The sequence below is a fragment of the Streptomyces sp. NPDC040405 genome (assembly GCF_055595765.1).
On record NZ_JBVIVI010000001.1, the window covers coordinates 225168 to 340510 of the forward strand.

Annotated in this window: 105 protein-coding genes and 1 tRNA gene (2 of these 106 cut by a window edge); 39 read left to right on the forward strand and 67 right to left on the reverse strand. The window is 70.5% G+C overall.

The genetic code is table 11. The annotated features are described in order from the left end of the window. On the forward strand, positions 1-270 hold the 3' portion of the coding sequence (locus ACZ59A_RS01065; RefSeq protein WP_470951895.1) for a DUF6343 family protein. Its footprint begins 21 nt before the window's first position; only the last 270 of its 291 coding nucleotides appear in the window; the start codon falls outside the window, past its left edge; its stop codon occupies positions 268-270. Here ACZ59A_RS01065 and ACZ59A_RS01070 read toward each other — a convergent pair. Further along, positions 267-1442: an iron-containing alcohol dehydrogenase gene (locus tag ACZ59A_RS01070; RefSeq protein WP_470951898.1), complete on the reverse strand. Its 1176-nt coding sequence runs from the start codon at positions 1440-1442 to the stop codon at positions 267-269. The two genes, ACZ59A_RS01065 and ACZ59A_RS01070, sit on opposite strands and share 4 nt — an antisense overlap. Before the next feature lie 228 nt (positions 1443-1670). Here ACZ59A_RS01070 and ACZ59A_RS01075 point away from each other — a divergent pair, with 228 nt between their 5' ends. Next, positions 1671-2789 (forward strand): zinc-binding dehydrogenase, encoded by a 1119-nt coding sequence (locus tag ACZ59A_RS01075; RefSeq protein WP_470951901.1) that lies wholly within the window; start codon positions 1671-1673, stop codon positions 2787-2789. Here the strand turns inward: ACZ59A_RS01075 and ACZ59A_RS01080 are convergent. Next, positions 2771-3862, reverse strand: coding sequence for a substrate-binding domain-containing protein (locus tag ACZ59A_RS01080; protein WP_470951904.1), 1092 nt, complete (start codon positions 3860-3862; stop codon positions 2771-2773). The genes ACZ59A_RS01075 and ACZ59A_RS01080 overlap by 19 nt on opposite strands. Before the next feature lie 124 nt (positions 3863-3986). Here ACZ59A_RS01080 and ACZ59A_RS01085 point away from each other — a divergent pair, with 124 nt between their 5' ends. The 4 genes from ACZ59A_RS01085 to ACZ59A_RS01100 all read left to right on the forward strand — a co-directional run bounded on the left by ACZ59A_RS01085 (position 3987) and on the right by ACZ59A_RS01100 (position 7700). Continuing rightward, on the forward strand, positions 3987-4433 hold the full coding sequence (locus ACZ59A_RS01085) for a MarR family winged helix-turn-helix transcriptional regulator (protein WP_470951907.1): 447 nt from the start codon (positions 3987-3989) through the stop codon (positions 4431-4433). A gap of 144 nt (positions 4434-4577) precedes the next feature. Further along, positions 4578-4796 (forward strand): hypothetical protein, encoded by a 219-nt coding sequence (locus tag ACZ59A_RS01090; RefSeq protein WP_470951910.1) that lies wholly within the window; start codon positions 4578-4580, stop codon positions 4794-4796. After that, entirely contained in the window at positions 4793-6214 is a 1422-nt protein-coding gene (locus tag ACZ59A_RS01095; protein WP_470951912.1) for an amidase, read from the forward strand. Before ACZ59A_RS01090 ends, ACZ59A_RS01095 begins: the two co-directional genes overlap by 4 nt. A gap of 52 nt (positions 6215-6266) precedes the next feature. Continuing rightward, positions 6267-7700, forward strand: a complete 1434-nt coding sequence (locus ACZ59A_RS01100; RefSeq protein WP_470951914.1) for a purine-cytosine permease family protein — start codon at positions 6267-6269, stop codon at positions 7698-7700. A gap of 20 nt (positions 7701-7720) precedes the next feature. Here the strand turns inward: ACZ59A_RS01100 and ACZ59A_RS01105 are convergent, their stop codons facing one another. The 4 genes from ACZ59A_RS01105 to rpsA form a co-directional block, all read right to left on the reverse strand. Further along, complete coding sequence (locus ACZ59A_RS01105) at positions 7721-8089, reverse strand: tetratricopeptide repeat protein (protein WP_470951916.1); 369 nt, start codon at positions 8087-8089, stop codon at positions 7721-7723. Between the two features lie 145 nt (positions 8090-8234). Next, positions 8235-8840 carry a dephospho-CoA kinase gene (gene coaE / locus ACZ59A_RS01110; protein WP_468041836.1) on the reverse strand — a complete coding sequence of 202 codons (606 nt, stop codon included), beginning with the start codon at positions 8838-8840 and terminating at the stop codon, positions 8235-8237. A gap of 86 nt (positions 8841-8926) precedes the next feature. Further along, complete coding sequence (locus tag ACZ59A_RS01115; RefSeq protein ID WP_468041834.1) at positions 8927-9871, reverse strand: PAC2 family protein; 945 nt, start codon at positions 9869-9871, stop codon at positions 8927-8929. Positions 9872-10070: 199 nt separating this feature from the next. Continuing rightward, positions 10071-11576: a 30S ribosomal protein S1 gene (gene rpsA / locus ACZ59A_RS01120; RefSeq protein WP_470951919.1), complete on the reverse strand. Its 1506-nt coding sequence runs from the start codon at positions 11574-11576 to the stop codon at positions 10071-10073. A 361-nt stretch (positions 11577-11937) separates the two neighbouring features. On the opposite strand from rpsA, the gene ACZ59A_RS01125 reads away from it, so the two are divergent. Together ACZ59A_RS01125 and hrpB are read left to right on the forward strand one after the other, a co-directional pair. Further along, entirely contained in the window at positions 11938-12846 is a 909-nt protein-coding gene (locus ACZ59A_RS01125; RefSeq protein ID WP_470951921.1) for a class I SAM-dependent methyltransferase, read from the forward strand. A gap of 18 nt (positions 12847-12864) precedes the next feature. Further along, entirely contained in the window at positions 12865-15504 is a 2640-nt protein-coding gene (gene hrpB / locus ACZ59A_RS01130; RefSeq protein ID WP_470951923.1) for an ATP-dependent helicase HrpB, read from the forward strand. A 16-nt stretch (positions 15505-15520) separates the two neighbouring features. Here hrpB and ACZ59A_RS01135 read toward each other — a convergent pair whose 3' ends face one another. The 6 genes from ACZ59A_RS01135 to polA form a co-directional block, all read right to left on the reverse strand. Further along, complete coding sequence (locus ACZ59A_RS01135; protein WP_468041826.1) at positions 15521-15895, reverse strand: hypothetical protein; 375 nt, start codon at positions 15893-15895, stop codon at positions 15521-15523. Next, the gene (locus tag ACZ59A_RS01140; protein ID WP_234357101.1) at positions 15892-16110 is read right to left on the reverse strand and encodes a hypothetical protein; all 219 of its coding nucleotides are present in this window, start codon (positions 16108-16110) and stop codon (positions 15892-15894) included. Before ACZ59A_RS01140 ends, ACZ59A_RS01135 begins: the two co-directional genes overlap by 4 nt. A gap of 49 nt (positions 16111-16159) precedes the next feature. Next, positions 16160-17164 (reverse strand): cell envelope lipid trafficking protein PgfA, encoded by a 1005-nt coding sequence (pgfA, locus tag ACZ59A_RS01145; RefSeq protein ID WP_470951925.1) that lies wholly within the window; start codon positions 17162-17164, stop codon positions 16160-16162. A 17-nt stretch (positions 17165-17181) separates the two neighbouring features. Continuing rightward, positions 17182-17316, reverse strand: a complete 135-nt coding sequence (locus tag ACZ59A_RS01150) for an SPW_0924 family protein (protein WP_468041822.1) — start codon at positions 17314-17316, stop codon at positions 17182-17184. Positions 17317-17490: 174 nt separating this feature from the next. Continuing rightward, the gene (locus ACZ59A_RS01155; protein WP_470951928.1) at positions 17491-19287 is read right to left on the reverse strand and encodes a lytic transglycosylase domain-containing protein; all 1797 of its coding nucleotides are present in this window, start codon (positions 19285-19287) and stop codon (positions 17491-17493) included. A 139-nt stretch (positions 19288-19426) separates the two neighbouring features. Beyond that, the gene (gene polA / locus ACZ59A_RS01160) at positions 19427-22162 is read right to left on the reverse strand and encodes a DNA polymerase I (protein ID WP_470951930.1); all 2736 of its coding nucleotides are present in this window, start codon (positions 22160-22162) and stop codon (positions 19427-19429) included. A gap of 166 nt (positions 22163-22328) precedes the next feature. Here polA and ACZ59A_RS01165 point away from each other — a divergent pair, with 166 nt between their 5' ends. The 7 genes from ACZ59A_RS01165 (at position 22329) to ACZ59A_RS01195 (ending at position 31371) form a co-directional block, all read left to right on the forward strand. Continuing rightward, on the forward strand, positions 22329-24635 hold the full coding sequence (locus tag ACZ59A_RS01165; protein ID WP_470951932.1) for an FdhF/YdeP family oxidoreductase: 2307 nt from the start codon (positions 22329-22331) through the stop codon (positions 24633-24635). A 127-nt stretch (positions 24636-24762) separates the two neighbouring features. After that, the gene (locus ACZ59A_RS01170; RefSeq protein WP_470954558.1) at positions 24763-25233 is read left to right on the forward strand and encodes a PaaI family thioesterase; all 471 of its coding nucleotides are present in this window, start codon (positions 24763-24765) and stop codon (positions 25231-25233) included. Between the two features lie 534 nt (positions 25234-25767). Further along, entirely contained in the window at positions 25768-26997 is a 1230-nt protein-coding gene (locus ACZ59A_RS01175; RefSeq protein WP_468041816.1) for a branched-chain amino acid ABC transporter substrate-binding protein, read from the forward strand. Positions 26998-27101: 104 nt separating this feature from the next. Continuing rightward, the gene (locus ACZ59A_RS01180) at positions 27102-28034 is read left to right on the forward strand and encodes a branched-chain amino acid ABC transporter permease (protein ID WP_468041814.1); all 933 of its coding nucleotides are present in this window, start codon (positions 27102-27104) and stop codon (positions 28032-28034) included. Positions 28035-28046: 12 nt separating this feature from the next. Next, entirely contained in the window at positions 28047-29789 is a 1743-nt protein-coding gene (locus tag ACZ59A_RS01185) for a branched-chain amino acid ABC transporter permease (protein WP_470951936.1), read from the forward strand. Continuing rightward, positions 29786-30658, forward strand: coding sequence for an ABC transporter ATP-binding protein (locus ACZ59A_RS01190; RefSeq protein WP_470951939.1), 873 nt, complete (start codon positions 29786-29788; stop codon positions 30656-30658). Before ACZ59A_RS01185 ends, ACZ59A_RS01190 begins: the two co-directional genes overlap by 4 nt. Next, positions 30655-31371, forward strand: coding sequence for an ABC transporter ATP-binding protein (locus ACZ59A_RS01195; protein ID WP_470951941.1), 717 nt, complete (start codon positions 30655-30657; stop codon positions 31369-31371). The genes ACZ59A_RS01190 and ACZ59A_RS01195 overlap by 4 nt, the downstream gene beginning before the upstream one ends. Before the next feature lie 38 nt (positions 31372-31409). Here ACZ59A_RS01195 and ACZ59A_RS01200 read toward each other — a convergent pair whose 3' ends face one another. Further along, positions 31410-32045, reverse strand: coding sequence for an ANTAR domain-containing response regulator (locus ACZ59A_RS01200; RefSeq protein WP_470951943.1), 636 nt, complete (start codon positions 32043-32045; stop codon positions 31410-31412). 99 nt (positions 32046-32144) lie between these two features. Here ACZ59A_RS01200 and ACZ59A_RS01205 point away from each other — a divergent pair. Together ACZ59A_RS01205 and ACZ59A_RS01210 are read left to right on the forward strand one after the other, a co-directional pair. Continuing rightward, positions 32145-32220: transfer RNA gene (locus tag ACZ59A_RS01205), tRNA-Leu, on the forward strand. A 109-nt stretch (positions 32221-32329) separates the two neighbouring features. Continuing rightward, positions 32330-33100 carry a transcriptional regulator gene (locus tag ACZ59A_RS01210; protein WP_470951946.1) on the forward strand — a complete coding sequence of 257 codons (771 nt, stop codon included), beginning with the start codon at positions 32330-32332 and terminating at the stop codon, positions 33098-33100. A gap of 36 nt (positions 33101-33136) precedes the next feature. On the opposite strand, the gene pyk is transcribed toward ACZ59A_RS01210, so the two are convergent. Then, entirely contained in the window at positions 33137-34567 is a 1431-nt protein-coding gene (pyk, locus tag ACZ59A_RS01215) for a pyruvate kinase (protein ID WP_470951949.1), read from the reverse strand. Between the two features lie 146 nt (positions 34568-34713). After that, complete coding sequence (locus tag ACZ59A_RS01220) at positions 34714-35385, reverse strand: SIMPL domain-containing protein (RefSeq protein ID WP_470951951.1); 672 nt, start codon at positions 35383-35385, stop codon at positions 34714-34716. A 191-nt stretch (positions 35386-35576) separates the two neighbouring features. Between ACZ59A_RS01220 and ACZ59A_RS01225 the strand changes: the two genes are divergently transcribed. Next, complete coding sequence (locus tag ACZ59A_RS01225; protein ID WP_470951954.1) at positions 35577-37373, forward strand: bifunctional metallophosphatase/5'-nucleotidase; 1797 nt, start codon at positions 35577-35579, stop codon at positions 37371-37373. A gap of 51 nt (positions 37374-37424) precedes the next feature. Here the strand turns inward: ACZ59A_RS01225 and ACZ59A_RS01230 are convergent, their stop codons facing one another. From ACZ59A_RS01230 to ACZ59A_RS01245, 4 genes are all read right to left on the reverse strand, one after another. Continuing rightward, complete coding sequence (locus ACZ59A_RS01230) at positions 37425-38927, reverse strand: lysine N(6)-hydroxylase/L-ornithine N(5)-oxygenase family protein (protein ID WP_470951956.1); 1503 nt, start codon at positions 38925-38927, stop codon at positions 37425-37427. Next, positions 38924-40318, reverse strand: coding sequence for a pyridoxal phosphate-dependent decarboxylase family protein (locus ACZ59A_RS01235; RefSeq protein WP_470951958.1), 1395 nt, complete (start codon positions 40316-40318; stop codon positions 38924-38926). Before ACZ59A_RS01235 ends, ACZ59A_RS01230 begins: the two co-directional genes overlap by 4 nt. Positions 40319-40562: 244 nt before the next feature. Continuing rightward, on the reverse strand, positions 40563-43130 hold the full coding sequence (gene pepN, locus ACZ59A_RS01240; RefSeq protein WP_470951960.1) for an aminopeptidase N: 2568 nt from the start codon (positions 43128-43130) through the stop codon (positions 40563-40565). Positions 43131-43260: 130 nt separating this feature from the next. After that, entirely contained in the window at positions 43261-43620 is a 360-nt protein-coding gene (locus ACZ59A_RS01245; RefSeq protein WP_468041792.1) for a chorismate mutase, read from the reverse strand. Positions 43621-43827: 207 nt separating this feature from the next. Between ACZ59A_RS01245 and ACZ59A_RS01250 the strand changes: the two genes are divergently transcribed. Further along, positions 43828-44190 (forward strand): VOC family protein, encoded by a 363-nt coding sequence (locus ACZ59A_RS01250; protein WP_470951962.1) that lies wholly within the window; start codon positions 43828-43830, stop codon positions 44188-44190. A gap of 69 nt (positions 44191-44259) precedes the next feature. Here the strand turns inward: ACZ59A_RS01250 and ACZ59A_RS01255 are convergent, their stop codons facing one another. The 4 genes from ACZ59A_RS01255 to ACZ59A_RS01270 form a co-directional block, all read right to left on the reverse strand. Then, positions 44260-44619: a hypothetical protein gene (locus ACZ59A_RS01255; RefSeq protein ID WP_470951964.1), complete on the reverse strand. Its 360-nt coding sequence runs from the start codon at positions 44617-44619 to the stop codon at positions 44260-44262. 163 nt (positions 44620-44782) lie between these two features. Further along, positions 44783-45748: a radical SAM/SPASM domain-containing protein gene (locus ACZ59A_RS01260; protein WP_470951967.1), complete on the reverse strand. Its 966-nt coding sequence runs from the start codon at positions 45746-45748 to the stop codon at positions 44783-44785. A 542-nt stretch (positions 45749-46290) separates the two neighbouring features. Beyond that, complete coding sequence (locus tag ACZ59A_RS01265; protein WP_470951969.1) at positions 46291-46680, reverse strand: hypothetical protein; 390 nt, start codon at positions 46678-46680, stop codon at positions 46291-46293. A 938-nt stretch (positions 46681-47618) separates the two neighbouring features. After that, positions 47619-47804: a hypothetical protein gene (locus ACZ59A_RS01270; RefSeq protein ID WP_470951971.1), complete on the reverse strand. Its 186-nt coding sequence runs from the start codon at positions 47802-47804 to the stop codon at positions 47619-47621. Positions 47805-48207: 403 nt separating this feature from the next. Between ACZ59A_RS01270 and ACZ59A_RS01275 the strand changes: the two genes are divergently transcribed. Further along, positions 48208-49548: a tetratricopeptide repeat protein gene (locus tag ACZ59A_RS01275; protein ID WP_470951973.1), complete on the forward strand. Its 1341-nt coding sequence runs from the start codon at positions 48208-48210 to the stop codon at positions 49546-49548. 63 nt (positions 49549-49611) lie between these two features. Here ACZ59A_RS01275 and ACZ59A_RS01280 read toward each other — a convergent pair whose 3' ends face one another. From ACZ59A_RS01280 to ACZ59A_RS01295, 4 genes are all read right to left on the reverse strand, one after another. Next, positions 49612-49989 carry a hypothetical protein gene (locus ACZ59A_RS01280; protein ID WP_470951975.1) on the reverse strand — a complete coding sequence of 126 codons (378 nt, stop codon included), beginning with the start codon at positions 49987-49989 and terminating at the stop codon, positions 49612-49614. Between the two features lie 469 nt (positions 49990-50458). Then, positions 50459-51334: a hypothetical protein gene (locus ACZ59A_RS01285; RefSeq protein WP_470951977.1), complete on the reverse strand. Its 876-nt coding sequence runs from the start codon at positions 51332-51334 to the stop codon at positions 50459-50461. 518 nt (positions 51335-51852) lie between these two features. Further along, positions 51853-53601: a recombinase family protein gene (locus ACZ59A_RS01290; protein WP_470951980.1), complete on the reverse strand. Its 1749-nt coding sequence runs from the start codon at positions 53599-53601 to the stop codon at positions 51853-51855. Positions 53602-53786: 185 nt separating this feature from the next. Then, the gene (locus tag ACZ59A_RS01295; RefSeq protein WP_470951983.1) at positions 53787-54584 is read right to left on the reverse strand and encodes a S1 family peptidase; all 798 of its coding nucleotides are present in this window, start codon (positions 54582-54584) and stop codon (positions 53787-53789) included. Between the two features lie 154 nt (positions 54585-54738). On the opposite strand from ACZ59A_RS01295, the gene ACZ59A_RS01300 reads away from it, so the two are divergent. Both ACZ59A_RS01300 and ACZ59A_RS01305 read left to right on the forward strand, forming a co-directional pair. Then, positions 54739-55626, forward strand: a complete 888-nt coding sequence (locus tag ACZ59A_RS01300; protein ID WP_470951986.1) for a hypothetical protein — start codon at positions 54739-54741, stop codon at positions 55624-55626. 48 nt (positions 55627-55674) lie between these two features. After that, positions 55675-56148, forward strand: a complete 474-nt coding sequence (locus tag ACZ59A_RS01305; RefSeq protein WP_468041786.1) for a PPOX class F420-dependent oxidoreductase — start codon at positions 55675-55677, stop codon at positions 56146-56148. Positions 56149-56256: 108 nt separating this feature from the next. Here ACZ59A_RS01305 and ACZ59A_RS01310 read toward each other — a convergent pair whose 3' ends face one another. The 14 genes from ACZ59A_RS01310 to hisI all read right to left on the reverse strand — a co-directional run bounded on the left by ACZ59A_RS01310 (position 56257) and on the right by hisI (position 72463). Beyond that, entirely contained in the window at positions 56257-57717 is a 1461-nt protein-coding gene (locus ACZ59A_RS01310; protein WP_470951989.1) for a glutamate synthase subunit beta, read from the reverse strand. After that, a complete protein-coding gene (gltB, locus tag ACZ59A_RS01315) occupies positions 57710-62254 on the reverse strand; it encodes a glutamate synthase large subunit (protein ID WP_470954561.1) in 4545 nt (1514 codons plus the stop codon). The genes ACZ59A_RS01310 and gltB overlap by 8 nt, the downstream gene beginning before the upstream one ends. A 304-nt stretch (positions 62255-62558) precedes the next feature. Beyond that, positions 62559-63290, reverse strand: a complete 732-nt coding sequence (locus tag ACZ59A_RS01320; RefSeq protein WP_470951992.1) for a VIT1/CCC1 transporter family protein — start codon at positions 63288-63290, stop codon at positions 62559-62561. Positions 63291-63465: 175 nt separating this feature from the next. Beyond that, a complete protein-coding gene (gene lgt / locus ACZ59A_RS01325; protein ID WP_470951994.1) occupies positions 63466-64437 on the reverse strand; it encodes a prolipoprotein diacylglyceryl transferase in 972 nt (323 codons plus the stop codon). A gap of 72 nt (positions 64438-64509) precedes the next feature. Continuing rightward, positions 64510-65286 (reverse strand): DsbA family protein, encoded by a 777-nt coding sequence (locus ACZ59A_RS01330; RefSeq protein WP_470951996.1) that lies wholly within the window; start codon positions 65284-65286, stop codon positions 64510-64512. A 233-nt stretch (positions 65287-65519) separates the two neighbouring features. After that, positions 65520-66335: a tryptophan synthase subunit alpha gene (gene trpA, locus ACZ59A_RS01335; RefSeq protein WP_470951999.1), complete on the reverse strand. Its 816-nt coding sequence runs from the start codon at positions 66333-66335 to the stop codon at positions 65520-65522. Continuing rightward, complete coding sequence (gene trpB / locus ACZ59A_RS01340; RefSeq protein WP_470952002.1) at positions 66335-67570, reverse strand: tryptophan synthase subunit beta; 1236 nt, start codon at positions 67568-67570, stop codon at positions 66335-66337. Before trpB ends, trpA begins: the two co-directional genes overlap by 1 nt. A gap of 222 nt (positions 67571-67792) precedes the next feature. Then, positions 67793-67930 carry a tryptophan biosynthesis modulator TrpM gene (gene trpM, locus ACZ59A_RS01345; protein WP_398300732.1) on the reverse strand — a complete coding sequence of 46 codons (138 nt, stop codon included), beginning with the start codon at positions 67928-67930 and terminating at the stop codon, positions 67793-67795. A 7-nt stretch (positions 67931-67937) separates the two neighbouring features. After that, entirely contained in the window at positions 67938-68747 is an 810-nt protein-coding gene (gene trpC / locus ACZ59A_RS01350) for an indole-3-glycerol phosphate synthase TrpC (RefSeq protein ID WP_468041773.1), read from the reverse strand. 136 nt (positions 68748-68883) lie between these two features. Next, positions 68884-69306 (reverse strand): DUF2752 domain-containing protein, encoded by a 423-nt coding sequence (locus ACZ59A_RS01355; RefSeq protein WP_470952005.1) that lies wholly within the window; start codon positions 69304-69306, stop codon positions 68884-68886. Positions 69307-69408: 102 nt separating this feature from the next. Continuing rightward, entirely contained in the window at positions 69409-69648 is a 240-nt protein-coding gene (locus ACZ59A_RS01360; RefSeq protein ID WP_470952007.1) for an HGxxPAAW family protein, read from the reverse strand. Between the two features lie 133 nt (positions 69649-69781). Beyond that, on the reverse strand, positions 69782-70456 hold the full coding sequence (locus ACZ59A_RS01365; protein WP_470952009.1) for a TIGR02234 family membrane protein: 675 nt from the start codon (positions 70454-70456) through the stop codon (positions 69782-69784). Between the two features lie 92 nt (positions 70457-70548). Beyond that, complete coding sequence (locus ACZ59A_RS01370; protein ID WP_470954564.1) at positions 70549-72036, reverse strand: anthranilate synthase component I; 1488 nt, start codon at positions 72034-72036, stop codon at positions 70549-70551. 61 nt (positions 72037-72097) lie between these two features. Continuing rightward, positions 72098-72463 (reverse strand): phosphoribosyl-AMP cyclohydrolase, encoded by a 366-nt coding sequence (gene hisI, locus ACZ59A_RS01375; RefSeq protein ID WP_470952012.1) that lies wholly within the window; start codon positions 72461-72463, stop codon positions 72098-72100. A 108-nt stretch (positions 72464-72571) separates the two neighbouring features. Between hisI and ACZ59A_RS01380 the strand changes: the two genes are divergently transcribed. Beyond that, positions 72572-73450 (forward strand): hypothetical protein, encoded by an 879-nt coding sequence (locus tag ACZ59A_RS01380; protein WP_470952015.1) that lies wholly within the window; start codon positions 72572-72574, stop codon positions 73448-73450. 72 nt (positions 73451-73522) lie between these two features. Beyond that, positions 73523-74155, forward strand: coding sequence for a TIGR03085 family metal-binding protein (locus tag ACZ59A_RS01385; protein ID WP_468041759.1), 633 nt, complete (start codon positions 73523-73525; stop codon positions 74153-74155). Positions 74156-74189: 34 nt separating this feature from the next. On the opposite strand, the gene ACZ59A_RS01390 is transcribed toward ACZ59A_RS01385, so the two are convergent. Then, positions 74190-74513, reverse strand: coding sequence for a DMT family transporter (locus ACZ59A_RS01390; RefSeq protein WP_470952018.1), 324 nt, complete (start codon positions 74511-74513; stop codon positions 74190-74192). A 119-nt stretch (positions 74514-74632) separates the two neighbouring features. Between ACZ59A_RS01390 and ACZ59A_RS01395 the strand changes: the two genes are divergently transcribed. After that, positions 74633-75550 (forward strand): LysR substrate-binding domain-containing protein, encoded by a 918-nt coding sequence (locus tag ACZ59A_RS01395; protein WP_470952021.1) that lies wholly within the window; start codon positions 74633-74635, stop codon positions 75548-75550. Positions 75551-75556: 6 nt separating this feature from the next. Here ACZ59A_RS01395 and ACZ59A_RS01400 read toward each other — a convergent pair whose 3' ends face one another. After that, positions 75557-76573, reverse strand: coding sequence for a LacI family DNA-binding transcriptional regulator (locus ACZ59A_RS01400; RefSeq protein ID WP_470952024.1), 1017 nt, complete (start codon positions 76571-76573; stop codon positions 75557-75559). 309 nt (positions 76574-76882) lie between these two features. On the opposite strand from ACZ59A_RS01400, the gene ACZ59A_RS01405 reads away from it, so the two are divergent. The 3 genes from ACZ59A_RS01405 (at position 76883) to ACZ59A_RS01415 (ending at position 78784) form a co-directional block, all read left to right on the forward strand. Then, entirely contained in the window at positions 76883-77029 is a 147-nt protein-coding gene (locus ACZ59A_RS01405) for an OsmC family protein (protein WP_470952026.1), read from the forward strand. A gap of 76 nt (positions 77030-77105) precedes the next feature. Further along, on the forward strand, positions 77106-77765 hold the full coding sequence (locus ACZ59A_RS01410) for an RNA polymerase sigma factor (RefSeq protein ID WP_470952029.1): 660 nt from the start codon (positions 77106-77108) through the stop codon (positions 77763-77765). Continuing rightward, entirely contained in the window at positions 77762-78784 is a 1023-nt protein-coding gene (locus tag ACZ59A_RS01415) for a CU044_5270 family protein (protein WP_470952032.1), read from the forward strand. The genes ACZ59A_RS01410 and ACZ59A_RS01415 overlap by 4 nt, the downstream gene beginning before the upstream one ends. 56 nt (positions 78785-78840) lie before the next feature. Here the strand turns inward: ACZ59A_RS01415 and hisF are convergent, their stop codons facing one another. From hisF to hisD, 8 genes are read right to left on the reverse strand one after another with little or no spacing between them, the layout of a single operon-like run. Further along, positions 78841-79611 (reverse strand): imidazole glycerol phosphate synthase subunit HisF, encoded by a 771-nt coding sequence (gene hisF, locus ACZ59A_RS01420; RefSeq protein ID WP_470952035.1) that lies wholly within the window; start codon positions 79609-79611, stop codon positions 78841-78843. After that, complete coding sequence (locus ACZ59A_RS01425; protein WP_470952037.1) at positions 79608-80045, reverse strand: RidA family protein; 438 nt, start codon at positions 80043-80045, stop codon at positions 79608-79610. Before ACZ59A_RS01425 ends, hisF begins: the two co-directional genes overlap by 4 nt. Beyond that, on the reverse strand, positions 80042-80773 hold the full coding sequence (priA, locus tag ACZ59A_RS01430) for a bifunctional 1-(5-phosphoribosyl)-5-((5-phosphoribosylamino)methylideneamino)imidazole-4-carboxamide isomerase/phosphoribosylanthranilate isomerase PriA (protein WP_446461485.1): 732 nt from the start codon (positions 80771-80773) through the stop codon (positions 80042-80044). Before priA ends, ACZ59A_RS01425 begins: the two co-directional genes overlap by 4 nt. Positions 80774-80826: 53 nt before the next feature. Next, complete coding sequence (gene hisH / locus ACZ59A_RS01435; protein ID WP_470952040.1) at positions 80827-81471, reverse strand: imidazole glycerol phosphate synthase subunit HisH; 645 nt, start codon at positions 81469-81471, stop codon at positions 80827-80829. Continuing rightward, the gene (locus tag ACZ59A_RS01440; RefSeq protein WP_009718698.1) at positions 81468-81632 is read right to left on the reverse strand and encodes a hypothetical protein; all 165 of its coding nucleotides are present in this window, start codon (positions 81630-81632) and stop codon (positions 81468-81470) included. The genes hisH and ACZ59A_RS01440 overlap by 4 nt, the downstream gene beginning before the upstream one ends. After that, positions 81633-82226 carry an imidazoleglycerol-phosphate dehydratase HisB gene (gene hisB / locus ACZ59A_RS01445; protein WP_470952042.1) on the reverse strand — a complete coding sequence of 198 codons (594 nt, stop codon included), beginning with the start codon at positions 82224-82226 and terminating at the stop codon, positions 81633-81635. It abuts the gene before it with no gap. Next, entirely contained in the window at positions 82223-83329 is a 1107-nt protein-coding gene (locus tag ACZ59A_RS01450; protein ID WP_470952045.1) for a histidinol-phosphate transaminase, read from the reverse strand. Before ACZ59A_RS01450 ends, hisB begins: the two co-directional genes overlap by 4 nt. Further along, entirely contained in the window at positions 83326-84651 is a 1326-nt protein-coding gene (gene hisD / locus ACZ59A_RS01455) for a histidinol dehydrogenase (protein WP_470952048.1), read from the reverse strand. The genes ACZ59A_RS01450 and hisD overlap by 4 nt, the downstream gene beginning before the upstream one ends. 156 nt (positions 84652-84807) lie before the next feature. Between hisD and ACZ59A_RS01460 the strand changes: the two genes are divergently transcribed. The 3 genes from ACZ59A_RS01460 to ybaK are packed head-to-tail and all read left to right on the forward strand — an operon-like array spanning position 84808 to position 87739. Beyond that, positions 84808-86403, forward strand: coding sequence for an oxidoreductase (locus tag ACZ59A_RS01460; RefSeq protein ID WP_470952051.1), 1596 nt, complete (start codon positions 84808-84810; stop codon positions 86401-86403). A 56-nt stretch (positions 86404-86459) separates the two neighbouring features. Further along, positions 86460-87200: an LON peptidase substrate-binding domain-containing protein gene (locus ACZ59A_RS01465; protein ID WP_468041730.1), complete on the forward strand. Its 741-nt coding sequence runs from the start codon at positions 86460-86462 to the stop codon at positions 87198-87200. A 23-nt stretch (positions 87201-87223) separates the two neighbouring features. Further along, positions 87224-87739 carry a Cys-tRNA(Pro) deacylase gene (gene ybaK, locus ACZ59A_RS01470; RefSeq protein WP_470952054.1) on the forward strand — a complete coding sequence of 172 codons (516 nt, stop codon included), beginning with the start codon at positions 87224-87226 and terminating at the stop codon, positions 87737-87739. Between the two features lie 241 nt (positions 87740-87980). Here ybaK and ACZ59A_RS01475 read toward each other — a convergent pair whose 3' ends face one another. From ACZ59A_RS01475 to ACZ59A_RS01500, 6 genes are all read right to left on the reverse strand, one after another. Next, the gene (locus ACZ59A_RS01475; protein WP_470952057.1) at positions 87981-88661 is read right to left on the reverse strand and encodes a hypothetical protein; all 681 of its coding nucleotides are present in this window, start codon (positions 88659-88661) and stop codon (positions 87981-87983) included. 11 nt (positions 88662-88672) lie between these two features. Beyond that, positions 88673-89416 carry an SDR family NAD(P)-dependent oxidoreductase gene (locus ACZ59A_RS01480; RefSeq protein WP_470952059.1) on the reverse strand — a complete coding sequence of 248 codons (744 nt, stop codon included), beginning with the start codon at positions 89414-89416 and terminating at the stop codon, positions 88673-88675. Continuing rightward, positions 89413-90192, reverse strand: a complete 780-nt coding sequence (locus ACZ59A_RS01485) for an SDR family NAD(P)-dependent oxidoreductase (protein WP_470952061.1) — start codon at positions 90190-90192, stop codon at positions 89413-89415. Before ACZ59A_RS01485 ends, ACZ59A_RS01480 begins: the two co-directional genes overlap by 4 nt. Positions 90193-90213: 21 nt before the next feature. Beyond that, positions 90214-91485 carry an MFS transporter gene (locus ACZ59A_RS01490; RefSeq protein ID WP_470952064.1) on the reverse strand — a complete coding sequence of 424 codons (1272 nt, stop codon included), beginning with the start codon at positions 91483-91485 and terminating at the stop codon, positions 90214-90216. A 235-nt stretch (positions 91486-91720) separates the two neighbouring features. Further along, positions 91721-92599 (reverse strand): polysaccharide deacetylase family protein, encoded by an 879-nt coding sequence (locus tag ACZ59A_RS01495; RefSeq protein ID WP_470952067.1) that lies wholly within the window; start codon positions 92597-92599, stop codon positions 91721-91723. Next, positions 92592-93671, reverse strand: a complete 1080-nt coding sequence (locus tag ACZ59A_RS01500) for an asparaginase (RefSeq protein ID WP_470952069.1) — start codon at positions 93669-93671, stop codon at positions 92592-92594. Before ACZ59A_RS01500 ends, ACZ59A_RS01495 begins: the two co-directional genes overlap by 8 nt. A 204-nt stretch (positions 93672-93875) precedes the next feature. Here ACZ59A_RS01500 and ACZ59A_RS01505 point away from each other — a divergent pair, with 204 nt between their 5' ends. Continuing rightward, entirely contained in the window at positions 93876-94901 is a 1026-nt protein-coding gene (locus tag ACZ59A_RS01505; protein ID WP_470952072.1) for a LacI family DNA-binding transcriptional regulator, read from the forward strand. 53 nt (positions 94902-94954) lie between these two features. Here the strand turns inward: ACZ59A_RS01505 and ACZ59A_RS01510 are convergent, their stop codons facing one another. The 4 genes from ACZ59A_RS01510 to ACZ59A_RS01525 all read right to left on the reverse strand — a co-directional run bounded on the left by ACZ59A_RS01510 (position 94955) and on the right by ACZ59A_RS01525 (position 99065). Further along, positions 94955-95650, reverse strand: coding sequence for an ABC transporter permease (locus ACZ59A_RS01510; protein WP_470952075.1), 696 nt, complete (start codon positions 95648-95650; stop codon positions 94955-94957). A 59-nt stretch (positions 95651-95709) separates the two neighbouring features. After that, a complete protein-coding gene (locus ACZ59A_RS01515; RefSeq protein ID WP_468042510.1) occupies positions 95710-96552 on the reverse strand; it encodes an ABC transporter permease in 843 nt (280 codons plus the stop codon). A gap of 117 nt (positions 96553-96669) precedes the next feature. Continuing rightward, on the reverse strand, positions 96670-97689 hold the full coding sequence (locus ACZ59A_RS01520) for an ABC transporter ATP-binding protein (protein ID WP_470952078.1): 1020 nt from the start codon (positions 97687-97689) through the stop codon (positions 96670-96672). 62 nt (positions 97690-97751) lie between these two features. Then, entirely contained in the window at positions 97752-99065 is a 1314-nt protein-coding gene (locus ACZ59A_RS01525) for an NYN domain-containing protein (protein WP_470952080.1), read from the reverse strand. Between the two features lie 255 nt (positions 99066-99320). On the opposite strand from ACZ59A_RS01525, the gene ACZ59A_RS01530 reads away from it, so the two are divergent. Beyond that, complete coding sequence (locus tag ACZ59A_RS01530) at positions 99321-99488, forward strand: hypothetical protein (protein WP_470952082.1); 168 nt, start codon at positions 99321-99323, stop codon at positions 99486-99488. A gap of 73 nt (positions 99489-99561) precedes the next feature. On the opposite strand, the gene dnaE is transcribed toward ACZ59A_RS01530, so the two are convergent. Beyond that, the gene (dnaE, locus tag ACZ59A_RS01535) at positions 99562-103107 is read right to left on the reverse strand and encodes a DNA polymerase III subunit alpha (RefSeq protein WP_470952084.1); all 3546 of its coding nucleotides are present in this window, start codon (positions 103105-103107) and stop codon (positions 99562-99564) included. A 228-nt stretch (positions 103108-103335) separates the two neighbouring features. Between dnaE and ACZ59A_RS01540 the strand changes: the two genes are divergently transcribed. The 4 genes from ACZ59A_RS01540 to ACZ59A_RS01555 all read left to right on the forward strand — a co-directional run bounded on the left by ACZ59A_RS01540 (position 103336) and on the right by ACZ59A_RS01555 (position 108151). Further along, entirely contained in the window at positions 103336-104661 is a 1326-nt protein-coding gene (locus ACZ59A_RS01540; RefSeq protein ID WP_470952087.1) for a DUF2252 domain-containing protein, read from the forward strand. A 92-nt stretch (positions 104662-104753) separates the two neighbouring features. Beyond that, positions 104754-105452: a hypothetical protein gene (locus ACZ59A_RS01545; protein ID WP_470954566.1), complete on the forward strand. Its 699-nt coding sequence runs from the start codon at positions 104754-104756 to the stop codon at positions 105450-105452. A 64-nt stretch (positions 105453-105516) separates the two neighbouring features. Further along, a complete protein-coding gene (locus tag ACZ59A_RS01550; protein WP_470952090.1) occupies positions 105517-106350 on the forward strand; it encodes a thioredoxin domain-containing protein in 834 nt (277 codons plus the stop codon). Between the two features lie 163 nt (positions 106351-106513). Beyond that, positions 106514-108151 (forward strand): alkaline phosphatase D family protein, encoded by a 1638-nt coding sequence (locus tag ACZ59A_RS01555; protein ID WP_470952093.1) that lies wholly within the window; start codon positions 106514-106516, stop codon positions 108149-108151. A gap of 4 nt (positions 108152-108155) precedes the next feature. Here the strand turns inward: ACZ59A_RS01555 and ACZ59A_RS01560 are convergent, their stop codons facing one another. Beyond that, positions 108156-108737, reverse strand: coding sequence for a dienelactone hydrolase family protein (locus ACZ59A_RS01560; protein WP_470954569.1), 582 nt, complete (start codon positions 108735-108737; stop codon positions 108156-108158). A 105-nt stretch (positions 108738-108842) separates the two neighbouring features. On the opposite strand from ACZ59A_RS01560, the gene ACZ59A_RS01565 reads away from it, so the two are divergent. Further along, positions 108843-109961, forward strand: coding sequence for a mechanosensitive ion channel family protein (locus ACZ59A_RS01565; protein ID WP_470952096.1), 1119 nt, complete (start codon positions 108843-108845; stop codon positions 109959-109961). Positions 109962-109977: 16 nt separating this feature from the next. Here ACZ59A_RS01565 and ACZ59A_RS01570 read toward each other — a convergent pair whose 3' ends face one another. The 4 genes from ACZ59A_RS01570 to ACZ59A_RS01585 form a co-directional block, all read right to left on the reverse strand. After that, the gene (locus tag ACZ59A_RS01570; RefSeq protein ID WP_470952099.1) at positions 109978-110460 is read right to left on the reverse strand and encodes a GNAT family N-acetyltransferase; all 483 of its coding nucleotides are present in this window, start codon (positions 110458-110460) and stop codon (positions 109978-109980) included. After that, positions 110457-111398, reverse strand: coding sequence for an RluA family pseudouridine synthase (locus tag ACZ59A_RS01575; protein ID WP_468041705.1), 942 nt, complete (start codon positions 111396-111398; stop codon positions 110457-110459). Before ACZ59A_RS01575 ends, ACZ59A_RS01570 begins: the two co-directional genes overlap by 4 nt. Before the next feature lie 59 nt (positions 111399-111457). After that, positions 111458-112039: a signal peptidase II gene (locus ACZ59A_RS01580; protein WP_470952102.1), complete on the reverse strand. Its 582-nt coding sequence runs from the start codon at positions 112037-112039 to the stop codon at positions 111458-111460. A gap of 71 nt (positions 112040-112110) precedes the next feature. Next, complete coding sequence (locus ACZ59A_RS01585; protein WP_470952104.1) at positions 112111-112866, reverse strand: TraR/DksA family transcriptional regulator; 756 nt, start codon at positions 112864-112866, stop codon at positions 112111-112113. A 593-nt stretch (positions 112867-113459) separates the two neighbouring features. Between ACZ59A_RS01585 and ileS the strand changes: the two genes are divergently transcribed. Then, on the forward strand, positions 113460-115343 hold the 5' portion of the coding sequence (ileS, locus tag ACZ59A_RS01590; RefSeq protein WP_470952107.1) for an isoleucine--tRNA ligase. It continues 1248 nt past the right edge of the window; 1884 of the gene's 3132 nt are visible here — the first part of the coding sequence; it begins with the start codon at positions 113460-113462; its stop codon lies off the right edge, out of view.

The window sequence follows — 115343 nt, forward strand, 5'->3', positions numbered from 1 at the left end:
ACGGGCGATGAGCCCGCGCATGCGCGCACTCCGCTGCGCATGCGGCTGTGGCTCGCGGCCTGGGGACTGCTGTGGACCGCCGGCGGCACGGTGGCCTTCGTGCTGGCGGGCAGGCCGGGCTGGGCGGCCGCCTGCGCGGCGCTCGCCGCCATCACCGTGATCGACCTGGCCCTGGTCATCCGGCACATCCGGCAGGGGCCGCACTACCAGCCGGGGCGGGATGTGCCGCCGTACGCGCCGGTGCGGGGGCGCGGCCAGGGGCGGCGTTAGGACGCGGCAGCGGACCACACGGCGGCGTACAGGTCCTCGACCTCGGACTGGGACGGTACGCGCGGGTTGTTCGCCGGGGACCCCGAAGCGAGCGCCTGCGCCGCCATGGTGGGGGTCATCTCCCGCCACCGGTCCGAGGAGAGCCCGAACCGCTCGGGCGTCGGGACGTCGAGATCGCGGTTGAGCGCGTCCAGTTCGTCCACCAGCCGGGCGGCGGCCGTGTCGTCGGAGTCCCGCCCGTCGGCGAGTCCCGTCGCCCGGGCGCAGTCCGCGTAGCGGCCGGGGGCTGCCCGTACGGAGAACCGGGTGACGGCCGGGAACAGCATCGCGTTGGAGAGGCCGTGGGCGACGTGGAAGTGCGCCCCCAGCGGCCTGCTCATCCCGTGAACCAGCGCCACGCTGGAGTTGGAGAAGGCGATGCCGGCCTGGGTGGCCCCCAGCATGATGGCCTCGCGCGCCGCCCGGTTCCCCGGGTCGCGGTACACCGTCCGCAGATGGGCGGTGATGGTGCGCATGGCGGTGAGCGCCATGCCGTCCGAGAAGGGGGTGGCCCGGCGGCTCACGTATGCCTCGATGGCGTGGGTGAGCGCGTCGATCCCGGTGTCCGCGGTCAGCCTGGGCGGCATGCCCATGGTGAGTTCGTAGTCCACCAGGGCGGCCACGGGGAGGAAGGCCAGTCCGACGCAGAGCATCTTCTCGGTGCTGGCGCTGTCGGTGATGATGGTGAACCGGGTCGCCTCCGAACCGCTGCCGGCCGTGGTGGGCACGGCGATCAGCGGCAGGGTCGGCTGGTCGGTGACGGCGGGGGCCTTGTAGCGGCGCATCTCGTGCCCGGTGGTGCCGAGGAGCGCGACGGCCTTGGCCGTGTCCATCGGGCTGCCTCCGCCGAAGCCGACGACGCAGTCGAAGTCGCCCTCGCGCATGACGCGTACGGCCTCCCCGACCGAATCCGTGGTCGGGTCAGGCCGGGTGCCCGAGAAGACCACGGAGGTGATCCCGGCCGCGTTCAGCGGGGCACGGAGGCGGGCGACCGCGCCGTGTTCGTCGAGGAAGGCGTCCGTGATGATCAGCGGCTTGGACACTCCCAGCTGGTGGAGCACCTCCCCGAGGCGGGCGGAAGCTCCGGCTCCGATGTGCAGGATCCGGGGAAGGGCATGGGATGCCACGGTCATGGTGCATGTCTCCAGATGTCGGTGGGCTCGAACCGGGTGTCCGGCTGTCGGCGTCCGGCACGGCGGCGAACGTACCCGCAGAGCCGCCCGAAGCGATAGATGCTTCCCCTGAAAATATTTTCTTCGAAGTTAAAAATCCTGCTCAGAGCATTCTGTGTAACTTGGACGAAACATAAGACGTCGATTGGCAACACGACGGAAACGGGCACTCCCTAGCTTCTCGGCCGCATGAGAACCGAAGCAGCCGTCCTGGAGGCCCCCCACGCCTCCCGCCCCTACCTCGAAAGCCGCCCGCTGACCGTCGGCCCCGTCGACCTGCACGAGCCCGGCCCCGGGGAACTGCTCGTCCGCATCGACGCCGCCGGGGTGTGCCACTCGGACCTCTCGGTGGTCAACGGCTCGCGCCCGCGCCCCACCCCCATGGCGCTCGGTCATGAGGCGACCGGCGTCGTCCAGTCCCTCGGCGATCACATCGACGACGTCCGGACCGGTGACCGGGTGGTGCTGGTCTTCGTCCCCAGCTGCGGGCTGTGCGCGGAGTGCGCCGGCGGCGCTCCCGCGCGATGTCCGGCGGGCGCGCGGGCCAATACGCGGGGAACCCTGCTGTCCGGCGCGCGGCGGATCCACCGTGGCGGCGAGGCCGTGCACCACCACCTCGGGGTGTCGGCCTTCGCGCGGCACGCGGTCGTCGACCGGCGGTCCGCCGTGGTCGTTCCCGGGGACATCCCACCGCCCGTCGCCGCGCTCTTCGGCTGCGCGGTCCTGACCGGCGTCGGCGCCGCGCTCTCCACCGGCGGTCTGCGCCCCGGCGAGTCGGCCGCCGTCATCGGCCTGGGCGGGGTGGGGCTGTCCGCCGTCCTCGGCGCGGTCCTCGCCAACGCCCATCCGGTCATCGCCGTCGACCCGCTGCCCGCCAAGCTGGATCTCGCCCGGAAGCTCGGTGCCACCCACACCGCGATGCCGCAGGACGCGGCCGCGGTGATCGGCGAGGCCACGGACGGTGGCGCCGACGCGGTGTTCGAGGCGGTGGGGCGCGCCAAGGCCCTGGAGTCGGCCTGGTCCCTCACCCGCCGTGGCGGACGTACCGTGTCGGTGGGCCTGCCGGACCCGTCCGAGACGATGTCCGTGCCGGCGGCGGCCCTGGTCGGCGAGGGACGCACCCTGCGCGGCAGTTACCTCGGCGATGCCGTGCCCCAGCGCGACATCCCCCGCTACGTGGCCCTGTGGCGCGCCGGGAAGCTGCCGGTGGACCTGCTGCACAGCGACACGCTCGCGCTGTCCGACGTCAACGCAGCGCTGGAGAACCTGGCCGCGGGGCGGGCCGTCCGTCAGGTGCTGGTGCCGTGATCCGTCCGGTGGTCGAGCGGGGGCAGTTCGGCGAGCACCGAGAACTCCAGGCCCGTGGCCTCGGCGAAGAAGATCCGCTGAGCGGCGTGCCGGTCCCGCAGCCGCAGCGCGCCCCGGGCCCCTTCGAAGACGACCGCGTCCGCCACTGAGCTGATGGCGCGCACGTCGAGCGAGCGCGCCAGTTCCGCGAGGGCGGCGAACAGCCGTACGCCCTCGTAGCACGACTCCCCGAGCGAACCCACGACCGGGGCTTCCGCGCCGAACCGCCGTACGTAGCGGCCGGTGAAGTCCAGGCTGTCCGCGGTGGCCAGCGACGCGAAGTAGCCTGCCGCCGCGAACAGCTCGCTCGTGGCCTCGGGCCCCGCGGCCATGAGCATGTTCTCGTCCATGAGGGTGGTCAGCCGAGGCAGCCCCTCATGGAGCCCGCGCCGCCCGAACTGGCGGTGGAACTCCACCGCGTCCTGCCCGACCAGCAGCACGAGCACCGCGTCGGCCCCCGAGCGCTCGACCCGGTCCAAGGCGTCCCCGAAGTCGCCGCTGCCCAGCGGCAGATAAACCTCGTCAGCGATCGTCCCGCCTTCACGCCGCAGGAATCCGCGCGCCAGTTCAGCGGTCCCGCGCGGCCACACGTAGTCGTTGCCGACGACACTCCAGCGGCGCAGTCCGCGCTCCCGGGCGAACATCCGCATCGCGGGCAGCAGCTGCCTGCCGGGGGTCTCGCCGGTGACGAACACCCCCGGGCTGCGCTCACCGCCCTCGTACAGGGAGGTGTAGATGTACGGCACGCGCCCGGCGACAGCGGGGACGAGCGCGGCCCGCACGGCCGAGGTGTGGGCACCGGTGATGGCCTGCACCCGGCCGAGCCCCACCAGCGCCTCGACCTCCGCGGCGATGGCCCGTGGCGGCGCGCCCCCGTCCACCGTCACCAGCCGCAGCTCCCTGCCCAGAACGCCGCTGACCGCGTTGATCTCCTCCACCGCGAGCTGGGCGCACAGCTCGGACGACGGCCCTATGAGCCCGAGCGGGCCCTGGAGGGGGACGACGAGCGCTATGTTCACCGCTGCATCGGTCACGGGTATCACCTGCGTTCTTGTGCGCACCGGGGATGCCGGGCGTTCGGTGCCCGTCGGAAGCACCCACTGTGCCGCTCTACGATTTCAGATGGCCGGGCGACAGAGGTAGAGAAAGGGTGCGGGAATGACGACGGAACAGGATGTATCCGGAGATCTCGCCCATCTCCTCCGGCGGGTGGAACGGCGGCTGGCCGACCGCCTGCGGTCGACGCTGGAGCCCACCGGGTTCACCGTGGAGCAGTGGTGGGTGCTCAGCCTCCTCTCGGACGGTGCGGGGCGGGCGATGTCGGAGGTCGCCGATCACCTCCTGCTGCCCGCCCCGACCGTGACCAAGCTGGTCGACCGCCTGGTGGACAACAACATCGTCTACCGGCAGATCGACATGGCGGACCGGCGCCGGATACGGATCCGGCTCACCTCGCGCGGCAGGAGCCTTTACCGCAAGCTCAACGAGGTCGTGGAACACAGCGACGTCGCCCTCTTCGCGGCGACCGGCGAAGGAGAGCTGCTGACCGGCCTGCTGCACCGGCTCTCACAGGCTCTGGACGAGCAGCCACAGCCAAGGTCGTGAGGCTCTCTAATATTTTCCGCGACTTCAAAACTCCAGCTCATCGGCGTTCACGTAACATGTCATTAACAAAACTCCTCGATACGTAACACACCTGAAACGGTCTGATCATCCGAGGGAAACGGGCCGTTCCTAGCTTCTCCGTCCATGTTGGATCCCTCACACTCCCCAGACCCTGACGTCGCCGCCCTCGTCGCCCTGGCGGCACTGCCGCTTCCCGCCGAACGCCTCGCCCGCCACACCGCCGCGTTCGCGCCCCTGCTGGCGGAGGCCAACGCGATGAGCGCCCGCATGGCCTCGGCCGACCACTGGACCGTCACCCCCCTCACCTCTGTCGTCCACCAGGAACAGGAGGTGACGGAGTGACCACCGCCACGGACCTCACCGAACTGACCGCCACCGAGTCGGCACGCCTGATCGCCTCGCGGCAGATCTCTCCCGTCGAACTCACCCGCGCCCTGCTCGACCGCATCGACAAGGTCGGCGGCCCGCTCGCCGCGTTCACCGCCGTGCACGCGGACGACTCGCTCGCGGTCGCCCAGGCTGCCGAGACCATGCTGGGGGCCGGGTACCGGCTCGGCCCCCTGCACGGAGTGCCGATCGCGGTCAAGGACAACGTCGCGGTCGCCGGACGCGTCACCTCCGCCGGAAGCAGGATCCTCGCCGACTGGGTCCCCGAGGAAGACGCCACGGTGGCCGCACGGCTCAAGGGAGCCGGCGCCAACCTCATCGCGAACACCAACATGCACGAGTTCGCATGGGGCGCCACCTCGGAGAACCCGCACTACGGGTGCGTACGCAACCCCTGGGACACCACCCGCATCGCGTCCGGCTCCTCCGGCGGTTCGGGAGCCGCGGTCGCCGCCGGGGCGGTACCCGCCGCCCTGGGCACGGACACCGGGGGCTCGATCCGGCTGCCCAGCAGCGCCAACGGCATCGTGGGCATCCGTCCCACCATCGGCCGGGTGAGCAACGCCGGGATCATCCCGCTCGCCTGGTCCCTGGACACCTGCGGTCCGATGACCCGCACCGTCGAGGACTGCGCCCTGCTGCTCGGCCTGCTCGCGGGACACGACCCGGCCGATACCGGCACCTCGCGCTGCACCGTCCCCGACTACACCGCGTCGTTGCGCGAGGGAGTGCGGGGGCTGCGGATCGGCATCGTACGGGACCACGCCCTCACTCAGGTGCAGCCCGCGGTGCGCGCCGCGACCGAACAGGCCCTGGTCACCCTGGAATCGCTCGGCGCCGAGATCGTCGACATCGCGATCCCGGACATCGAGGGCAACGTATCGGCCCTGATGACGGTCGAGAGCTCCGAGCCGAGCGCCTACCACCAGCGCTGGCTTCGCGAGCGGCCCGACGACTACGGCGAGAACGTGCGCTTCATGTTCGAGCAGGGGGAGCTCTACCTCGCGACGCACTACATCCAGGCGCAGCGCTACCGCCGGCTGCTCCGCGACCAGTTCCTGGCCGCGTTCCAGCGCTCGGTGGACGTGGTCGCGATGCCGACCATTCCGTTCACGGCTCCCGTCGTCGGCACCGAGGCGATCGAACTCGAACCCGGTGTCGTCCAGCCGACACTGGTAGCGATCATGCGGTACACCGGGCTCCCCTCCCTCACCGGAATGCCCGCGCTGAGCCTGCCGTCCGGCTTCGATGACGACGGTCTGCCGATCGGCCTTCAGCTCATGGGTGCCCCGTTCGCCGAGGCGCGCCTCTTCCAGGTCGGTCACGCCTTCGAACAGGCCACCGAATTCCACACCCGCCGCCCGGCGCTCTAGCCGCCTCCCCGGCCGGCCTCCTCCTCCCCCTCCCCCATTCCGGAGCACAGCCATGTCCTTGAGCAGATACTTCAAGGGGCCCTCGACCAGTCTCGACGACCAGGTGGAGAGCTTCGCGACCGATCGTGTCCCGGCCGACCAGCGCTGGCCCCGGCCCGCGGTGCTGCTGGTGCTGACGGCGAACGTGACCGCCATGTTCTGGTTCTCACTCGGCGGCCAGATGGGCTTTCTGCTCGGCTGGCCGATGATGCTGCTGCCGATCGCGTACATGGTCGTCATGGCGACCGTGCTCGGCAGCGCGATCATGCGGATCTCCAGCCGTGAGGGACTCTCGGTCCCGCTGCTCACCCGCGGTCTGGGCTTCGGCAGCAAGGGCGCCGCGGTCGCCTCCGTCGTCTACGGCTTCAACTACGTCTTCTACTTCCTCTTCGAGGGCAGCATCGTCGCCCACGCGCTGAGCGAGTTCCTCCATGTTCCGATCACCTCGGTGGCGGCGGTGCTGATGTTCTGCCTGGTCGGGGTCATCGCCCTGCTGTCGGCCTGGCGGGGCATGCACTCGATGAACCTGCTGCAGCGCTGGGGCACACCACTGTTCCTGGTGCTCTTCGTGATCGGCATGATCATGCTGGCCCAGGGATACGTGCTGGTCGGACCCGGTGAATGGAAGGCCACCGGAAGCGTCGGCGCGGCCACGATCTGGCAGGGGTTCAACCTGGCCAATGGCCAGATCGTCTTCCAGGGCCTGATCGCCACCGACTACGGACGCTTCGTCAAGACGAAGGTCGGCTACCGGGGAACGGGCGCCCTCATGCTCGTCGAACTGCTGATGATCGCGGGCGTGATGCTCATCGGCGCGCTGATCGGGTTCACGATGCTGGAGCACTTCAAGGGCCCCAAGGCAGAGCTGTCCGCCACCGATCCCGGGCTCTTCTTCGTGACCTTCATGGGGGTCCTCGGAGTCGTCTTCGCCGTGATCACACAGATCCGCATCAACGTGGTGAACCTGTACTCAGGCTCACTCGCGCTGTCCAACGCCTGGGACGCGACCATGCCCCGCAGGATCGGCCGCCCGTGGTGGATGGTGGCGCTGCTGACCCTGGGCGTCGTGGGCTACCCGATGAACATCCTTCAGTACACCGGCACCTTCCTCGCCATCACCGGGATCATGACCAACACCTGGGTGCTGATCCTGCTCGCCGACTATTTCGTCTGCCGCCGCCTGTGCGGGCTGGCGCCGACGCGGGAGATCGAGTTCCGTGACGGCCGGGTGCGCGACTGGAACCCGTGCGGACTGATCTCCATGGCGGCAGGGGTCTCCGTCGGAGCCCTCGGCGTCTTCGGGGTCTACCCGGACTACTACGCGTCGTTCGTCGCGATGATCATCGGACCAGCCGTGCACATCCCGTTGACGCTGGCCACCCGGGGACGGTTCTACTCCGTCCCCGGTAGCCACCGCCCGGCCACGAAGGTCGCCACCCCGGTGTGATCAGCCGCAGTCAGCGCTGATCAGCTCATGTCGTCGAACCGCGCCGCCGCCACGAAGTCCGGGCGCGGATCGAGCGCCGCGGCGAGGCGGAAGTGGCGGGTGGCCTCGTCCCGGCGGGAGGCGCGCTCCAGCGTACGGGCGAGGGCGAAGTGGGCGAACGCGTTGTCCGGCTCGCGCTCCAGGACGATGTGGAATTCGAGTTCCGCAGCGCGGAGCTGGGCCATTCCGAAGAACGCGCGGGCCCGCAGCAGCCGGGCCGCGGTGTTCTCGGGGTGAGCGGTGATGACCGAGTCGAGCAGCTTGACGGCGCCTCGCGGATCTCGGGCGGCGAGCAGCTGCTCCGCGGCGCGGTAGTCGATGACATGGGTCTCGGGCGTGGGCTCGGGCACAGCCGCTTCCTTCCCCGGGCTTTTGCGTGATCCTTGGTCCCGTGTGCGGTGATCCCTCAGTGATGATCGTCGGTACGGGCAGCACAACAACCACCCAGTGCGCCACATTCCCCCGCGGACCGCCCGGCAAGCACGGGCCCGCCCCTCAGTCCGTGGCGGCGGCCCGTTCCACCAGCTCGGCCCAGACCTTGCGGACCCGCGGCTCCAGCTCCTCCAGCGGACCGTCGTTGTCGATCACGACGTCGGCGACGGCCAGCCGCTCCTCGCGGGTCGCCTGGGACGCCATCCGGGCCCGCGCCTCGTCCTCGGTCATGCCGCGCAGCCGGACCAGCCGGTCGAGCTGGGTCCCGGGCGTGGCGTCGACGACCAGCACCAGGTCGTACAGGGACCCCAGGCCGTTCTCGGCGAGCAGCGGGACGTCGTGGACGACCACCGCCTCCGGCCCGGCGCCCGCCTGCAGCTCGGCGGAGCGGTCGCGGACCAGAGGGTGGACGATGGCGTTCAGGGCGCGCAGCCGCTCGGGGTCGTTGAAGACGATCCCGCCGAGCTTCGGCCGGTCGAGCCGACCGTCGGCGGTCAGCACCCCGGGCCCGAACTCGGCGACGACGGCGTCGAGGCCGGGCGTTCCCGGCTCGACCACCTCACGGGCGATCCGATCGGAGTCGATCAGCAACGCGCCGTAAGAGACCAAGATCCGCGAGACTTCGCTCTTGCCCGCGCCGATTCCGCCCGTGAGCCCCAGCTTCAGCATGGGGCCCACGCTATACGGACCGCCCTGCGGTCCGCCGCTCAGGCGCCGCTCTCGCCCTCCGCTCAGGCATCGCTCCCGCCCTCCTCTCAGGCGCCGCTCTCGCCCTCCCGCTCGGCCAGGAAGCGCTCGAACTCGGCGCCCAGCTCGTCCGCCGACGGCAGCTCGGCCGGTTCCGCGACCAGGTTGCCGCGGCTCTCGGCCCCGGCCACCGCGTCGTACTGGTGCTCAAGGCCCCGTACGAGCGCGACCAGCTCGTCGTCCCCCTCCGAGACCTGCCGCTCGATCTCCTCCTGCGTCTTGTGCGCCTCGTTGCGCAGCGCGTGGGCCGCGCCCGGCAGCACCAGACCGGTGGCCGCGGTGACCGCCTCCAGCGCGGTGAGCGCCGCGTCGGGGTAGGCGGACCGGGCCAGATAGTGGGGGACGTGGGCGGCGACCCCGAGCACGTCGTGGCCCGCCTCGCCGAGCCGGTACTCGATCAGCGACTCGGCGCTGCCGGGCACCTGGGCCTCGTCGAAGTAGCCACGGTGGCCGGGCATCAGGTCGGTGCGGTTGCCGTGCGGGGTGAGGCCCACCGGCCGGGTGTGCGGAACGCCCATCGGGATGCCGTGGAAGTTCACGGCGAGCCGCACCCCGAGCCGCTCGATCATCTGCCGCACGGCGGCAGCGAAGCGCTCCCACTCCACGTCCGGTTCGGGCCCGCAGAGCAGCAGGAAGGGTGCCGCGGTGGCGTCCCGCACCAGGTGGAGTTCGATCGCCGGGGTCTCGTAGGCCGTCCAGCGGTCGCGCTGGAAGGTGAGCAGGGGGCGCCGGGCCCGGTAGTCGACCAGCCGGTCGTGGTCGAAGCGGGCGACGACCTGCCGCGGCAGCCCGTCGAGCAGCCGCTCCACGATCTGGTCGCCGGTCTCACCTGCGTCGATGTAACCGTCGAAGTGGTAGAGCAGCACCAGCCCGGCCGAATCCCGGGAGGCTATCGCGTCGACTTCCGCGAGCCCGCTCGGTTCCCACGCGTACAAATCCTGCGGATCAAGCACTGTGACCGCTCCTCCTTGTGTTCCGTACGCGAAAACACCACAAGGGGGCAGGCGCATTCCCGGCCCCCGGGCTCAACTCCTGTGCGCATCATGGCCGTCCGCGCGCCGGAACATGCGTAAGGCCCGCTCCCCCGGAGGGGAACGGGCCTCACACTCGATCAGCCGGTGCCGCTGGCGATCAGATCAGCGGCACAGCGGTTCAGCTCTGGCCGCCGGCCAGCTTCTCGCGGAGCGCGGCAAGCGCCTCGTCCGACGCCAGGGCGCCGGAGTTGTCGGCCGACTCCGAGGAGTACGAACCGCCGCCGGAAGCCTGCCCGCCGGGCGCCGGGGCAGCGCTGGTAGCACCCTCGGCAGCGGCCTGCTCGTCGGCCTCGCGGGACTTGATGACCTGCGCCTGGTGCTGCTCGAAGCGGGTCTGCGCGTCGGCGTACTGACGCTCCCACTCCTCGCGCTGCTTCTCGTACCCCTCGAGCCAGTCGTTGGCCTCGGGGTCGAAGCCCTCGGGGTAGATGTAGTTGCCCTGGTCGTCGTAGGACGCGGCCATGCCGTACAGGGTCGGGTCGAACTCGACCACGGACGGGTCGGCACCGAAGGCCTCGTTGGCCTGCTTCAGCGAGAGGCTGATGCGGCGGCGCTCGAGGTCGATGTCGATGACCTTGACGAAGATCTCGTCGTTGACCTGGACGACCTGCTCCGGGATCTCCACGTGGCGCTCGGCCAGCTCGGAGATGTGGACCAGGCCCTCGATGCCCTCGTCCACGCGGACGAACGCACCGAACGGAACGAGCTTCGTGACCTTACCCGGGACGACCTGACCGATCTGGTGGGTCCGGGCGAACTGCTGCCACGGGTCTTCCTGGGTCGCCTTGAGCGACAGGGAGACGCGCTCGCGGTCCATGTCGACGTCGAGGACCTCGACCGTGACCTCCTGGCCGACCTCGACGACCTCGGACGGGTGGTCGATGTGCTTCCAGGACAGCTCGGAGACGTGGACCAGGCCGTCGACGCCACCCAGGTCCACGAAGGCACCGAAGTTGACGATGGAGGAGACGACGCCGGAGCGCACCTGACCCTTCTGGAGGGTGGTGAGGAAGGTCTGACGGACCTCGCTCTGGGTCTGCTCCAGCCAGGCGCGGCGGGACAGGACCACGTTGTTGCGGTTCTTGTCCAGCTCGATGATCTTCGCCTCGAGCTCCTTGCCCACGTAGGGCTGGAGGTCGCGGACGCGGCGCATCTCGACCAGGGAGGCCGGAAGGAAGCCGCGGAGGCCGATGTCGAGGATGAGACCACCCTTGACGACCTCGATGACGGTACCGGTGACGATCCCGTCCTCTTCCTTGATCTTCTCGATGGTGCCCCAGGCACGCTCGTACTGGGCGCGCTTCTTCGAGAGGATCAGGCGGCCTTCCTTGTCCTCCTTCTGGAGAACCAGGGCCTCGATCTCGTCGCCGACGGCTACGACCTCGTTCGGGTCGACGTCGTGCTTGATCGAAAGCTCGCGGGAAGGGATGACGCCTTCGGTCTTGTAACCAATGTCGAGCAGGACCTCGTCCCGGTCGACCTTCACGATGACGCCGTCGACGATGTCGCCGTCGTTGAAGTACTTGATCGTCTCGTCGATCGCGGCGAGGAAGGCTTCCTCGGAACCGATGTCGTTTACCGCCACCTGCGGGGTGGTGCGGGTTGCCTCGGTGCTGCTCGTCATGTGGGAAAGGGCTCCGGTACGGACATTGAGTCGTAGGTACTGCTACGCCGTGGACCCTTATCGCACTGCCGAAGCCGGACAGCCTGCGAGGCGTGATCTTCCGGATCTATACGAGAGACCGAAACGCCTCGACAACCGAGGGGACATACAACAGATGCGAGCGCGGCCTGCTCCGTCTGAGTCGCGCAGGCCCGCAGCGCAACTTGTAGCATACGGGGGCGGCCGGGCATGGTCAATGCACGAAGAGCACACGTGGGGCTTAACGCCCCGAACCCGGCAATTTGCAAGTCACCGCTGGGACGCGGTCCCCGGCCGTGCCCCGTAGCCACAGGTCGATACAGAGAGTACGACGACGCACCCGATGGTCCAAGAACACAAGCCCAGCGGTGCCTTCGAGGCCCCGGAGAGTGCCCTTGAGGCCGCTCGTGAAGCCTCCGGCGCCCTCGATGCCTCCGATTCCTTCGAGCCCACCGCCACCCGCCGGACCGCCGACGACACCGAGAGCAGCCGGGCGAGCCGCGGCTGGTGGGACCGCAACGCCGACGAGTACCAGGAGGAGCACGGCGCCTTCCTCGGCGACGACCGCTTCATATGGGGCCCGGAGGGGCTGGACGAGGAGGAGGCCGGGCTGCTCGGGCCCGCGGACCGGCTGAAGGGGCGCCACGTACTGGAGGTGGGCGCGGGCGCGGCGCAGTGCGCGCGCTGGCTCGCGGCGCGCGGGGCCCGCCCCGTGGCGCTCGACATCTCCCACCGGCAGCTGCGGCACGCCCAGCGGATCGACGCCGAGGCGGTCGGCCCGCCCGGCGTCGCGCTGGTCCAGGCCGACGCGACCGCGCTGCCCTTCCGGGACGGTTCGTTCGACCTCGCCTGCTCGGCGTACGGGGCGGTGCCCTTCGTGGCCGAGCCGGTACGGGTGATGCGCGAGGTGCGCCGGGTGCTGCGGCCGGGCGGCCGGTGGGTGTTCTCGGTGACGCATCCGGTGCGGTGGGCGTTCCCCGACGAGCCGGGGCCCGAAGGGCTGAGCATCTCCGGCTCGTACTTCGACCGCACCCCGTATGTGGAACAGGACGACGCGGGCCGCGCCGTCTATGTGGAGCACCACCGGACCCTCGGCGACCGGGTACGGGACGTCGTGGCCGGGGGCTTCCGGCTGATCGACCTGGTGGAACCGGAATGGCCTGCCTGGAACCGTCAGGAGTGGGGCGGCTGGTCCCCGCTGCGCGGCGGCCTCATCCCGGGCACGGCCGTCTTCGTCTGCGAGCGGGACTGAGCGGGGGGCTTTTCGGCCATGCGTACGGACGTCCTGGAGCAGCTGCCTGTCCGCGAAGCCGTACCGGAGCTGCTGCGCGCGCTCGACCAGCGGGGGTCGGCGGTGCTGTGCGCACCGCCCGGGACCGGCAAGACCACGCTGGTGCCGCTCGTCCTGGCCGGACTGCTGGACGGCGACGGGGCGACGGAGCGACGGCGGGTCCTGGTGGCCGAGCCGCGCCGGATCGCGGCGCGGGCCGCCGCGCGGCGCATGGCGTGGCTGCTCGGCGAGCGGACCGGCGAACGCGTCGGCTTCACCGTGCGCGGGGAGCGGCAGGCCGGGCCCCGCACGGTGGTCGAGGTGGTCACCACGGGCGTGCTGGTGCAGCGGCTGCAACGGGACCAGGAGCTGGCCGGGGTCGACACCGTCGTCCTGGACGAATGCCATGAGCGGCACCTCGACGCCGACACGGCGGCCGCCTTCCTGCTGGACGTCCAGGCCACGCTGCGCCCGGAGCTGCGGCTGATCGCCGCGTCGGCGACGACCGACGCGGCGGGGTGGGCGCGGCTGCTGGGCGAGGGCGGCGGCGGTGAGGACGGTGACGGGCAGCCCGCGCCGGTCGTCTCGGCCCCGGGCGTGTCGCACCCCGTAGAGGTGGTGTGGACGCCGCCCGTACGCCCCGTACGCCCGCCGCACGGGATGCGGGTGGACCCGGCCCTGCTCGAACACGTCGCGGACGTGGTGCGGCGCGCGCTGCGCGAGCGGTCCGGTGACGTCCTGTGCTTCCTGCCCGGCGTCGGCGAGATCGGCCGGGTGGCGGGGCTGCTGGGCGGCGCCGACGCGGACGTCCTCCAGGTTCACGGGCGGGCCCCCGCCGCCGTGCAGGAGGCCGTGCTCGCGGGCGCGGACGGCGGGCGGCGGCGGGTGGTGCTGGCGACGTCGGTCGCCGAGTCGAGCCTGACCGTGCCGGGCGTACGCATCGTCGTGGACAGCGGCCTCGCCCGTGAGCCGCGCATGGACCACGCGCGGGGCCTGAGCGCGCTGACGACCGTCCGGGCGTCCCGAGCTGCGGCCCGGCAGCGCGCGGGCCGGGCCGGGCGCGAGGCGCCGGGGACGGTCTACCGCTGCTGGCCGGAGGCCGAGGACGCCCGGCTGCCGCGCTTCCCGTCGCCGGAGATCGCCGAGGCCGACCTGACGGCCTTCGCCCTCCAGGCGGCGTGCTGGGGCGACCCGGACGCCTCCGGCCTCGCCCTGCTCGACCCACCGCCTGGCGGGGCCATGACGGCCGCGCGGGAGGTGCTGACCGCGATCGGCGCCGTCGACGCGGCCGGGCGCGCCACCGGGCGCGGCCGCCGGATGTCCCGCCTCGGCCTCCACCCCCGCCTCGCCCGCGCCCTCGTCGACGGCGCCTTCGAGGTCGGCGCCCGCCCGGCGGCCGAGGTGGTGGCCCTGCTGAGCGAGGAGCCGCCGCGGGAGTACGGCGACGACCTGGCCGCCGCCTGGCGCACCGCCCGCCGCGGAGGCGACGCCTACGCGTCCCGCTGGCGCCAAGAGGCCCGCCGCCTGGAGCGCGCGGTGGCCTCAGACGGCGCCGATGCCGAGCCCGGTCCGCCGGACGCGGCGGCTCCGGGCCCGGCCGCACGGCCGCACGGTGCCCGGCGCGCCGGCGGTGCCACCGGCCGGGGGCCGGGCAGCCCGGCACGCGGCGAGGACGCTGTCGCCGGGCTGGTCGTCGCGCTGGCGTTCCCCGAGCGGGTGGCCCGGGTGCGGGGCGGGCGGGCGTATCTCATGGCGGCCGGGACCGGGGCCGAGCTGGGCGACGGGTCGCGGCTGGGCGGGGCGCCGTGGCTGGCCGTGGCGGTCGCGGACCGGCCGGTGGCCGCCGCGTCGGCGCGAGTGCGGCTCGCCGCCGTCACCGACGAGGAGACGGCCCGTACGGCGGCGGCGGCGCTGGGGTCGGACGGCGAGGAGGTGCACTGGGCCGACGGGGACGTCGTCGCCCGGCGGGTGTCCCGGCTCGGGGCGATCGAGCTGGTGGCCCGGCCGCTGACCGCGCCCGACCCGGCGCTCGTGCACGCGGCGCTGCTGGAGGGGCTGCGCCGGGAGGGGACGGGGCTGCTGCGCTGGTCCGCGCAGGCCACTGCGGTGCGGCAGCGGATGGCGTTCCTGCACCGGGAGCTGGGGGCGCCCTGGCCGGATGTGTCGGAGGCGGCGCTGCTGGCGGACCCGGACGCGTGGCTGGGCATGGAACTGGGCCGGGCGCGGCGGCGGGCGGATCTGGCGCGGGTGGACGCCGGTCAGGCGCTGGCCCGGCTGCTGCCGTGGGCGACGGGCGAGGCGGCGCGCTTCGAGGAGCTGGCGCCGGAGCGGGTCGAGGTGCCGACCGGGTCGCGGGTGCGGGTGGAGTACGGGGACGGGCAGCCGGTGCTGGCGGTGAAGCTCCAGGAGCTGTTCGGCTGGCAGGAGTCGCCGCGGATCGCGGGCGGGCGGGTGCCGCTGCTGGTGCATCTGCTGTCCCCGGCGGGGCGTCCGGCGGCGGTCACGGCCGATCTGGCGTCGTTCTGGCGGGACGGCTACCGGTCCGTACGGGCCGAGCTGCGCGGCCGCTACCCCAAGCATCCGTGGCCGGAGGACCCGACGTCGGCCCAGCCGACGCGGCGTACCAACACCCGCCGCTGAAGCGCCGCACCGGAGCTCATACGGCCCAGGCGCGCAGCCGCCGGGCGGTCTCGCTCAGGCGGAGCCGGTTGTCCCGTATGTCGCGGATGAGTGCCACCATCGCGCCGGACGGCGGGGCGATGGCCTCGCCGGACTCCTGCAGATACATCTGGGCGCAGGCCGCGCCGATCACCGCGTTGTAGTCGGAGAAGGGTTCCAGGATCAGCGAGGTGTGGAGGAAGGTCGCGGCGCGCGCCGCGGCCTCCTCGTAGTACGGCTCGCCCGCGAACCGTTCGTAGCGGTGCCGTTCGCTCATGCAGTGCAGTGCGCCCCAGTCACGCACGGGGGTGTTCACCGGGGAGACGTCGACCTGGACGTTGAGCACCCAACCGGCGTCGACATACAGGATCAACGCAGCCCTTCCGGGAACTCCCGCTCGAACTCGGCCTTGTATCCCATGGCGAAGCGCACGGCACCCTCGACGAAGCGCTGCTTCTGCCGCCGCCGCACGACGTCCTCGGTCAGTATGTCGTGGGCGAGGCGCTTGATGGCCACGCCCTTCTCCTTGGCCTCCGCGCGCAGCTCGGCCAGTTCCTGCTCGGTGAACTCGATCGTGATACCCGGCATGGAGCGCATGCTAGCCAGCCGACTACCGAGATCACTACCGGCGTCACCATCAGGAGGGAATGCGAGGACGGAGGTTGACGAGCCGTCGCCGCGGACTCCGCGGAGGCGTCCCCGGCCGTCGGCCGCGCGCCTCCAGCAGCAGCGCGAGCGCGAGCAGTCCGGCCCCCAGCGCCCCGAAGCCCCAGGGCACATACGTGGTGAAGGCGAGGACCAGCTGCCGCTGGGAGGTGACCATCCCGACCGTGTGGGCGATGTAGTCCTCGCGCATCTTCACATGGCCGGAGAAGACGGTCACCCGGTCCCGGCCGCCCAGCAGCGTGCCGCCGCGCAGTTCCTCGCGGTGGATCTCCTGCCCGTTGACGGGCGCGCCGGTGGTGGGTTCGACCCAGAACATCCGCTTGGTGGTGTACCAGCGGGAGGTTCCGGCCTTGCGGACGGTCTCGGGGGTGATGCCGTCGACCGGCATGGTCTTGGGCAGCGGGACCTTGGTCCACGGGATGGTCTGCTCGAAGTAGTACACCGTCAGACCGCGGAAGTTCCGGGTGCCCTTGTAGTGGATGGGCGCGGAGGTGCGGGTCTGGGCGTCGAAGTAGCGGTAGTCGCGCTTCTCGGTGAGGAAGGGCCACTTGTACTCGATGCCCTCGCGGCGCACGGCGTCGCCGTCGACGTGCTCGCCGCCCGCGTGCACCGGGTCCTGGGAGTGGGCGTCGAAGACGTAGCGCTCGGGGATCCGGGAGACCATCTTGCCGTCGGGGCCCTGGATGTACGACAGGGCGTCCCAGACGACGACGTCGCGCCCGGCCTCCTTCCCGGCCTTCTCGGCCGCCGCCACGTTCCCGCGCAGGGTCTGCACGATGCTGACCTTGGAGACCGTGCGGGGCTTCATGGTGGCGTAGTCGAGCAGGGTGGCGGGGCGGGCCTCCAGCACGGCCGTCTGGTACTCGCTCGGCGGGATCTTGGCGAGCCGGGGGAACGCGTACCAGCGCACCAGCGGCGCGAGGGCGGCGAAGAAGACGGCGAAGGCGAGCAGCACCAGGCTGGCTTTGCGGCGCATGGCGGGGCGTCCCTCCCTCAGGGGTGCTCGGGGACGGTGGTGAGCAGCGGCTTGGGGGAGGTGGTGCCGCCGGGGGCGCCGACGGCCGTCACCGTGAAGACGAGGGCGAGGGCGGCGGCGAGTCCGATCGCGGCGGCGGCGAGGGCGCGCATGCGGGCCTCCCGTGGTTCCGGTACGAGGCGGCCGTTGAACTGACGTGGCGTCAGATCGGCCGGGGCTGGGGCACCGTAGCAACGGGTGGCGCAGATGAGAACACGAAGGCCCGAAACGCGAAGGCGCCGCCCCCGGGCCGGGGGCGGCGCGCTCGTGTTCCGGGCGGCGGTCCGCTAGGGGGTGGCGGCTGCGGTGACGGTCAGCTCGACGTCCAGAATGGCGCCGTCCGCCGTGGTGAGACGGAGCAGATAGGTGCCCGCGTGCTCGTCGGTGAGGATCTTCGGAAGCGTCAGCTGTCCGAGGGCGTTGGTCTTCAGCCCGGTCAGGGTGCGGACCGGCTTGCCCTTGGCGTCGAGGAAGTACGGGCCCTTCTCGTTCAGCTCGGGCTTCTTGGCGTCCGTGATCATGGTCGCGGTGACCGGGACGCCCGCCGCGGCCTTGCCCTTGTTGGTCGCCTTGACGGTCAGGAGATCGGCGAAGGAGCCGCCGGTCCCGGCCTTGAAGACGCCCTCACCGAGCCGGGCCAGCGCATCGGCCTGCGGTACGGGGCGGGCCTTGACGGTCGCGGCGAAGTCGACCGGGGCCACCTTCTCGCGCCCGACGGCCGTGGCGCGCAGGGTGAACGAGCCGGTCTGCTCGCCCGCGAGCAGCTTGGGGGCGGTGGCGGTGCCGTCCGGGCGGGTGAGCACGGTGACGGAACGGACGAGGCCGAGGAAGCGGGCGCTCGTCTCGCCGCGGATCTCGTACTTCACGCGCGCCGCGGCCACCGGCTTGCCCTCGGTGCTCACCGCGCGGACCTTGGGGGACCCGGTGAACGTCTCACCGGCGGTGGCGGTGAGCTGCTTGGCGCCGACCGCGGTCAGCTTGGCGGTGCCGGTGGGCTTGGGCGCGGGGGTGGTGGGCGGCGTGGTGCTCGGCGGGGTGGGGAGGCCCGGGCCGGGCGTCTGGCCCGGGCTGTCGTCCGGGTCGGGCGAGGGGGAGGTGGAGCCGTCGGGCTTGTCGTCGGGCTTGGGCAGGGTGTGCGCGCCGCCGCTGCCCTTGCCGGGCTCCTTGTCCTTGTCCTTGCCGGACTCCTTGCCCTTGCCGGACTCCTTGGAGCCGGACTTCGAGCCGTCGCCGGGCGGGTCGCTCCGCTCCGAGGGCAGCACGCCGGTGCCGTCGGGCACCTCATGGGTGCCGCTCTTGTAGTACTCGAACCACGACAGGACGGTGTTCAGATACTCCCGCGAGTGGTTGTAGCCCAGGATCGCCTTGTTGATGTCCTCCTGGACGGACAGATCACGGTTGTTGGCGCACAGGTAGAAGCCCGCGGCCAGCGCCGCGTCGTAGATGTTGTTGGGGTCCGAGCGGCCGTCGCCGTTGCCGTCCTCGCTCCAGTTCGCCCAGGTGGACGGGATGAACTGCATCGGGCCGACGGCGCGGTCGTGGGTGGTGTCCCCGTCGAACTCGCCGCCGTCGGTGTCCTTGATCATGGCGAAGCCGTTGCCGTTGAGGGCAGGGCCGAGGATGGGACTGACGGTCGTCCCCTTGTCGTCCACATTGCCGCCGCGGGCCTGCCCGGACTCGACCTTGCCGATCGCGGCGAGCAGCTGCCACGGCAGGTTGCAGCCCGGCTTGGACTCCCTGAGCGCCGCCTCCGCCTTCTTGTACGCGGCGAGCACGCTCGCCGGAATGCCCGCCTCGGTCTTGGTGCTGCTGCCCGGGAACCCCGGCAGGTCGATCGAGGAGCCCGGCTTGTCCGGCTTGGTCAGGGGCGGCAGGTCGGTGTGGTACGAGGAGTCGCCGTCGATCGACGCATCGGGCGACGACGGCGCCCCACTGGCCCGGTCTCGGTCCCGATGGTCCCCGTCGCCATGCTCCTGAGCGGCGAACCCGGGCGCCTGGGATGCGGTGAGGGCGGCCATCGCGGCCGCCGCCACCGCCGTCGTGGCCGCTCCCTTACGCAGACGTCGGCCGATAAACGGTGCCATCCGTGTTGTCCCTCCCGTCGAACACGATGCGCTCCCCCGCGCGTCAACCCTGGTGACACTACGACAACTTAAGGCCCGCGACCACCGATGCCTACCGCCCGTCAGGGGCCATTCGGGGATAAGGACTTGACCGCTCCGCTCAGTGGGCGGCCGACTCCCAGTCGGTGCCGACGCCCACCGACACATCGAGCGGGGCACGGAGTTGGAACGCACCGGCCATCTCACGCCGCACCAGCTCCTCGACCCGCTCCCGCTCCCCCGGCGCGACCTCCAGCACGATTTCGTCGTGCACCTGGAGCAGCATCCGCGACGAGAGTTCGCCCGCCGTCAACGCGGCGTCCACCTTCAGCATCGCGATCTTGACGATGTCGGCGGCGGTGCCCTGGATCGGGGCGTTGAGCGCCATCCGCTCGGCCATCTCGCGGCGCTGCCGGTTGTCGCTGGTGAGATCCGGGAGGTAGCGGCGGCGGCCGAGCATGGTCTCTGTGTAGCCGATGGCGCGCGCCTCCTCCACGACCCGCTGCAGATAGTCGCGGACGCCGCCGAACCGCTCGAAGAAGGTGTCCATGAGGCGGCGCGCCTCGTCGGCGCCGATGCCCAGCTGCCCCGAGAGGCCGAACGCCGAGAGCCCGTACGCCAGGCCGTACGACATGGCCTTGATCTTGCGCCGCATCTCCGGGTCGACCTCGGACTTGGCGACGCCGAACACCTGGGAGGCGACCGTGGTGTGCAGGTCCTCGCCGGAGGTGAACGCCTCGATCAGGCCCTCGTCCTCGGAGAGATGGGCCATCACGCGCAGCTCGATCTGGCTGTAGTCGGCGGTCATCAGGGATTCGAAACCCTCGCCGACGACGAAGCCGCGCCGGATCGCCCGGCCCTCGTCCGTGCGCACCGGGATGTTCTGCAGATTGGGGTCGGTCGAGGACAGCCGACCGGTCGCCGCCACGGTCTGGTTGAACGTGGTGTGGATGCGGCCACCGGGAGAGACCGTCTTGATCAGCCCCTCCACGGTGGAGCGCAGCCGGGCCTGCTCCCGGTGGCGCAGCATGATCACCGGGAGTTCGTGCTCGGTCTGCCCGGCCAGCCAGGCGAGCGCGTCGGCGTCCGTCGTGTATCCGGTCTTGGTCTTCTTGGTCTTGGGCAGGCCCAGCTCGTTGAAGAGCACTTCCTGCAGCTGCTTGGGCGAGCCGAGGTTGAACTCGTGGCCCACCGCGGCGTGCGCCTCCTTCACCGCCTGCTGGACGGCGGCCGCGAACTGCTGCTCCATGCGGTCCAGCCAGCCGCGGTCGGCGGCGATGCCGGAGCGCTCCAGCCGGGCCAGCAGCTCGGAGGTGGGCAGCTCCACATCGCTCAGCAGCCCGGCCGCGCCGACCTCCTCCAGTCGGCCCCGGAACGCCTCGCCGAGGTCGAGGACCGTACGCGCCTTGATCATCAGGGCGTCCTGCTCGGCCTGTTCGTCGGCGCCGAAGGCGAGCTGCCCGCTGTCCGCGGCCGCCGCCGGGGACAGCTCACGGCCCAGGTACTCGACCGACAGGGCGTCCAGCTCGAAGGAACGGCGGCCCGGCTTGACCAGATAGGCGGCGAGCGCGGTGTCCATGGAGACGCCCGCGACGGACCAGCCGTGCTCGGCGAAGACCCGCATGGAGCCCTTGGCGTTGTGCAGCACCTTCGGCCGGTCCGGGTCCGCGATCCAGGCCGCGAAGGCCCGCTCGTCGGCCTCGTCCAGCTCCGCGGGGTCGAAGCAGACGGCGGGCCCGCCGGCGGTGGCCAGCGCGACCTCGCTGACGCTGCCGCTGCCCAGCGCCCAGGTGTCCACGGTGGCCAGGCCCAGCGGCTCGGCGCCGCGGTCCGCCAGCCAGGGCGCCAGCCCGCCCGCGCTCAGCGTCACCCCGTCGACCTCGACGCCGGGGGCCGCGGCGGCGGGCTCCTCCTCGGCCGCGCCCGGGTCGACGGCCAGGATCCGGTCGCGGAAGTTCTGATGGCGGAACTCCAGCGCGTCCAGGACCACGGCCAGCGCGTCCCGGTCGTACGGAATGCGCTTGAGACCGTCGGGGCCGACGCCCAGCTCCACGTCCCTGACCAGCTCGGTCAACTGCCGGTTGAGCTTGACGGACTCCAGGTGGTCGCGCAGCTTCTCGCCGACCTTGCCCTTGACCTCCTCGACGCGGTCCACCAGCTCCTGGAACGACCCGAACTGGTTGATCCACTTCGCGGCGGTCTTCTCGCCGACGCCCGGGATGCCGGGCAGGTTGTCCGACGGGTCGCCGCGCAGCGCCGCGAAATCGGGGTACTGGCGCGGGGTGAGGCCGTACTTCTCCTGCACCTTCTCAGGGGTGAACCGGGTCAGCTCGGAGACGCCCTTGGTCGGGTAGAGGACCGTGACATGGTCGGTGACCAGCTGGAACGAATCGCGGTCACCGGTGACGATCAGCACCTCGAAGCCCTCGGCCTCGGCCTCGGTGGCAAGGGTGGCGATCACGTCGTCCGCCTCGAAGCCGTCCACCGCGAAGCGCGTGACGTTCATCGTGTCGAGCAGCTCGCCGATCAGCTCGACCTGCCCCTTGAACTCGTCCGGGCTCTTGGAGCGGTTCGCCTTGTACTCCGCGAACTGCTCGGAGCGCCAGGTCTTGCGCGAGACGTCGAACGCCACCGCCAGGTGCGTGGGCTGCTCATCACGGAGCGTGTTCGCCAGCATCGAGGTGAACCCGTAGATCGCGTTGGTCGTCTGGCCGGAGGTCGTACTGAAATTCTCCGCCGGCAACGCGAAGAACGCCCGGTATGCCAGGGAGTGCCCGTCCAGCAGGAGCAGGCGGGGACGGTCCCCCGTGCGGTCGGGGGCGGGCGCTGCGGTCTTCTTCGATGCTTTCTCTGCCACGCCCCCGATCCTGCCACGCCCCACCGACAACGCCTCCCGCCTCCCGCTCCCCGGCCCACCGGACCGGGTGGTCCCAAAGTCCGTGACTCATGAAAGGATCGACGGGGACAACCGTGCCGACGAGCCGAGTCGAAACCGACAAGCAGAGTCGAAAAAGGGGAGCGACATGGCAGCGAAGCCACCCGCAGGCGATCCGGTCCAGGACGCACCCGAGGTCGTACCCCCGAAACACGCCGCCGCCGGGTTCCCCGCGGTCGGTCACTCGCTGCGCATCGCCCATCAGCAGATGGGAGTACGGCGCACCGCGCTCACCCTCCTCCAGGTCAACCAGAAGAAGGGCTTCGACTGCCCGGGCTGCGCCTGGCCCGAGCCGGACAAGCGGCACGCGGCCGAGTTCTGCGAGAACGGCGCGAAGGCCGTCGCCGAAGAGGCGACCCTGCGCCGGGTCACCCCCGACTTCTTCGCCGCCCACCCGGTGGCCGACCTCGCCACCCGCAGCGGCTACTGGCTCGGCCAGCAGGGCCGGCTGACCCAGCCCATGTACCTGCCCGAAGGCGCCGAGTCCTACGAGCCGGTCAGCTGGGACCGCGCGTTCGACATCATCGCCGACGAACTGCGCGCCCTGGACTCCCCCGACGAGGCCGTCTTCTACACCTCCGGCCGCACCAGCAACGAGGCCGCCTTCCTCTACCAGCTCTTCGCCCGCGAGTTCGGCACCAACAACCTGCCGGACTGCTCCAACATGTGCCACGAGTCCTCGGGCTCGGCGCTGACCGAGACCCTGGGCGTCGGCAAGGGCAGCGTGCTGCTGGAGGATCTCTACAAGGCCGACCTGATCGTCGTCGCCGGGCAGAACCCGGGCACCAACCATCCGCGCATGCTCTCCGCGCTGGAGAAGGCGAAGTCCAACGGCGCGCAGATCATCTCCATCAACCCGCTGCCCGAGGCGGGTCTGGAGCGGTTCAAGAACCCGCAGAACGCCAAGGGACTCGCAGGCGGAGGCACCTCGCTCACCGACCTCTTCCTGCAGATCCGGATCGGCGGCGACCAGGCCCTCTTCCGCCTCCTCAACAAGCTGATCCTGGAGGCTTCCGACAACGCCTCCGCCACGGACGAAGACGTCATCGACAAGGACTTCATCCGCGAGCACACCCACGGCTTCGAGGAGTTCGCCGCCGCCGCCCGCGCCGCCGACTGGGACGAGACGCTCAGCGCCACCGGCCTGGACCGGGCCGAGATCGACCGCGCGCTGCAGATGGTCCTCGCCTCCAAGCGCACCATCGTGTGCTGGGCGATGGGCCTGACCCAGCACAAGCACTCGGTGCCCACCATCCGGGAAGTCGTGAACTTCCTGCTGCTGCGCGGCAACGTCGGCCGCCCCGGCGCCGGGGTGTGCCCGGTCCGCGGCCACAGCAATGTGCAGGGCGACCGCACCATGGGCATCTTCGAGCGGCCCGCGCCCGCCTTCCTGGACGCCCTGGAGAAGGAGTTCGGCTTCGCGCCGCCCCGCGAGCACGGCTTCGACGTCGTCCGCGCCATCCGCGCGATGCGCGACGGAGAGGCCAAGGTCTTCTTCGCCATGGGCGGCAACTTCGTGGCCGCCTCCCCCGACACCGACGTCACCGAGGCCGCGATGCGCGTCGCCCGGCTGACCGTCCACGTCTCCACCAAGCTCAACCGCTCCCACGTGGTCACCGGCGCCCGCGCCCTGATCCTGCCCACCCTCGGCCGCACCGAGCGGGACACCCAGGACGGCGGACCGCAGTTCGTCACCGTCGAGGACTCGATGGGCATGGTGCACGCCTCGCGCGGACGTCTGGAACCCGCGAGCCCATACCTGCTCTCCGAACCGGCCATCGTCTCCCGGCTGGCCCGGCGGGTGCTCGGCGCCGAGAGCACCACCCCCTGGGAGGAGTTCACCAAGGACTACGCCGCGATCCGGGACCGCATCGCGGCCGTCATCCCCGGCTTCGAGGACTTCAACGCCAAGGTGAGCAACCCCTCCGGGTTCGCCCTGCCGCACGCCCCCCGGGACAGCCGCAGCTTCCCGACCACCACCGGGAAGGCCAACTTCACCGCCGCCGACGTCGAATTCCCGACGGCGCCCGAAGGGCGGCTGCTGCTGCAGACCCTCCGCTCCCACGACCAGTACAACACCACCATCTACGGCCTCGACGACCGCTACCGCGGCATCAAGAACGGCCGCCGGGTGGTGCTCATCCACCCCGAGGACGCTGCCGCCCTGGGGCTCGCCGACGGCGACTACGCCGACCTGATCGGCGAGTGGAAGGACGGCGTCGAGCGCCGCGCCCCCGGCTTCCGGGTGGTCCACTACCCGACCGCGCGCGGCTGCGCCGCCTCGTACTACCCGGAGACCAACGTGCTGGTCCCGCTGGACGCCACCGCCGACACCAGCAACACCCCGGCCAGCAAGTCCGTGGTGATACGGCTGGAGCGGACCCGCCCCGTCTGACGGACGCACCCCGCCTAAGCGTCCGCTCAGCCGCCTGATAGGAAGGTGGCCATCACCAGTGGGTGGCCACCCCCGGATGGCCACCACCCAGATGGTCACCATCAGCAAACGAACGGAGCCGGTCCCGATGGGCGAGCAGGCCAGCGTGAAGTTTCCGCAAGAGGTCATCGACGAGTACGCGGCACTCGGCGTCGACCTCCTCGCGCTGTTCTCCGCCGGTCATCTCGGCGCCCGCATGGGCGTGCGGATCCTCGAAGCCTCGGCGGAGCGGGTCGTGGGCACCATGCCCGTGGAGGGCAACACCCAGCCGTACGGGCTGCTGCACGGCGGCGCCTCCGCCGTGCTGGCCGAGACCCTCGGCTCGGTGGGCTCGATGCTGCACGGCGGCAGCGGACGGATCGCGGTGGGCGTCGACCTCAACTGCACCCACCACCGCGGTGTGCGCTCCGGCCTGGTCACCGGCGTCGCCACGCCCGTCCACCGGGGGCGCTCGACCGCCACGTACGAGATCGTCATCAGCGACGAGCAGGACCACCGGGTGTGCACCGCCCGGCTGACCTGCCTGCTGCGCGAGGCGGAGGGCCTGCCGAAGCCGTAACGCCTCACCCCACACAGAAGCGGCACCCCCGGATCCCGGGGGTGCCGCTTTCCGTTTGCGCACCCGCTTCCCGTTTGCGTACCGGCGCGCAAACACGCGGCTGGAATCACTCGCCCCGGTTGTAACACTGCGTAATACGTTCGCAATACAAGATCGGGCATTTCCGCTCCGTGACGTCATCTGTGATGACCCCTCGCCGCCGCCCCGGACACGCCCCTCCACACTTCGTTCGCAAGTTCCCTCGACTCCTTAGCGGAACTGCAGCTTCTCACTATCCGGACCTCACGAATTGTCCGTAAACACCCGCCTCATCCCTTCCGTTCCGCTACACCGACACAAGAACGTGACCTGTGTCATAACAAGACAGTCACATCATGGGCTGCACCTCTGCCCCCCGATGCGTCGCACGCTTACATTCACAGCCAGTCACGACTCCGACGGGTGTTCGCCAGCACCCTTACGGCTGTAACAGGTCCACGGCGCGGACACGGCGTCCCATGCAGAGGGGCGGCCGGGCCAGGGAAAGGATTCTTCGTGCGACAGCGCTCCTTGCTCATCCTGACGACCGCGATCACCGCGGGAGCCCTCACCCTCAGCGCCTGCGGTTCCCGCGACAAGAACGACAGCGCGGACAAGAACGCAAAGACCACCGTCGTCATCGGCGTCGACGCCCCGCTCACCGGGTCGCTGTCGGCACTCGGCCAGGGCATCAAGAACTCCGTCGACCTCGCCGCCAAGGTGGCCAACAAGCAGAACGAGGTCCCCGGCGTCACCTTCAAGATCAAGCCCTACGACGACCAGGCGGTGCCGTCCTCCGGCAAGCAGAACGCCACCTCGATGGTGGACGAGGACACCATCCTCGGCACGGTCGGCCCGCTGAACTCCGGCGTCGCCCAGTCCATGCAGGGCGTCTTCGCCAAGGCGGACCTGGCCGAGGTCTCGCCCGCCAACACCAACCCGGCGCTGAGCCAGGGCGACGCGTGGGCCTCGGGCAAGAAGTCCCGCCCCTTCAAGACCTACTTCCGCACCGCGACCACGGACATCATCCAGGGCCGCTTCGCCGCGCAGTACTACTACAAGGACGCGAAGAAGCGGAAGGTGTTCGTCGTCGACGACAAGCAGACCTACGGCGCCGGGCTCGCCAAGATCTTCGCCCAGGAGTTCAAGCGCCTCGGCGGCACCGTGGTCGGCACCGACCACCTCACCGTCAAGGAGACCGACTTCTCCGGCATCGCGGGCAAGGTCAAGTCCACCGGCGCCGACTCCGTCTACTTCGGCGGCCAGTACCCCGAAGGCGGCCTGCTGTCCGACCAGATCAAGCAGACCGGCGCCAAGGTCCCGGTCATGGGCGGCGACGGCATCTACGACCCCGCGTTCATCAAGGCGTCCGGCACCAGCAACGACGGTGACCTCGCCACCTCCGTCGGCTACCCCGTCGAAGACCTCCCGTCCGCCAAGACGTTCGTCAAGAACTACGCGGCCCAGAAGTACCAGGACCCGTACGGGGCGTACGGCGGCTACTCCTACGACGCCGCCTGGGCCATCATCCAGGCCGTCAAGGCCGTCGCCGCCGACAACGACGGCAAGCTCCCCGACGACGCCCGCGCCAAGATCACCGAGGCGCTGAACAAGGTCTCCTTCGACGGCGTGACCGGCAAGGTCTCCTTCGACAAGTACGGCGACACCACCAACAAGCAGCTGACCGTCTACCAGGTGAAGAACGGCGCCTGGAAGGACGTGAAGAGCGAGACCTTCAAGGACTGACCCAGCGGCGGCACCCCGCCGACCCTGCAACGCAAGCCGCGTGAGGGCGCACACCAGCGCCCTCGCGCGGCGTCATATCCGACACGCTCATCGGAGGCCCTGCGGTGCACGAACTGCCGCAAACGCTGGTCAACGGCCTGACCCTCGGCGCGCTCTACGGCTTGATCGCCATCGGGTACACCATGGTCTACGGCATCGTCCAGCTCATCAACTTCGCCCATGGCGAGATCTTCATGATCGGGGGCTTCGGCGCCCTCACCGTCTATCTCTGGCTGCCCAGCGGCACCGCGCTCGCACTGGCCCTGCCGCTCATGCTCGTCGGCGGCATCCTCGCCTCGGTCGCCATCGCCACGGCCGCCGAGCGGTTCGCCTACCGGCCCTTGCGCGGCGGCCCCCGGCTGGCCCCCCTGATCACCGCGATCGGTCTGTCCATCGCACTCCAGCAGGCGGTCTGGGCCTTCTACCCCGATGCCAAGAAGGCCCGCAGCTTCCCCCAGTTCGAGGGCAGCTCATTCGAGATCACCGGCAATCTGCACATCCAGCGCGGCGACGCGTTCCTGCTGATAGCCGCCCCGCTGTGCATGCTCGCCCTGGGCCTGTTCGTCTCCAAGAGCCGGGCCGGGCGCGCCATGCAGGCCACCGCGCAAGACCCCGACACCGCCAAGCTGATGGGCGTCAACACCGACCGCATCATCGTCATGGCCTTCGCCATCGGCGGCGCGTTCGCCGCCGTCGCCGCCCTCTCCCACGGCCTCAAGTACGGCCAGATCAACTTCGAGATGGGCTTCATCGCCGGACTCAAAGCCTTCACCGCCGCCGTGCTCGGCGGCATCGGCAACATCTACGGCGCCATGCTCGGCGGCGTCGTCCTCGGCATCGCCGAGGCCCTGGCCATCAAATACATCCAGGACATCCCCGGAATGGACCAGCTCGGCGGCGGCGCCTGGAAGGACGTCTGGGCCTTCACCCTGCTCATCGTCGTCCTGCTGGTCAGGCCCCAGGGGCTGCTCGGCGAACGTGTAGCGGACCGGGCCTGAGGGAGTGAACCGATGACCACCGACATCAACAAGGCCCCCGGCACCGCCGACGCCCCGGCCCCGCGCACCACCCTGCTGCGTGCGCTCACCGCGGCCGGCGGGCTCGCCGCCGCCGCCTCCACCTTCCTCGCCTGGACCTGGTCCTCCGACTTCCCCGGCGACCTCACCGTCTACGGCTACCCCGGCGGGCTCCAGATCCTCACCCTCGCCCTCGGCCTGGCCACCCTGGCGTTCGCGGTCGCCGCCCTCGGCGTCCGCGGGCTGCGCTGGCTCACCCCCGCCGGATCCACCCAGGCCCTGCGGCTGCTGGCCCTCGGCACCTTCGCCACCACCTGGTTCACCCTCCTGGCCATAGCCGTCAAACAAGGCGGCCTGGTCAACCTCGAACCGGGCGGCTGGGTCGCCGCCGTCGCCACCGCCGCGCCCGTCGCCACCGCGTTCCTGCTCCCGGACGACACCCGGCCGCTGTGCCGCCCGGTGCGGCTCCCCTCCTGGGCCGACATCCTCATCATCGCGGCCGTCTTCACCCTCGGCCTGTACGTCGTCAACTACGGCATCCAGACCGACGAGGACAACCCCGAGCCGTTCATCGGCTACCTCATCGCGCTGTGCTTCGCCGCCGCCGCGCTCCTCAAGGCCGGACTCCTCACCCGGCTCAGCGGCCTCACCAGCACCTACCGCTCCCTCACCCTGGTCGCGGCCCTGGTGACCGCGCTGGTCTTCCCCTTCACCCAGGACAAGGCCAGCTACACCGAACTCGGCGTCAACATCGCCATCTTCGCGACCGTCGCGCTCGGCCTGAACATCGTCGTCGGGCTCGCCGGACTCCTCGACCTCGGCTACGTCGCCTTCCTCGGCGTCGGCGCCTACACCGCCGCCCTGGTCTCCGGAAGCACCGCCTCCACCATCCATGTGACGTTCCCGTTCTGGGCCGCCATGCTCACCGGAGCCCTGGTCTCCCTCATCTTCGGCGTCGTCATCGGCGCCCCCACCCTGCGCCTGCGCGGCGACTACCTCGCCATCGTCACCCTCGGCTTCGGCGAGATCTTCCGCATCGCCGTCAGCAACCTCGACGGCACCTCGGGCCCCTCTGTCACCAACGGCCCCAACGGCGTCCCCAACATCCCGCCGCTGGAGATCTTCGGCTTCAACTTCGACGACGACCACAGCTTCGCCGGACTCACCCTCGACTCCAACGGCAACTACTACGTGCTGATGCTGCTCATCACCGTCGTCGTCGTCCTCATCTTCAGCCGGGCCGGGAACTCCCGCATCGGCCGCGCCTGGGTCGCCATCCGCGAGGACGAGACCGCCGCCACCGCCATGGGCATCAACGGCTTCCGCGTCAAGCTCATCGCCTTCGCCCTCGGCGCCACGCTCGCCGGAGTCGCGGGCACCATCTGGGCCCACGTCCAGACCACCGTCGTCCCCGAGCAGTACGTCTTCGCCGGACCCGTCCCGCCCAACTCCACCTTCCTGCTCGCCGCCGTCATCCTCGGCGGCATGGGCACCATCGGCGGACCCCTGCTGGGCGCGGCCCTGCTCTTCCTCATCCCCGAGAAGCTGGAATTCCTCCAGGACTACCAGCTCCTCGCCTTCGGCATCGCGCTCATCCTGCTGATGCGCTTCCGCCCCGAAGGGATCATCCCCAACCGGCGGCAACAGCTCCAGTACCACGAGACGGGACAGCTCGACGTGCCCGACCAGGCCGCCCTCAGCGGCGGCGCCGTCGGCGTCACCAAGGCGGAGGCATGACAGACATGACCACGACCACGGTGGCGAAGGCCGCCCCCGTCCTCACCGCCACCGGCGTCACCATGCGCTTCGGCGGACTCACCGCCGTACGCTCCGTCGACCTCGTCGTCCACCCCGGCGAGATCGTCGGCCTCATCGGCCCCAACGGCGCGGGCAAGACCACCTTCTTCAACTGCCTCACCGGCCTCTACATCCCCACCGAGGGACGCGTCTCCTACCGGGGCACCGTCCTGCCGCCCAAACCCCATCTGGTCACCCAGGCGGGCATCGCCCGCACCTTCCAGAACATCCGCCTCTTCGCCAACATGACCGTCCTGGAAAACGTCCTGGTCGGACGGCACACCCGCACCAAGGAAGGACTCTGGTCCGCCCTCCTGCGCGGCCCCGGCTTCACACGCGCCGAAGCCGCCTCCAAGCAACGGGCCATGGAACTCCTGGAGTTCACCGGCCTCGCCGCCAAGGCCGACCACCTCTCCCGCAACCTCTCCTACGGCGAACAGCGCAAGCTGGAGATCGCCCGCGCCCTGGCCAGCGACCCCGGACTGCTGCTCCTCGACGAGCCGACCGCGGGCATGAACCCCCAGGAGACCCGGGCCACCGAAGAACTCGTCTTCGCCATCCGCGACACGGGCACCGCCGTCCTCGTCATCGAGCACGACATGCGCTTCATCTTCAACCTGTGCGACCGCGTCGCCGTGCTCGTCCAGGGCGAGAAGCTGGTCGAGGGCTCCTCCGACGTCGTCCAGAGCGACGAACGCGTCATCGCCGCCTACCTCGGCACCCCCTTCGAGGGCGCACCCGGCGCCGAGGAGGCCGCCGCGGTCGAGGCGGCCGAGGACCACCACGCACGGACGGAGGACGGACAGTGACCGCACTGCTCGAGGTCGAGGACCTCAGGGTCGCCTACGGCAAGATCGAGGCCGTCAAGGGAATCTCGTTCAGCGTCGAGGCGGGCCAGGTCGTCACCCTCATCGGCACCAACGGCGCGGGCAAGACGACCACCCTGCGCACCCTCTCCGGCCTGCTGGCCCCGCTCGGCGGCGCCATCCGCTTCAACGGCAAACCGCTGGCCGGTGTCCCCGCGCACAAGATCGTCGCCCTGGGCCTGGCCCACTCCCCCGAGGGACGGCACATCTTCCCCCGGCTGACGATCGCCGAGAACCTCCAGCTCGGAGCGTTTCTCCGCAAGGACGCCGACGGAATCGCCGCCGACATACGGAAGGTGTACGACCTCTTCCCCATCCTCGGCGAACGCCGCACCCAGGCGTCCGGCACCCTCTCCGGCGGCGAACAGCAGATGCTCGCCATGGGCCGCGCCCTGATGTCCCGCCCCAAGCTGCTGATGCTCGACGAACCCTCGATGGGCCTCTCGCCCATCATGATGCAGAAGATCATGCACACCATCGCCGAACTGAAGGCGCAGGGCACCACGATCCTGCTGGTCGAACAGAACGCCCAGGCCGCGCTGTCCCTCGCCGATCACGGCCATGTGATGGAGATCGGCAAGATCGTGCTCTCCGGCACCGGGGAGACGCTGCTCCACGACGAGTCCGTACGGAAGGCGTACCTCGGCGAGGACTGAACGGGGGTGAGGGGAGGCCCTGGGCCTCCCCTCCCTCTTTACTGCTCCTTGGACTTCTTCTCCGCCGCGTCCGCGATGACCGCCTCGGCCACCTGCTGCATCGACAGCCGCCGGTCCATCGAGGTCTTCTGGATCCAGCGGAACGCGGCGGGCTCGGTCAGCCCGTACTCCGTCTGCAGAACGCTCTTGGCCCGGTCCACGAGCTTGCGCGTCTCCAGCCGCAGGGAGAGGTCGGCGACCTCCTGCTCCAGCGTCTTCAGCTCGGTGAAGCGGGACACGGCCATCTCGATGGCGGGCACCACGTCGCTCTTGCTGAACGGCTTCACGAGATACGCCATCGCCCCGGCGTCCCGGGCCCGGTCGACCAGTTCGCGCTGCGAGAACGCGGTCAGCATGAGGACGGGCGCGATGCGGTCGGCCGCGATGCGCTCGGCGGCGGAAATCCCGTCGAGGATCGGCATCTTCACGTCGAGGATGACGAGGTCGGGCCGGTGTTCCTGCGCGAGCGCGACGGCCGTCTCACCGTCTCCCGCCTCGCCGACGACGGAGTACCCCTCCTCTTCGAGCATCTCCTTCAGGTCGAGGCGGATCAGCGCCTCGTCCTCGGCGATGACGACGCGGGTCGTCTGCGGTGGGACGTGCGACTGCGCGTCGGGGGCGTCAGCGGTGCTCACTGTGCTCCTCGGTTTCCTCTACAGGTGGGGGCACCACGAGCCTACCGAGCTGCGGTAAGGTAGACGCGCAGCGGGTCGTTGATGACCTTCGAACCGTTGGCCCCGGTAGCCCAATTTGGCAGCAGGCAATGGATTCAAAACCCATACAGTGTCGGTTCGAGTCCGACCCGGGGCACTTTTCCTTCGATTCCAAGGTCGCAGAGGAATCGGGCCTTTCCGCTCGATGAAGTGAACAGTTCTTCGAATCCACACGCGGTGGTCGCCTATTCGCCAGACCCGCATGTGTGTACGACCTCGAAACGCGTAAGCGCGCTCTCACTCTCGTTGCCCAAGGCCGAAGTCTCAACGCGGTGAGCAAGCAAACGGGCATTTCCCGATGGGCGATTCGCGCATGGCAGATGCGACTTGAGCCTGTCCCCCACAAAACCCAGTGCCCCAGATGCGCGCCCGAACCACAACCCTTCGAAGACATCGCTGCCTATGCGTACCTGCTCGGCCTTTACCTCGGCGACGGGTGCATCAGCCGCCTGAAGGGAGGTACGTACTTCTTGCGCATCGCATGTTCGGATGCCTGGCCAGGTCTCATCGATGCCTGCGCGGACGCTGTACGAGCTGTGCGCCCTGACAACAACGTGTGCCGCGTCCAACGCCCGGGGTGCGTCATGGTGACCGGCTACAGCAAGCACTGGCCGTGCCTGTTGCCCCAACACGGCCCGGGGAAGAAGCACAATCGCCTCATCGCCCTGGAGCCTTGGCAACAGGGGATCGTGGACGCACACCCCTGGGAGTTCATCCGGGGGCTCTTCCACTCCGACGGCTGCCGGATCACCAACTGGACCACACGCATCGTTGCCGGGGAACGTAAGCGCTACGAATATCCCCGGTACTTCTTCACCAACAAGTCCGACGACATCCGCAAGCTCTGCTCCGACGCCCTCACCACGGTCGGCGTCGAGTGGACGACTCTCGCGCGCGGGAGCGATCCGTTCAACATCAGCGTCGCCCGCCGGGCCTCCGTCGCGCTCATGGATACGCACGTCGGGCCGAAGTACTGAACGCAGTACCTCGGCCCAGGGAAGGCGGCGCAGCGGCTAGCGGTGGTCGTCGGCGCCGATGTGGTGGACGCGGACCAGGTTGGTGGAGCCGGAGACTCCGGGCGGGGAGCCTGCCGTGATGACGACGAGGTCGCCCTTGCGGCAGCGGCCCAGGCGGAGCAGCTCCTCGTCGACCTGGGCGACCATCTCGTCCGTGGAGGCGACGGTCGGGCCGAGGAAGGTCTCGACGCCCCAGGTCAGGTTGAGCTGGGAGCGGGTGCTCGGGTCCGGGGTGAAGGCCAGCAGGGGGATCGGGGAGCGGTAGCGGGAGAGGCGGCGGACGGTGTCGCCGGACTGGGTGAAGGCGACGAGGAACTTGGCGCCGAGGAAGTCGCCCATTTCGGCCGCCGCGCGGGCGACCGCGCCGCCCTGGGTGCGGGGCTTGTTGCGCTCGGTGAGCGCGGGGAGACCCTTGGCGAGGATGTCCTCCTCGGCGGCGGCGACGATGCGGCCCATGGTGCGGACCGTGGCGATCGGGTACTTGCCGACGCTGGTCTCGCCCGAGAGCATCACCGCGTCCGTGCCGTCGATGACGGCGTTGGCGACGTCGGAGGCCTCCGCCCGGGTGGGGCGGGAGTTGTCGATCATCGAGTCGAGCATCTGGGTCGCGACGATCACCGGCTTCGCGTTCCGCTTCGCCAGCTTGACCGCGCGCTTCTGGACGATCGGCACCTGCTCCAGCGGCATTTCGACGCCGAGGTCGCCGCGGGCGACCATGATGCCGTCGAAGGCGTCGACGATCTTCTCCAGGTTCTCGACCGCCTGCGGCTTCTCGATCTTGGCGATGACGGGGAGCCTGCGGTCCTCCTCCGCCATCACCCGGTGCACGTCCACGACGTCGTCACCGTTGCGGACGAAGGACAGGGCGATGATGTCGGCCCCGGTGCGCAGCGCCCAGCGCAGGTCCTCGATGTCCTTCCGGGAGAGGGCGGGGACGGAGACGGCCACGCCGGGCAGGTTGAGGCCCTTGTGGTCGGAGATCATCCCGCCTTCGATAACGATCGTGTGCACGAGCGGCCCGTCGACGTCGACGACCTCGAGGGTGACGCGGCCGTCGTCGACGAGGATGCGCTCGCCCTTGTTGACGTCGGTGGCCAGCCCGTCGTACGTGGTTCCGCAGCGGAAGCGGTCGCCTTCGATCGGCTCGACGGTGATGGTGAACTCGTCTCCGCGTTCAAGGAGTACGGGCCCCTCGCGGAAGCGGCCGAGCCGAATCTTCGGACCTTGAAGGTCGGCCAGGATGCCGACGCTGCGACCGGTTTCCAGCGAGGCCTTACGGACTCGCCGATAACGCTCCTCGTGCTCGGCATAGGTGCCGTGGCTGAGGTTGAAGCGGGCCACGTCCATTCCGGCTTCGACGAGCGCCTTGATCTGCTCGTACGAGTCGGTGGCGGGTCCCAAAGTACAGACGATTTTTGCTCGGCGCATGCTGCCGAGCCTATGACTTACTCATGGGTAAAGAACCGGAAAGCAGCCACTCCCCCATGGCCTTTGCATGGCGGGTTATCGACAACTAATGAAACGTGCATGGGGGTGCTCCGATGAGCGATTCGGGGACTGCGCACACAGTCGATTCACAGCTCCGGGCGGGTGATCGTGAAGCGCGCCGTGACGTGCGCGGATACGGTCTGGCGCGCGGGTTCGAGGTCGAGCGCGGGCGCGTCCCCGGCGGCGCGGCTGCGCGGGGCCGCCATCGGCATCGGCGGGCCCGGCTCCCCCTCCGCCCCCAGGTCGGCCAGCTCGACTAGGGCGACGAGCCCCGCACCGAGCGCCCCCGCGTACTCGCGGGCGCGCTGCACGGCCTCCCGTACGGCCTGATGCCGGGCCAGGCCGTGGACGGGCGAGTCGGGGCGCAGCCCCCACCAGGGGCCGTCGACCCGGGTCAGTTCGAGGTCGGCGAGGCGGGTGGTGAGTTCGCCGAGGGCGGTGAAGTCGGTGACGGTCACGGCGAGGTGCACCCGGCCGTGGTAGGCCCGCACCCGTTCCTGGCGGCCTCCGGCCAGCTCCGGGTTGATCGCGAAGGCGCCGGTCTCCAGCTTTTCGATCGCCTCGCCGTAGGACCTCACCAGGTCCAGCGCCCGCTGGTTGCGGCGGGTGAGGTCGTCCAGCGCGGCGCGCCGGTCGGCGCCGCGCGCGCTGACGGTGACGGAGAGGCGGGCGATCTCGGGATCGACCTCCAGGCGTGCTTCGCCGAGCACCGCGACGCGCGGGGTGTCGGGGGTGCCGTACGGGACGTGCCGGTCCATGGGGGCTCCCTTGGTCGAGGCTCGCGGAAGTGGCTCGCGGACGTGGCTTGATCCTGCCCTGTGCCGGGCCCTGCGCCGGGCGCTCGGCGTGCTCTGATCGCAACCTGTCGGGGGTGTCGCGGACCGGTGCGGCTGCGCCAGAATCTACGCGCGTTGTTCCCATTTCGCAGGTATCTCAGGGGAGTTCAGCCATGCCGCTCAACCGTCGGACGTTTCTGGGCCGTACCGCGGCCACCAGCGCGGGGGTCGCGCTCACCTCTGCCGCGGCCACGGGAGCAGCCGAGGCGCACGGCCCCGGGCGCGGCCATGAGCGGTACGAGTTCACCGTCATGGGCACCACCGACCTCCACGGCAACGTCTTCAACTGGGACTACTTCACGGACGCCGAGTTCGACGACGCGGCGCACAACGACGTCGGCCTCGCGAAGATCTCGACCCTGGTCGAGCAGGTCCGGAAGGAGCAGGGGCGGCGCAATACGCTGCTGATCGACGCGGGCGACACCATCCAGGGCACCCAGCTGTCGTACTACTACGCCAAGGTCGACCCGATCACCGGGGCGAACGGCCCGGTGCACCCGATGGCGCAGGCGATGAACCTCATCGGCTATGACGCGGCGGCGCTGGGCAACCACGAGTTCAACTACGGCATCCCGGTGCTGCGGAAGTTCGAGGAGCAGTGCGACTTTCCGCTGCTGGGCGCGAACGCGCTGGACGCCACGTCGCTGCGGCCCGCCTTCCCGCCGTACTGGATGACCCGGCTGCGCACGCCCTGCGGCCGCGGCGTGAAGGTGGCGGTGCTGGGGCTGACGAACCCGGGGATCGCGATCTGGGACAAGGCCCATGTGCAGGGGAAGATGACGTTCCCTGGGCTGGAGGAGCAGGCGGCGAAGTGGGTGCCGCGGCTGCGTTCGATGGGTGCGGACGTGGTGATCGTCTCGGCGCATTCGGGCACCAGCGGGACGTCGAGCTACGGCGATCAGCTGCCGCATGTGGAGAACGCGGCGGCGCTGGTGGCCGAGCGGGTGGCGGGCATCGACGCGATCCTGGTGGGCCATGCGCATGTGGAGATCGCCGAGCGCCGGGTGGTGAACAAGGAGACGGGCCGGGAGGTGGTGCTGTCCGAACCGCTCAAGTGGGGTCAGCGGCTGACGCGCTTCGACATCGGGCTGGAGTGGGCGCGGGGTCGCTGGCAGGTGGAGTCGGTGTCGGCGAAGGTGCTGAACTCGGCGGCAGTGGCGGAGGATCCGCGGATCGTGCGGCTGCTCGGCGATGAGCACAAGAAGGTCGTCGGGTACGTCAACCAGGTCATCGGCACCTCCACGGCGGCGATGGCGGCCACGGAGGCGCCGTACAAGGACGCGCCGATCATCGACTTCATCAACCATGTGCAGACGGAGACGGTGAAGGCGGCGCTGGCGGGCACGGAGCACGCGGGGCTGCCGGTGCTGTCGCAGGCGTCGTGCTTCTCGCGCACGGCGCGGATCCCGGCCGGGGAGGTCACGATCCGGCAGGTGGCGGGGTTGTATCCGTTCGAGAACACGCTGGAGGCGCGGGTGCTGACGGGCGCCCAGCTCAAGGACTATCTGGAGTTCTCGGCGCGGTATTACGTCCAGACCCCGGCGGGCGGGGACGTGGATCCGTCGAAGCTGACGAACGCCGGTGACACCCCCGACTACAACTACGACGCGGTGAGCGGTCTGACGTACGAGATCGACATCGCGAAGCCGGTGGGTGCGCGGATCGCCGCGCTGCGCTTCGACGGCAAGCCGGTCGAGGCGTCGGCGCGGTTCGTGCTGGCGGTGAACAACTACCGGGCGAGCGGCGGGGGCAACTTCCCGCATGTGGCCGCCGCCCAGCAGGTGTGGGCCAACTCGGAGGAGATCCGCAACACGATCATCGCGTGGGTGAAGGCGAAGGGGACGATCGACGGGGCCGGGTTCGCGTCGGTGGACTGGAAGCTGACGCGCGACGGTACGCCGGTGTTCTGACCGACCGCGCGCACTGGTCAGGTCCGGGTGCGGGTCAGGTCCGCGCACTGGTCAGGTCCGGGTACGGGTCAGGCCGGTGCGCTGGTCGGGGAGGTGCATGCGTCCGCTGCCCCGGGCGACCGGTGCCGCCGGGGCGGCGGGCCGCGGCGGGGCGGCGGCGCCCGGCCCGGCGGGCTGGAGTCCGAAGGTGGTGAAGGCGGTGCGGGGCGGCAGGGGGTAGACCGGTTCGGGGCTGAGCGAGTTGAGGATGACGGCGGAGCGCCAGGCGGCGAGCCCGAGATCGGGGGTGCCGACGCCGTGGGTGTGCCGCTCGGCGTTCTGGACGTGCACGGATCCCGTGATGAGGGGGTCGAGGACCAGCCGGTGGTCGGCGTCGATGCGGGGCCGTTCGGACGCGTCGCGCCGGATGTACGGGTCGAGGGCGGCGAGCAGGGTGTCGACGCGGCGCTCGCGGTAGCCGGTGGCGAGGACGACGGCCTCGGTGGTGTGGCGGACGCGGGTGCCCTGCTGTACGTGCTCCAGGTGGAGTTCGAGCCGGGCGGCGGCGATGCGCCCGGCGGTGCGGACGGTGACGCCGGGGGTGAGGACGGCGCCCGGCCAGTCGCCGCTCTGCTGGGCGCGGCGGTAGAGCTCGTGGTGGATGGCGGTGACGGTCTCGTGCGCGATGCCCTTGTAGAGCTGCCATTGCTCGGGGAGGAGCTGGTCGCGGACGGCCTCGGGGAGGGCGTGGAAGTAGCGGGTGTAGTCGGGGCTGAACTGCTCCAGGCCGAGCTTGCTGTACTCCATGGGCGCGAAGGACGGCGTACGGGCGAGCCAGTGCAGCCCCTCGGCGCCGAGCGGCCGGTGGCGCAGCAGGTCGAGGAAGACCTCGGCGCCGGACTGGCCGGAGCCGACGATGGTGATGTGGCCGGCGCTGAGCAGCCGTTCGCGGTGTTCGAGGTAGTCGGCGGAGTGCAGGACGGGGACGTTGGGGGCGTCGGCGAGGGGGCGCAGGGTTTCGGGGACGTGCGGTTCGGTGCCGACGCCGAGGACGAGGTGGCGGGCGTGGGCGCGGCCGGGGGCCACGGCCTCGCCGTCGGGGCCGAGCTTGCTGAAGTCGATTTCGAACAGCTCGTGGTCGTGGTCCCAGCGGACGGCGTCGATCCGGTGGCCGAAGTGGAGGCCGGGGAGCTGTTCGCTGACCCAGCGGCAGTAGGCGTCGTATTCGGTGCGCTCGATGTGGAAGCGCTCGGCGACGTAGAAGGGGAAGAGCCGTTCGCGGGCCTTGAGGTAGCTGAGGAAGCTCCAGGGGCTGCCGGGGTCGGCGAGGGTGACGAGGTCGGCGAGGAAGGGGACTTGGACGGTGGCGCCGTCGATGAGGAGGCCGGGGTGCCAGTGGAAGGCGGGCCGCTGCTCGTAGAAGGCGGTGCGCAGGGTGGGGACGCCGTGGGCGAGGGCGGCGAGGGAGAGGTTGAACGGGCCGATGCCGATGCCCGCGAGGTCCAGGGGCCGCCCCGGGAGGGGGAGGTCGGGCTCGGGGACGTGCGGCGGCGTGGGGGGTTGTGCGGTGCTCATGGGGTGGAGTTGCCTTCCACGAGGTCGAGCAGCCGGCGCAGGTCGCCGGGCTGGATGTGCGGGTTGAGGAGGGTGGCCTTGAGCCATAGCCCGTCGGGGGTGGCGGCGCGGCCGAGGACGGCGGTGCCGTGGTGCAGCAGGCGGCGGCGCAGCGCGGCGACGGCGGCCGGTCCGGCTCCCGCGGGGCGGAAGAGGACGGTCGAGAGGGTGGGGCGCACGTACAGCTCCAGGGCGGGGCGGGCCTGGATGAGGTCCGCGAGGGCCCCGGCGTGCGCGCAGACCTGGTCGACGAGGTCGCCGAGGCCGTGGCGGCCGAGGGCGCGCAGGGTGACGGCGATCTTGAGGATGTCGGCGCGGCGGGTGGTGCGGAGGGAGCGGCCGAGCAGATCGGGGAGACCGGCGTCGGTGTCGTCCTGGGCGTTGAGGTACGAGGCGCAGTGGCCGAGGGGGGCCAGGGCGGCGGTGTCGGGTACGGCGAGCAGTCCGGCGGCGGCCGGTTGCCAGCCGAGTTTGTGCAGGTCGAGGCCGACGGTGTGGGCGCGGTCGAGTCCGTCGAGCCGCTTGTTCAGGGTGTCGCTGAACAGGAGCGGCCCGCCGTAGGCGGCGTCGATGTGGAGGGTCGCCCCATGGACGCCGCAGAGGTCGGCGAGGTGTGGGAGGGGGTCGATGGCCCCGGTGTCGGTGGTGCCCGCGGTGGCGACGAGCAGGGTGGGGCGGTCGGGGTGCGCGGTGAGGGCGTCGTGGACCCGGGCCGGGTCGAGGACGCCGGTGGGGGTGGGGAGGGTGTGCGGGGGCTGCAGGCCGAGGAGCCAGGCGGCGCGGTGGACGCTGTGGTGGGCGTTGGCGCCGCAGACGATACGGAGGGGTGCGCCGCGGGCGGCTTCGCGGGCGAGCAGCAGGGCGAGCTGGTTGGATTCGGTGCCACCGGTGGTGACGAGGGCGTCGGGGGCGGGGCCGTGCGGGTGCACCAGCTCGGCGAGGGCGCGGCAGGTCAGCGCCTCCAACTCGGCTGCGGCGGGGGCCTGGTCCCAGGAGTCGAGGGACGGGTTGAGTGCGGAGACGGCGAGGTCGGCGGCGGCCGCGACGGCGAGCGGCGGGCAGTGCAGATGGGCCGCGCAGTGCGGGTCTGCCGGGTCGGCGGCGCCCGCGGTGAGGGCGGTCACGAGGGTGCGCAGTGCGTGGTGCGGCCCTTCCCCGTGGTCGGGGATGGCGGGCCGGGCCGCGTCGTGCAGCCGGTGGGCCACGGCGCCGGGTCCTCCGGCGGGGATCGGCCCGCCGCGGTCGGCGGCGCCGTGGGCGAGGGCGTCGAGGACGGTGTCGAGCATCGGACGAAGCGCGCCTGGTCCCTCGCTCCCCCCGGCGAGGAGGCGGGCGGTGCCGCGAGCGGGCATGGGCGTGCCCCTAGGAGGTGTCTGGGGTCGGGCAGTGGCGTGCGGGGCTCGGACGGATGTCAGAGCTGCCTCAAGCTACTTCGCCCGCAAGCGGTTCGGCCGGGCTTGGCCCGAAGTGCACCCATACGTGGTACAGGTGCACGGCGCGGGTTGATGGCGCCGGGCGGGTCGGCGCGGACGGGTGCGGCCCCCGGCCCGCGCCCGTCCGGCCCGTAGCGCCCGTAGCGCCCGTAGCGCCCGGACCCTAGCCCGCGGGTTCGTTCCGTACGCGCAGGGCTCGCCGCAGGTCGTCGAGCTGGTCTTCGAGGCGGCGGCGCAGGGCGGGGAGGAGGTCGGGGGCGGTGAGGCACTCCTCGCCGAGCCGGAGGGTCGTCGCGTCCACCGTCGTCGGGAAGCCGGAGCGGGCGAGGGCGTCGGCGATGGCGGGGCCGCGGTGGGCGGCGACGCTGACGACGTCGGTGAAGTAGCGCGGTACGTAGTCGGCGAGCACGTCGCGGTGTTCGGGCTGCCAGAACCCGGTGGCGGTCGCGGTGAGCAGGTACGCGGAAAGGGGGGCGAGCGCGGCGGTCTCGCCGAACAGGGTGTCCCAGGCGGCCTGTTTGGCCTCCGGGCCGGGGAGCGCGGCGCGGCAGCGGGCGGCGCCCTCCTGGCCGGTGGCGCTGGAGTCACGGGCGAGTTCGGCGTCGATGTCGGCGGGCCCGGCGGCGTCGAGGACGGCGAGCCTGCCGAGGATCTGCCAGCGCAGTTCGGGGTCGAGGGCGGGGCCGCCGGGGACGGTGTCGCCGTCGAGCCAGTCGCTCAGCTCGGCGGGGGCGGTGGCGCTGGCGATGTAGGTGCGTACGGCGGAGAGCCGCAGCCCGGGTCCGGAGCCGTCCTCGGTGCGGCGCAGCAGGTCGCGACAGGTGGCGGCGATGGTGTTGAGGGCGGCGGGGCGCTGGTCCGCGGGGAGGTAGCGGTCGGCGATCTGGAGGCGGGCGAAGGCGAGGACGCCCTGCACGATCGCTATGTCGGTCTCGTGCGGGAGGTGGGTGCGGGCGGCGTCGAGGTAGTCGGTGCCCGGGAGGTCGCCGTCGCGCACCATGTCGCGGGCGGCGTTCCAGACGGTGGCGCGGCTGACGGCGTCGGGGAGGCCGGAGAGGGCGCGTACGACGGCCTGCCAGGAGCCGGGGTCGAGGCGGATCTTGGCGTAGGTGAGGTCGCCGTCGTTGAGGAGGAGCAGGTCGGGGCGGGGCCCGGTGAAGGAGAGGTGGGCGGCGGGGCCGGTGCCGTCCAGTTCGACCTCGACGCGGTTGCGCAGTACGAGTTTGTGCGGGGCGGCGGGCTCGTGGTCGTAGAGGCCGACCGCGATGCGGTGGGGGCGGCGGGGGGCGGGGTGCTGTCCGTCGTGGCCGCCGCCGTCGTGGCGGATCTCGGCGCTCCACCGGTCTCCTTGGGTGGTGACGGCGGGCGTGAGGGTGTCCACTCCGGTGGTCCGCAGCCAGGTCTCGGCCCAGGCGTGGACGTCGCGGTCGGTGGAGCGGGCGAGGGAGTCGAGGAAGTCGGCGAGGGCGGCGTTGCCGAAGCGGTGCCGGGCGAAGTGCTCGTTGATCCCCGCGTGGAAGTCCTTTTCGCCGAGCCAGGTGACGAGCTGACGCAGCGCGGAGGCGCCCTTCGCGTAGGAGATGCCGTCGATGTTGAGGCGGGCGGCGGCGGTGTCGGGGACGAGTTCGGGCGCGGGGGCGACGGGGTGGGTGGAGGGGCGCTGGTCGGCGTCGTAGCCCCAGTTCTTGTGGCGGATGCCGAAGTCGGCCCAGGTGCCGGTGTAGCGGGTGGTCTCGGTGAGGATCTGGAAGCCCATGTACTCGGCGAAGGACTCGTTGAGCCAGAGGTCGTCCCACCAGGTCATGGTGACGAGGTTGCCGAACCACATGTGGGCCATCTCGTGGGCGATGACCATGGCGCGGGTCTGGCGCTCGGCGTCGGTGACGGCGGAGCGGTAGATGAAGTCGTCGCGGAAGGTGACGAGGCCGGGGTTCTCCATGGCGCCCAGGTTGAACTCGGGGACGAACGCCTGGTCGTAGGAGTCGAAGGGGTACGGCTCGTCGAAGATCTCGTGGTAGCGGTCGAAGCAGCGCCGGGTGAGGTCGAAGAGTTCCCGTGCGTCGGCTTCGAGGTGGGGGGCGAGCGAGCGGCGGACGTGCAGTCCGAAGGGGATACCGGCGTGCTCGGTGCGCACGGAGTGGTACGGGCCCGCGGCCACCGCGATCAGGTAGGTGGCCAGGGGCGGGGTGGTGGCGAGCTTCCAGCGGCCGTCGGCGGGGTCGCCGTCGCGGGTGGCGATGCCGTTGCCGAGGACGGTCCAGCGGGGCGGGGCGGTGACGCGGACGTCGAAGACGGCCTTGAGGTCGGGCTGGTCGAAGGCCGTGAAGACGCGGGGGGCGTCGGACATGGCGCACATGGAGTAGAGGTACGTCTCACCGTCGGCGGGGTCGGTGAAGCGGTGCATGCCCTCGCCGGTGTGCGAGTACGCCATGTCCGTCTCGACGCGCAGCTCGTGCTCGCCCTCGGCGAGGCCGGTGAGCGGGAGCCGCCCGTCGGCGATGATCTCGGCGGGGTCGAGCGCGAGGTCGTGTCCGTCGAGCACCGCCCGGTGCAGGGCCGCGGGGTTCAGCTGCACGAAGGTGTCCGCCCCGGCCTCGCGGGCTTGGAAGCGGATGGTCGTGGTGGAGCCGAAGTGTTCGTCGCCGCGGGTGAGGTCGAGGTCGATCGTGTAGCGGTGGACCTCGACGAGGCGGGCTCGGATCTGCGCTTCCTCGCGCGTCAGTACGGACATGGGGACATGCTGCCCTACCGGCGGTAGGCGGCACACGGGTGTGCGGAGGTTGCCGGGCGCGGGCGTGAGCGCGGGCGCACCACCGGTGTGCGCCCGTGCCGTACGCCCGGCGGGCGGGTCCGCGGCGGGCTCAGGAGCGCGCGATCGTCTCGTGGTGCCGGATGACCTCGGCGATGATGAAGTTGAGCAGCTTCTCGGCGAAAGCGGGGTCGAGTTTGGCGCTTTCCGCCAGTTCGCGCAGCCGGGTGATCTGGCGGGCCTCGCGGGCGGGGTCGGCCGGGGGGAGCTTGTGGGCGGCCTTGAGGTGACCGACCTGCTGGGTGCACTTGAAGCGCTCGGCGAGCATGTGGACCACGGCCGCGTCGATGTTGTCGATGCTCTCGCGCAGCCGGACCAGCTCGGCCCGTACGGCGTCCTCGGCCTCGTGGGTCGTGCTGGTCGGGTCCGGCTGGCCGGGGCGGTCGGCGGGGTCGGTCTCGCGGTGCGTCATGGCCCCCGACCCTATGCCAGCGGAGCCGCGCGCTCGGCTCCGGGACCGCCCCGCCCCCGGTGGGGGGTTGTGAAAGGGGACGGGGCGGTCTCTCCCCGGGGGCGCTGCCCCCGGTGCAGCGCCTCCACCGTGGAGGAGCCGTAAACGCGAGACGGGGTTCCCTTTGACGCCGGGTTTTCTCGCCCCGGCCGGTACTAGGCTCCGGGCATGATCGCGACGCTTCAGTGCACCGTCATCGACTGTCCGGACCCCGCCGCGCTGGCCGCCTTCTACGGCGCGGTCCTGGGGTGGCGGGTGGATGACAGCGACCCGGAATGGGCGACCCTCACCTCGGCGGACGGGCAGCGGATCGCCTTCCAGCTGGCGCCGGACCATCAGCCGCCGCGCTGGCCGGACCCGGCGCATCCGCAGCAGATGCATCTGGACTTCGACGTGCCGACGATCGAGGACGCGGAGCGGGCGCAGCAGGAGGTGATCGCGCTGGGGGCGACGTTCCTGCACGACAGCCGCGGGGAGCGGTCGGGGTTCCGGGTGTTCAGCGACCCGATCGCTCCTGACTTACCGTTCTAGCCTATCCGCAGGCCAGAGCAGCAGGAAGCCCCCGCCATCCGCGCTGGGACGACGAGGGCCGCTGCGTGCTCAGTCTTCGCCCCGCATCGCCTTCAGGTAGCTATTGGCAGCGACCACGAAGCTCTCACGGGCCGCCTTGAAGTCCTTCCAATCGGGGTTGCCGCCCCCGTCCCTGTGCATCGCAGCGAGCCGCTCCAGCACCGTACGGGCCTCCTTCACGGGACCGACCCCTTCAACGTCGATGACGTTGAAAGCGACACGGGTTGCGGCATACGCACGGTCGACAGCGGCCACCGCTTCGGATTCGTCTGCGTACCGGCCGTCCTTGCGATACCAGGCCACGTTGGATTCTGCGTCAGCCGCAGACAGGAACTCTGCGTAGGCGTCACGCCGGGCCAGGTACAGGGTGATCGAAGACGCTGCGTCCATGGGGCTACTCCGTAATCACAGGACTTTGCTCCCACCCCTCTGGGATGGGGCAGCATCAAGCTACCCGCGCGAACTCATGATCGTGGCCATACCGCGTCAGATCCCTCGTCTGTGGCCCCTGGAAGCGAACGCCTCATCGGATGCTCACGGGCCAGACCTCGGGTCAACAGTCAGTGCGGGAGATGGAAGGGTTGGCGTAGCGCACAGACCTACGCGGGGACATCCGAGGCACGGCGCTTTCCTCCCCCTCGCCTGTGGGGCCACAGGCCGCATCCGGTGCGCAGGCAGTCTGCGGATTACATGACTCGAAGGACGGATTACAGTCGGGTAGGCAACTGGGAGTGCTACGTACGGCACTGTGCGGGAAGGCTGCTTCCAGTTCGGCGCGGGCCGCTCGCATGGGTACACCGTCGTAGATCTCTTGCAGCGTCTGTTCGTGAACGTTGCCCAAGTTCATCCAGCGGGAGAAAACGCACGGGGATACCCGCCCATCAGGCAGAACGGCGAACTTCGCACGTCCGCACATTCCGCAGAGTTCTTTGATCTTCGGAAATGCGCCCTCCGCGCCTCGCCCGAACGGTCGGATGTGGTCGGTCCGCACATCTCGAATTCCGAGTTGCAGAAGCTCGTGATGCGCGTTTGCCTCGCGCTGCCCTTCAAGTACGTGGATCACGCTTCCGCGCATCTTGATTCCGAGTTGCCGCGCCTTTTCGATGTTGGCTCGCGTGTGGGCGTGAGATCCTCGCACTTCGGTCACTTCGTCGTGGTCGGCCCCATTATCGCTGTAGTAGCTGAACGCGAGACGGACACCGGGCAGTTTGAGAGCTTCCCAGACCTCCGGCCTGATATGAGTCATGTTGCTGAAGACCTCGATGCGCATGGCGTACTTCTGTGCGTGCCGGATGAACGCGGGAAGGCTCGGGTGAAGCGTCGGTTCTCCGCCGATGAATTGCACGTCCCGCACACCCAAGGTGTTGAGCTGATCGATTACGCGGAGCCAGTCCGCATCGACCATGTTCCCGTGATCACCCTGCGGCGACGAATCGGCGTAGCAGTGGCGACAATTCAAGTTGCAGAAACCGGTGATCTCTAACCATGCGAATTGTGGACGCAGTGGCAGAGCGCGCATGACGACTCCAAAGAGTGTGAGTGTCGGACCCACCGGGCCACTGGGATGACCCAGGGTTAAGACCCAGGTGGGAATCTATTGGTTTTCCACGGCCTCAACACGACGGCCGCCATGGCGCGCTATTCATCGTTGTGGACCCGCCCTGATCGCCCAGCCCTTCCTGTAGCACGGGCGACCAGGACGGGATTTCCCCGCCCGGCGATACGGGGATGCGCGCGGGCAGGAGTTGAGGGGCCCGGCTTCCCCTCGTCCCGCTTCGGGGGGGGGCGGTCACCCAGTGCGGGGCCTACGGGTTGCCGTCGGCGTGCACGCAGGGGTTCTCGCAACTGTCGTCGCAGTTGTGCGTGTTTTGGCGCACGTGCCGATCGGTCAAGTCACCTTGACGTGTCGCCGGAGTGCTCGACGGGCGCACGTCCCTGCTGTTCGTGGCCGCATTGAGCGTGTGTCGCCTGGTGGTCATGTACTTCGTTCCTGTTCGTCTTCAGTGTGTTGTGGCCTATTCGGCCATTCGTCGGAATGCTCGGTCGGTGACTCTGGGTGGTCTAGCGAAACCAGTGCCCGAAATCGCGCATTACCTGTTCCCGCAGTGCTTCGCGTGACGGATCGGTGATTTTCCATGAGTGGTTGACGGGATGACCCAGGTACAGGTGGCAGGTGTTATTCCCGTCATCCGTGGCGACAGCGCACCATTGCGGATGCTCGAACCGATGCCCGCTGTCGTCCCAAAGGATCCAGATGGCTGCGTCGTCCTGGTCCTCAGACCAAATGTGGTCGGCGTGCTCACCTTCGTGGCCTTCGCCTAACTCGCACATGGCGTACGGGCCTAGGTCGCGCAGCGTTTCGAACGGATTCTCGGGCGGGTGGTTGGACTTCAGTAATTCCTTCAAAACACCCTCCAGCGGGAGGGGGGTTATACCAGTGCACTCCAGCACGTCAGCCCTTCCTTACTTGCTCACTTACCAGCAACCGTCGACCGGAAGGGCCTCATTGCCGACGAGGTAACACCTTGCATCGAAATACCCTGCGCCATCGGGCGGCGCGATGAACCAACTTCCTCCTTTTTGCCTGCGAATACACCTCTGCCCCTGCACTGGAAGCGCCCTGCTCCGGATACCGGGAGTCATCTGGGTGTCCGAAGGTCGCGTGAAGGTCCATGTCATTTATGACCACATGAAGCAGCTCAAGACTTTTCTGGCGTCCAGATTCTTCAAGCCTGGAGACCAACGTGGCGCACTGCTCGCAAGAGTTGGGATCAATGGGACCGCTCCGGGGTTCGAGCAGACCGATCTGGGGGTGCACTGTGCGAGATCCTTTCTGGTGGTAACCGCCCCTGCCGGGATTCCGAATAGGACGGGGGAGCCCCTGTATCAGTACGTCCGGCAGGGACGGAGCTAATCATTCTCCAGCGCGACGGCCGTTGGGCCATGAGGACCTGAGAATGCCTCTGAGGATCTGACGCCTCGCGAATGGCCGTTCGTCGCTGGTATCGCATGTGTGACACGCGAAAGGACACTGCGGAAATTCAACCTTAGGCAGACGCACCACACCCGACTGCGCGTCCTTTATGCCGCCATACGCGGCCCACCAGTCCTCCGCGCTTCCTTCATAGGGCGTCTCCGTGACGCATGGCGCGGAATTCTGACCCGTTTCCTCTGTCATCGCACCCGTCCCCACATTCGCCGCTTGCGGTCTTCTCGTACACGCTCACGAAGTCGGATCATGAGTGGGCTCTCGCTGGCATGGACCCGTGCCGGCCGTTCGTCGGTGGCCGTGCCGATGGCATTGGGGCACTTCGGACTACCGCAGGTGCACGGGGGCCAGTCGAGCGCCGAACGGATCGGGGGATTGCGACGCTCGGGAAGGTCGGGGCTCACCACTCCGGCTCCCAGCGCCCACTGTTGAAATGCGGCACGTACGGCGGTGCGGGGTCGGTGTCCCAGAAGATCGGAACGCGATCTTCAACCGGGACGCGAGGGATGGGGAAGGTGGGCCGGTCGTCGTTCACGTCGAACCATGCGTGCGGGGTACGCGCCAGGTAGGACGCTGGCGGCGGCATGGGTACGAGCCTGGCCCCGGTCGGGAACGTCCGGGGCGGACCGGCCTCCGACTCCGACCGCATGAACCCATGGGATAAGCCTGGGGCGCTGGCAGCGAGGTAGGCCGCGCTGTGCCTCCCCGGGGATGTGATGATCAATTGCCGCAGTCTCCGCAGCACGGATCGGGCGGTACCCTTCCGCATGTTGACGCTCCTAGTAAGCGTTGGCCATGCCCCCGGGCCGTGTGCAGCGGTCGCGGGGGTCTTGTGTCGCGTATCTGCCCTCAGCGCCTGTGAAGCGGCATCGTGAGAGTGATCTGTGCACGTACAAGGCAACCGCTCCACAACAGGGGGCGGTACCGTGGCAGCGCTAGCAGCTTTTAAGAGCTTTAAGCGCTCGCCAACGCTGGGGAGTTGAGGATCAGTGAAGACTCCGGAGCCGAACACATCTCTTGATCGGCTGTACCGCGAGACCGGGTGGACGCTCCGTCAGTTGGTCCAGGCCGTGAACCGTGTGGGGACCGAGCAGGGCACGCCACTGAAGTACCGGGAACCGTCCGCCCATCAGTGGCTGCGGGGACACATGCCGAAGGAACCTGCGCGGCCGGTGATCCTTGAGGCGCTTTCCCGGAGGCTGGGCCGCCCGGTCTCCCACGCGGAGGCAGGCTTTCCACCCCCGTCGAATCAGTCGAATAGCCATCCGAGTACGGTGGAAGGGCTAATCGATCTGGGGAGACAGGACATGAATCCATCACGGCGTGGTGTGCTGGGTGCCAGTCTATTTTCTGTCGCTTTGACCGTCCCCAATTGGCCTGATGTCGTCGGGCGCATGGAAGCCGCTCAGACCGGCCAGGCCCAGCGCATAGGGATGTCAGAGGTCGATATGGTCATCGCGATGACTGAGCGAATCTCAGAACTTGATGACCAGTTCGGTGGACGGCACGCGCGCCCTATGGCTGCGGCGTTCCTCGTGAACACTGTTGTTCCATATCTGCGCTGCGACACTTCTGAATCGGTGCGTAAAGCGATGATGTCGGCAGCCTCCGACCTCTGCTACTTGACCGGCTACATGGCTGTTGATGAGGGAGTTCATGGGCTGGCTCAGCAGTATTATCTAAAGGCGCTAGAGCTTGCCGGGGCGGCGCAAGACCACCTGACGTACTGCACGACCCTGCGGGGAATGAGCGTTCAGGCTGTTGATTTGGGGCACGGCAGAGCGGCTATTCGGCTGGCTGATGCTGCCGCTGCCGTGTCTCCGCACGCAGGTCCGCGAATGCGTGCTTTTCTTGCCGGGCAACAGGCGCACGCCTCTGCCCAAATTGGCGATCGAGATAACGCGATAACGTATCTCCGGGAAGCGGAGGTGGCGATGGAGCGGGCCGAATCCAGGGAAAAGGCATTCGGATCATACGACCCCTCCGCCTTGCACTATCACATCAGCCATGTACGGCATGAACTCGGCGATGCGCAAGGAGCCGTGGACTCCATGAAGGAGTCGGATCGGTTGTGCTATGACGTCTACCGTCGATCGAGGGTAAAAGAGCGTGCCACTCTAGCCGAATTCCAGCTGAAAGTTGGACATCTGGAGGCAGCATGCGAGACGTGGAATGGGGCGTTGGAGGAGTACCCCTGGGTGCAGAGCGGGCGGGTCGACGAACGCATTCGAAGGATGTTCAGGCTCATCCGTCCACATCTTAGGAATCATGCCGCTCACGCACTTTACGAGCATGCAAAGCTCGTCACCCCGGCGTCACTCATGGCATGACACAAACGGAAACGTGAAAGCCCCGTGCCAGCCCGAGAAAGGCTGGCACGGAGACGGAACCTGTCAGCTCACCTCATCTGGCAAGGTGTCGAGTGTGCGGCCGTGGTCATCCTGCAAGGCTGGCAGAAATGCCGCCCATCCGTGGACGAGTTCAAAGCTGACCTTGAATCCCAGCGATTCCAGCCACGCGGATAGCGCCCGTCCGCGTGCGGCGCTTGCCAGCATGAGCAAGTATCGGGCATACATGTGGTCGTAATTCTCGGGGAACCGCCGTCCCTCACCCCAGACACGGAAGTTGGTCATGGCCAGACGTTCGGCGTCGGGATGTTCGAAGAGAACCGCTAGCACGTCCTCCTGCGCCGGGGTATCAACCGCGAGGAGCGCCGCTATGCGACCTTTCAGCGTTCCCTGGTGGCGTCGCCGCCCTTTTGTCTTCGCCATGGGTTACCGGACTCCCCATCGCGCTCGGGCCATGGCACGTGCGGCCGTTGAGCGGTCGGCCACAGACAAAGCAGTCTCGGCAGTTTCCGCGTCGGGCATCACAGTCTTGATGATGGCCCATGCTGCGGCACGTTCCCGGCGGGACTCTGGAACGGCGGGGTTGATGACCATTGTTCCTCGCGTTCCGGGAATGAGAACACCATGATCGGATATCACTGCGTCGCATTCGGCGGCTCGGTCCAAGTGCTCTCCGGCCAGGCGTAGCGCTTCCTCGCACCATTCGTCAGGTTCGCAGACTTCACGGAATAGCATGACCAACCGTGCTCCCGCGCTGTTTCCCTCTGGCATGTCACCTCCTTTGGAGTGGCCGACGTGCACGCGCACGCCTCTTCCTGCGCACGCATAGAGTCAGCTGCTATACGCTTGCGGTCCGGGTAGCCAGCCGAGGGGGGTGCACCCCCAGCCGTTCTCAATGATCCTTAACGAACCCCTTGAAAGTAGGTCGCAATTTGCGCGCCGTCTCCGGAGCCATGTCGGCTCGAACTTCGTAGGAAGAGATCACCTTTCCTTCGCAGCGTTCGCGGAGTTCGGCGGCTCGCAACTTGTACCCATCCTCACCGTCCAGATGACCCAATGACATTCGCTCTCGCTCCCACAATGGCGGATGCGCGCTCAACTGCTCCTTTGTCATGGTGGTCCAGCGTCCTGAATGCACGGGGTCATTGGTGTTGACGACGCGGGATAGTGAATCCCATGCATTATCCACTTCAGTTACGAGGCGGAAGAATTCTCCCTCAGGGGGTGCGCCACGCTGGCCGGTGAACCCTAGCTTCTGCGCGATCATCCCAAGGAAGTTGATTGTTCCACGCCACGATTTGTACGTCTGCCGGGCTGCCTCCAGGTGACTCTTTGCTTCCTCCTGCATTCCTTCGAATCGGTCAAGCAGAGTGGTCCGCCATTCACTCAACATCTCCGGATCATCCGCCAGCTTCCGATACGCGCGACGCGTATACTCAGCTACAGATTTAGCGGCCTCTATCTCGAAAGCCTTGTCCTGCCGCATGGCTCGATAGTCGACAGGCTTATAGGGCTTAGGTTTCGGGCCGCCTCGGACATGCGAAAGATGCGCCTTACGCTGTTCCTCCTCCTGATGTTTCATCTTCGAACCGAGTTCGATGAATTCGGAATAAAGATCCTCGCAGTGCTCTACAGCTTCCTGCCACTCGTCCCACGCATCATGCGCCGATTTCGGGGCCGACTCAGGATGCCATCGACGGTCAACAGTGTTGTTGACGTCGTTCAGCATGCGCGAGACATGCCTTTCCAGGTCGTCGTACTCCTGCATTCGTTCACCTCTCGCAGCGGGTGTTGGCAGCATGCGCGACGAACTCAGTGATTCGACGTATGACTACTGCCCCTACTCACGTGGGAGCTGGAGGGGTTCACGGTGCGACGGCGCACGGGTGACGGAAGTGGTGACGAGTGACGAAACAGAGGTGGGGTCGGGGTTGAGTTCACACAGGCCGAAGGTGCGACTCCCGTAGAGTCGATTGGGACCTAGCGTCATTTCGTCACTCGTCACCCCTAGAATGACACTGGGTATAGCACTCAGCTACGCCACGTACAAAGAGGGCCGTCCATCAAGTAGTCCGCTGTTCCATACGGCTTTTCGCTGCTGTCGAGCCGATGTGGCGCGTTTCACGTGCCACGGTTCCGGCCGCGTGAGCAAGGGCCAGTGCCGGTACGTGTCCGGAACAGGGTCCGTGTGGTGGTGCTCCTCGCTCTGTGCAGCGCCCAGACACACGAACGGCCCGCCACCGGAGTTTTCCCCAGTGGCGGGCCGCGAACGGGGCTCAGGCGGGCTTACGCCGCTGCCTGAGCGTCAATCTCCCACTTGTGCAGGCGTGTCACGCTCCCCTCATGCACGTGCCGGTTCTCGCTCTCTGCCTCCTCGCGGATCGCACGGAGTTCGTCCGCTGCTTCCTGGAAGGACGCTTCGCGTATCTCGAAGCTCACGCGGGACTCGTCCAGTGTTCGCCATCCGCCGCGCGTCCCCTTCCGCACCACTAGCCGGGCGCCCGCGTCCAGGAGCATGTGACGCTTCCTTTGATCATCTGCCACCGCCCATTCGTCGGCGATGGTGCGGCCAGTCGGCGTGAGTTCGCGCTTCTCTTCAACCTTCGGTGTGCTCTCCAACACCGCCAACCTGTTGTCGAGAGCGTCAGCCCTTTCCTGCCAAGCCTCCCGGGCCGCCTTGGACTTCTGCCGCCCTTCTTGTTGCTGGTGTTCCTTGTACTCCGCCAGTGTGGCCGCAATCTCTGGGGCAGGATCGTAGCCGGGCGTGATCACCATCTTTTTGACTTCAAGACCGCCAACCGCCGCCAAGAACTCTCGCTCAACGTACTCTTCAACCCAGTCCGCCCGAATGACGACAGGAGCGGGGCACACAATGCCCGTCAGGTGCGCAGTGCATTTATAGCTGGCACGCTGTACGCCCTTCCGTTTGTTGGCCATGTGATACATACGGCTTTCACACCCCGCGCAGTGGATGACGCGCAACAGCTTGGATTTCTGATCATGACGGTCGTGCGGCCCAAGCTTCCTGTCCTCAAAGAGCGCCCCGATACGATCGAACTCCGCGCGGGTGAGAATGGGCTGAGTGGTCAGCATGACCGGCGCGCCCTCACTGTCTCGTACCGGCTTGCCGTCGTGCATCTTCCACCCGATAAGACTCGGTGAAGTGAGTACCTTACGGATCACAGACGGCACCCAGTTAAAACGCTCCCGCACCGTGGTCTCACCCTTGGCGCCGCCGGTCTTTCCTCCGGTCTTTCGCCCAGCCTTAAGGGACCAGTTATCGCGCGGTGTTGGAACCTTCTCCGCCCTGAGTTCCTGGCACAGCTTGTTGATCGTCTTCCCGTCCAGCAGATCCCGGATGATTCGTTCAATGACCTTGACCGCATCGGGGTCAGGGACGAGCGTCTTGCCGATTCCGCCGTGTTCCTGCGGCATGTCGGCGATCATGTATCCGTACTTGGGCCGCCCGCCCTTCCAGCGGAGCGGCATCATGCGCAGAGCAGCCTGAGCCCCGATAACACGATCTTTGATACTCATCGCCTCGACCTGGGCGGCGAATGCGAACATGAGCATCATGAGTTCCGATACCGGGTCCATCGGGTTCCGGAAGTCGAAAACGAGCCTGCCACCGCCGCCGACACCCTCAGCGAACACCAGCATTTTCTTGTGTTCACGTGCCCATTTGGCGAGGTCGTGCATGTCGCTCATGGATCGCAATGCGCGATCAAAGCGCCACCAGACGAGGGCGTCGAAGTCGTCAGGCTTGGCCAGCCACGTGCCCAGTTCCGGACGGTCGAAGGGGCCCACCTTGGACGCGCTCACGTCCAGGTCGACAGCTTCCCGCCCGTCGAAGTCGATGCCGAGCGCTTCGGCTGCCTGGTCGTCTGCGTCGCGCTGACGCTCCGGTGAGGTGGTCTCGTCCGTGTGCACAGAGAGGCGCACGGCTCGAACGCCCCTCAGCCGCGTAGTCGTACCCATGCCCTCCGGGGAGCGCACAGGGTGCTCTGTCTCGCTGACCAGCGTTGATGCCGCCATGACCGGGGTTCCTCCAGAACGCTAGTTCTGGAGCGATCGGAGATCCGGCCGGGCACCCGTTCTGCATCTGCTACGGCCAGCTGTGACACGGCGGCTATGACGCGGCGAAGATGACGCTGCGGCTATGACGCGGACCCGGCGCGCACCGCCGCGCCGGGTCCCGCTCCTGCCGTGGTGCCGGGGGATCAGCCGCCGAGCTGGGCCGCGGCGGTCTTGATGTTCTGGGCGAAGGTGCTCACCTCGGTGTAGACACCGGGCTTGCCGGGCCGGGCGCAGCCCTCGCCCCAGCTGACGATGCCGACCTGGATCCACTGACCGGCGTCGTCCTTGCGGAACATCGGGCCGCCGGAGTCGCCCTGGCAGGTGTCGACGCCGCCGGTGGACATCTTGCCCGCGCAGATCTCCTCACCCGCGACGAGGTCGCTGTACGCCGACTTGCAGGTGGCGTCGTCCACGAACGGCACGCTGGCCTTGAGCAGGTAGCGCTGCTGGCCGCCGCCCTCGGTGGCGGCGCCCCACCCGGCGACGGTGAAGTCGCCCTTGTTGTACGCCGTGGTCTCGGCGATCTTCAGGGTGGGCTGGTTGATGGGCTGGGCCAGCTTGATGAGGGCCCAGTCCTTCCCGGTGCCGTTGTAGCCGGGGGCCTGGAGGACACGGGTGGACTTGACCTTGGTGGCGCTGGAGCTCTGGAGGTCGACGACGCCCGCGGTGGCGGTGATGGAGGTGTTGGCGCCGCTGCCGTTCACACAGTGGGCGGCGGTGAGCACGATGTCCTGGGTGTAGAGCGCGCCGCCACAGCCCATGGAGAGCCGGACCATGAAGGGGAATTCACCCTGGGCGGCGCGGGTGCCGCCGACGACGGAGGGGCCGGGCTCGGGGCCGGTGGGCTGGGCTGTCGCGGTGCCGGGCATGAGGCTGAACGCGGTGAGGGCGACCGCGCCGAGGGCCGCGGATCTCTTCAGGTGCTTCAGTGCGTTGCGCAACGGAAGTCCTTTCGTGGGGGGTTGCACATAAAAATGTCAGGCCCATGCCAAACGACAGGACCTGCCCATGCCCTGCGATTATGTGAAGTCAGCGAACTGTCTGACAAGAGTGGCGTTCCGGCCAAGCGCACGTCACCGCCCGTACAGTGGGCACGTGGCGGCACCGGGCAGCGACATCGAACACGGCTATCCGCACCTGGACATGGTCCGGGCCTCGCTCACCGCGCTCTACCGGCGGCTGTCGCGCGACACGGTCGACACGTTCGGGCTCAGCGTGGTCCCGGGCGATGTGGCCTTCGCCGACCAGGACGACCTGCACCTGGGCGTTCAGCGGGTGGCCCGAGTGATGGTGCAGCACATGCGGCTGCCGGACGCCCGGATGATCGTGAGCTTCCGCGAGATGCGGCACGCGGGGAACGTGGAGCTGGCCGCGGGGCCGGAGTACTTCATCGAGCTGAACTCCCGCTTCAAGACCCACCGCCGCGACATCGGGGCGGCCCTCGCCCACGAGGTCACCCACGTGTATCTGCACCGCCTCGATCTGACGTTCCCCGGCACCCGCGACAACGAGATCCTCACCGACACCACCGCCGCCTACCTCGGCACCGGCTGGCTGCTGCTCGACGCGTACCGCCAGTCCGCGGTCACCAGCCAGAAGCTGGGCTATCTGACGCCGGAGGAGTTCGGCTACGTCCTGGCCAAGCGGGCCCGGCTCTTCGACGAGGACCCGTCCCCCTGGTTCACCAGCCCGCAGGCGTACGAGGCGTACGCCAAGGGGCGGGAGCTGGCCCAGCGCGACGAACAGCAGCCGCCGCTCGCCGCGGCCGGATGGGCGGGCCGCCGCCGGTACGCCAAGGACCGCCGTTCGGCCCAGTCCGGCCACCCCTCCCCCACCGGGGGCGACTACGCCTTCGAGGGCGGCCCGCCGCTCAGCGTGTCGTTCCCCTGCCCCACCTGCCGCCAGCGCATCCGGCTCCCGGTGCGCGGCAGGCTGCGGGCCCGCTGCGGACTGTGCCGTACGGTCCTGGAGTGCGACACCTGACGGACCGGGGCGGCTCCGGGGCGCACCGGACGTCGTACGCTCGCGTGCATGAGCCCCTCCATCGCCACCAACACCCGCGTCGCCCTGGACGAGCTGCTGGAGTTCGTCCGCCCGCGCCACCGCGCCATCCTGATGACCCGCCGGACCGACGGCTCCCCGCAGGCATCCCCGCTGACCTGCGGCGTCGACGACTCGGGCCGTATCGTCATGTCCACCTACCCCGAGCGCGCCAAGGTCCGCAACGCCAAGCGCGAGGCGGCCGTCAGCCTGATCGTGCTGTCCGACGAGTGGAACGGCCCGTGGGTCCAGATCGACGGCACCGCCGAGGTGATCGACACCCCCGACTCGGTCGAACCGCTGGTCGAGTACTACCGCAACATCGCCGGGGAGCACCCGGACTGGGACGAGTACCGCTCGGCGATGCGCAAACAGGGCAAGTCGCTGATCCGGGTCACGCCCGAGCGCTGGGGCCCGGTCGCCACCGGCGGCTTCCCCGCCCGGCTGGTGGAGGACGAGGGCTGACTCCCCCGACGCTCGAACGCCACGCGGCGCCCTCCCCCGGTCGGGTGGGGGAAGGCGCCGCGCGGCCGGTCCGTACGCCGTTGTACGGGCGGAGACCTGGAAGAACCGTCAGACCATGAGGGCCCGGTCCGTGGGGCGGATCGGGGCGGGCAGGGCGCTGGCCCCGGCCAGGTAGCGGTCCACGCCGCGCGCCGCGGAGCGGCCCTCGGCGATGGCCCAGACGATGAGCGACTGGCCGCGGCCCGCGTCACCGGCGACGAAGACGCCGTCCACGTTGGTGGCGAAGTCGGCGTCGCGCGCGACGTTGCCGCGCTGGTCCAGCTCCAGGCCGAACTGCTCGACGAGGCCGTTCTCCCGGTCGGTGCCGGTGAAGCCCATGGCCAGGGTGACCAGCTGGGCCGGGATCTTCCGCTCGGTGCCCGGCTTCTGCTCCAGCTTGCCGTCCACGAACTCCACCTCGATCAGGTGCAGCCACTGGACGTTGCCGTCCTCGTCGCCCTCGAAGTGGGTGGTGGAGACGGAGTAGACCCGCTCGCCGCCCTCCTCGTGCGCCGAGGTGACCTTGTAGAGCATCGGGAAGGTGGGCCAGGGCTGGCCCGCCGCGCGCTCCTCGCCCGGCTTGGGCATGATCTCCAGCTGGGTGACGGAGGCGGCGCCCTGCCGGTGGGCGGTGCCGACGCAGTCGGCGCCGGTGTCACCGCCGCCGATCACGACGACGTGCTTGCCCTCGGCGGTGATGGGGGGCGTCGTCAGGTCGCCCTCCTGCACCTTGTTGGCGAGCGGCAGGTACTCCATCGCGAAGTGGATGCCGTTCAGCTCGCGGCCCGGGGCCGGGAGGTCGCGGGAGGTGGTGGCACCGGCCGCGATGACGACCGCGTCGTACCGCTTGCGCAGCTTCGCGGCGTCGATGTCGCGCCCGATCTCCGTCTCGGTGCGGAACTTGGTGCCCTCCGCCCGCATCTGCTCGATGCGGCGGTTGATGTGCCGCTTTTCCATCTTGAACTCGGGGATGCCGTAGCGCAGCAGCCCGCCGATGCGGTCGGCCCGCTCGTAGACGGCGACCGTGTGTCCGGCCCGGGTCAGCTGCTGGGCGGCGGCGAGCCCCGCCGGGCCCGAGCCGATGACGGCGACGGTCTTGCCGCTGAGCCGCTCGGGGGGCTGCGGGGTGACGTCGCCCGAGTCCCACGCCTTGTCGATGATGGTGACCTCGACGTTCTTGATGGTCACCGCGGGCTGGTTGATGCCGAGGACACACGCGGACTCGCACGGGGCGGGGCACAGCCGCCCGGTGAACTCCGGGAAGTTGTTGGTCGCGTGCAGACGCTCGCTGGCCTCCCGCCAGTCCTCCCGGTAGGCGTAGTCGTTCCACTCGGGGATGAGGTTTCCGAGCGGACAGCCGTTGTGGCAGAACGGGATGCCGCAGTCCATGCACCGGCCGGCCTGCTTGCTGATGATCGGCAGCAGCGAGCCGGGGACGTAGACCTCGTTCCAGTCCTTGACCCGCTCGTCCACCGGACGGGTCTCGGCCACCTCACGGCCGGTGGTCAGGAAGCCCTTGGGGTCAGCCATTGGTCGCCGCCTCCATCATCTTCTCGTGGGTCGCGGACTCGGAGAGTCCGGCTCGCTCGGCGGCGTCCTTGGCGGCGAGCACGGCCTGGTACGTAGCGGGGATGATCTTGCTGAAGCGGGCGAGGGCGCAGTCCCAGTCGTCGAGCAGCGCGGCCGCGACGGTGGAGCCGGTCTCCTCCTGGTGGCGGCGCACGGCGTCGTGCAGCGCCCGCTTGTCGGTGTCGTCCAGCTCGCCGACGGCGTCGCGGAGGTCGACGTTGACGTTGTCCGGGTCCAGGTCGATGACGTACGCGATGCCACCGGACATCCCGGCCGCGAAGTTGCGCCCGGTCGGGCCGAGGACGATCGCCTGGCCGCCGGTCATGTACTCGCAGCCGTGGTCGCCCACGCCCTCGGAGACCACGGTCGCGCCCGAGTTGCGGACACAGAACCGCTCGCCGACCTTGCCGCGCAGATACAGCTCGCCGCCGGTCGCGCCGTACGCGAGGGTGTTGCCCGCGATGGTCGAGTACTCGGCGAGGTGGTCGGCGCCCCGGTCCGGGCGGACGATCACCCGGCCGCCGGACAGGCCCTTGCCGACGTAGTCGTTGGCGTCGCCCTCCAGCCGCAGCGTGACACCGCGGGGCGAGAACGCGCCGAAGGACTGACCGGCCGAGCCGGTGAAGGTGATGTCGATCGTGTCGTCCGGCAGGCCCGCGCCGCCGAACTTCCGCGTCACCTCGTGGCCGAGCATGGTGCCGACGGTCCGGTTGATGTTGCGGATCGCGACCTGGGCCCGGACCGGCTGGGCGGCCTCGGCGGAGTCGGCGTTGAGCGCGTCCGCCGCGAGCTTGATCAGCTCGTTGTCCAGGGCCTTCGCCAGGCCGTGGTCCTGCTCGACCACCTGGTGGCGGACGGCGCCCTCGGGCAGCTCGGGGACGTACAGCAGCGGACCGAGGTCCAGGCCCTGGGCCTTCCAGTGCTGTACGGCGCGGCCGGTGTCCAGCAGCTCGGCGTGGCCGATGGCCTCGTCCAGCGTGCGGAAGCCCAGCTCGGCGAGGAGCTCGCGGACCTCCTCGGCGATGAACTGGAAGAAGTTGACCACGTACTCGGCCTGGCCGTTGTAGCGCTCGCGCAGCACCGGGTTCTGGGTGGCGATGCCGACCGGGCAGGTGTCCAGGTGGCAGACGCGCATCATGACGCAGCCGGAGACGACCAGCGGCGCGGTCGCGAAACCGAACTCCTCGGCACCGAGCAGCGCGGCGATCACCACGTCGCGGCCGGTCTTCAGCTGGCCGTCGGTCTGCACGACGATGCGGTCGCGCAGCCCGTTGAGCAGCAGCGTCTGCTGGGTCTCGGCGAGGCCGAGCTCCCAGGGGCCGCCCGCGTGCTTGAGCGAGGTGAGCGGCGAGGCGCCGGTGCCGCCGTCGTGGCCGGAGATCAGCACGACATCGGCGTGCGCCTTGGAGACACCCGCGGCGACCGTGCCGACGCCGACCTCGGAGACCAGCTTGACGTGAATGCGCGCCTTGGGGTTGGCGTTCTTCAGGTCGTGGATCAGCTGGGCGAGGTCCTCGATGGAGTAGATGTCGTGGTGCGGCGGCGGGGAGATCAGGCCGACGCCGGGCGTCGAGTGCCGGGTCTTGGCCACCCACGGGTACACCTTGTGGCCGGGCAGCTGGCCGCCCTCACCGGGCTTGGCGCCCTGCGCCATCTTGATCTGGATGTCATCGGAGTTGACCAGGTATTCGCTGGTCACGCCGAAGCGGCCGGAGGCGACCTGCTTGATGGAGGAGCGCCGCGCCGGGTCGTGGAGCCGCTCCGAGTCCTCGCCGCCCTCGCCGGTGTTGGACTTAGCCCCCAGCTGGTTCATGGCGATGGCCAGGGTCTCGTGCGCCTCCTGGGAGATGGAGCCGTACGACATGGCGCCGGTCGAGAACCGCTTGACGATCTCCTCGACCGACTCGACCTCCTCGATCGGGATCGAGGGCCGGTCGCCGTCCTTGAAGGAGAACAGGCCGCGCAGCGTCATCAGCCGCTCGGACTGCTCGTTCACGCGCTCGGTGTACTTCTTGAAGATGTCGTAGCGGCGCGCGCGGGTGGAGTGCTGCAGCCGGAAGACCGTCTCCGGGTCGAACAGGTGCGGCTCGCCCTCGCGGCGCCACTGGTACTCGCCGCCGATCTCCAGCGCGCGGTGCGCGGAGGGGATACCGGTGGCCGGGTACGCCTTGGCGTGCCGGGCGGCGACCTCCTTGGCGACGATGTCCAGGCTCGCGCCGCCGATCTTGGTGGTGGTGCCGTGGAAGTAGGTCTCCACGAACGCCTCGTCCAGGCCGACGGCCTCGAAGACCTGGGCGCCGCGGTAGGAGGCCACGGTGGAGATGCCCATCTTGGACATCACCTTCAGGACACCCTTGCCGAGCGCCTTGATCAGGTTCTTGATCGCGGTCTCGGCCTCCATCCCGGGCAGGAACGTTCCGGCGCGGACCAGGTCCTCGACGGACTCCATCGCCAGGTACGGGTTGACGGCCGCGGCACCGTAGCCGATGAGCAGCGCGACGTGGTGCACCTCGCGCACGTCGCCCGCCTCGACCAGCAGCCCCACCTGGGTGCGCTGCTTGGTGCCGATGAGGTGGTGGTGGACGGCGGAGGTGAGCAGCAGCGAGGGGATCGGCGCGTGCTCGGCGTCCGAGTGGCGGTCGGAGAGCACGATCAGCCGGGCGCCGTCCTCGATGGCGGCGTCCGCCTCGGCGCAGATCTCGGCCAGCCGCGCGGCGAGCGCGTCACCGCCGCCGCTTACCCGGTAGAGACCGGACAGGTTGGCGGCCTTGAGGCCCGGCATGTCGCCGTCGGCGTTGATGTGGATGAGCTTGGCCAGCTCATCGTTGTCGATCACCGGGAACGGCAGGGTGACGCTGCGGCAGGCGGCCGCGGTCGGCTCCAGCAGATTGCCCTGCGGGCCCAGCGAGGAGATCAGCGAGGTGACCAGCTCCTCGCGGATCGCGTCCAGCGGCGGGTTGGTGACCTGCGCGAACAGCTGGGTGAAGTAGTCGAACAGCAGCCGCGGCCGCTCGGAGAGAGCGGCGATCGGCGAGTCCGTGCCCATCGAGCCGATCGGCTCGGCACCGGCCTTGGCCATCGGCGCGAGCAGGACCCGCAGCTCCTCCTCGGTGTAGCCGAAGGTCTGCTGGCGGCGGGTGACCGAGGCATGGGTGTGCACGATGTGCTCGCGCTCGGGCAGGTCCGCCAGGTCGATCAGCCCGGCCTCGAGCCAGTCGCCGTACGGCTGCTCGGTGGCCAGCTCGGCCTTGATCTCGTCGTCCTCGATGATGCGGTGCTCGGCGGTGTCCACCAGGAACATCCGGCCCGGCTGCAGCCGCCCCTTGCGGACCACCTTGGCCGGGTCGATGTCCAGGACGCCGACCTCGGACGACAGCACGACCAGCCCGTCGTCGGTGACCCAGTAGCGCCCCGGCCGCAGACCGTTGCGGTCCAGCACGGCGCCGACCTGGGTGCCGTCGGTGAAGGTGACACAGGCCGGGCCGTCCCAGGGCTCCATCATCGTGGAGTGGTACTGGTAGAAGGCGCGCCGGTCCTGGTCCATCGAGGGGTGGTTCTCCCACGCCTCGGGGACCATCATCAGCACCGAGTGCGGCAGCGAGCGGCCGCCGAGGTGCAGCAGCTCCAGCACCTCGTCGAAGGTCGCCGAGTCGGAGGCGTCGGGCGTACAGAGCGGGAAGATCCGGTCCAGGCCCTTGTCCCCGAACAGGTCGCTGACCAGCTGGGATTCGCGTGCCCGCATCCAGTTCCGGTTACCCTGGACGGTGTTGATCTCACCGTTGTGGGCGACGAAGCGGTACGGGTGGGCCAGCGGCCAGCTCGGGAAGGTGTTCGTGGAGAACCGGGAGTGGACCAGCGCGATGGCCGTGGCGAAACGGCGGTCGGACAGATCCGGGAAGAACGGCTCCAGCTGACCGGTGGTCAGCATGCCCTTGTATACGAGAGTGCGGGAGGACAGCGACGGGAAGTAGACGTCCGCCTCGCGCTCGGCGCGCTTGCGCAGCACGAACGCCTTGCGGTCCAGGGCCAGCGCGCTGCTGGTCCCGTCCGCGACGAACAGCTGGCGGAAGGCGGGCATGGTGGTGCGCGCGCCGTTGCCCAGCAGCTCGGGCGCGACCGGCACCTCGCGCCAGCCGAGGACGGTCAGCTCCTCCTCGGCGGCGATCCGCTCGATGTGCTCCGCGGCCTCGTCACCCGCTGCCTCGGGCAGGAACCCGATGCCCACGGCATACGAACCGGCCTCGGGAAGCTCGAAGTCGGTCACGTCCCGCAGGAAGGCGTCCGGGACCTGTACGAGGATGCCCGCGCCGTCGCCCGAGTCGGGCTCCGAGCCGGTGGCTCCGCGGTGCTCCAGGTTCCGTAGCACGGTGAGAGCCTGCTCAACGAGCTCGTGGCTGGCCTCGCCGGTGAGGGTCGCCACAAAACCGACGCCACAGGCGTCGTGCTCATTGCGCGGGTCGTACATCCCCTGGCGGGCGGGGTGGGATGCGGAACGCATCGGCTCTCCCGTCGTCGTCATGGCATTTTGCGTGTGCCGAGGGACGACGTTGGCCCTCCGCGAAAGAATTTCGTGCAGGTTACATGATGAGCTGGTTCTCGGGAAGTGGATATTCCGTTTCACCATGCGGACACCCCTGCACGGGGGTGAGTCGGGCGATGGGGACTGTTCGACCACCGTCGCCCCGGCGCGAGACGGGCCACACTGCCCGAGCGCTTCGGCTTTATGCCCGCTGGTAAACGGATCGAAACCGTCGAGTAACAGCGTAGTTATGCGGTTACTCGTATGAGAGACGCCCGCGAGGTCAGCCTACGGCCGTGCCGAAGAAGAGGCCCAGGGCATACGTCACACCCGCCGCCGCCCCGCCCAGCGCGAGCTGCCGCAGCCCGCTGAACCACCAGGGCCTGGCCGTCACCCGGGCCACCACCGCACCGCAGGCGAACAGCCCGATCAGCGCCAGCAGCACCGCGGGCCACAGCGCCACCGCGCCCAGCAGATACGGCAGCACCGGCAGCAGCGCGCCCAGGGCGAACGAGCCGAACGAGGACACCGCGGCGACCAGCGGCGACGGCAGGTCGTCGGGGTCCACGCCCAGCTCCTCGCGGGCGTGTATCTCCAGCGCCTGCTCCGGATCCCTCGACAGCTGCGCGGCCACCTCGCGGGCCAGCTCCGGCTTCACGCCGCGCGACTCGTACAGCGCCGCCAGCTCCGCCATCTCGTCCGCCGGATGCTTGCGCAGCTCACGCCGCTCGACCTCCAGCTCGGCCTCGACCAGCTCGCGCTGGGAGGCGACGGAGGTGTACTCACCGGCCGCCATCGAGAACGCACCGGCGGCGAGGCCCGCCAGCCCGGTGATCACGATGGTCTGCCGGTCCACGGCCCCGCCCGCGACGCCGGTCATCAGCGCGAGGTTGGAGACCAGCCCGTCCATGGCCCCGAAGACGGCCGGGCGCAGCCAGCCGCCGTTCACATCGCGGTGGGTGTGGTTGTCGCGGTGTGCGATGTGCGGTGCTTCGGTGCTGTCGATGACGGACATGATCTGACGTGCTCCCTTCGCGGGCGCGGACCTGTCGCCCGCCCCCAGTGACTCGAAGGTAGACACGTCATCCCCGGTCCCGCCAGCAAGGAAGGCCGAACTTACCCTTCTGACCTGCACAAACGTAAAGAGGCCGCCGAAACCCGAGGGGTTCGGCGGCCTCGCTGCGTACGCGTCAGGACTTCTTGGTGGCCTCAGCCTCGGCCTCAGCCTCGACAGGAGCCTCGGACTCAGCCTTCGCCTCTGACTCGGCCTTCGCCCCGGACTTCGCCTCCGACTTCGGCTCGGCAGGAGCTTCCGCGTCCTCCGCGGCCGCGCCGTCCTCCACCGCCAGGGCCTCGACGGCCTCTTCCCGTCCGGGGGCCTTCTTCGCGGAGATCACCAGGTACGCCACCGCACCCAGGAAGACCACGATCGACGTCCAGTCGTTGAGCCGCAGGCCCAGGATGTGGTGGGCGTCGTCCACCCGCAGATACTCGATCCAGAAGCGGCCCACGGTGTACGAGGCCACATAGAGGGCAAACGCCCGGCCATGCCCCAGCTTGAAGCGGCGGTCCGCCCAGATCACCAGCAGGGCCACGCCGACGCACCACAGCGACTCGTAGAGGAACGTCGGGTGGTACGTACCGGCGACGCGCCCCGTGTCCGGGTCGGCGTCGATCTTCAACGCCCACGGCACGGTGGTCGCCTTGCCGTACAGCTCCTGGTTGAACCAGTTGCCCCAGCGGCCGATCGCCTGGGCGAGGGCGATACCGGGCGCGATGGCGTCCGCGTACGCCGGGAGCGGGATCCCGCGGCGGCGGCAGCCGATCCAGGCACCCAGCGCGCCCAGCGCCACGGCTCCCCAGATTCCCAGGCCGCCCTGCCAGATCTTGAAGGCGTCGACCCAGTCCTTGCCGTCCGTGAAATACAGCTGGTAGTCGGTGATGACGTGGTACAGCCGCCCCCCGACCAGGCCGAAGGGCACCGCCCACACGGCGATGTCGGCAACGGTGCCGACCTGGCCGCCGCGGGCGACCCAGCGCCGCCCACCGAGCCAGACGGCCACGAAGACGCCGATGATGATGCAGAACGCGTAGCCGCGCAGCGGGATCGGACCGAGGTAGATCACGCCGGAAGACGGGCTGGGAATGTAAGCGAGTTCCATGACAGGGTCGACGCTACCGTGCCGGGCGGCCAATACGGCAACCTGCCCGGCACAACGTGTGGATAACGGGTCTCAGCCCCTCGCCGCCGCGGCGACCATGCGCTTCAGCTTGTTGGGCGACAGCGGGGTCTTCGGACCGTAAATCGACTTCCCGTCGAGCAATACGGTCGGGGTCGAAGCGAAACCGGAACGGTTGAAGTCGGCGTGGGACTTCCTGACCCACGCGTCGTGCCGGCCGTCCTCGACGCACTTCCGGAACGCCGTCGTGTTCAGCCCGGGGACCTTGTCCGCCAGCCGGATCAGCCGGGTGTTCTTCGCGTACGCGTCCCGGGTCTCCTCCGGCTGATTCCGGAACAGCACATCGTGGTACGCCCGGAACTTCCCCGCGTCCTGGGCACACGCGGCCGCGTTCCCCGCGCGCACCGAGCCGGTGCCGCCCAGATTGCCGTCGATGATGGCCACGAGGTGGTACTCCACCCGCATCCGGCCGCGGTCCTCCAGCTGGTTCACGGTCCGGTGGAAGACGTCCTCGAACTGCTTGCAGCCCGGGCAGCGGAAGTCCTCGTACACGGTCATCGTCGCCGGAGCGCCGCGCTTCCCGGCCGGGACGACCAGATCGCCCTTGCCCGTCGCGCCCCGCGGCGGCTCGGCGGAGCTGCCCGACTTCCCCGAGTCCTGCTGCGCCTTGGTCGCGAACACGCCCACGCCCCCGGCCACCGCGAGGACGGCGACCACCGCCCCGACCACGCCCAGCGTCCGCTTGCGCTTGCCGCGCGCCGCATCCTTCTCGCGCTGTTCCCGCAGTCGCTCCCGGGCGCTGCGCTTTCCCTCACGGTTTTTCTGGCTCACGCCCTCGCTTAACGAGGCGGAGGGGCACCGCTCAGCCCCTCCGCCCCGTATTCCCTCGAACGAGGGACGAGGCCCTGTCCGGCGGATCTTCGCGGGCCCACGACGCCTGGCACGGCACCTCGCCGCGTTGCCGGGATCGCCCGAGTACGACCCGGTACGAGGACGACCCTCCGCCTTGCGATGTACCGCACCAGACGCCGCGGGCTGATCCACGAAGATCCGCCGGACAGGACCTAGCGAGCGACGCGGACGCCCTCCGCCAGCTCACCCGCGAGCCGGCGCACGCCGTCCAGCCCGGCTTCCGGGCTCTCGGCGTCCAGCAGCCGCTTCACAAAGGCGGAGCCCACGATGACCCCGTCCGCGAACGCGGCGACCTCGGCCGCCTGCGTGGGGTTCGACACCCCGAGCCCCACGCACACCGGCAGCTCGGTGGTCGCACGGGTGCGCGTGACCAGCTCGCGCGCCTCCTGCCCCACCGATTCCCTCGTTCCGGTGACGCCCATCAGGGACGCCGCGTAGACGAAACCGCTGCCCGCCGACGTGATCTTCGCCAGCCGCTCGTCCCGGCTGCTCGGCGCGACCACGAAGACCGTGGCCAGGCCGTGCTGCTCGGCGGCCTTCCGCCACACCTCGGACTCCTCGACCGGCAGGTCCGGCAGGATGCACCCGGCGCCGCCCACGGCGGCCAGATCCGCGGCGAACCGCTCGACGCCGTACCGGTCGACGGGGTTCCAGTAGGTCATGCACAGGATCGGCGCACCCGTCGCCGCGTGCACCTCGCCGACCGTACGGATGACGTCGCGGATCTTCACCCCGCCCTTGAGGGCGATGTCGTCCGCGGTCTGGATCACCGGCCCGTCGAGCACCGGGTCGCTGTGCGGCAGCCCGACCTCGACGACGTCACAGCCGCCCTCGATCATGGCGGTCATCGCGGCGACCCCGCCGTCCACGGTCGGGAAACCGGCGGGCAGATACCCGACGAGCGCCGCGCGCCCCTCGTCCTTGGCCTTGGCCAGTACGGACCCCAGCAGCTCCAGATTCCCGGCCATCACTTGGCTCCCTCGTCGTACAGCCCGAAATACCGCGCCGCGGTGTCCATGTCCTTGTCGCCCCGCCCGGACAGGTTCACCAGCACCAGTCCCTCGCTGCCCAGCTCGCGCCCGAGGTTCAGCGCACCGGCCAGCGCATGGGCGCTCTCGATCGCCGGGATGATGCCCTCGGTCTGCGACAGCAGCCGCAGCGCCTGCATCGCCTCGTCGTCCGTGACGGCCCGGTACTCGGCCCGCCCGACGTCCTTCAGATAGGCGTGCTCGGGCCCGACCCCGGGGTAGTCCAGACCGGCCGAGATCGAGTACGGCTCGGTGATCTGCCCGTCCTCGTCCTGCAGTACGTAACTGCGCGACCCGTGCAGAATCCCGGGCTCGCCCTGGCTCAGCGTCGCGGCGTGCTCGCCGGACTCCACGCCGTGCCCGGCGGGCTCGAACCCCACGATCCGCACGTCCTGGTCGCCCAGGAACGCGTGGAACAGCCCGATAGCGTTCGATCCGCCGCCCACGCACGCCGCCACCGCGTCCGGCAGCCGCCCGGTCCGCTCCAGGATCTGCCGCCGCGCCTCCACGCCGATCACCCGGTGGAAGTCCCGCACCAGCGCCGGGAACGGATGCGGCCCGGCCACGGTCCCGAACAGATAGTGCGTACGGTCCACATTGGCGACCCAGTCGCGGAACGCCTCGTTGATGGCGTCCTTCAGCGTCCTGCTGCCCGACTTCACGGCGATGACCTCGGCGCCGAGCATCCGCATCCGCGCCACGTTGAGCGCCTGCCGCTCGGTGTCGACCTCGCCCATGTAGATCGTGCATTCGAGGCCGAACAGCGCACACGCGGTCGCCGTGGCCACCCCGTGCTGGCCCGCGCCGGTCTCGGCGATGACCCGGGTCTTGCCCATGCGCTTGGTGAGCAGGGCCTGCCCCAGCACGTTGTTGATCTTGTGCGATCCGGTGTGGTTCAGGTCTTCCCGCTTCAGGAAGACCCGCGCACCGCCGGCGTGCTCGGCGAACCGCGGCACCTCGGTCAGGGCGCTCGGCCGCCCCGTGTAGTTGACCAGCAGGTCTTCCAGCTCGGCGGCGAAGGCCGGGTCGGTCTTCGCCTTCTCGTACTCCGCGGCGACCTCATCGACCGCGGCGACGAGCGCCTCGGGGATGAACTTGCCGCCGAACGCACCGAAATACCCCTCGGTGGTGGGGACCTGACCCTCGGGGTCCGGAATGAAAAAATCAGAGGACATCAGACGTACTCCGCGAAGTCGTGAGGAACGGAACGGGCCACCGGACGGATGGCCGCCGACGAGACGGGAGGGCACGGGGGTCGCGAAGGGTGGGGCCCCAGACGCCGGCATGGCTATGCGGCACCGTGGACCTCGCGGCGTCAGCGCATGCGACCACGCATACGGCAACGCGGCGTCAGCGCACCGACGACACACCCCGGCGCACCCGGCGACACCCCGTGATCAACGCCATCGGCGCCCGTTGACCTGCCCCGGCTCGCATCCGATGTGATACCGCACGCGACGCCCCCGCACCCGCCGAGCGGGTGCGCGGCAACCCCGGGGGCGGCACCCCCGCGCCAGGCGCGCGTACACGTCCATGATCCGTTCAGTCCCGCCCGTGCCGCAGCGCCGGGTGCGCGCCGGCCGCCACCAGATCGGCGACCGCGCCCTTCGGGTCCCGCCCCGTCACCAGGGACTCCCCGACCAGCACCGCGTCCGCGCCGTCGTTCGCGTAGGCGATCAGGTCGTGCGGTCCGCGCACACCCGATTCCGCGATCTTGACGATGTGGTCCGGGATCTCCGGCGCGACCCGCGCGAAGTTCCCCCGGTCCACCTCAAGCGTCTTCAGGTTCCGCGCGTTGACGCCGATCAGCCGCGCCCCGGCGGCCACGGCCCGCTCGACCTCATCCTCGTCGTGCACCTCGACCAGCGGGGTCAGCCCGATCGACTCGGCCCGCTCGATCAGCGAGACCAGGGCCTCCTGCGGCAGGGCGGCCACGATCAGCAGCACCACGTCGGCGCCGTACGCCCGCGCCTCCCACAGCTGGTAGGAGGTGACGATGAAGTCCTTCCGCAGGACCGGGATGTCGACCTTGGCCCGGACGGCCTCCAGGTCGGCCAGCGATCCGCCGAAGCGCCGCTGCTCGGTGAGCACGCTGATGAGCGACGCGCCGCCCGCCTCGTAGTCGGCGGCGAGCGCGGCCGGGTCGGCGATCGCGGCGAGCGCGCCCTTGGACGGGCTGGACCGCTTGACCTCGCAGATCACCTTGACGCTGTCGCCCTTGAGCGCCGCCACGCCGTCCTTCGCCGGCCGGGCCTTGGCCGCCCGCTCCTTGAGCTCGTCGAGGGTGACGCGCGCCTGCCGCTCCGCGAGGTCGGCACGAACACCGTCGATGATCTCGTCGAGCACACTCACGCGAGCGGCCCCCTTCCGGGACGGGGATGGAGCTTCTGGTCGAATGCGATGGTAGCTGTCAAAGGACCGAGGTCCCGCATCCGGTTGACGCGGCGTCCCACCAGCTGGTCGTACGCGATGTCTCGCACAACAACGGTCAGGGTGCCAGTAGTCCCCCGAAGGGGAAATTCCGGATGAGGGTGAAGAGGAGCACGGCACCCCCGATCACCCAGGCGTGCCACGTCTGCCAGGCCCACATGGTGCGGCGGCGCCGCCATCCGAGGGCCCGGGCGCACCAGAGCGCCCACCCCACGCAGAACACTCCCCCGCACACCACGACCAGCACGTTGTCGCCCAGCGCCCGCAGCAGCTCGCCGTGGGCCAGGGCGTGGGCGCTGCGCAGCCCGCCGCACCCCGGGCAGTAGAGGCCGGTCAGCCGGAACAGCGGGCAGACGGGGTAGTGGCCGGGCCGATGGGGGTCGACGGCGCCGACGTACCCGAAGGCGGCGGCGACGCCGACGAGCACGCCCAGGGGCGCGAGGAGCCGCCGCGCCGCGGCGGGCAGGACAGAGGGGTCCACATCGCCGAGTCTCCCCGGGAAACCACGAAGGCGCGGCTCAGGGCCGTGCCGGATGACCCGTACGAGTCATCGGCACCGGCCCCGCGCCGCGCCCCGGCCGGTTCACTCCTGGGTCTGCACCTGCTTCTCGCCCACCATCCGGATCGGCTTGGCCTTCGGGCCGCCGAGCCCGGCCGCGCGCATGCCCAGGGTGGCGACACCGCCGAGCCCGACGATGACCATGCCCGCCCAGAAGCCGAGCGGGTTCGCCAGCACGATGAACGCTCCAGAGACGCAGAAGCCGATGACGGCGATGACGACGCCGGTCCAGGCGGCCGGGGTGTGCCCGTGGGCGTTGGACATGAATACTCCTCGTAGCTCTACACAGCGCCTGGCCGGGCGCGCGGGGCGAAGCTCCCACGCCATTGTCCCCGATGCCGGAAGCGCCCTTGAGCGGGGGTACCTACCCGGTGCCCACCGCGTTTCCACCGCGTGCCTACCGCGAAACGGTCGGGTCCTCGCCGCGGTCCAGGGCCCTCCACAGCTCCTCGGGGCGGTCCGGGTCGGGCGCCGCGGGGGTACGGCGCCCGGCGCCGCCCTCCGCACCGGCCCGCTCGTACCGCCCGGACATGGCGGGCCAGTGGCGCCCGTACGCCAGCGCGAGCACGCCCGCGAGCACCAGCAGCACGCCGCCCGCCAGGGCGACCCACGGCCAGGGCGTGTACGACACGTCGTGGATGGCGCTGCCCGCCACGCCGGTCACCTTGGACGCCTTCTCCTTGAGCGCCGCCTTGTCGGAGGCCCCGAGCGCGGCGCTGACGACGATGCCCGCACCGCTGAGGGCGAGGAGCAGGGAGACGACGACGCGGCCCACGCGGCGTACGGCGAAGACGGCCACGAGCGCGGCGAGACCGACGACGGCGAGGGCACCGGGCAGCCCGGTGATGTCGTCGCCGTTGGCGCTCTGCGACAGGGAGCCCTGGGCGACGCTGGCCGTGCCCTCGGCCCACTTGCGGCTGGTCGCGAGCAGGACGAGCGCCGCGCCGAGCGCACCGCACAGCAGCGCGACGGCGAGACTGCCGCGCGCCGCTCGGCGGCCGCGCCCGGCAGAGGCGACGGGGGCGGAGGGCTCGTTCTCGGCCCGGGGCGGGGGTACGGCTGCTGCACTCACGCCTACCACTATCCCCCACGCCGAACCTGCCCTGACCGGGGGCTCCGCTCCCGGCCCCCGCTCCTCGAACGCCGGAGGGGCCGGGTGGCGGGCTAGCCCAGGCGGTTCGCCGCGTGTACCGCGCGCAGTACCGCCGCCGCCTTGTTGCGGCACTCCGCATCCTCGGCCACCGGGTCGGAGTCGGCGACGACACCGGCTCCGGCCTGGACGTACGCCGTGCCCTCGCGCAGCAGCGCGGTGCGGATGGCGATGGCGGTGTCGGAGTCGCCCGCGAAGTCGAGGTAGCCGACGCAGCCGCCGTACAGCCCGCGGCGGCTCGGCTCCAGCTCCTCGATGATCTGCATCGCGCGCGGCTTGGGGGCGCCGGAGAGCGTCCCGGCGGGGAAGCAGGCGGTGAGGACGTCGAAGGCGGTGCGCCCCTCCGCCAGCTTGCCGGTGACGGTGGAGACGATGTGCATGACATGGCTGTAGCGCTCGACCGACATGAAGTCGACCACCTCGACGCTGCCGGGCTCGCAGACCCGCCCCAGGTCGTTGCGGCCGAGGTCGACCAGCATCAGATGCTCGGCCCGCTCCTTGGGGTCGGCCATCAGCTCCTCGGCGAGGGCGGCGTCCTCCTGCGGGGTGGCGCCGCGGGGGCGGGTGCCCGCGATGGGGTGCAGCATCGCGCCGCCGTCCTCGACCTTGACCAGCGCCTCGGGGCTGGAGCCCACCACGTCGAAGCCGTCGAAGCGGAAGAGATACATATAGGGGCTGGGGTTGGTGGCCCGCAGCACCCGGTAGACGTCGAGCGCGCTGGCCGAGCAGGGCGTCTCGAAGCGCTGCGAGGGGACGACCTGGAATGCCTCGCCCGCGCGGATGCGCTCCTTGATGTCGTCCACGGCCCCCATGAAGTCCTCGCCGCCCCACAGCGCGGTGTACTCGGGCACCTCGGAGGGGGGCAGGGCTTTGGGGTCGGTGGGGACGGGCCGTACGAGGTCGGCGGCCATCGCGTCGAGCCGGGCCACGGCGTCCGCGTACGCCTCGTCCACGCCGGTGTCGAGATCGTTGTGGTTGATCGCGTTGGCGATCAGCAGCACGGTGCCGTCCCAGTGGTCGAGGACGGCGAGGTCCGAGGTGAGCAGCATGGTCAGCTCGGGGAGCCGCAGATCGTCGCGCCCGTGCTCGCCGATCTTCTCCAGGCGGCGGACGACGTCGTAGCCGAGGTAACCGACCATGCCGCCGGTGAAGGGCGGCAGCTGGACGAGGCCGCCCAGGTCACGCGGGGTGTGCAGGGTTTCGACCGTGGCGCGCAGCGCGGCGAGCGGGTCGCCCTCGGTGGGGACGCCGACGGGCGGGGTGCCCAGCCAGTGGGTGCGGCCGTCGCGCTCGGTGAGGGTGGCGGCGCTGCGGACTCCGACGAAGGAGTAGCGGGACCAGGAGCGGCCGTTCTCGGCGGACTCGAGCAGGAAGGTGCCGGGGCGCTCGGCGGCGAGTTTGCGATAGAGGCCCACCGGGGTGTCGCCGTCCGCGAGCAGCTTGCGGGTGACGGGGATGACGCGGCGGTCGGCCGCCAGCTTGCGGAAGGTCTCGAGGTCCATCGTGATGGCGTCCTGGGTCATGGCTGGGGAGCCTAGTGGGCGATCTTCGGGCGGTACGGGGCTACTGGCCCAGCGGGAGGACGTCGGCGTCGAAGCAGGTGCGGTCGCCGGTGTGGCAGGCGGCGCCGGTCTGGTCGACCCGGACGAGCACGGTGTCGCCGTCGCAGTCGAGCGCGACGGACTTGACCAGCTGGATGTGGCCCGAGGTGTCGCCCTTGACCCAGTACTCCCCGCGGCTGCGGCTCCAGTAGGTGCAGCGGCCGGTGGTGAGGGTGCGGTGCAGCGCCTCGTCGTCCATCCAGCCGAGCATCAGCACCTCGCCGGTGTCGTACTGCTGGGCGATGGCGGGGACGAGGCCGTCGGCGCCGCGCTTGAGGCGGGCGGCGATGGCCGGGTCGAGGGCGGAGGGACGATCGGAGCCGGTCATGCGACCATTCTGCACGTCCCGGCGGGTGATCCTCCCGCCCGCTGATCGCCCGCTGAAATGGCCGGGCCCGATGGTCGGGAGACGGCGGCGATGGGGCATGCTTCGGGCATGACGTTTCCGCCGCCGTCGCATGACCCCAACCGGCCTGGAAACGGCGGGGGGTTTGGTCCGCCGCCGCAGCCGCAGGAGCCGCAGCAGTCACCGCAGGAGGGTTTCGGACCGCCGGTCGACCCGGGTCAGCCGGTACAGCCGGGCCAGCCCGGTCCGCCCGCGCTCCGCGGCGGCTTCGGACCGCCCCCGCCGCCCATGCCGCCCACGCCGCTCCCGGCCGGGCCGCCGCCCGGCACCGGCCGGTCCAGGACCGCGGCGATCGTGACCGGTGTGGCGGTGGGCCTGGCGGTGGTCGCCGGGGTGGCCTTCTTCGGCGCGCGGGATGACGACGGCGGCGGCGACACGGCGGCCGCCGCCCCGTCCGCCTCGGACCGCCCGCTCTCGTCGCCGTCGGGCGCCGCGTCCGCCCCGGCGGGTTCGGAGGACCCGGGCCAGGGCGCGCCGCTGGGCGGCGGGGACGACCAGGCCGCCCCGTCAGCCGACGCCTCGGACCCCGCCGCGTCCGGCCGCAAGATGCCGTACGTCGTGCTCAAGCCGGGCACCTGCTTCGACCATCCGGCGATGGACAGCAGCGTGACGAAGGTCGAGAAGCGCTCGTGCGACCGCGCGCACGACGGCGAGGTCATCACCAACCAGAAGCTGAGGGGGGACTTCTCCTCCGAACAGGCGATCCAGCGCAAGTCGCTCTCGCTGTGCGCGACGGATGCCGAGAAGCGGCTGGAGAGCGTCCCCAACGACGGCCGGGAGTATTACTACTACGCGTTCTACCCGGCCCTGGGCACGTACACGGAGCACGGCAAGAACCGGGTCTCGTGCGCGCTGACGGTGAGCACCGGCAAGGACGGCGCCAAACTGCGCGAGCCGATACCCGAGTAACCCGGACCCGAGTAGCGCCTTCGGGGCGCCTTCTCATGGCGGGCGGCGGGCGTCGGTCGTAGGGTGGGCGGTATGTCCACTCACGCGAAGCGCGAACGCCTGCTCCTCGCCGATCTCTTGGAGAACGCGGGCCCCGACGCCCCGACGCTGTGCGAGGGCTGGACCACCCGTGATCTGGCGGCCCATCTCGTGGTGCGCGAGCGCCGCGCCGACGCGGCCGGTGGCCTGGTGATCAAGCCACTGGCCCAGCGGCTGACCCGGGTGCAGGCCGAGTTCACCGCGAAGCCGTACGAGGAGCTGGTGCAGCTCTTCCGCACCGGCCCGCCGCGTATGTCGCCGTTCGCGATGAAGCAGGTGGACGAGGCGGCCAACACGGTCGAGTTCTACGTCCACGCCGAGGACGTCCGCCGCGCCCGGCCGGACTGGACGCCGCGCGAGATCGACCCGGTCTTCGCCGACGCGCTGTGGTCCCGCATCGAGCGGGTCGCGCGGGTGTTCGGCCGCAAGTCCCCGGTCGGCCTCGTGCTGCGGCGCCCGGACGGCCGTACCGCGGTCGCCCACCGCGGCGTCCCGGTGGTCACCGCGACCGGCGAGCCCGGCGAGCTGGCGCTGTTCCTGTACGGGCGGCAGAAGGCGGCCCGGGTCGAACTGGACGGCGATAAGGAAGCGGTGGCCGCGGTGCAGGACGCCAAGCTCGGCATCTGAGCCCCGGCCGGAGGACCGTCGGCGCTGCCCGGCGTCACTGCGCGCTGCCGAGGTTGAGGGTGACGACGCCGCCGATCACGAGGGCCACGCCCAGCGCCTTCGCCGCGGTGAGCGGTTCGCCCAGGAAGAGCAGACCGATCACCACGATGAGGGCCGTCCCGAGACCCGACCAGAGTGCGTACCCCACGCCGACCTGCATCCCGTCGTGGATCGCGCGCGCCAGCAGGAAGCACGCCACCGCGTACGAGGCGAGGCAGGCAAGGGTGGGTCCGGGGCGGGAGAAGCCCGCGGTGGATTTGAGGAGACTCGTGCCGATCAATTCGACAGTGATGGCGGCCAGAAGGAGGAGGTAGGCCATGCCGACAGTCTCCGAGCGCCGGGAAGTGCCCGTCAAACCTGTCGGCAGGGGCCTGAGACCCCCGAAATGTGTCGCTCGCCATTGCCCGGCCGGTCCGGCGCCGCGTAGCGTCACCGAACGTGCGTACGCCCCTGCCTCCGCTGCCCGGACTGCTGGCCTACGAGGCGACCGCGCGCCTCGGCAGCATCGCGGCGGCCGCCGATGAGCTGGGCCTGTCGGCGTCGGCGGTCAGCCAGCGCATCCGGGTGCTGGAGACGCGGCTGGGGATCGCCCTGTTCGAGCGCCAGGCACGCAGCATCCGGCTGACACCGATGGGCCAGGCGTATCTGCCCACCGTCCGGGGCGCGTTCGACGATCTGTCGGCGGGCACCAGCGGGCTGTTCGGCTCGGCCGCCGGGCGCGGACGGCTGACCGTGCGGGTGCAGGTCTCGTACGCCATGACCTGGCTGGTGCCCCGCCTCCAGGAGTTCCATGACGACTATCCGCACATCGATCTGCGGGTGGTGACCGCGATCTGGGCCAACGAGGTCCCGCCGCACGAGGTGGATCTGGAGATCCGTCACGGCAACGGCCGCTGGGCCGGGTTCACCGCCGATCTGCTGCACGAGGACCAGGCCGTGGTGGTCGGCTCCCCCGCCCATCTGGAGGCGTACGGGCCGCTGACCGGGCCCGCCGATCTGGAGCACCGGCCGCGGGTGCACGTCATCGGCTACGACGACCTCTGGCAGCGGCTGTTCCCGCACACGCCGCCGCCCCCGCGGGGCGCGGAGGCGACCATCACGCTCGACACCACCGTGGCCGCGACCCAGTTCGCCGCGTCCGGGCTGCACTGCGCCCTGATCCCCGAACGCTTCGCCCGCGCCGCGGTCCGCGACGGGCGGCTCGTCGTCCTCCACGACCGTCTGGTGCCGCTGCGCCAGGCCCACTATCTGCTGCAGCGCGAGGGCGAGGCCCATATGACCCCGGAGGGGCGCACGTTCGTCCAGTGGCTCATCCGCCAGGACATCGAGGACCCGCCGCTCCAGCCGGGTGGCTAGTACGTTCTAACTCTCTGCCACCGGGGCCGGGCCGGTGGTGGTGCGCTCCACCAGGTGGGGCGCGAACACGCTCTCGGCCGCCTCCCGGCCCGCGACGAGATCCAGCGCCCCGCTCACCGCGGCCTCCGCGAGCCGCGACGCGTCCTGCGACACCGTCGTCATCCGCACATGCGGGAACTTGGCCAGCCGCGAGTCGTCGTACCCGACCACCGAGATCTCCCCGGGAACCGCGCGCCCCTCCCGCCCCAGGACGTCCAGCACGCCCGTGGCGCACCGGTCGTTGAAGGCGACGACGGCCGTGGGCGGGGTGTCGCGGGCCAGCAGATAGCGCATGCCCTGCGCGCCCGCATTCTCGGTGAGCCCACCGGCCAGCACCTCGGCCGAGTCCTGGAGCCCGTGCCTCCCCATGGCCTCCAGGAAGCCGAGCCGCCGGTCGGAGCTTCCGGGCGCCCCGGCCCCGTCGATGTGCGCGATGCGCCGGTGGCCGAGGGCGGCGAGGTGGTCGACGGCGAGCGCGACGCCCGCGTGGTCGTCGCCGCGTACGACGCCCACGCCCGGTACATCGGTGCGGCGGGCGACCAGCAGCGTCGGCAGCCGGCCGGCCAGCCGGGTCAGCTCCTCCGTACCGAGCCTGCTGCCCAGCAGGATGGCCGCCTCGCACCGCTCGCGCAGCAGGGCGCCGACCGCGGTGGCCTCCTCGCGGCTGGGCGCCACGGCGCTGAGCGTCACGTCGTAGCCGCGCCGGGCCGCGGCGGCGTAGAGCTGTTCCACGAGGTCGCCGTGGAAGGGCTGCTGGAGTTCGAAGGTGACGCCGAGCAGCCGTGAACTGCTCTGGCGCAGCTTGCGGGCGCGCTGGTCGGGGACGTAGCCCATCTCGTCGGCGATCTTCAGCACGCGCTTGCGGGTGGCGTCACTGGCTCCCGGTACGCCGCGGATCACGATCGAGACCAGCGCGGTGGAGATACCGGCGGCCCGCGCCACATCGGCCATGGTCGGCCGCGTGCCGCCCGCCTCCTCGGTCACTCCCGTCACTCCCGCCCTGCCGAAACGCCACCCGGGACGCCGTCCTGGCCAATCTCCTGGCCAACGCCCTGGCCGGCGCCCTGGCCGACCCGCGTCCGAGCATATCGATCTCTTGACCGGCTCCCCGTTCCCGCTCTACCGTCCTCCGGTACTAGAACGTACTAGTCCTTCCATGATACGAGGCCCCAGGGGAGATCACCGCTTCCGCCACTGCCACAGTTACCGCACCACCGTCCGCTGGACCGGCGACACCGGGACCGGGACCGGCAGTGGCTACCGGGGCGACGGGCGGGCGCCTTCACCGAGGTGGTGCTGCATCCGGTAGTCACCGTCGCGGACGGGGGGATGCTGGAGCAGGCCCGGTCGGCACACCGCGACGCGCACCGGACGTGCTTCATCGCCAACTCGGTCAACTTCCCCGTCCGCCACGAGCCAACGATCCGGGTGGGTGACTGAGCCCCCCCCCTTGTGGCGCAGGTCACGGGAACCTCACACCTCGTGCGGAGAGGCACGGGTGTGAGGTGTAAACGAGATGACTGAGGGTCTGCGCGAACGGATACGGGCCGGTGACCGCGCGGCGTTCGCGGAGCTGTACGAGGAGCACGCCCGGAGCGTCTACAACCATGCCTTCCGGCTGACCGGCAACTGGTCGGTCGCGGAGGAGGTGATGGGGGATACGTTCCTCGACGCCTGGCGCGGGCGGAAGCGACTGGAGCCGGGCGACGGCACGTTGAAGCCGTGGTTGCTGGGCGTGGCGACGAACAAGGCGCGGAACGCCAATCGCGGCGTCGGACGGCGGCTGGCCTTTCTCGCCCGGCGTCCCGCGCCCGCCCCGGTGGCGGACTTCGCCGACGAGGCCGCGGGCCGGATCGACGACGCCCGCCAACTGGCCGCCGTGCGCGAGGTGTACGGCCGACTGCGGCGCGGCGAGCAGGAGGTGCTGGCGCTGTGCGTGTGGTCCGGGCTGGACTACGCGCAGGCGGCCGAGGCGATGGGGATTCCCGTGGGGACGGTCCGCTCCCGGCTGTCCCGGGCCCGCGCCCGGCTGCGCAAGCTCGCCGAACAGCGGCTCGCGGAGGAGAAGAACGAAAAGCGGGAAACGACGGAACCGCCCCGCCGTCACGGAGAGGTACAGCGCGAGGCCGCGTTCGCGGCCCTGCCGTTTCAGGAGTTTCAGGAGGACCCCCGATGAGGCCCGAGCGCGAGGACGCCGCGTACGAGGACACCGCGTGCGAGGAACTCGCCCGGCTGCTTCCTCCCGTCCCGGCCGACCGGGACGTGCCCTCCACTCCGTACCTCCACCACAAGGACCGTTTGATGCAGCTCATCGATAACGACGCCGCCGACCGGAAGACGACCCCCGCCCCGAAGGCCCGGCCGCGGCTGCTGCGCCCGGCCGTGCTGATGCCCGCCGCGGGGCTGGCGCTGGCCGCGGCGCTGGCCGTCGCCTTCACCGGGGGCGGGGCGTCCGGCGACGCAACCGCCCAGCCGCGCGAGACCGCCACCGTCCTGCTCGACCGGCTCGCGGGGACCGCGGCGAAGTCGGACGTCCAGCCGGTGCGCCAGGATCAGTTCGCCTACGCCAAGAGCGTCGGGGCCGGGGCCGAGATGCAGGAGAACGGCGCCTCCAAGCTGGAACCGCGGAGCGAGAGCGAGACATGGAGCTCGCAGCAGGTGAAGCGAATCCACAAGACCGGCGAGGCGTATGAGAACGGGAGCTACCGCAACGCATACGAACTGGGCGGGTCTCCAGCGGGCATCGACCGCCCCACGTACCAGTGGCTGGCGGCCCTGCCGACCGACCCGGACGTCCTGCTCAAGGAGCTGTCCCGGATGACCGAGGTGGAAGACGGACAGGAGAAGGAGCAGGCCGTCTTCGACCAGATCGGTCGGTTCCTGGGCGATGTGATGCCGCCGGAGAACGCCGCCGCGCTGTACAAGGCCGTCGCGAAGATCCCCGGGGTGACGCGGCACGAGGACGCGGTGGACGCGGCGGGCCGCCACGGGTTCGGCATCGCCCGCGTCGACAAGCGGACGTGGGTCGCGAACGAGTGGATCTTCGACCGGGACAGCCTCGCCTACCTCGGTGAGCGCCAATACCGGACAAGGGACTTCGCGGCGGGCAAGAAGGGCGACGTCCTGTCGGAGTACGCCCTTCTGGAGCACGGGATCGTCGACCACTACCGCGAGCGGCCGCAGGCCACCAAGTGATCGGAGCATGAAGCGGGGGCCACCGGTAAAGGTGGCCCCCGCCGCGCTTACGTGTCTCAGCGGACCGGGTGCCCCGCGTCCCGCAGCGCGCCCTTGACCTCGCCGATGCGCAGGTCGCCGAAGTGGAAGACGGAGGCGGCCAGCACCGCGTCCGCGCCCGCCTCGACCGCCGGGGCGAAGTCGTCGAGCCTGCCCGCGCCGCCGCTGGCGATGACGGGGATGGTGACGTGCTTGCGGACGGCCTCGATCATCGCGGTGTCGTAGCCGTCCTTGGTGCCGTCCGCGTCCATCGAGTTCAGCAGGATCTCCCCGGCGCCCAGCTCGGCCGCGCGGTGGGCCCATTCGACGGCGTCGATGCCGGTGCCGCGGCGGCCGCCGTGGGTGGTGACCTCGTAGCCGGACGCGGTCTCGGTGCCGGACGGGACGCGGCGGGCGTCGACCGACAGGACGAGGACCTGGCTGCCGAAGCGCTCGGCGATCTCGCGGATGAGGTCCGGGCGGGCGATGGCGGCGGTATTGACGCCGACCTTGTCCGCCCCGGCGCGCAGCAGCTTGTCGACGTCCTCGGGGGTGCGGACGCCGCCGCCGACGGTCAGCGGGATGAAGACCTGCTCGGCGGTGCGGCGCACCACGTCGTAGGTGGTCTCGCGGTCGCCGGAGGAGGCGGTGATGTCGAGGAAGGTCAGCTCGTCGGCGCCTTCCTGGCCGTAGATCCGGGCCATTTCGACGGGGTCACCTGCGTCCCGCAGGTTCTGGAAGTTGACGCCCTTGACGACCCGGCCGTTGTCCACGTCCAGGCAGGGGATGACTCGGACCGCCAGGGTCATGACGTTCGGGCTCCTCGGAATGCTTCCAGTTCTACTTCCACCAGCACGCGCGAGTCGACGAAGCCGGACACCACGACGAGGGTCGCGGCGGGGCGTACGGCGTCGAAGATCTCCTTGTGGGCGCGGCCCACCGCGTCCACGTCGCGGGCGTGGGTGAGGTACATGCGGGTGCGGATGACCGATTCGACGCCGAGGCCGAACTCCTTCAGCGCGTCGAGGGCGTGCCGGAAGGCGGCGTGGGTCTGCTCGTACGGGTCGCCCTCGCCCTCCAGTACGCCGTGCTCCGCGAGCGGCATGGTCCCGGAGACGACCACCAGGTCCCCGGCCTCGACGGCCCGGGCGAAGCCGATGCTCTCCTCCCAGGGGCTGCCGGTCTGGACCCGCCGCCCGGTCGTCCCGGACGACGTGTCGGCTGAGCTATCGGGTGAGGTCATGCGGATACCGCCTCCAACGCCTCTTCCAAGGTGAACGCCTTGGCGTAGAGCGCCTTGCCCACGATGGCGCCCTCGACACCTTCCGGTACCAGGGTCGCAAGGGCGCGCAGGTCGTCGAGCGAGGAAACGCCGCCGGAGGCGACGACGGGCTTGTCCGTGGCGGCGCAGACGCCTCGCAGCAGCTCCAGGTTGGGGCCCTGGAGGGTGCCGTCCTTGGCGATGTCGGTGACGACGTACCGGGCGCAGCCCTCGGAGTCGAGGCGGGCGAGGGTTTCGTACAGGTCGCCGCCGTCGCGGGTCCAGCCGCGGCCGCGCAGGGTGGTGCCGCGGACGTCGAGGCCGACGGCGATCTTGTCGCCGTGCTCGGCGATGACCTTGGCGACCCACTCGGGGGTCTCCAGGGCGGCGGTGCCGAGGTTGACGCGGGTGCAGCCGGTGGCGAGGGCCGCGGTGAGCGAGGCGTCGTCGCGGATGCCGCCGGACAGTTCGACCTTGAGGTCCATGGCGCGGGCGACCTGGGCGATCTGCTCGCGGTTGTCGCCGGTGCCGAAGGCGGCGTCGAGGTCCACCAGGTGCAGCCACTCGGCTCCTGCCCGCTGCCAGGCGAGGGCGGCCTCCATCGGGTCACCGTACGACGTCTCGGAGCCGGACTCGCCGTGGACGAGGCGGACGGCCTGGCCGTCGCGGACGTCGACGGCGGGGAGGAGTTCGAGGCGGTGCGTTGGCATGCGGGAACCTTACGGTGAGGACGGAGCGGGCGGGTGCGGGCGGGGCGGGCCGGTCAGAGCGTGTCGAGCCAGTTGCGCAGCAGGCGGGCCCCGGCGTCGCCGGACTTCTCGGGGTGGAACTGGGTGGCCCACAGCGGGCCGTTCTCCACGGCGGCCACGAACGGCTCGCCGTGCGTCGTCCAGCTGACCTTCGGGCCGGTCATGTGCGGGTTGCTGACTTCCAGCTCCCAGGTGCGGACCGCGTAGGAGTGCACGAAGTAGTAGCGCTCGCCCTTGTCCAGTCCCGCGAAGAGCCGCGAGTCGCCGGGCGCGGTGACCGTGTTCCAGCCCATGTGGGGGACGACGGGGGCGCGCAGCGGTTCGACGGTGCCGGGCCATTCGTCCAGGCCCTCGGCCTCGATGCCGTGCTCGATGCCGCGGCCGAAGAGGATCTGCATGCCGACGCAGATGCCCATGACCGGGCGGCCACCGGCCAGCCGACGGCCCACGATCCAGTCGCCGCGCACCTCGCGCAGCCCCTTCATGCAGGCGCTGAAGGCGCCGACACCGGGGACGAGGAGACCGTCGGCGGCCATGGCCTTGTCGTAGTCGCGGCTGATCTCGACGTCCGCGCCGACGTGGGCGAGGGCCCGTTCGGCGGAGCGGACATTGCCGAAGCCGTAGTCGAAGACGACCACTTTCCTGGCGCTGCTGCTCAATTCCAGACCTCCAGCCGCAGGATCCCGGCCAGCAGCGCCATCGTGGCACCCACTCCCAGCAGCACGATCACGCCCTTGGGCAGCCCCTGCTTGGCGAAGGAGATGACTCCGCCGAGAAGGAACAGCCCGAGCAGGATGAAAACGGTCGACAGCCCGTTCATTCAGAGGGCGCCCTTCGTGGAGGGGAGGATTCCGGCGGCCCGCGGGTCGCGCTCGCTCGCGTACCGCAGCGCCCGGGCGAGCGCCTTGAACTGGCACTCCACGATGTGGTGCGCGTTGCGCCCGTACGGCACGTGGACGTGCAGGGCGATCTGCGCCTGGGCGACGAAGGACTCCAGGATGTGCCGGGTCATCGTGGTGTCGTACGTGCCGATCATCGGCGCGATGTTCTCCGGCTCGGTGTGCACGAGGTACGGGCGGCCGGAGAGGTCGACGGTCACCTGGGCCAGCGACTCGTCCAGCGGCACGGTGCAGTTGCCGAAGCGGTAGATGCCCACCTTGTCGCCGAGCGCCTGCTTGAAGGCGGCGCCGAGCGCGAGGGCGGTGTCCTCGATGGTGTGGTGGGTGTCGATGTGCAGGTCGCCCTCGGTCTTGACCGTGAGGTCGAAGAGGCCGTGGCGGCCGAGCTGGTCGAGCATGTGGTCGTAGAAGCCGACGCCGGTCGCGACGTCGACCTGACCGGTGCCGTCGAGATCGATCTCGACGACGACCGAGGTCTCCTTGGTGGTGCGCTCCACGCGGCCCACGCGGGTCATGCGCTCGTCTCCTTCATCAGCTCGCGAACCGCGTCGAGGAACGCGTCGTTCTCGGTCGGGGTGCCCGCGGTGACCCGCAGTCTGCCCGGTACGCCGTTGTCCCGGACCAGGACGCCGTGGTCCAGCAGGGTCTGCCAGGCAGCGTGGGCGTCCTCGAAGCGTCCGAACTGGACAAAGTTGGCGTCCGAGTCGGTCACGTCGCAGCCAATGGCGCGCAGCTCCCGCACCAGCCGGTCGCGCTCGGTCTTGAGCGCGTCGACGTACCCGAGCAGCGTATCGGTGTACTCCAGGGCGGCCAGCGCGGTGGCCTGGGTGACGGCGGACAGGTGGTACGGCAGCCGGACGAGCTGGACGGCGTCGACCACGGCCGGGTCGGCGGCGAGGTAGCCGAGCCGCAGCCCGGCGGCGCCGAACGCCTTGGACATCGTCCGGGAGAGCACCAGATGGGGCCGTCCCTCGATCAGCGGCAGCAGCGACGGGCGGTGGCTGAACTCGGCGTACGCCTCGTCCACGACCACCAGCGACGGCTTGGCGGCCTGCGCCGCCTCGTACAGCGCGAGCACCGTCTCGGCCTCGACGGCGGTGCCGGTCGGGTTGTTCGGCGAGGTGATGAAGACGACGTCGGGCCTGCGCTCGGCGATCTCCGCGCAGGCGGCCTCGACGTCGATGGTGAAGTCGGCGTGCCGCGGGCCGGAGATCCAGCCGGTGCCGGTGCCGCGCGAGATCAGCGCGTGCATCGAGTACGACGGCTCGAAGCCGATCGCGGTGCGCCCGGGCCCGCCGAAGGTCTGGAGCAGCTGCTGCAGCACCTCGTTGGAGCCGTTGGCCGCCCATACCTGCTCGGGTCCCACCGCGAGACCCGCCGTACGGGTGAGGTAGCGGGCCAGCTCGGTGCGCAGCTCGACCGCGTCCCGGTCAGGGTAGCGGTTGAGCAGGCGGGCCGCCTCGGCGACCCGCTCGGCGATCCGCTCCACCAGTGGCTCGGGGAGCGGATAGGGGTTCTCGTTGGTGTTCAGCCGTACGGGTACGTCCAGCTGCGGCGCGCCGTACGGGGACTTGCCGCGCAGCTCGTCCCGGATGGGGAGATCGTCAATCCCGGTCACTTGCTCCCAGGTACCTTCCAGTCGAACCGTGCCTTCACCGCCGCGCCGTGTGCGGGCAGATCCTCCGCGTCGGCGAGCGTCACCACATGGCCCGCGACCTCGGCCAGCGCCTCGCGGGTGTAGTCCACGACGTGGATCCCGCGCAGGAAGGACTGCACCGAGAGGCCGGAGGAGTGACAGGCGCAGCCGCCGGTGGGCAGGACGTGGTTGGAGCCCGCCGCGTAGTCGCCGAGCGACACCGGTGCGTACGCGCCGACGAAGATCGCCCCGGCGTTGCGCACCCGGGCCGCGACCGCCGCCGCGTCCTCGGTCTGGATCTCCAGGTGCTCGGCCGCGTACGCGTCGACCACCGCGAGGCCCTGGTCGAGGCCGTCGACCAGCACGATGCCGGACTGCCGCCCGGCCAGCGCCGGGGCGATGCGGTCCTCGACGTGCTTGGTGGCCGCGACCTGGACCGCCAGCTCCTTCTCGACCGCGGCCGCCAGCTCCTCGGAGTCGGTGACCAGCACCGAGGCGGCCAGCGGGTCGTGCTCGGCCTGGCTGATCAGGTCCGCGGCGACGTGCACCGGGTCGGCGGTGGAGTCGGCGAGGATCGCGATCTCGGTCGGCCCGGCCTCGGCGTCGATGCCGATGCGGCCCTTGAGCAGCCGCTTGGCGGCGGCGACCCAGATGTTGCCGGGCCCGGTGACCATCGCGGCCGGACGGCACTCCTCGGTGCCGTACGCGAACATGGCGACCGCCTGGGCGCCGCCCGCCGCGTACACCTCGTCGACGCCGAGCAGCGCGCAGGCCGCCAGGATGGTGGGGTGCGGCAGCCCGCCGAACTCGGCCTGCGGCGGGGAGGCGACGGCCATGGAGGCGACCCCGGCCTCCTGCGCGGGCACCACGTTCATCACCACGGACGACGGATAGACGGACCGCCCGCCCGGTGCGTACAGCCCGACCCGCTCGACGGGCACCCAGCGCTCGGTGACCGTGCCGCCCGGCACGACCTGCGTGGTGTGGTCGGCGCGCCGCTGCTCCCGGTGGACCAGCCGGGCCCGCCGGATGGACTCCTCCAGGGCCTCGCGGACGGCCGGGTCCAGCTCCTGAAGGGCGCGGGTCAGCTCCTCGGCGGGCACCCGCACCCGCTCCATGGTCACGCCGTCGAACCGATGCGCGTACTCGATCAGTGCAGCGGTGCCGCGATGGCGTACGTCGTCGCAGATGGGCCGCACCTTCTCCAGGGCGGCCTCGACGTCCAGCTCGGCACGGGGCAGCAGGTCGCGGTCGATGCCGCCGTCCGGGAAGGCGGCGCCGCGCAGATCGATACGGGAGATCACGCGATCAATTGTCTCAGACGTGCTCCGACGCCCTGCCCCCCGTATCAGTGACTGATACGGACCCCCTAAGTTGATCCTGACCGTTGGCGTTCAAGCGGTTACTCAGCGGGAATGTGGATCCGTACGGGGATACGGAGGACAGGAGGCGACACGGCTGTGACCGAGCCACACGACGGCGATCCTCCCCCGGGCCTCGACCTGACCACCGCCGAGTGGGGCATGTGGCAGGCGTTCCGCAACGGCAGCACCCACGATTTACGCACCTCCCACCCCCAGCGGAACGACCCCTCCGGCCCGTACGCCTGGGGCCCGGAGCGCAGTGTGCGCGCCCGGGTCGTCGCCCTGCTGCTGCTGGACGGGCCGCCCGCCCAGCCGGGCCGGGTGGCCGCGCTCAAGCTCAACGGGGTGCACATCACCGGCACCCTCGACCTGGCGGGCGGCAGCATCGACCCGTACGTGGAGCTGAAGAACTGCCGCTTCGAGCGGGAGGTGCTGCTTCCCGAATCCCACTTCACCACCCTCCGCCTGGTGGGCTGCTCGCTCCCCCGGCTGGAGGCGGCCCGGCTGAGCACCGAGGGCGATCTGCATCTGCCGCGCTGCGTGGTCGACCACGGCATCCGGCTCACCGACGCCCACATCGGCACCGATTTACTCCTGAACCAGCTGATCGTGCGCCGGGACCGCCGGGGCATGTCGATCACGGCCGACGGGCTGACCGTGGCTCAGGACTTCCAGGCCGACATGATCGAGTCGTACGGCGAGATCAGTCTGCGCGGCGCCCAGATCGGCGTGTCGCTCAGCCTGCGCGGCAGTCGGCTGCGCAACCCGTACGGGCGGCGGGCGCTGAACGCGCCGCAGCTGACCGTCGAGCGCAGCCTGTACCTCACCGCGGGCGGGCTGAGCACCTATTCCAGCGGTTCGACGCCGCCGTACGGCACCACCAGCACGCCGACCCGCGGCACCCGCATCCAGCGCTTCGAATGCGAGGGCGGGATCCGGCTGGACGACGGGCGGATCGGCGACGCCATCGACTTCGACCAGGCCCGCTTCGTCATGGAGAACGACCAGGAGCTGTCGCTGCGCCGCGTCCAGACGCCCGAGCTGCGCTTCCTGGGCGAGCGGCCGCAGCGCGGCCGGGTGATCCTGTCCGGCGCCCGGGTGGTCAACCTGGTCGACAAGTCGCTGAGCTGGCCGGGCCCCGGCGGGCTGACCATGGCGGGCTTCTCCTACGAGAACCTGATCCCGCGCGGCCACTTCCCGCTGTCCCGGCGGCTGGAGTGGGTGGCCGCCGCGACCCCCGAGTACGCGCCCGAGCCGTACGAGATGCTGGCCAACACGATGCGGGCCAGCGGCGAGGACGCCGACGCGCGCGAGGTGCTGCTCGCCAAGCAGCGGCGCCGCCGCGAGACGCTGCCGCTGGCCGGGAAGATGTGGGGCTACCTCCAGGACTGGACCGTGGCCTACGGCTACCGGCCCGGCCGGGCGGCGGTGTGGATGGCGGTGCTGTGGGCGGTCGGCTCGGTGTTCTTCGCGCACAACAGACCGGACGCCATCAAGCCGGGTGAAACCCCGTACTGGAACGCCTCGCTCTATACGCTCGACCTGCTGATCCCGGTCGTCAATCTGGGCCAGGACGGCTACTGGAAACCCGCGGGCGCGGTCCAGTGGGCGTCCATCGTGATGATCCTGCTCGGCTGGGTGCTGGCCACCACCGTCGCGGCCGGTGCGTCCCGGCTGCTGCGCCGCCAGTGACCGGCTGCGGCGGCGCCAGTGAAGAGACACGCGTGGGGCCATTAGGCTTACGCCCCGTGACCTCCGCGCGCCTTCCGCTCTTTCCGCTGAACACGGTGCTGTTCCCGGGGCTCGTCATGCCCCTGAACGTCTTCGAACAGCGGTACCGCTCCCTGATGCGCGATCTTTCGGCGCTTCCCGAGGACGCCCCGCGCCGGTTCGGGGTGATCGCCATCAGGGACGGCCACGAGGTCGCGCCCAGCGCGATCGGCCTCCCGGAGTCGGCGCCCACCCCCGACCGGGGCCCGGCGGCGGGCTTCGGCCCGGACCCGGCCAAGTCGTTCTACGGGGTGGGCTGTGTCGCGGACGCGGCCACCATCCGGGAGCAGGAGGACGGCACCTTCGAGGTGCTGGCCACCGGCACCACCCGCTTCGAGCTGCTGTCCGTGGACGCCACGGGACCGTATCTGGTGGGCGAGGTCGACGAGCTGGAGGAGGAGCCGGGCGACGGCGCCGGAGCGCTGGCCTCCGGGGTGGTACGGGCCTTCCGCACCTACCAGAAGCGGCTCGCGGGCGCCCGGGAACGCACCCTCGCCACCGAGCAGGACCTGCCGGGCGAGCCCTCGGTGCTCTCCTATCTGGTCGCGGCCGCCGCCGTGCTCGACACCCCGGCCAAGCAGCGGCTGCTCCAGGCGCCCGATACGGCGAGCAGGCTGGCCGAGGAGCTGAAAATGCTGCGCTCCGAGAGCGCGGTCATCGGTAAGCTCCCGTCCCTGCCCGCCGTCGAACTCACCCGCCGCCCCACCAGCCCCAACTGACGCCGACTCACCACGCATCGGATATGGCGAAGAAGACCAGGAAGAACTCCTCCGGCACCGCCGGAACTCCCGCCACCACCGCCCTCACCGCGGCGGGCACGGCCTTCACCGTGCACTCCTACGACCACGACCCGGCCGCCCCCTCGTACGGCGAGGAGGCCGCGCGGGCGCTGGGCGTGGAGCCGGGCCGGGTGTTCAAGACCCTCGTCGCGAGCGTCGACGACCGCCTCACGGTCGCCATCGTGCCCGTATCGGCCACGCTCGACCTCAAGGCGCTTGCCGCCGCGGTCGGCGGCAAGCGCGCCACCATGGCCGACCCGGCGGCGGCCGAGCGCACCACGGGCTACGTCCGCGGCGGCATCTCCCCGCTCGGCCAGCGCAAGCGCCTGCCAACCGCGCTGGACGCCTCCGCCGCCGACCACGAGACGGTCTGCGTCTCGGCGGGCCGCCGCGGCCTGGAGGTCGAGCTGTCCCCGAAGGATCTGGCGTCGCTGACCGAAGCGGTGGTGGCACCGATCGCCCGCTTCGAAACCCCGTAGCCCCGGACGGCAACCGCCCGCTGGGAGCCGCCCCCTCGCTACGGTGCCGGGCTAGCCCGAGCAGATCCGTCTCCGAACCCCGCCCGGGAGACCCCACCTGACGCCACGGGCCGCCCCGACACGAGCGGCGCGCGCCGCGGGGGCTGCTGGTGGCCCGGCGTGATCGCGACGCCGAGCCGTGCCGATCCAGCTCGCGCCGTAGCGGGCCCCGGCCACACCGTGTCGGGTTCGCGGTCGCCCCTCAGCCACTCACGGTCCTGGACCGCACCACGAGCCCGGCGCGGATCTCCACGTCGTACTTCGCGCCCGGCGCGAGTGGGCCGCGGGTCGCTAGGGCCGTGTCGTTCAGTTGCCCGCTCTGACGCGTCCATTCCAGCCGGACCAGCGCATCGGCGGCCAGTTCGGGGCGCGGTGGGCCGGGGTCGGTTGTCGGGTGGCCCCATGCGGCGGCGACGCCCTCCACGTGCTCCAGGTAGCGGCGCGCCGACCAGCGGGGCGAGGCCAGGGCGGCCAGGGCGGCGTGGGCCGTGGCCTCGGAGTCCACCAGCGCCTCACCCCCGGGACCCGCCAGCGCCGTGTCCGGGCAGCGCGCCCCGCCGGGGGCGACTCGCAGTACGACCCCGGCGCGCCGGTCCTCCTCCCCCGGCACCGACAGCGGCCCCGACGGCCGCTCCGGGTCCCAGGGCGCGGGCGCCTCGGCCCAGCGCCGTACGGCCGCGACGAGCGCGACGAGTCCGTCGCAGGCGGTGGCCGCCCCGGTGGGGCCGGTCACCAGCCATCCGCCGCCGCCCGCGGTCACCCGGAGCCCGCGCCGGTCCGCCGCCCCGGCCGCTGCGGCGGCCACGGCCCGGCGGGCGGCGAGCCCGGCGGTCCAGGGCCGGGCCCAGTCGAACGCCCCGCGCTCACCACACGCCCCGCACATCCGGTCACCTCCTACGGCATGACGTCGCCGCTGTTGGGCCCCAGCGTCTGGCCGACGTACAGGTTGCCGCCCGGGTCACTGGCCAGGAGGACGGCGGTGGGGGCCACCTCCTCGGGGCGGCCGAAGCGTCCCAGGGGGAGTTCGGCCTGCTTGGCGGCCTTCCAGTCGGCGGTGATCCCGGCGACCATCGGGGTGTCGACGGGGCCCGGTGCGATGGCGTTGACCAGGACGCCGCGTCCGGCCACCTCCAGCGCCAGCGACTTGGTCAGCCCGATGACCCCGGCCTTGGCGGCCGCGTAGTGGGACAGCGAGCGGCCGCCCTTGATGCCGAGCTGGGAGGCGATGTTGATGACCCGCCCCCAGCCGCGCTCGGCCATTCCCGGGACGACGTAGCGGCAGCACAGGAAGACCCCGGTGAGGTCGACGGCGATGGTCTCCGACCACAGCCGCGGGTCCATCTCGGTCAGGGGCGCCTCGGTGAGGATGCCCGCCGCGCTGACCAGGATGTCGATGCCGCCGTGCTCCGCCGCCACCGCGCCCGTCACGGCCTCGACGGCGGCGGGGTCGGCGACGTCCAGGGCGGCGTGCCCCGCCGCGCCGGTCTCGGCGGCGACGGCCTCGGCGCGGGGCGCGTCGCGGTCGGCGATCACGACCCGGGCGCCCTCGCGTACGTACGCCTCCGCGATGGCGCGGCCGATGCCACTGGCCCCGCCGGTGACGAGGGCGGTGCGCCCGTCCAGCGCCCCGGCGCTCATGCGGGCATCCGTACGGTCAGCCCGCCGTCCACGACCAGGCTCTGCCCGGTGACGTACGAGGCGTCCTCGGACGTCAGATAGGCGATCGCGGAGGCGACCTCCTCGGGTCGGCCGACCCGTCCCGAGGGGATGGACCCGGCGGCGCGGTCGAGCCCCTCGGGGCCGAGCGAGTTGACCGGGTCGGAGGACTGCGGGGTGACGATGAGCCCGGGGATCACCGCGTTGACGCGGATGCCGCGCGGGGCGAGTTCGACCGCCAGGCTCCGGCACAGCCCCAGCACCCCGGACTTGGCGGCGGCGTAGTGGGCGTGGTCGCCCCAGCCGTAGACGCCGCCCGCGATGGAGGAGACGGCGACCATCGCGCCCGGCCCGGCCATGCGCCCGGCGGCGGAGCGCAGGGTGCGCAGCACCCCGGTGAGGTCGACGGAGAGCATGTCGTCCCAGGCGTCGTCGGTGAGCTCGGCGAGCGGCGCCCGGCGCAGCACCCCGGCGTTCGCCACGGCGATGTCCAGACGGCCGTACGCGGTGAGGGCGGCCTCCGCGAACGACTCGACCTGCGCGCAGTCGCGTACGTCCACCTCGTGCCGTACGCATTCGCCGCCCGCCGACCGCACCTGACGTACGGTCTCCTCCGGGTCGTGGGGGTCGCCGGGGTAGTGGCCGAGCACCGTCCGTACGCCGCGGCGCGCGTAGGCGACGGCGAGCGCGCGGCCGATGCCGCTGGCCGCGCCGGTGATCACGGCGACCGGCCGCTCCGGCTGATCGTTCTGAACCACTGATCGAACTCCCTGCTGATATCAGGCTTCGACGGTCTCGACCCGGCGGGCGGCGAACATCACGAAGCCGGAGAGAAAGGTTCCGGCGGCGCCGATGAGCAGCGCGGTCTGGTCCCAGTGGGCGCCGGAGGCGAGCATCGTGGTGGCGAGGGCACCGGCGATGACGGCCCCGGGCTGGCTGAAGGCGTTGATGAAGGAGGTGCCGGTGGCCCGGCAGCGGGTGTCGTAGCACTCGCCCATGTAGAAGAGCATCGCCGCGTACGGGCCGATCAGGAAGAACATCCCGAGGGAGTAGAGCGCCACGACGGGCACGGTGCCGTGCGCGACGGTGAGCATGAGGGCGAAGAGGACGCCCGAGACGATCCAGCCGCACGCGATCACATTGCGGCGGCCGAAGCGGTCACCGGCCCAGCCGTGGAAGAGGTAACCGGCGAAGCCGACGGCGTTGATGACGATGAACAGCAGCAGGGAGCCCTCGAAGCTGACGCCCTTGGCCTTGGTGAGCACCGTCGTACCGAGCACGCTGAAGATCTGGATGCCGAACCAGTTGGCGAGCCAGGCGAAGCTGAGGACGATCGTGTTGCGCCGCGCCCGGCCGCGGAAGATCTCCATCAGCGGGGTGCCGGGGGTCTCGTCCACGCCGTACTCGGCGGCGAGTCGCCGCGCCTCCGCGTCCTTGCCCGCCTTCCGCAGGACCCGCAGCCGCTTCTCCAGGTCGAACTGCGGGGTCTCCGGCAGGCCGCGCCGCAGCAGGGCGATGACGAGGGCGGGGAAGGTGGCGAGCAGGAAGCAGCCGCGCCAGCCGACGAGCGGCAGGAAGACGGCGACGAACGCCGCCGCGACGAGGGTGCCGACGGGCCAGCCGGACTGCACCATGCTGTAGACGAAGCCGCGGCGCTTCTTGATCGCCTCGTCCTCGGTGACGGCGTAGATCTCGTTCAGATAAGTCGTGTTGACGGCCTGTTCGGACAGGCCGAGACCGCCGATGGAGCGGACGCCGACCAGATAGGCCGCACCGGGGGTGACGGCCGAGGCGGCGGAGGCCAGGGCGGTGCCCGAGACGGTGAGGATCATGCCCTTGCGGCGTCCGAGCCGGTCGACGAGCGGGCCGACCCCGAGGACGACGACGGCGGTGCCGACGGAGATCAGGGTGGAGACCAGCGCCGCCCGCTCCTCGCTCCAGCCGAAGCGTTCGGAGATCTCGGGCAGCAGGGTGCCGAACAGGATGTAGTCGTAGACGGCGAACACCCAGGCGCAGAAGGCGATGGCGGTCGCCTTGCGCGTGGCGCGCACTCCGATGCGGGGCAGCCGCCGGGCGGGTCTACGGGTGTCGTCGGGGGTGTCTCTGTGGTGGGAGGGGAGGGTGGTCATGACGGTGCCCCTTGTCGGAAGCGGGGTTTCGCCGCGGCGTCGCGGGTCGCGGCGAACGGGGAGGGGATGCTTCGTCGGCCGGGGGTGAGGCCGGGTGCCGCGCCCGGCGCGGGGTGGCCGCGCATGGGGGCTGGTGGCGATGGGGAACGTGCGGGGATCAGGCCCGGGGGGAGCGGGCCCTGAAGTCGGTGGCGATCTGGTCGAAGGTCGACCAGCGGACGCCCTCGTGGCCGCTGATGTACTCGATGAGCCGCTCCAGCATGAGCAGCGTCTGCGGGCGGCCGGAGACATCGGGGTGGATCGTCATGGTGAAGGCCGCGTAGTCCATCTCGCGGTAGACCCAGTCGAACTGGTCGCGCCAGGTCTGCTCCAGCTCGCGCGGGCTGACGAAGCCATGGCTGTTGGCGCTGGCCTTGACGAACATCATGGGCGGCAGGTCGTCGAGGTACCAGTTGGCCGGGATCTCGACCAGATCGGTCTCCTCGCCGCGCACCAAGGGCTTCATCCACTCCTCGGCCGGACGCGAGTAGTCGATCTTCGTCCAGCTGTCGCCGACGCGTACGTAATAGGGCGTGAAGTCCCGGTGCATCAGGGAGTGGTCGTACGCGATGCCGCGCTCGATCAGCAGCTCGTTGGTCACCGGCGAGAACTCCCACCAGGGGGCGACGTAGCCGGTCGGGCGGCGCCCCGCGACCTTCTCGATCAGCTCGATGCTGCGGTCCAGGATGGCGCTCTCCTGCGCCCGGGTCATCGCGATCGGGTTCTCGTGCGAGTAGCCGTGGGCGCCGATCTCATGGCCGCCGTCGACCACCGCGCGGGTCTGGTCGGGGAAGGTCTCCAGGGAGTGGCCGGGGATGAACCAGGTGGTGCGCAGGTCCTTCCGCTCGAACAGGCGCAGCAGCCGGGGCACTCCGACCTCCCCGGCGAACAGGCCGCGGGAGATGTCACAGGGCGAGTCCTCGCCGCCGTAGCTGCCCAGCCAGCCCGCCACCGCGTCGACGTCGACGCCGAACGCCACAAAGATCTCTTTAGCCATGCCGGTTCCTCTCCAGTGATGTTTCCGGTGCTGATTCGGGTGCTGATTCGGGTGTTGATTCCGGTGCCGTATCCAGTGCTGATCGCAGTGCGGTTTCCAGTGCGGTCCGCACCCGCGCCGGGTCGCCGTAGCACCCGAGCAGGGCGGTGAGCAGGACCCGCGCCTGGGAGGGGCGCAGGGTGCCGGTGGGAATGGCCCCGGCCCGGACCAGGTCGGCGCCGCCGCCGTTGCCGTACACGGCGGCGACCGGACCGGCGTGGACCCGGGTCGAGAACGCGACCACGACGCCGGAGCCGACCAGCCGGGCGACCTCGGCGGCGATCCGCGGGTTGGCGTTGCCCGCGCCGGTGGCTTCGAGGACCACCGCGCGGGCGCCCGCGTCGGCCACCGCGCGCAGGGCCTGGATGTCGCAGCCGGGGTAGACGGCGACGATGTCGGTACGGATCCGCTCGGGCTCCTCGGGACGGAAGGCCGCGAGGTCGAGCGGTTTGGGGCGCAGCGGCGCCGCGCTGATCTCCACCTCGCCGTCGGCCACCCGCCCCAGCGGGCCGCCGTCGGGCGCGTCGAACGCGGCCGGGGCCAGGGTGTGGGTCTTGCGGGTGCCGCGCGCGGGGTAGATCCGGCCGTCGAAGGAGACGAGCACGCCGAGGTCCCGGGCGCGGGCAGCGTTCGCGACTGCGATGGCGTCGGCGAGATTGCGCGGGCCGTCGCCGTCCGGGGCGTCCGCCGGGCGCATCGCGCCGGTGAACACCACCGGCCGGGGGTCCCCGTGGAAGAGGTCGAGGAGGTACGCGGTCTCCTCCAGGCTGTCGGTGCCGTGGGTGACCACCACGCCCCGTACGCCTTCGTCGGCCAGCGCCTCGTGGGCGGCCACGGCGACGTCGCGCATATCGGCCGGAGTGAGCAGATAGCTGCCCAGGCAGAAGACGTCCCGGGTCTCGACCGGCACCTCCGGGGACCGGGGAAGCCGGTCCAGCAGGGCGTCCGCCGGGTCGGTGGCGAGGCTGGTGCCGTGGGCGTCCCGGCGGGTGGCAATGGTCCCGCCCGTCGACAGTACGACGATCCTGCGCACCCTGCCTCCTCCTGACGCGGCGCGAGGTGTGGCTTGAAATCGCGCCTTGTGTGACTCAATGACGCACCCAAACGTTTGGGGCAATCGTTTGGGTAGGATGTGTGTCACCGGCCATAGGTGTCAAGAGGTCCGCTGTTACCATCGCTCAACGCGCTGTACCGGGGTCCGGGGTGCGGCAGTGGGACTACCGGAGGCCGAGCCGAAGTGGGCACGCAGCAATCACGACCGGTCACCCTGCGCACCATCGCCGATCAGCTCGGTCTGCACGTCTCGACCGTCTCCCGGGTGCTGCACGCCAAGCCGGACGAGAGCCTGCGCGCGGCCTCGGCCGACACCGTGGAGCGGGTCCGCAGGCTCGCCGACGAACTGGGCTACCAGCCCAATCCCCACGCCACCAGCCTGCGCACCCGGCGCAGCAATCTGGTCGGCGTCCTGGTCCCCCGGCTGTCGGACATCGTGCTCGCCACGATCTACGAGGGCATCGAGGACGCCGCAGCCGAGCAGGGCCTGTCGACTTTCGTCGCCAACACCGGCGACAACCCCGAGGCGCAGCGCACCCGCACCAACATGGTCATCGGGCGGCGCGTCGACGGCATGATCTTCGGCGACGCGCATGCGGACGGGCGCTTCCTGGCGGAGGTCGCCGGGCGCGGCATCCCGTTCGTCCTGGTCAGCCGGACCTGCGGCAGCCACCCGTCGGTGACCTGCGACGACTACCTGGGCGGCCGGCTGGTCGCCGACCATCTGCTGGAGCTGGGCCACCGCGATGTCGCGGTCGTCGCGGGCGAGCCGTACGCGAGCACCGGCATCGACCGTACGGCGGGCCTGGTGGACCGCTTCCGGGAGGCGGGGCTGCCCGTCCCGGCCCACCGGATCACGCACTCCAGCTTCGACGTGCGCGGCGGACACACCGCCACGGCGCGGCTGCTGGACACCCCGGAGCCGCCGACGGCCGTCTTCGCGGTGAACGACTTCGCGGCCATCGGCGCGATCGGCGCCCTGCGCGAACACGGCCTGCGGGCGGGGGCCGACGTGGCCCTGGTGGGGTTCAACGACACCCCGCTGGCGGCGGAGTTGCCACTGCCGCTGACGACCGTCCGGTCGCCCATGCTGGAGATGGGCCGCCGTGGCCTGCGGCTGCTGGCCCGGCTGCTGGAGGGCGAGGCGGTCGAGTCCGAGCGACTGCGCCCGGAACTGGTCGTCCGCGCCTCCAGCGCGCCGAGGCCGTAAGCCTCCGGCGCGCCGCGACCGTAAGTCTCCGGCGCGCCGCGACCGTACGACGCCTACGCGGTGGTCGACGCCTGGTAGTAGGTTTCCGGCTCCTCGTCGTCGCGGGGGCCGAACAGGCCGGTCAGGGCCAGGTGCACGACCATCGCGGCCACCGACCACGCCAGCAGCGCGCCCTTCGCGTTGAGCTTCAGCGGGGCGTCGAACGCGACGCCCTTGCCGACCTGGCGCGCGTGCGCCACGACGTCCGTGGACGGCCCCAGCCAGACGCCGAGCCGCCAGGCGATCACCGAGCCGAGGACGCCGCCGATCGCCAGCCCCACCACCAGGGCGACCCCGCCCCGTCGGCAGAACAGGAAGGTCAGCAGCGCCGAGACGAGGCCGAAGGCGAGCGCCGCCAGCACGAACACCCCGTCCGCGCCGACCGCGTCCTCACCCTCCGAGTTCTTCAGATAGACGGCCTTGCCGTCCGAGATGAGCGATACCCGGGGCGCCAGCCACAGCCACAGCAGCCCGAGCAACACGCCCGCGACCGCCACCGCGATCGCCACCACGGAGGCCTGCACCAGTTCGGCCCGCAGCTCCTCCCCCGGTTCGGAGTGCTCGGCGTGCTCGGACTCCTCGGCGGGATACGGCTCGGGATGCCCCTGCGCGTCCGGTGCCTGCGCGGCCGGTTCGCCCGGTGCGGGCTGCCCGTGCTCGGAGTCGTCGTGCGGCGAGGGCTGATCATGTGGCGTCAACGGTGCGGTCACTCCGTCATCGTGCCAGGTGGATGGCGTACTTCGGTCGGCGGGACGTTCGCTGCGGCGCGTCACCGCACAGCGGCCCGGCGATAGGCCCAGGTCGCGGCGGCGAGCGACACCACGGCCACTCCCGCGCACACCCCGAGGTCGGCGCAGACCGCCAGCCAGTCGGGCTGACCGTCGAAGGAGCGGGCCAGGGCCTCCACACCGTACGTCGACGGCAGCAGATCGCGCGCGTACGACACTACCTCCGGCAGCCGGTCCGCGGGCAGCACCCCCAGCAGCAGCGCGGCCGACATCCCCAGCTGTCCCAGCAGCGTCGCCAGCTCCTGGCGCGGCGCGAGCAGCCCGAGGGCCGCGCCCAGCCCCGCGAGGGCGGCACCCGAGAGCGGGATCACCGCGGCGAGCACCCACAGGTGGCCCATCGGCAGCTGGAACAGCGCACTGCCCACGACCGCGGTGACGGCCGTCCCGGGCACGGTGAACGAGGCGTACGCGGCGGCCGCGCCGAGCACCACCGCGGCGGGCGGCACCGGCAGCGTGGCGTAGTGGTCGAGCCCGCCGCTCGCCCGGAGCTGGCCGAAGTACTGGGCGAGCAGATTGAGCGCCACGAAGGCCACGACGAGCACGCTCGACCCGGCCACCACGGCCCGCGCCGCGCTGCCGCCCTCGTCCACCACGCCGCGCATCAGGACCATGATCCCGACGGACTGGAAGGTCGCCACGAACAGCAGCGGTATCCGGGCCACCCGCGCCCGCGACAGCTGCGCCCGGTAGACCGCGACCAGCGCGGGCAGCAGCCGGGCGGAGGCCGCGAGCGGCGCCGGGGCCACGAGCTGGGCGGGGCCGCCGTCGGCTCGCCGGGGCGCGGCACCACCGGCCTCCTCGACCGGCGCACCGGCCTTCGGCATGCCGGGCATGGCCTGCGCGGGCACGACACTCACGTCTGCGCTGCTCCTCTTCCGTCTGGCTTGGTCACGGGCTTGGTTACGGACACGATCACGGCCGCGTTCACCTCATACGGTCCCTCACGTCTTCACCAGCCCCTCCGTGCCCTCCGTACGGCCGCCCAGCGCCACGTACACGTCCTCCAGGCTGGGCGTGGCGAGGGTGAAGTCGTCCAGCGCGGCGAAGGCGGGCCCGCCGGTCACGGTGGCGATCGCGGCGCGCGCCGCGTCCGGGGCCAGCCGCAGGGTCCAGCGCCGCCCGGAGGCGTGCGCGGCGTCCCGCAGCGCGGCGACGGCGGGGATGTGCAGCGGCGCCTCGGCGCGCCACACCAGCTCCACCCGCACCTCGTCCGCGACCATCGCCTTGAGCCCGGCGGGGGTGTCGCAGGCGATGACCCGGCCGCGGTCGAGCACCGCGACCCGGTCGAGCACGGTCTCGGCCTCGATGACGTTGTGCGTCACGAGCAGCACGGTCACCCCGCGCTCCGCCCGCCGCCGGTCCACGGCGGCCCAGACGGCGCGCCGCGCCACCGGGTCCATGCCGGTGGTCGGCTCGTCCAGCACCAGCAGCGGGCGCTCCCCCACCAGGGCGGCGGCGACGCAGGCCAGTCGGCGCTGGCCGCCGGAGAGCTTCTTGAGCGGCCGCCCGGCGAGCCCGGCGAGCCCCAGCTCCTCGATCACCGCGTCCCGCTCGGCGCGGGCCGCGCGCGCGTCGAGACCGCGCAGCCGTGCGGTGGTCTCGGCGGCGAGCGCGACGGTCAGCTCGTCCAGCGCGGTGGAGTCCTGGCCCAGGTAGCCGAGGAGGCGGGAGGCGCGCTCGGGGTGGCGTACGAGATCGTGGCCGAGCACCTGGACCTGGCCCTGGTCGGGCCGCAGCAGGCCGGTGAGCTGGCGTACGAGGGTCGACTTCCCGGCGCCGTTGGGCCCGAGCAGCCCGAACACCTCACCGCGCTCCACGTCCAGGTCGATGCCGTCGCTGGCCCGGACCTCGGGCGTGGCGGGCGAGCCGCGGCGGCCACGCGCCGCGGGATAGGTCTTGACCAGGCCGCGCACGGTGCACACCACATCGCCTGTCGTCGCCTGTTTCGCGCCCGTCCTCACGAGCTATGAGGGTACGCGCCCAAACACCCGGAGCCATCCGCGGGGGCCCGGGGGCGCGGGGGCTACTCCGCTGCCGGGGCGTGCTCGGCGGCGGTGCGGACGTCGATCTCGCGCCAGAACCCGGCCCGGATCGCATAGCGGTCGTGCTCGTCGATCTGGTCGTCCTTATGGGCGAGCAGACCGAAGCGGGCGGCGTAACGCAGCAGCTCGCCGTCGATGCGGTGCGGGATGCGCGGGTACTCCGTCGACAGCTGGTGGAGGTGGACGGCGTCGGAGAGCCGCTCGATCCAGCGGCGGGCGAAGACCTGGCCGACCTCGAACGGGTCGCCGCTGACCGCGGTGATGTCCTCCTCGCGGTCGGCCCAGCGCTGCTCGGCGCTGGTGAGCTGGGCCAGCATGGGCAGATTGGCGGTCTCCGGCGGCTCGCCCACGCCGCTGCCCGGGCCGCGGTCGACCCAGCCCTTGTCGGAGGACCAGCGGAGGGTGGCGCTGGGGGCCGGGTGGGGTGCGGCGGCTGAGCCGCCGGGGCCGCGGCCGAGGCCCGCGAGGTCCTTCGGGGTGGGCACACCCTTGGCACCGCCCGCGGCCGTGGCGTCCGGTGCGGCGGCGGGGGCCTGCCCGGGCGGCGTACGGGCGTCCTGCCCGGCCCCGGCGGGGGCGGGGCCCGGGGCACCCGCGGCGGCCCGGGCCGTGCCGTTGTGCGTGGCGGGCGGCTCGCCCCCCGCGGCCGCCGCGGCGGCCGCGGCGGCGGTCTCCGGCAGCGGTGCGGCGAGGATGGCGGCGATCTCGGGGCGCGGCTCGGTGGTGGGGGCGCAGGGCCCGGGCAGCTCCTTGGCGCGCACCGCCCCGGTGATCCACGCCCGGTCCAGGACGCGCCGCTCGTCGGCCTCGGCGACCAGGTCCTCGGACTGGTTGTAGTCGCCGTCGGCGGCCTGCACCGCCCACAGGTGGACGGCGACGCCGTGTTCCTTGGCCGACATCAGCCCGGGCAGCAGATCGCCGTCGCCGGTGACCAGCACGATGTCGGAGCAGGCGCGGTTGCGGGCCAGCTCGGTCAGCTCGGCGTGCATGGCGGCGTCCACGCCCTTCTGCGCCCAGCGGCCGTCGCTGCGGGTCAGTGCGCCGAGCCGGACGGTCACGCGCGGCATCACCCGCAGCCTCCGGTGCTCGGGCTGCGGTACGCGGTCGGGGGCGCCGTCGAACCAGTAGATGCGGAGCAGCGGGCGCTCGGTCTCGGCCTCGGCGCGCTCGCGCAGGCCCTGGATCAGGGTCGCGTGATCGACGGAGATACGGGAGCGGGCAGGCTCCCCGGCAAGCAGGCTCGCGGCGGCGCCCAGCAGATACCCGGCGTCCACCAGGACGACGCAGCGGTCCACGTTCCACCCTCTTTCTGGAAGTCCAGTCGTCGGTCGCCCCCCGACACAGCCGTGCCCCGGATCTCTTCTTCGTCCCCCCTTCGAGTCTGCCCGACCATACGGGGGTTATCAGTCCGAACTGGATCAACGGCGTGGCGGATACGGCCTCCTCGGCAGGACCGCCCCTCTCACTCACGGTAATTGCCCGAAATGCACGGGTCACCGAGGCGTGTCACTGTTCTTCCCGGGGGCTATCCCAACTGGAGGCACACCACCATGGGTAAGAACAAGAACCGCGATCGCAAGCAGCAGCAACAGCAGAACCGCGGTCAGGCCGACCAGGCGCAGCAGTCCTCGGTGGAAGCACAGTCCCAGCAGATGCGGCCGGAGGGGACCCCTTCGACCGCACGCAAGGGCCGCCAGAAGAGTTTCGGCCACAACTGACCCACCGCCCATGAGCGGTTGAGGGGCGCGCCCGGCTGCCGGGCGCGCCCCTCGTATGTTCACGGCCGGGTGCTCAGCCCGCCAGGCAGGAGGCTCCCAGCAGCACCTTGAGGTCGCCGAAGAGCGCCGGGTCGGCGGTGACCCGGTGCCGGTCGAGCCGCAGCACGGTGGTCTTGCGCGCGCCTTGCAGCTTGATCCGCACCTCGGTCGAACCGCGGTGGTGGCTCAGCACCTCGCCCAGCTTCTCGACCAGCGGCGGGGTGACCTTGACGGTCGGAATGGTGATCGTCACGGGCGCGTTGGCGCCCGCCTCGGACAGGTCGGGGACCATCATCTCCATGGCGACCAGCCGCGGAATGTCCTCCCGCTTGTCGAGGCGGCCCTTGACGAACACGACGACGTCCTCGACGAGCTGGGTGGAGACCAGCTGATACGTGGCCGGAAAGAACATGCACTCGATGGACCCCGCCAGGTCCTCGACGGTCGCGATGGCCCAGGCGTTGCCCTGCTTGGTCATCTTCCGCTGGAGACCGGAGATGATGCCGCCGATGGTGACGATCGCGCCGTCGGCGTGCTCACCGCCGGTGAGCTGGGAGATGGCGGCGTCCGCCTTGTCGTTGAGGACGTGCTCGATGCCGAAGAGCGGATGGTCGGAGACGTAGAGGCCGAGCATCTCGCGCTCCTGGGCGAGCAGATACGCCTTGTCCCACTCGATGTCGGAGAACTCGATGTCGAGCCCGAAGCCCGGCGCCTCCCCGTCGCCGCCCTCGCCGCCCATGCCGCCGAAGAGGTCGAACTGCCCCTCGGCCTCCTTGCGCTTCACCGCCACCACGTTGTCGATCATCGTTTCGTAGTGCGCGGTGAGGCCCTTGCGGGTGTGGCCCATCTCGTCGAAGGCGCCCGCCTTGATGAGCGATTCGGTGGTGCGCTTGTTGCAGACGACCGCCTCGACCTTGTCGAGGTAGTCGGGGAACGAGCTGTACTTCCCCTTGGACTTGCGGCCGCGGATGATCGCTTCCACCACGTTCGCGCCGACGTTACGGACGGCCGTCAGGCCGAAGAGGATCACGTCGTCACCCTGGGCGGTGAAGTTGGCCTCGGACTCGTTGACGTTCGGCGGGAGCACCTTGATGCCCATGCGGCGGCACTCGTTGAGGTAGACCGCCGACTTGTCCTTGTCGTCACGGACCGAGGTGAGCAGCGCCGCCATGTACTCGGCGGGGTAGTTGGCCTTGAGGTACGCGGTCCAGTAGGTGACCAGGCCGTACGCGGAGGAGTGCGCCTTGTTGAACGCGTATCCGGCGAACGGGACCAGCACGTCCCACACCGCTTGGATGGCCGCGTCGGAGTAGCCGCGCTCGCGGCAGCCCTTCTGGAAGGGCACGAACTCCTTGTCCAGGACCTCCTGCTTCTTCTTGCCCATCGCCCGGCGCAGCAGGTCGGCCTGTCCGAGCGAGTACCCCGCGAGCACCTGGGCGGCCTTCTGCACCTGCTCCTGGTACACGATGAGGCCGTAGGTGATGCCGAGGACCTCCCTGAGCGGCTCCTCCAGCTCCGGGTGGATCGGGGTGATCTCCTGCTGCCCGTTCTTCCGCAGCGCGTAGTTGATGTGCGAGTTCATGCCCATCGGGCCCGGCCGGTAGAGGGCCGAGACGGCGGAAATGTCCTCGAAGTGGTCGGGCTTCATCATGCGCAGCAGGGAGCGCATGGGGCCGCCGTCGAACTGGAAGACGCCGAGGGTGTCGCCGCGGCAGAGCAGTTCGAAGGTCTTGGGGTCGTCCAGCGACAGGTCGAGCATCTTGAGGTCGACGCCCTTGTTGGCGCGGACCATCTTGACCGCGTCGTCCATGATGGTGAGGTTGCGCAGGCCGAGGAAGTCCATCTTCAGCAGGCCCAGCGACTCACAGGTGGGGTAGTCCCACTGGGTCACGACCTGGCCGTCGTTCTTCGGCGAGAACACCGGGACGTGGTCGGTCACCGTCTCGCTGGACATGATCACGCCCGCGGCGTGCACGCCCATCTGACGGACCAGGCCCTCGATACCGCGCGCGGTGTCGATGACCTTCTTCACGTCCGGCTCGTTGTCGTACATCCCGCGCACCTCGCCCGCTTCGCTGTAGCGAGGGTGCTTCTCGTCGGTGATGCCGGACAGCGGGATGCCCTTGCCGAGGACGTCGGCGGGCATGGCCTTGGTGATGCGGTCACCCATCGCGTACGGGTAGCCGAGCACGCGGGCCGAGTCCTTGATGGCGTTCTTGGCCTTAATGGTGCCGTACGTACCGATCTGGGCGACCTTGTCGGCGCCGTACTTCTCGGTGACGTACCGGATGACCTCACCGCGCCGACGCTCGTCGAAGTCGATGTCGACATCGGGCATGGAGACACGCTCGGGGTTCAGGAACCGCTCGAAGATCAGCCCGTGCTCGACCGGGTCGAGGTCGGTGATGCCCAGGGCGTACGAGACGATCGAACCGGCCGCGGAGCCTCGGCCGGGGCCCACCGCGATGCCGTTGTTCTTGGCCCACATGATGAAGTCGGCGACCACGAGGAAGTAGCCCGGGAACCCCATCTGGATGATGACGTCCATCTCGTACTGGCTGAGCTTCTCCCGGTCCTCGGGAACGCCGCCGGGGAAGCGCTGGGCCATCCCCTTGCGGACCTCCTCCTGGAACCAGGTGACCTCGGTGTACCCCTCGGGCACGTCGAAGCGCGGCATCAGGTCGCGCTTCTCGAACCAGCCGGTGGCGTCGACCTGCTCGGCGACCAGGAGGGTGTTGCGGCAGCCCTCCTGCCAGGCGTCCGAGGAGTCGATGGCGTACATCTCCTCCGTGGACTTCAGGTAGTAGCCGGTGCCGTTGAAGCGGAAGCGGTCCGGGTCGGAGAGGTTCTTGCCCGTCTGGACGCACAGCAGGGCGTCGTGCGCCACGGACTCGCGGGAGTAGGTGTAGTGCGAGTCATTGGTGACCAGCGGCGGGATGCCCAGCTTCTTGCCGACCTCCAGCAGCCCGTCCCGGACCCGGCGCTCGATCTCGATGCCGTGGTCCATCAGCTCCAGGAAATAGCGGTCCTTGCCGAAGATGTCCTGGTACTCGGAGGCGGCCTTCACCGCCTCGTCGAACTGCCCCAGCCGCAGCTTGGTCTGCAGCTCGCCGGACGGGCAGCCGGTGGAGGCGATCAGCCCTTCGGACCACTGGGCGATGGTCTCCTTGTCCATCCGGGGCCACTTGACGAAGTAGCCCTCCATATAGGCGTCGGAGGAGAGCCGGAAGAGGTTGTGCAGACCGGTCTTGTTCGACGCCCAGAGGGTCTTGTGGGTGTAACCACCGGAGCCGGAGACATCATCGCGCTTCTGGTGCGGCTGGCCCCACTGGACCCGCCGCTTGTAGCGCCGCGACTCCGGGGCGACATACGCCTCGATGCCGATGATCGGCGTCACGCCCGCGCCCGTCGCCTGCTGGTAGAAGTCATACGCACCGTGCAGGTTGCCATGGTCGGTCATGGCGATGTGCGTCATGCCCATCTCATTGCAGGCGTTGAACATGTCCTTGAGCCGCGCCGCACCGTCCAGCAGTGAGTACTGGGTATGGACATGCAGGTGCGTGAAGGGCGGCTTGGTCACGGTGGCAGACCTCCGGCGAACGGTCGATGACAGCTGGGTGGGACAGGACCGAAGGTTACCCCTCCGGACTGACAGCGGACGGGCCCGGGCGAGTAGCCTCAGACGGTGATCCTCTCGGGATCCTCCGTCCCGTCATGTACGTCGGAACGTATGTCGGACGGGAAGAAAAGCACCCTGTCGTATGAGTCACCACGCCCTTAACCCCCGTGTCCCAGGAGGCGCTCCGCGATGTCGACCCAGCAGACCCAGGCGGAACAGCGCGGCGAGCACATCCTCGCCGTTTTCGACACCGCCTTCGGCGAGCTGCTCGCCGCCGACCCGGCCGCCTTCCGCGTGAAATTCCGGAAGATGGCCGCCTCGGCGTTCGCCTTCTACCGCGGCACCGCCTGCCTGTTCTACTCCGACGTGGAGCGCGAGCGCGCCGGCGGGCCGTACCTGGACGACCGCACCAGCCGGGTGTGGATCCACGGTGACCTCCACGCCGAGAACTTCGGCAGCTACATGGACGCCAACGGGCGTCTGGTCTTCAACGTGAACGACTTCGACGAGGCGTACGTCGGCCCCTTCACCTGGGACCTCAAGCGCTTCGCCGCCTCCATCGCGCTCATCGGCTACACCAAGGCGCTCAGCGACGAGAAGATCACCGAGCTGGTGGGCATCTACGCCGCCGCCTACCGCGAGCGGATCCACGCGCTGGCCACCGGCGCCAAGAACGACGAGGTGCCGCCCTTCACGCTGGAGACCGCCGAGGGCCCGCTGCTGGACGCGCTGCGCGTCGCCCGCTCGCTGACCCGCTTCGGGCTGCTCGACTCGATGACCGAGATCCGCGACTTCGAGCGCCGGTTCTCGGCGGGCGGCGGCTCCATCGAGCTGGACGCCGCGACCCGCTACAAGGTGCTGGCCGCCTTCGACGGCTATCTGGAAACGCTTCCCGAGTCCAGTCTCGCGCGTCCGGACTCCTACCGCGTCAAGGACGTCGTGGGCCGCCGGGGCATCGGCATCGGCAGCGCCGGGCTGCCCTCGTACAACATCCTTCTGGAGGGCAACAGCGACGCCCTGGAGAACGATGTGGTGATCTACATGAAGCAGGCGCAGACCCCGGCGGTCTCCCGGCACATCACCGACGAGCAGGTGCGCGCGTACTTCCACCACGAGGGCCACCGCACGGTGATCTCGCAGCGCGCGCTCCAGGCGCACGCCGACCCGTGGCTGGGCTGGACCGAGCTGGACGGGGCCGGGCAGCTGGTCGCCGAGGTCTCGCCGTACGCGGTGGACCTGGACTGGAGCGACATCGACGACCCGGCCGAGATCGCCGCCGTCGTCGCGGACCTCGGGCGGGCCACGGCCACCATGCACGCCGCCGCCGACGACCAGAGCGGTCACTCGCTGGTGCCGTTCTCCACCGAGCGCGCCATCGACGCGGTGATCGCCGCCGACGAGGACGGCTTCGCGCAGCTGCTGGTGGACTTCGCCCACTCGTACGGCGCACAGGCCCGCGCCGACCACCAGACCTTCGTGGACCTCTTCCGCAACGGCCGCATCCCGGGGCTCTGAGCAGGGCCGCGGGGTGCCCGCCGGGCGGGCACCCCGCGGTTTTGATATCACTCCTACAGGCGAACGTGGCACAATCCGACCTTATGGACGGCATGGGCGGCACCGCTGCTACGGGCGGCACCGGGCCCCGGCTGAGGGCCCTGCGCGCGGCGCTCTTCACAGCGCTGTGCGTCACTCTGTCGTCGGCTTCCCACGTACTGCTCTCCCGCGTCCCGCTGCCGCTGTCCACGGTCGCGGTGCTCTCGGTGGTCGTCTTCGCCCTCGCCTACGCGCTCGCGGGCCGGGAGCGGGGCTTCTGGGGCATCGCCGCCCTGCTGGTCCCGCTGGAGCTGGCCGCCGACACGATCTTCACCACGGGCCAGGACGCCTGTTACGGGCAGTCCGGCGGCCCGGTGGCCGGTCCCCTGCGCTCGATGGGCGTCGACCTGCTGTGCGGCAGCGGTGGCCTGACCACTCCGCTGGCCGGGGTCACCCATCCGGGGGGCGGCACCGCCCTGTCGGCCACCGTCAGCTCCGCCACCCCGTGGCTGCTGCTCGCCGTGCACGTCGCCATCGGGCTGCTGGCCTCGGCCTGGCTGCGGCGCGGCGAGGCCGCCTTCGGGCGGCTGCTGGGGGCCCTCGCCGGTTTCGCCTTCCGGCCGCTGCTGCTGGCCGTCGCGGTGGTCACCGCGGCCCTGCGGCCGCGGGACCCGGCCGCGCTGCCGATGCGCCCGGTGCGTACGGCCCCCGCGCTCCCCCTTCTGGTGCACTCCGTCGTGCGTCGTGGACCGCCCTGCTCACTCGCCGCCTGAGCACAGCGTTTCCCTTCCACGTACGCACTAACGACCGACGTATCACGACGGAGATCGATCACTTATGAGCAACCGCAACAGCCAGCAGAACAAGCAGGCCGCGCGCGAGCGGCTGCGCGCCGAGCGCGAGCGTCAGGCCAAGAAGGAGCGGGTGCGCCGCCAGCTGTTCGTCGGCGGCGCGGTCGTCGCGGTCCTCGCGATAGCGGGCGGCATAGGCTACGCCGTCACCAACATGAACAGCGGCGACAACGTCAACCAGAAGTGGCAGGCGGCCGCCAAGAAGCAGTCGCTGGTCAAGCCCGCCAACACCAGCGGCCCCCAGGGCACCACGGTGATCATCGGCGACAAGAAGGCCGAGAACACCCTGCATGTCTACGAGGACATGCGCTGCCCGGTCTGCGCCACCTTCGAGAAGCTGACCGGCCCGACCGTGCTCAAGGACATCAAGGACGGCACCTACAAGGCGCAGTTCACGATGGGCACCTTCCTCGACGACAACAAGCAGATGCCCGGCGCCGGCTCGAAGAACGCCCTGAGCGCGCTCGGCGCGGCGCTCAACGTGAGCCCGCAGGCATTCCTGGACTACAAGACGGCGCTCTACTCGCCGAAGAACCACCCCGACGAGACCGACGACGCCTTCGCCGACGACCAGAAGCTGATCGACGTGGCCCAGCAGGTCAAGGAGCTGAAGGGCAACACGGCCTTCGAGAAGGCCGTGAAGAAGGGCACCTACGACCGGTGGGCGCTGGCCATGTCGAAGACCTTCAACGACACCAAGGACATCTCCGGCACCCCGTCCTTCAAGCTCAACGGCAAGAAGCTGGAGGTCAGCCCGCGTCAGCCTCCCATGACGCCGGACCAGTTCAACCCGCTGGTCAAGGAGGGGCTCAAGAAGTAGCCCTCCCGCACCCCGCGGCGCCGCACCGCCGGGTCCGCGCGGGCGCGCCCTCGAAGCCCGAGGGCACGCCCGCCGACCCGGCGGTGACCCCGCGGCGACACATCGGCGAACTTCCCCCGGAAGGTCTGCCGTTCGGGGCTACCTGCCAGTAATCTCGTCGGCCGTGACCGACCCCAAAAATCACATATCCCGCCGCAGCGCCGTCACGGCCGTAGCGGCCACCGCCGCCCTGCTGCCGCTGGCCGTCCAGGGCACCGCCCATGCCGACACCGGCCCCGCCTTCCTGCACGGCGTCGCCTCCGGCGATCCGCTGCCCGACGGCGTCCTGCTGTGGACGCGCGTCACCCCCACCCCGGACGCCGTGCCCGGTTCGGGGCTCGGACCGGCCGTCGAGATCGGCTGGGAGGTCGCCGCGGACCGGGAGTTCCGTACGGTCGTCGCGCACGGCACCGGCAAGACCACCGCCGCGGCCGACCACACCGTCAAGGCCGATGTGCGCGGACTGCGCCCGGCCACCGACTACTTCTACCGCTTCCGCGCCGACGGCGGCCCGTACTCCCCCGTGGGGCGCACCCGCACCGCACCGGCGGCCGACGCCGCGGCCCCCGGGATCCGCTTCGGCGTGGTCTCCTGCGCCAACTGGGAGGCGGGCTGGTTCTCCCCGTACCGCCATCTCGCCGCCCGCACCGACCTGGACGCGGTCCTGCATCTGGGCGACTACATCTACGAGTACCAGAGCGGCGAATACCCCGATGAGAAGAGCGTCGTACGACAGCACGCCCCCACCCACGAGATCGTCACCCTCGCCGACTACCGCACCCGGCACGGCAGGTACAAGACCGACGCCGATCTGCGGGCGCTGCACGCCGCCGTGCCGATGATCGCCATCTGGGACGACCACGAGTTCGCCAACGACGCGTGGGCGGGCGGGGCCGAGAACCACACCCCCGGCACCGAGGGCGCCTGGGCGTCCCGGATGGCCGCCGCCAAGCAGGCGTACTTCGAGTGGATGCCGGTGCGCCCCTCCACCGCGGGCACCACCTACCGGCGGCTGCGCTACGGCACCCTCGCCGACCTCCACCTGCTGGACCTGCGCTCGTTCCGCTCCCAGCAGGCGTCCGTGGGCAGCGGCTCGGTGGACGACCCGGACCGTACGGTCACCGGGCGCGCCCAGCTCGACTGGCTCAAGTCCGGGCTCAGCGGCTCGGACACCACCTGGCGGCTGGTGGGCAACTCGGTGATGATCTCGCCGGTCGCCTTCGGCGCGCTCCCGGCCGAGGTGCTCGCCCCGCTGGCCGAACTCCTCGGGCTGCCCAAGGAGGGCCTGGCGATCAACACCGACCAGTGGGACGGCTACACCGACGACCGGCGCGAACTGCTCGCCCATCTCACCGGGAACGCCATCGGCAACACCGTCTTCCTCACCGGTGACATCCACATGGCCTGGGCCAACGACGTGCCGGTGAAGGCCGCGACCTATCCGCTCTCCGACTCGGCCGCGACCGAGTTCGTGGTCACCTCGGTGACCTCTGACAACCTCGACGATCTGCTCCACGTACCGGCGCACACCGTCTCGCTGGCCGCGGCCGCCGCCCTCCGCGCCGCCAACCGCCATGTGAAGTGGCTGGACATGGACGCCCACGGATACGGCGTGCTCGACGTCACCGCCGAGCGGGCCCAAATGGACTACTACGCCGTCTCCGACAAGACCGACCCGCACGCCACCGCGGCCTGGTCCCGGTCCTACCTCACCCGCTCCGGCACCCAGCGGGTCGAGCGCGCCGACAAGCCGGTGGCGTGACGCCCTACCCCAGCTCTTCGAGGAAGCCGAGCGCCACCCGCCAGGTGGCCTCGGCGGCCTGCGCGTCGTAGTCCGGCAGCTCCGGGTCGGTGTACAGATGCCCGGCCCCGGGATAGCGGAAGACCTCCACCTCGGCCCCGGCCCGCCGCATCCGCAGATACCAGGCGTTCAGCCAGTCGTGCGGCTCGAACGGGTCGGGGTCGGCGACGTGCAGCTGCACCGGCAGCTCGTCGGTCGTGGTGTCGTCGGCGATGTCCGAGGTCCCGTGCAGCAGAAGCAGCCCGCGCGCCTTCTCGTCCGCCAGCGCCAGGTTCTGCGCGAGCGAGCCGCCGAGCGAGAAGCCCGCGTAGACCAGGCCGCGGTCCGAGACGGGCGCCGCGGCCCGCACCGCCCGCTTCAGCAGCTCGTCGCCGCCGATCTCCTCCTTGAGGGCCATGCCCTCCTCGGCGGTGTCCGCCGTCCGCCCCTCGTACAGATCGGGTACGTGCACCTCGTGCCCCGCGGCGCGCAGCCGGTCCGCGGCCGCGTGCACCGCGGGCCGCAGGCCATACATGGAATGGAGGAGCAGGATCGGGGAACGGGTCACAGTGGTCACTTCCTAGTGGGTGGAACGCGCTTCGCCCATCGTGCCAGGTACGGCCCGGGAAGGCGGAAACCGAGAACCTCCGGCGGAAGGACGAGGAAGATCTTCATGGAGGACGTGCTGCGTCCGGTCATCGTCATCGGCGGCTCCCTCGCCATCACGGTGTTCATCGGCTGGGCAGCCGACTGGCTGCTGCGGCGGATCGACGCCCGGCACCCGGAGACCCCGCTGTGGGACCTGCTGCGCGGCTGTCGGCTGCCGCTCCAGGTGACGGTGTGCACGGCGCTGCTGCGCGGCTCGTACGAGACGATCGACGCGGAGTCCATCACCGCGCACCAGACGGCGATCGGCCGGCTGCTCAGCCTGGTGCTGATCGCGGCGACCGCCTGGCTGGTGATCCGGGGCTCCGGGGCCATCGTGGAGTCCTCGTACTCCCGCTACGCCGCCAGCGCGCACGACGCGGCGCGGGTGCGGCGGGTGCGCACCCAGGTCACGCTGATCCAGCGGGTGGTGGCCGCGGTCGTCGGGGTGGTGGCCGCGTCGGCGATGCTGCTGACCTTCCCCGCGATGCGCGCCGTCGGGACGTCCATGTTGGCGTCCGCCGGAATCCTGGGCATCGTCGCCGGTGTCGCCGCCCAGTCGACGCTGGGCAACCTCTTCGCCGGACTGCAGATCGCCTTCGGCGACATGGTGCGCATCGGCGACACGGTGGTGGTCAACGGCGAGTGGGGCACGGTCGAGGAGATCACCCTCACCTTCCTGTCGGTGCGGACCTGGGACGAGCGCCGGATCACCATGCCGGTGTCGTACTTCACCGGTCAGCCGTTCGAGAACTGGTCGCGCGGCGGCACCCAGAAGACCGGCACGGTCCTCTTCCACCTCGACCACCACGCGCCGATCGAGGAGATGCGGACGAAGCTGCGCGAGATCGTGCAGGAGTCCCCCGCCTGGGACGGCCGGGACTGGAGCCTGGTCGTCACCGACACGAGCCCGAGCACCATCGTGGTGCGGGCGCTGGTGACCGCCCGGGACTCCGACGACGCGTGGACGGTGCGGTGCGCGGTGCGGGAGAGGATGATCACGTGGCTGCGGGAGGAGCATCCGTACGCGCTGCCGCGGATCACGACCGCGCCCGCGGCGGAGGCCCACGTGCCCGAACCGGTGTCCGCCCGCCCGGGGCGCGAGGACCACTTCGCCCCCTTCGACAACGGCTTCCGCAAGGGCTAGGACCGGCGCCGGCGCCTCACAGGGCGCGCCGCATCGCGCGGTGCGGAATGCCGCTGCCCTCGTCGAACTCCGGCCCGGACGCCTCGTAGCCCAGCCGCTCGTAGAACGCGAGCGCGTGCGTCTGGGCCTCCAGGTAGACCGCGGACAGCCCGCGCCGCCCGGCCTCCGCCTCGACGGCCCGGACCAGCGCCGCCCCCAGCCCGGTGCCGCGCGCCGCGGGGGCCACGGCGAGACGGCCGAGGGCGGCGGTGGTGGCGCCGTTCACCCCGGCGTGGCCGTACTTCTTGTCGGCGGCCGCGCCGTGCAGAAAGCGGACCGTGCCCACGGGACGGCCCGCCGAGGAGGCCAGGAGGTGGACGGCGTGCGCGTCGTACGCGTCCATCTCCTCCGCCACGGAGATGCCCTGCTCGACCACGAAGACCTCGCGGCGCACGGCATGGCAGGCCGTGAGGTCGCCGTCGGCCACCACCTCGATGGCATACGGGCCCACAGGGCTCACGCGCTCTCCGCCCGCACGATGTCCAGCGCCTTCTGCAGATCGTCCGGGTAGGCGCTCTCGAACTCGATCCAGCTGCCGTCGGACGGGTGCTCGAAGCCCAGCCGCATCGCGTGCAGCCACTGCCGGGTCAGCTTCAGCCGCTTGGCGAGCGTCGGGTCGGCGCCGTAGGTGAGGTCGCCGACGCACGGATGGCGGTGTGCCGACATGTGCACCCGGATCTGGTGGGTGCGCCCGGTCTCCAGCTTGATGTCGAGGAGGCTGGCGGCGCGGAATGCCTCGATGAGGTCGTAGTGGGTGACGCTCGCCTTGCCGTCCGCGGTCACGGCCCACTTGTAGTCGTGCTGCGGATGACGCCCGATCGGCGCGTCGATCGTGCCGCTGAGCGGATCGGGGTGGCCCTGGACCAGCGCGTGGTAGCGCTTGTCGACCGTACGCTCCCGGAACTGCTGCTTGAGCAGGGTGTACGCGCGCTCGGACTTGGCGACGACCATCAGACCCGAGGTGCCCACGTCCAGCCGGTGGACGATGCCCTGGCGCTCGGCGGCACCCGAGGTGGCGATGCGGAAACCGGCGGCCGCGAGCCCGCCGATCACGGTCGTGCCGGTCCAGCCGGGGCTGGGGTGGGCGGCGACGCCGACGGGCTTGGCGATGACCACGATGTCGTCGTCGTCATGGACGATCTCCATGCCCTCGACGGGCTCGGCGACGATCTGGACCGGCGGAGCGGCCTGCGGCATCTCGACTTCGAGCCAGGCCCCGCCGGAGACCCGGTCGGACTTGGCGGCGGTGCTGCCGTCGACCTGCACCTTCCCGGCGGCGGCCAGCTCGGCCGCCTTGGTCCGCGAGAAGCCGAACATGCGGGCGATCGCGGCGTCGACGCGCTCGCCCTCCAGTCCGTCGGGTACGGGCAGGGTGCGGATCTCGGGAATCGTACTCACCCGTCGAGTATGACGGACCGCGCGCACCGGTTCGTACGCCCGTCGGATACCGCCCGGCGTCAGTCCTTGTGGACCGTGCCGTCCGGGTCCAGACCGCGGAACGACAGGATCACGATCAGGAAGCCGCCGCACACGATCGCCGAGTCGGCGAGGTTGAAGACCGCGAAGTGGGCGGGGGCGATGAAGTCCACGACCGCGCCCTGCAGATCGCCGGGCGCCCGGAAGACCCGGTCGGTGAGGTTGCCGAAGGCACCGCCGAGCAGCATGCCGAGCGCGAAGGCCCAGGGCAGGCTGTAGAGCTTGCGGGCCAGCCGCGCGATGACCACGATCACCCCGGCCGCGATCACCGTGAAGACGATGGTCATCGCCTCGCCCATACCGAAGGCCGCGCCGCGGTTGCGGATCACCTCCAGCTGGAGCCAGGTGCCGATCACCTCGACCGGAGCGTGGTGCTCCAGCTTCGCGACCACGGCCAGCTTGCTGCACAGATCCAGGAGGTACGCGAACCCGGCGACCGCGACGAGCACCCCGATCCGCCGCTTCTTCCCGGCTTCGGCCGCGGCCTCGGCGGCGCTGGTCCCGGCGCCCTCCTCGGCCTTCCCCGCATCTGGCGTACCGATGGCCTGCTCCGCCTCTGTCAACGTATGTCCCTCATCGTCCGGGCCAGTCTCCCCCTGGCTCAGACGAGGGTACGACACAGGCGTGCGGACGGTCAGCGGCGCTCCTGACGCTGCTTGCACTCGACGCACAGCGTGGCCCGCGGGAACGCCTGCATCCGGGCCTTGCCGATCGCGTTTCCGCAGTTCTCGCAGAGGCCGTACGTCCCGGCGTCCAGCCGCTCCAGGGCGCGCTCGGTCTGCAGCAGCATCTCGCGGGCGTTCCCGGCCAGGGCCATCTCGTGCTCGCGCGTGATGTTCTTGGTGCCGGTGTCGGCCTGGTCGTCGCCCGCGCCGTCGCCGGAGTCGCGCATCAGGCCGGTGATGGCCTGCTCGGAGGCGAGGATCTCGGTGCGCAGCCGCCCGGCCTCGGTCAGCAGCTCGCTGCGCGCCTCGTCCACCTCCTCCGCCGACCAGGGCTCCTCACCGGGGCGTACGGCCAGCTCGGCGGGGTCCACGGGGGCGCCCGGCACCCGGGCCTTGGGCACGCCGGAGGGCGGGAACGACGGCGCGGACTGCTTGGCGGTCGGCGCGCCGTCCGGGGTCTTCTTCGCAACCACTTTCCTGGCTCCCGTCTTCTTCGCGGGCACCGCCTTCTTGGCCGGTGCGGCCGTTGCGGCCTTCTTGCCCGTGGCCTTCTTGACCGCGGCCTTCGTGGTCTTCTTGGCCGTGGCCTTCTTGGTGACCTTCGCGGCCTTCTTGTCCGGCGTGGCGTCCGAGGCGTCCTTCTCCGCCGAGGCGTTCTTCTTGGCGGACGCGGCCTTCGTCGCCTTCGCCGTGCTCTTCTGCACGGCGGTCTTCCTAGCCACCATGGCCGCGGCCCCTTCACATATTGTGATCTTGCTCGCGAATCGTTCCGGAACGATAAATCGACTCCGGTCACGCGGCAACGGGGCACGCCGCCCGATTCGCCCGGCTTGCCCGTACGGCAATCCGGTCTCCACCGTTGTGCCCCACCCGCCGCCCGGTAATCCGGCCGGGAAACCGGTGCCGGAGAGTGACGTACGACGACTCCGGGACTGCAGCACCCGGCGTATCGGCATTCGGGTCATCTCGGGTCCGGCCCGTCCCCCAGTCGGCGCAGCCGGGAAAAGCGGTCGGCCGCGGTCCGTCCGGCCCCGTACACTGGGCGCAGCGAAAGGCGTGGATGGGGACGAGTAGCGTCGCAGGCGGCCACGAGCGACCCGGGGACGGTGTGAGCCCGGGGGCGAGCGCGATGCGAAGGATCACCCCGGAGCCGCCGGAAGAACACCCGCACTGGGCCAGTAGAACCGGCATCGCGACCCCAATGAGGGGGCCGGGAGCGCGCTGCTCGCGGCCAAGGAGGGTGGTACCGCGGGAGCGCTGACGGCTCTCGTCCCTCCGACGGAAACGACGAGACGTATCCGCCGGAGGACGTGTTCCGATGACGCAGTACCGCCAGGTGCCCGCCCAGGTCGACCTGCCCGCCCTTGAGCACGCCGTGCTCGACTTCTGGCAGGAGAACAAGATCTTCGCCCGCACCCTCGAACAGTCCGAGGGCAGGCCGGAGTGGGTCTTCTACGAGGGCCCGCCCACCGCCAACGGCATGCCGGGCGCCCACCACATCGAGGCCCGCGTCTTCAAGGACGTCTTCCCCCGCTTCCGCACCATGCGCGGCTACCACGTCGCCCGCAAGGCGGGCTGGGACTGCCACGGCCTGCCGGTGGAGCTGGCGGTCGAGAAGGAGATGGGCTTCAACGGCAAGAAGGACATCGAGGCGTTCGGCATCGCCGAGTTCAACGCCAAGTGCCGGGAGTCGGTGACCCGGCACACCGACGCCTTCGCCGAGCTGACCCAGCGCATGGGCTACTGGGTCGACCTGGACGACGCCTACCGCACGATGGACCCCGAGTACGTCGAGTCGGTGTGGTGGTCGCTCAAGGAGATCTTCAACAAGGGCCTGCTGGTCCAGGACCACCGCGTCGCCCCCTGGTGTCCGCGCTGCGGCACCGGCCTGTCCGACCACGAGCTGGCGCAGGGCTACGAGACCGTCGTCGACGCCTCGGTCTATGTGCGCTTCCCGCTGACCTCCGGCCCGCTGGCGGGCGAGGCGTCCCTGCTGGCGTGGACGACCACCCCGTTCTCGCTGGTCGCCAACCTCACGGTCGCCGCCCACCCCGAGGTGACCTATGTGGTCGCCACGGACGGCAACGAGAAGCTGGTCGTCGCCGAGTCGCTGGTCGAGCAGGCGCTCGGCGAGGGCTGGCAGACCACGGGCCAGAGCTTCACCGGTGCGGAGATGGAGCGCTGGACGTACCGGCGCCCCTTCGACCTGGTCGAGATCCCCGACGCGCACTTCGTCGTCAACGCCGACTACGTCACCACCGAGGACGGCACCGGACTGGTCCACCAGGCGCCCTACGGTGAGGAGGACTTCAAGAGCAGCCGCGCCTACGGCGTGCCGATCGTCAACCCGATCCGCACGGACGGCACCTTCGAGGAGGAGCTCGACCTGGTCGGCGGCCAGTTCTTCAAGAAGGCCGACGAGGCGCTGGTCCGCGACATGGACGAGCGCGGTCTGCTCTTCAAGCACCTGGCGTACGAGCACAGCTACCCGCACTGCTGGCGCTGCCACACCCCGCTGATCTACTACCCCCAGCCGTCCTGGTACATCCGCACCACCGCGGTCAAGGACGCGCTGCTGCGGGAGAACGAGAAGACCAACTGGTTCCCGGACTCGGTCAAGCACGGCCGGTTCGGCGACTGGCTGAACAACAACATCGACTGGGCGCTCTCCCGCAACCGCTACTGGGGCACCCCGCTGCCCATCTGGCGCTGCGAGGAGGACCACCTGACCTGCGTCGGCTCGCTCACCGAGCTGTCCGAGCTGACCGGCACCGACCAGACGGGGCTCGACCCGCACCGGCCGTACATCGACGAGGTCACCTTCGCCTGCCCCGCCGAGGGCTGCTCGTCGGAGGCCGTGCGGGTGCCGGAGGTCATCGACGCCTGGTACGACTCGGGTTCGATGCCGTTCGCGCAGTGGGGCTACCCGTACCGCAACAAGGAGATCTTCGAGAAGCGCTACCCGGCGCAGTTCATCTCCGAGGCCATCGACCAGACCCGCGGCTGGTTCTACACGCTGATGGCGGTCGGCACGCTCGTCTTCGACCGGTCGAGCTACGAGAATGTGGTCTGCCTCGGTCACATCCTGGCCGAGGACGGCCGGAAGATGTCCAAGCACCTGGGCAACATCCTTCAGCCGATCCCGCTCATGGACCAGCACGGCGCGGATGCCGTGCGCTGGTTCATGGCCGCCGGTGGTTCG

Coding starts and splice junctions, on each gene's coding strand:
- ACZ59A_RS01085 (WP_470951907.1), top strand. CDS start 3,987: ATGACGACGGAACAGGATGTATCCGGAGATCTCGCCCATCTCCTCCGG.
- ACZ59A_RS01495 (WP_470952067.1), bottom strand. CDS start 92,599: ATGGCTAAAGAGATCTTTGTGGCGTTCGGCGTCGACGTCGACGCGGTG.
- ACZ59A_RS01550 (WP_470952090.1), top strand. CDS start 105,517: ATGAGCAACCGCAACAGCCAGCAGAACAAGCAGGCCGCGCGCGAGCGG.
- ACZ59A_RS01360 (WP_470952007.1), bottom strand. CDS start 69,648: ATGTCCAACGCCCACGGGCACACCCCGGCCGCCTGGACCGGCGTCGTC.
- ACZ59A_RS01155 (WP_470951928.1), bottom strand. CDS start 19,287: ATGGCACCGTTTATCGGCCGACGTCTGCGTAAGGGAGCGGCCACGACG.
- rpsA (WP_470951919.1), bottom strand. CDS start 11,576: ATGACGAGCAGCACCGAGGCAACCCGCACCACCCCGCAGGTGGCGGTA.
- ACZ59A_RS01385 (WP_468041759.1), top strand. CDS start 73,523: ATGTCCACTCACGCGAAGCGCGAACGCCTGCTCCTCGCCGATCTCTTG.
- ACZ59A_RS01090 (WP_470951910.1), top strand. CDS start 4,578: ATGTTGGATCCCTCACACTCCCCAGACCCTGACGTCGCCGCCCTCGTC.
- priA (WP_446461485.1), bottom strand. CDS start 80,773: ATGCCAACGCACCGCCTCGAACTCCTCCCCGCCGTCGACGTCCGCGAC.
- ACZ59A_RS01425 (WP_470952037.1), bottom strand. CDS start 80,045: ATGACCTCACCCGATAGCTCAGCCGACACGTCGTCCGGGACGACCGGG.
- trpM (WP_398300732.1), bottom strand. CDS start 67,930: ATGGACGTGTACGCGCGCCTGGCGCGGGGGTGCCGCCCCCGGGGTTGC.
- coaE (WP_468041836.1), bottom strand. CDS start 8,840: ATGCTGAAGCTGGGGCTCACGGGCGGAATCGGCGCGGGCAAGAGCGAA.
- ACZ59A_RS01380 (WP_470952015.1), top strand. CDS start 72,572: ATGACGTTTCCGCCGCCGTCGCATGACCCCAACCGGCCTGGAAACGGC.
- lgt (WP_470951994.1), bottom strand. CDS start 64,437: ATGGAACTCGCTTACATTCCCAGCCCGTCTTCCGGCGTGATCTACCTC.
- ACZ59A_RS01185 (WP_470951936.1), top strand. CDS start 28,047: ATGACCACCGACATCAACAAGGCCCCCGGCACCGCCGACGCCCCGGCC.
- ACZ59A_RS01585 (WP_470952104.1), bottom strand. CDS start 112,866: ATGGTGGCTAGGAAGACCGCCGTGCAGAAGAGCACGGCGAAGGCGACG.
- ACZ59A_RS01125 (WP_470951921.1), top strand. CDS start 11,938: ATGGTCCAAGAACACAAGCCCAGCGGTGCCTTCGAGGCCCCGGAGAGT.
- ACZ59A_RS01390 (WP_470952018.1), bottom strand. CDS start 74,513: ATGGCCTACCTCCTCCTTCTGGCCGCCATCACTGTCGAATTGATCGGC.
- pgfA (WP_470951925.1), bottom strand. CDS start 17,164: ATGCGCCGCAAAGCCAGCCTGGTGCTGCTCGCCTTCGCCGTCTTCTTC.
- ACZ59A_RS01370 (WP_470954564.1), bottom strand. CDS start 72,036: ATGGACCTCGAGACCTTCCGCAAGCTGGCGGCCGACCGCCGCGTCATC.
- ACZ59A_RS01165 (WP_470951932.1), top strand. CDS start 22,329: ATGGCAGCGAAGCCACCCGCAGGCGATCCGGTCCAGGACGCACCCGAG.
- ACZ59A_RS01230 (WP_470951956.1), bottom strand. CDS start 38,927: ATGAGCACCGCACAACCCCCCACGCCGCCGCACGTCCCCGAGCCCGAC.
- ACZ59A_RS01515 (WP_468042510.1), bottom strand. CDS start 96,552: ATGCCGAAGGCCGGTGCGCCGGTCGAGGAGGCCGGTGGTGCCGCGCCC.
- ACZ59A_RS01285 (WP_470951977.1), bottom strand. CDS start 51,334: ATGCAGGAGTACGACGACCTGGAAAGGCATGTCTCGCGCATGCTGAAC.
- ACZ59A_RS01140 (WP_234357101.1), bottom strand. CDS start 16,110: ATGCCGGGTATCACGATCGAGTTCACCGAGCAGGAACTGGCCGAGCTG.
- hrpB (WP_470951923.1), top strand. CDS start 12,865: ATGCGTACGGACGTCCTGGAGCAGCTGCCTGTCCGCGAAGCCGTACCG.
- ACZ59A_RS01410 (WP_470952029.1), top strand. CDS start 77,106: ATGACTGAGGGTCTGCGCGAACGGATACGGGCCGGTGACCGCGCGGCG.
- pepN (WP_470951960.1), bottom strand. CDS start 43,130: ATGTCCGTACTGACGCGCGAGGAAGCGCAGATCCGAGCCCGCCTCGTC.
- ACZ59A_RS01290 (WP_470951980.1), bottom strand. CDS start 53,601: ATGGCGGCATCAACGCTGGTCAGCGAGACAGAGCACCCTGTGCGCTCC.
- ACZ59A_RS01070 (WP_470951898.1), bottom strand. CDS start 1,442: ATGACCGTGGCATCCCATGCCCTTCCCCGGATCCTGCACATCGGAGCC.
- hisB (WP_470952042.1), bottom strand. CDS start 82,226: ATGACCCGCGTGGGCCGCGTGGAGCGCACCACCAAGGAGACCTCGGTC.
- ACZ59A_RS01270 (WP_470951971.1), bottom strand. CDS start 47,804: ATGCCGCCGCCAGCGTCCTACCTGGCGCGTACCCCGCACGCATGGTTC.
- ACZ59A_RS01250 (WP_470951962.1), top strand. CDS start 43,828: ATGATCGCGACGCTTCAGTGCACCGTCATCGACTGTCCGGACCCCGCC.
- ACZ59A_RS01545 (WP_470954566.1), top strand. CDS start 104,754: ATGGGCGGCACCGCTGCTACGGGCGGCACCGGGCCCCGGCTGAGGGCC.
- hisI (WP_470952012.1), bottom strand. CDS start 72,463: ATGACCGGCTCCGATCGTCCCTCCGCCCTCGACCCGGCCATCGCCGCC.
- ACZ59A_RS01480 (WP_470952059.1), bottom strand. CDS start 89,416: ATGAGCGCCGGGGCGCTGGACGGGCGCACCGCCCTCGTCACCGGCGGG.
- trpB (WP_470952002.1), bottom strand. CDS start 67,570: ATGTCCTCTGATTTTTTCATTCCGGACCCCGAGGGTCAGGTCCCCACC.
- ACZ59A_RS01440 (WP_009718698.1), bottom strand. CDS start 81,632: ATGAACGGGCTGTCGACCGTTTTCATCCTGCTCGGGCTGTTCCTTCTC.
- ybaK (WP_470952054.1), top strand. CDS start 87,224: ATGGCGAAGAAGACCAGGAAGAACTCCTCCGGCACCGCCGGAACTCCC.
- ACZ59A_RS01310 (WP_470951989.1), bottom strand. CDS start 57,717: ATGGCTGACCCCAAGGGCTTCCTGACCACCGGCCGTGAGGTGGCCGAG.
- pyk (WP_470951949.1), bottom strand. CDS start 34,567: ATGCGCCGAGCAAAAATCGTCTGTACTTTGGGACCCGCCACCGACTCG.
- ACZ59A_RS01415 (WP_470952032.1), top strand. CDS start 77,762: ATGAGGCCCGAGCGCGAGGACGCCGCGTACGAGGACACCGCGTGCGAG.
- ACZ59A_RS01220 (WP_470951951.1), bottom strand. CDS start 35,385: ATGGACCGGCACGTCCCGTACGGCACCCCCGACACCCCGCGCGTCGCG.
- ACZ59A_RS01260 (WP_470951967.1), bottom strand. CDS start 45,748: ATGCGCGCTCTGCCACTGCGTCCACAATTCGCATGGTTAGAGATCACC.
- ACZ59A_RS01320 (WP_470951992.1), bottom strand. CDS start 63,290: ATGTCCGTCATCGACAGCACCGAAGCACCGCACATCGCACACCGCGAC.
- gltB (WP_470954561.1), bottom strand. CDS start 62,254: ATGCGTTCCGCATCCCACCCCGCCCGCCAGGGGATGTACGACCCGCGC.
- hisF (WP_470952035.1), bottom strand. CDS start 79,611: ATGACCCTGGCGGTCCGAGTCATCCCCTGCCTGGACGTGGACAACGGC.
- ACZ59A_RS01235 (WP_470951958.1), bottom strand. CDS start 40,318: ATGCCCGCTCGCGGCACCGCCCGCCTCCTCGCCGGGGGGAGCGAGGGA.
- ACZ59A_RS01540 (WP_470952087.1), top strand. CDS start 103,336: ATGTCGACCCAGCAGACCCAGGCGGAACAGCGCGGCGAGCACATCCTC.
- ACZ59A_RS01100 (WP_470951914.1), top strand. CDS start 6,267: ATGTCCTTGAGCAGATACTTCAAGGGGCCCTCGACCAGTCTCGACGAC.
- ACZ59A_RS01150 (WP_468041822.1), bottom strand. CDS start 17,316: ATGCGCGCCCTCGCCGCCGCCGCGATCGGACTCGCCGCCGCCCTCGCC.
- ACZ59A_RS01170 (WP_470954558.1), top strand. CDS start 24,763: ATGGGCGAGCAGGCCAGCGTGAAGTTTCCGCAAGAGGTCATCGACGAG.
- ACZ59A_RS01475 (WP_470952057.1), bottom strand. CDS start 88,661: ATGTGCGGGGCGTGTGGTGAGCGCGGGGCGTTCGACTGGGCCCGGCCC.
- ACZ59A_RS01245 (WP_468041792.1), bottom strand. CDS start 43,620: ATGACGCACCGCGAGACCGACCCCGCCGACCGCCCCGGCCAGCCGGAC.
- ACZ59A_RS01280 (WP_470951975.1), bottom strand. CDS start 49,989: ATGGCGAAGACAAAAGGGCGGCGACGCCACCAGGGAACGCTGAAAGGT.
- ACZ59A_RS01255 (WP_470951964.1), bottom strand. CDS start 44,619: ATGGACGCAGCGTCTTCGATCACCCTGTACCTGGCCCGGCGTGACGCC.
- ACZ59A_RS01225 (WP_470951954.1), top strand. CDS start 35,577: ATGCCGCTCAACCGTCGGACGTTTCTGGGCCGTACCGCGGCCACCAGC.
- ACZ59A_RS01530 (WP_470952082.1), top strand. CDS start 99,321: ATGGGTAAGAACAAGAACCGCGATCGCAAGCAGCAGCAACAGCAGAAC.
- ACZ59A_RS01190 (WP_470951939.1), top strand. CDS start 29,786: ATGACAGACATGACCACGACCACGGTGGCGAAGGCCGCCCCCGTCCTC.
- trpA (WP_470951999.1), bottom strand. CDS start 66,335: ATGGCCGGGAATCTGGAGCTGCTGGGGTCCGTACTGGCCAAGGCCAAG.
- ACZ59A_RS01565 (WP_470952096.1), top strand. CDS start 108,843: ATGGAGGACGTGCTGCGTCCGGTCATCGTCATCGGCGGCTCCCTCGCC.
- ACZ59A_RS01305 (WP_468041786.1), top strand. CDS start 55,675: ATGAGCCCCTCCATCGCCACCAACACCCGCGTCGCCCTGGACGAGCTG.
- ACZ59A_RS01075 (WP_470951901.1), top strand. CDS start 1,671: ATGAGAACCGAAGCAGCCGTCCTGGAGGCCCCCCACGCCTCCCGCCCC.